The sequence below is a fragment of the Streptomyces sp. NPDC048479 genome (assembly GCF_040651435.1).
Lineage (GTDB): Bacteria > Actinomycetota > Actinomycetes > Streptomycetales > Streptomycetaceae > Streptomyces.
The window spans coordinates 131,831-247,173 of the sequence record NZ_JBEZKA010000011.1 but is presented as its reverse complement, the minus strand read 5'-3'; the positions used below and the strand labels follow the sequence as shown (position 1 = coordinate 247,173).

Genomic DNA, 115,343 nt, shown 5'->3' with positions numbered 1-115,343 from the left:
GTCCCCGACCTCGGCGGCCACAAAATCGTCCGCGTGGGCCTCCATGGCGTCGGCGATGCGCAGCAGCGCGCGCTGGCGTTCAGCCGGAGTGGTCGTGGACCAGCGGTCGTACGCGGCTGCGGCCGCCGTACAGGCAGTGTCGGTGTCGGCCTGTCCGGAGCGCGGTGCGGTGCGGTGCACTGTTCCGGTGGCGGGGTCGGTGAGCTCCATCAGTTCGCCGGAGGCGGCGGGGAGGTCCGCTCCCGCGATGTGGTTGAGGACCACGGGATACGCAGAAGGCTCAGCCACGGCGCAGCGCCTCCTTCGCCGCGGCGCGGCCGGTGCGTACGGCGCCCTCCATATAGCCGGCCACCCACTGGTCGGAGCCGCACACATAGAACGGTGGTTCATGGGTGCCGTGCCGGGGGCCCACGGCCATGACGTCGCCGGGGGTCCACTGCGTGACATAGCCCTGGGTCCATGGATCGGTGCCCCACATCCGCAGATACGCGGTGAGTGGCTGGTGGGCCTCGTCGCCGTAGAGGCGGGCGACGTCGCCGAGCAGTTCGGGCACGCGCAGCCGACCGGGCATGCCGAGCAGTACGCCGTAGCGCTCGGGCGGGATGAGAGCGGAAAGGATGCCCTCGTTCTGCGGCCATGTGCTGCCGAGGACCCCTTCGCATTCGGAGAGGCCGTTGAGATCGTGGTCGCGCCAGAAGGGCTTGTCGTAGGCGGCGACGAACTTGGCCGCGACCGCCTGGCGCTGCTGGTGCAGCGAGGCGAGCCGTTCGTCGCAGACTCCGGTGACGGTGACCGAGCGGAGCGGGCCGACGGGCAGCGCGCTGACGACGGCACCTGCGGTGAGGGGTTCGCCTCCGGTCAGAACTACGGTGCAGCCGCCGGGCCGTACGGCGATCGCGTCGACCGGCGCCCCGAGCCGTATCCGCTGACCGAGCCCCTCCGCCATGCGCAGTGCCACGGTCGCCGAACCCTCCGCGACCCGCAGTCCCTCCCAGTCCTCGTAGTCGTAGTGGTCGGCATGCCCGGTGCCGGGAACGGCGGCGTGCTTGCGCAGGGCGGCGAGCAGCGAGGTCCGTTCGTACGAGCCGCTGGCCAGGGCGAGTTGGCCGATCTCCCAGAGGCGTACGACGGCGGGGGTCGCGCCCTCGGAGCGCAGCCAGTCGCCGACCGGGATCCCGTCGAGGGCTGCGGCGTCGGGGTGGGACCAGGGGTCGTCCGGGTCGACGGTGCTGGCCAGGGCGGTGAACGCGGCGGTGACCCGCTGGTGACAGGCGTCGTCGCCGCGGCCGAACCAGTGCGGCGGGTCACCGGCGGACATTCCCTCCGGCGTGGCACGGGCGATGACCCCGGGCTCGGCGACATAGCTGGGGATCAGAGTGAGGCCGAGTTCGGCGGCGAGGGTGAGATACGAGGTGTGGGCGCGGCCCACGACCTCGCCGCCGAGCTGAACGAGCCGGCCGTCGGGCAGCGTGGTCTGCTCGACCCGGCCGCCGACCCGTTCGCGGGCCTCGAGGACGAGGACGTGGGCTCCGGCCGCGGCCAGGTCACGTGCTGCGGCGAGACCGGCGAGGCCGGCGCCGAGCACGATGACATCGTGGTTCATGGGGCGTTCCTTCGCTGGATCGGCTGCGGGGCGGGCTGTCAGTCGAGGACCAGGCAGTGTTCGGGTTTCCAGCCGATCTCGACGCTCTCGCCGCCGCTCCAGCGGTCCTCCATCCGCGAGCGGTCGGTGTTCTGCTCCAGGACGGAAAGGGTGATGCCGGGGGCGAGTTCGATGAGGTAGGTGGTGGTCGGGCCGGAGTAGACGGTCTCCCGGATGACGCCGTTCACCATGGCCATGCCCGGTTCGAAGTCGGAGAGCCAGATCTTCTCGGGCCGGATGGAGAGGCTGACCCTGCTGCCCTCGGTGACGCCGGTGCGCTTGCCGACGGGCAGTGTGGGGCCCCGATCGACGACGACCTCACCGGAGCGGTAGATGCCGGGCACGAGGTTGGACGTGCCCATGAAGGAGGCGACGAAGCTGCTCGCCGGGCGTTCGTAGACGTCCTCGGGGGTGCCGCACTGCTCGACGCGGCCCTCGTTCATCACCGCCACCCGGTCGGACATGGTCAGCGCCTCGTCCTGGTCGTGGGTGACGAAGACGAAGGTGATGCCGATCTCCCGCTGGATCTGCTTGAGTTCGACCTGCATCCGGCGGCGGAGTTTGAGGTCGAGGGCGGCCAGCGGTTCGTCGAGGAGCAGGACCTCGGGGCCGTTGACGAGTGCGCGGGCCAGGGCGACGCGCTGACGCTGGCCGCCGGAGAGGGTACCGGGCTTGCGGTCGGCCAGGCCGCCGAGCTGCACCCGGTCCAGCATGGCGCCGACCCGTTCGCGTATCTCGGCCCGGCCGATGCCCTTCCGCTTGAGGCCGAAGGCCACGTTGTCGGCGACCGAGAGATGGTCGAAGAGCGCATAGCTCTGGAAGACCGTGTTGACGTTGCGCTTGTCGGGCGGCAGGGCGGTCACGTCCTCGCCCCCGAGCAGGATGGTGCCGTCGGTCGGGTCGGTGAAGCCGCCGATCATGCGAAGCGAGGTGGTCTTGCCGCAGCCCGAGGGGCCGAGGAGCGAGAAGAACTCACCGCGGGCGATGTCCAGGGAGAGGTCGTGGACGGCGTACGAGTCGCCGTAGCTCTTGCTGATGCCGTCGAGCCGGACGGCGGGCGAGGCGTCGAGCAGGGCGGCGGGTGAGGTTTCCGCGGATGTCGTGGGTATCACGGGTGTCACTTCCCGGAGAGCAGATCGAGGCCGCCGCGGCGGCCGAACAGGCGCGGGATGGCGAGGGCGAGGGCGATGAGGCCGATGGATCCGGCGAGCATCAGGGTGCCGACCGCGTTGATGGTGGGCTGTACGCCGAAGCGGATCGCCGAGTAGATGCGTACGGAGAGCGGCTGCGGGTCGACGCCGGTGGTGAAGTAGGCGAGCACGAAGTCGTCGAAGACAAGGGCGAAGACGAGCACCGCGGAGGCGAGGATGCTGGGGAGCAGGGCGGGCAGGGTGACCAGACGCAGTGCCTGCCAGCGGGTGGCCCCGAGGTCCATCGCCGCCTCTTCCACCTCCGGGTTGAGGGCGGCGATCCGGGAGCGCAGGATCACCGTCACATAGGAGATGGAGAAGGTGATCTCCGCGAGCATCACGGTGCCGGTGGACAGTGTGATCCCGAAGCCCTTGAAGAGCAGCATCGCGGCGACACCGGTGACGATCTCCGGGGTGATCAGCGGGACGAGCATGACCAGGCCGGCGAGGGAGCCGAGTCGGCTGCGGCAGCGGACCAGGCCCAGCGCCAGGGCGACCCCGAGGATCAGGGAGCCCGCCATGGCCACCAGGGAGACCCGCAGGCTCATGGCGAGCGAGCCGATCAGTACGTCGTCCTTGAGGAAGGCCGAGTACCAGCGGAGGCTGAAGTCCTTGAAGACGGTGAGGGACTTCTGGGAGTTGAAGGAGAAGAGGACGACGACGCCGATGGGGAGGTAGAGGAGCGCGAGGAAGGCGGCGGTGACGGCGATGGCGAAACGGGGCCTGCGGTCGGTGCCGCGGCGGTGCCGCTTGACGGCCTGGCGGCGGGCCGGGCGACGGTTCGGCCGCGGGCCCGGGCGGCTGTTCACCTTGACGGCCGGGTGACGTTGCGGCTTGAGGGCGGGACGGAGTGTCATCGGGTCGCCTCCGCTTCGTCCTTGCGGGTGCGCCGCAGGTAGCCGAGCATTCCGATGAACAGCACAGCCATCATCAGCATGGTGAGGGCCGAGCCGAGCGGCCAGTTCTGGCCCTGGAAGAACTTGTCCTGGATCAGGTTGCCGATCATGATTTGGTCGGGGCCTCCCATGAGCTGGGCGCTGACGAAGTCGCCCATGGCGGGCAGCAGGACGAGGACGCAGCCGGCCATCGCTCCTTGCCGGGTGGCGGGCAGGGTGACGAAGAAGAACGTCCGCAAAGGGCCTCCGTAGAGGTCGCGCCCCGCCTCGATCAGCGAGACGTCCATGCGCTCCAGGGCGGCGTACAGCGGGATGATCATGAACACGATGAAGCCGTAGACGAGTCCGGCGATGACGCCCATGCCGGTCTGCAGGATCTTGGTGTCCGAGTCGGCGAGCCCGACGGCGCGCAGGGCCTTGAGCAGGGGCCCGTCGTCGGAGAGGACGACGGACCAGCCGTACATCCGCACCAGGTAGTTCGCGAAGAACGGCACGACGATCGCGGCGATCAGGAGGTTCTTGAAGCGTCCGCCGTGCAGGGCGATGGCGTACGCGACCGGGTAGGCAATCACCAGGCAGATGACGCAGGTGAGGAGCGCGTAGCCGAGAGAGCGGAGCAGCACGGCGCGGTAGGCCGGATCGGTCATCGCCGCGATGTTCTCGAAGTTGAGTCCGAAGCGCGGGTTGCCGAGCGGGTCGGTGGTGCCGAAGGCGAGAGTGGCCACCAGCAGGAGCGAGGCGATGAGGAAGCCGGTCATCCAGAGGGTGCCGGGGATCATCAGCCAGGTCCACAGCCGCGTGCCGGCGGCGGACTGTCCGCTGCGCGGACGGGACTCCTTGGGGCGGGTACGTAGTGCCATGTCAGCCGGCCTTCACATGGGTCCAGGCGGTGTCTCGGGCCTGTTCGCCCCTCGAGGTGCCGTTGCGGAAGAAGAGGTCGTCCTTGAGGTCTCCGGCGGAGACGAGGCATTCGGGGAAGGGCTCCATGATCGCGGCGTAGGTGTCCTCGCTGCCGCCGACCGGCATGGGATAGCCGATGTACTCGATGTTCTTCTTCACGTTCTCCGGGCGGAGCATGTAGTCGATGAAGAGCATCGCCGTGCCGGGATGTCGGGCGTTGGAGGGGATGGCGTAGCAGTCGGAGTTGACCGGGGCGCCTTCCCGGGCGACCTCGAAGCCGAGGACCGAGGGGTCCTTGGCCTGGCCGAGCATGGCGGCCATGTCCCCGCTCCAGGCCTGGGTCATGGCCGCGTTGCCGTTGAGCAGGTTGTTGTAGCTGTCGCTGGAGAAGCCGCGCAGATGCGGGCGGAGCGACTGCAGAGTGTGGGTGATCCGGCCGAGGTCGCTCGCATCGGCAGTGGTGAGGTCGAGACCGAGCTTGAGCGCGCCCATGCCGAGCACCTCGTCACGGTCGTCGAGTACGAAGACCTTGCCCTTGGCTCCGGCGTTCCACAGATCGCCCCAGGAGCCGGTCAGGTTGTCGCCGATCTGATCCTTCCGCCAGCCGATCCCTGTCTTGTACATGGTGAACGGGACGGTGTGCGCGGAGGCTTTGTCGTACCAGGGGTCGGCGAAGTAGTCGTAACGGCTGAACACCGCGTCCGCGTTCTTCAACCGGGAGTGGTCGATCCGGCGCAGCCGGTGGCCGGAGACGAGCCGCTCCGCCCATTTCGCGGTGGGAAAGATGAGGTCGTATCGGTTTCCGGCATTGAGCTTGGCGGCCATGCCCTCCATCGAGTCGAAGTTCGACTGGATGACCTTGACGCCGTACTCCTTCTCGAACCCTTTGAAGACGGCCGGGTCGACGAAATCGGCCCAGTTGAAATAGATCAGATCGCCGTCGACCCGGACATCTATGGGTGCCTCCGGATCGCCGTGGGCGGCCGGATCTTCGGGGAGGAATCCGCAGCCGGCCACCGTGAGGCCGAGAGCGGCGGCGGAGCCGGTACGGAGAAAGGAGCGGCGGGACAGCAGGGGTGCCTCGGGGGACATCGGTGGTCCTCTCCGTAGGGTCCATGGGGGACGAGCACTGCTTCAGGGCGCGGTCACAGGTACACGGATGCCCTGACTCCGTGCTCGACCAGGGAGCCGCGAGGCGGTGCGGGGCACACCGCCGGCACGGCTGGAACAGCTCGCCTCAACGGGAGCGGCTTACAGCTCCGCGCCGTCGAGGTCGGCCCGGACGCGGCCGGCGAACCAGCCGACCGCCGCCTCGCGCCGGGACAGAGGCCCTGGCTCGAAGCCGGGCGTGGTCAGTCCTTTCTGCACACGGGCCACCAGCTCGACGTCTTCGTCGTTGGTGATCCAGCCGATGTGGATGTTGAGCCGCCGGGCGAGCCGGGTGCGCAGACTGGTCCCGCGGCGGGTGTAGAACGCGCCGGGTACGGCCACGCGGTCCACCGCCGTCGGGATTGCGGTCCAGGCAAGCACATGGTCGGGGTAGAAGTCGATGAGTGTGTTGGGATAGATCACCGCGTACCGCCAGACTCGCCGGTCGGCCTCGGTGAGGCCGGGCATCGGGGCCGCGACCTGCTGATAGAGGCGTTCCGCCCAGTTCGAGGACGGCTTGTCCCGCAGCGGTGAGGCGAAGAGCGCGTACGACTCCTCGATCTCGCAGGTGTAGCTCTGGTAGTCGAGCAGCCGCATCAGCCCGGGGTGGGCCACCGGCACGTGGTAGCCCTCCAGGTAGTTGTCGACCGCCACCTTCCAGTTGGCTTCCTGGACCTCGGCGCCGGCGAGGTCATGGATCCGGCTGCGGCCGATCGGCACCAGGTCGGTTCCCGCGTAGTGGCCGACGGCCTCGGCGAGACCGGCACACTGCTTCGCCAGCGGTACCGCGTCCGGGTCGAGGTTGGCGAAGACGAAGCCGAGGAACGACTCGACGCGGACCGGGAACAGCCCGAGCCTGGGCTTGTCCAGGCAGGGGATCTGCCGCGCCTCGGGAGCGCCGACCAGCCGTCCGTCGAGTTTGTACGTCCAGCCGTGGTACGGGCAGCGGATCGCCTTGCCGGCCGGTTCGGGGGTGGTGACCAGGCGCGTTCCGCGGTGCCGGCAGACATTGAGGTGGGCCGCCAGGCTGCCGTCCTCGGTCCGGACCACCAGTACCTCGCGGCCGGCGACCGTTGCGGCGAGCCGGGCGCCGGGTCCCGGCAGGTCGGATTCATGGCACACGAGCTGCCAGGACCTGGCGAAGATGTGCCGGGTCTCGGCGGCGGCCGTGCCGGCGTCGGTGTAGTAGCGGGCGGACAGGGCTTGCCCGGGACTCTGCTGGTCCTGGGGTGCGGCGGAGACTGTGGGGACTTCTGGGGCCTCAGGGGCTTCTGAGGTCTTAGGTGCTACAGCGGCTGCGAGTACTGCAGGGGCTGCAGAGGCTTCGGGGGCTTCGGGCTGCATCGGCTGACTCCTCCATGCCGCACATGCGGCGATCGGTATTGAGGCGGCCCAGGGACTGTCTGCGGGCCGTGGTGAGACACCGGGAAGCCGCGCTGACTAATTGGTCAGTCAGATTGCTGCCACGTTTCCACAGTGTCAAGACTTGTGGACTGACTAATTGATTAGTTAGCGTAGTCCTCATCGCTGCTCCCCGCGTTTCGTCGTTTCCCGTCGAACCGGACGCCGGCAGCCTCCCGGGCGCCCACGCCCGGTCCGTACAGCCGATTCCCCGTCGCACGGCACCCCGGTCCCCGGCAGTGAGCCACAGACAGCGCACATCGCACCCCTGGCCACTGCCGGCCCGGTCGGGCCGTGACGGCTCTCCCATCCCTCCCGGAGGCAGGCATGAGCGGTCGTCGGAGTCTCGTCTGGCTCGGGCTCACTCCCGAACCGGAGCGGGAGCTGCCCCCCACCGTCGCCGCCCTGCGCACCGGTGCGCGGGGTCCGGCCGCGACGCCACCGCAGCTGGCGGCCGCCGAGCGCCGCCGTGTGGAGACCTTGATCCTGCACGGCAGCCGACGCGGCTGGCTGCGCTATCTCGCGGAGGTCACCGGTCTGGTGACCGCCGTCGCCGACGGCTCCCGCCCGGGCGACCCCCGGGCCGCCCTGCTCGCGGGAGAGGTGGTGCTCGACCACCACCGCATGCTCATCGGCCTTCCGGGACCCGGATACGGCCGGACCGCGGCGGACCGCACAGACCTCGAAAACGCGGTGCGCACCCTGCGTACCCAGCTAGCGGAAGGAGGCCGGGGATGACCGGGATCCAGTCCCACATACCGGCCCGGACGGGCTCCCTCCTCGGAGCGGCACCGGCCGTGGCGGAGAGCGCCGAGGCGTACGCCGCGACGGGCGGCTACCGGGACGCCGTAGGCCCGGACGTGCTGCTGGCCCATATCGCGGCGGCCGGGCTGCGCGGCCGCGGCGGCGCCGGATTCCCCGTCGCCGTGAAGCTGCGGACCGTCCGTGACGCCGGCGGTGCTCCTGTGGTGGTGGCGAACGGGGAAGAGGGCGAGCCCGGCTCGGTCAAGGACCGCTGGCTGCTGCGGGCCCGGCCCCATCTCGTCCTGGACGGCCTCGCCCGCGCCGCCGCGATCACCGGAGCCGTACGGGGCTTCATCTACCTCTCCGACCCCTACGCCGGCGCACGCGTCCGCCATGCCCTCGCCGAGCGCCCGCCGCGGCTGCCGGTCGAGGTGATCGAGACCGGACACACCTACGTCGCCGGCGAGGAGACCGCGGTCGTACGGAGGATCAACGGCGGTCCGGCCATGCCCACCGCCAAGCCGCCCCGGCCGTTCGAGCGGGGAGTCGGGGACGAGCCGACGCTCGTCTCCAACGTCGAGACGCTGGCCCGTATCGCCCTCATCGCCGGCCGGCCGGAGCTGCGCCGCCGGATCGCCCGCGCCACGCTGCTGACCCTGTCCGGCCGCCACGGAACTCCGCTGCTCACCGAAGTTCCGTACGGCTCCACGCTGGCGGCGCTGGCCGCGGCCCAGGGCACTCCCGACGCCACCGGGGCGCTCATGGGCGGGCTCTTCGGCGGGCTGATCGGCGCCGGCTCACTCGGCCTCCCGCTCGATCCCGGCGCGCTCACCGCCGCCGGCACGGCGCTGGGCTGCGGGGCCATCCGCTTCCTCGCCCCGGGCGAGTGCCCGGTGGCGGTCGCCGCCGACGCCGTGGACCATCTCGCGGCCGAGAGCTCCCGGCAGTGCGGCGTCTGTGTGTCGGGCACGGCCGCGATCAGCGACACCCTGCACCGGCTGACCGCCGGCACGGCCGGGCCCGACTCCGTCGAACGGCTGCTCCGGTGGTCGTCCGGCCTGCCCGGGCGCGGTGCGTGCGGCCTGCTCGACGCCGCCGCGGGCACCGCCGGAAGCCTCCTGCTCGCCTTCCCCGAACCCGTCCGAGCCCACCTCGGCACCCCGTGTCCGGCCTGCGACGCAAGCCCTCCCAGCGGTGGTCACCGGCTCTCCGTGCCCGTACCGGACGTCATGGACGCGACCCCGTCCGATGCCCCACTGCCCGGCTCCTCCCCCGTGCCCGCGCTGAAAGGAACACCGTGAAACTCCTTCTGGACTCCACACGCTGCGAGGGCTACGGCCTCTGCCAGGAGCACGCCCCCGGTCTCGTCGAGCTCGACGAATGGGGCTACGCGAGCGTCGTCGCCGTACCGGTGCCGCACGGCGGCGAGGACGCGGCCCGCGCCTGCGCCGAGGTCTGCCCCAACTCCGCCCTCCGGCTGGAGAAATGACATGGGACGTGATCTGACCGCTCTCTTCGACCCCAAGTCCGTCGCCGTGGTCGGCGCCAGCAACGACCCGGCGAAGTACGGCCACGCGGTGGCCGCACAGGCGCTGCGCGACCCCGAGCGGCGGCCCGTGCACCTGGTGAACCGCCGCGGCGGTACGGTCCTCGGCCGCGCCGCGGCCACCAGCCTCACGGAGATCGGCGAACCTGTCGACCTGGCGGTCATCTCCGTACCGGGCCCCGGTTTTGAGGCCGCCGTCGACGACGCCCTGGCCTGCGGAGCCCGGGCGATCGTCGGCATCACCGCCGGCTTCGCCGAAACGGGCCCGGCCGGACTGGCCCGGCAGCGGGCGGTCGCCGATCGCGTACGCGCCGCCGGAGCGGTCCTGGTCGGCCCCAACTGCCTCGGGATCGCGGACAACACGACCCAGCTGTACCTCGCCTCGGACAGCTTCGCGCCCGGCGACATCGCACTGCTGAGCCAGAGCGGCAACCTCGCGCTCGAGCTCCAGCTCCGCTGCGCGCCGCACGGCCTCGGCTTCTCCCGCTTCGTCTCCCTCGGCAACCAGGCCGATGTCACTCTCGTCGACCTCGTCGAGGACTGTGCGCGGCACGAGGCCACCCGGGCCATCGCCGTGTACGCCGAGGACTTCGGGGACGGCCGTGCCTTCGCCCGGGCGGCCGCCGCGGCAGGCAAGCCGGTCGTACTGCTCACAGCCGGGCGCGGCACCGCCTCGGCCCGCAGCGCCCAGTCGCACACAGGCGCCCTCACCACGTCGTCCGACGTCGTGGCCGCGGCGTGCCGTGACGCGGGGGTGGAACTCGTCGCCACGCCGCGCGAGATGACCGTCGTCCTCGCCGCGCTCAACGCCGGCCTGCGCACGAGCGGACGGCGTACCACGGTCTTCACGGACGGCGGTGGACATGGCGCGATCGCCGCCGACGCCGCCGAGGCCGCCGGTCTTGAGGTGCCCGAACTCGGCGCAACGGCCCAGGAAAGGTTGAGAACCGTGCTGTGGGAGCAGTCCGCGGTCGGCAATCCGGTGGACCTGGCCGGGATGGGCGAGCAGAACCCCGGGTCGTACGCCGACACGGTCGGTGGGCTGCTCGCCGCCGACGAGGTCGACGCCGTTCTGATGACGGGCTACTTCGGCGGTTACGCGGCTTCCGACGGCGGCCTCGGCGGCGGTGGATCCGCGCTCGCCGAGGGCGAGTTGCGGGCCGCCCGGGCGATCGTCAGGCACCGGAGGGCAACGCCCAAGCCGCTTGTCGTGCAGTCGATGTATCCACGGTCGACGAGCTGCCAGGTGCTGGCCGACGCAGGGATACCGGTGTTCTCCTGTACCGAGGACGCCGCCCGCGCGCTTGCGGCGATGACGGTCGGCAAGGCGGGCGGTCCGCCCGGTGTCGCCTCGCTGCCACCGGCGGCGGCCCCTCTGCGGGACGCCGGGTACCACGGGGTCCGGGGCCTCCTCAGTGCGGCGGGTGTGCCCTTCCCGCCGGCGCGCGAGATCACCGATGAGGCCGGACTGCTCGCCGCGGCAGAGGAGTTCGCCGGTCCGTACGTCCTCAAAGCCCTGCACGTACTGCACAAGTCCGACGCGGGCGGCGTGGCGCTGCGGCTCGCGGACCGGCACGCGCTCACCGCCGCCTACCGGGACATGCGCGCCCGGCTCGGCGCGCCTTCCTACTCGGTCGAGGCGATGGCCGACCTCACGGACGGCATAGAGCTGATCGTGGGGGTGAACCGCGATCCGCAGTTCGGTCCGGTCGCCATGGTGGGTCTCGGCGGCGTCCTCACCGAGACGCTGCACGATGTCGCCTTCTCTCTGGCGCCCGTCCCGGCCCACCGGGCCGGACATCTGCTGCGCAGTCTGCGTACCGCCGCGCTGCTGGCGGGCGTCCGCGGCCGGCCGGCCGTCGATGTGGCGGCCGCGGCGGCCGTCATCGAGCGCATCACCGCCGTCGCCGCTGCCCACCCGGAGATCGCCGAGCTCGAGGTCAACCCGCTGCTGGTCCGCCCGGACGGCGTACTGGCCCTGGACGCCCGGGCCGTACTCGCCTGACGCCCCACTCCCCCTCACCACCGTTCTCGGAGGACACCATGGACTTCCGCTACACACCCGAGCAGGCCGACCTCAAGGCGCGGGCCGCCGCGTATGCGCGGCTTCTGATGCAGTACGAGAACCAGTCGGAGGAGGCGGGCGGTCCGCTGCCCGCCGACACGGTCCGCGAGCTGACCCGCGCCGCGATCGACGCCGGCGTGTACGCGATCAATATGCCCGCCGAGTGGGGCGGGGCCGGGCTGTCCCTGCTCGACCAGGTCATCGTCGAGGAGGAGTTCGGGAAGGTCACCAACTGCCTCTGGGACATCCCGTGGCGGCCTGCCAACGTGCTGGCGTACGGCACGGAGGCGCAGCGGGAGAAATACCTGCTCCCCGTCGTCCGGGGCGAGCGGTTCGACGCTTTCGCGGTGACCGAACCGGGAGCGGGCTCGGACCCCGGCTCGGGCACCAGCACCGCCGATCGCACCATCGGCGGCTGGCTGCTGAACGGCGAGAAGTGGTTCGTGACCTGCGGGGACATCGCCGACTTCCTGCTGGTGCAGGCCGATGCGGGCCCGGAGCGCGCGCCGACGCTGTTCTTCGTGGACAAGCATGCGCCCGGCGTCGAGATGACCCGCGTGCCGCGGTTCATGCACTCCGCGGTGAACGGGCACCCCGAGTTCACCTTCACCGATGTCTTCGTCCCCGACGAGGACGTGCTCGGGGGCGTCGGCAATGGCTATGAGCTGACGAAGGAGTGGTTCACGGACGAGCGGCTGATGATCGCCGCGCGGACGACGGGTGCGGCCGAGCGGGCGCTGGAGCTCGCCCGCGACTGGGCCGTCGAGCGCCGCCAGTTCGGCTCCCCCATCGCCGACTTCCAGCTCATCCAGGGCATGCTCGCCGACTGCGCCGTCGACATCGCAGTCAACCGCGCCTACACCCACCAGGTCGCCTGGGAAGCCGATCAGCCGCACACCGACCGCAAGACCCTGCATGCCAAGGCATCGACGGCGAAGCTCGCCGCGAGTGAGGCGGCCGGACGGGTCATCGACCGGTGCGTCCAGATCTTCGGAGGACGCGGCTACGACCGCTCGTACCCCGTCGAGCGCATGTACCGCGAGCTGCGTGTCGACCGCATCTGGGAAGGCACCTCCGAGATCCAACGCCTGATCGTGGCCAACGAGCTCATCAAACGCGGCACCAGGGCACTTGCCCTGCCCGCCTCCTGACGCCCCGCCCCGCCCCGCCCCCGCCGGCACACGTTCGTACCCGACAACTCTGAGGAATGACATGGACTTCCGCCTCACCGCCCGTCAGGAGGAGCTCAAGAGCTCCGCGCGCGGGCTCACCGACTTCATCATGAAGTACGAGCTGGACTGCGAGGAGAACAACGGCCTGCCCCCGCAGGCCCATGCCGAGATCCGCGACGCCGTGCTCGGCAGCGGGCTGCAGGCCGTCAACATGCCGACCGAGTGGGGAGGTGCCGGCCTCTCGATCCTGGAGCAGGCCACCGTCCAGGAGGAGCTCGGCCGGCTCACCGGTGCCCTGTGGGACACGGTGTGGCGGCCGGCGAACGCCCTGCGCTTCTGCACGCCCGAGCAGCGTGAGCGGTACCTCGTCCCTGTCATCCGGGGAAGGCGCCGTGACTGCTACGCGGTGACCGAGCCCGAGGCCGGGTCGGATCCGCAGAATCTGAAGACCACCGCGACGCGGAGCGGCAGCGGCTGGGTGCTGAACGGCGAGAAGTGGTTCGTCACCGTCGGCGACCACGCGGACTTCATGATTGTGCTGGCCGCTGCCGGAGAGGAGCGGGCCCCGACCCTGTTCCTCGTCGACAAGGAAACGCCCGGCATCGAGATGACCCGCGTGCCGCGCTTCATGCACACCTTCGTCTACGAGCACCCCGAGTTCACGTTCACGAATGTCCATGTCCCCGAGGACGCGGTCCTCGGCGGCATCGGGAACGGGTACGACATCACGCGGTCCTGGTTCACCGAGGAACGGCTGATGATCGCCGCGCGGACGACGGGTGCGGCCGAGCGGGCGCTGGAGCTCGCCCGCGACTGGGCCGTCGAGCGCCGCCAGTTCGGCTCCCCCATCGCCGACTTCCAGCTCATCCAGGGCATGCTCGCCGACTGCGCCGTCGACATCGCAGTCAACCGCGCCTACACCCACCAGGTCGCCTGGGAGGTGGACGAAGGGCGGGCCGACCGCAAGACCCTGCACGCCAAGGCGGCGATCGCCAAACTGTCGGCGAGCGAGGCGGCCGGCCGCGCCATCGACCGGTGCGTCCAGATCTTCGGCGGACGCGGCTACGACCGCTCCTACCCCGTCGAACGCCTCTACCGCGAACTGCGCGTCGACCGCATCTGGGAAGGCACCTCCGAGATCCAACGCCTGATCATCGCGGGTGAACTGGTCAAGCGGGGCACGGGCGTTCTGCAGATGCCGTCCGCCGGCTGAACGCGGGCCGGCCGCCGGGCCCGGTCCACGCGACCGGGCCCGGGCGGCGGCCCGGTGACCCGCAGCTCATGGCCCGTAAGACCGTCAGGGAGAACCGAGGAGAAGCAATGGCCGGTATCGAGCGGATCGGGATCGTTGGCTGCGGCCTCATGGGATCCGGTATCGCCGAAGTGTGCGCGCGGGCGGGACGAGACGTGATCGTGGTCGAGGCGAGCCGCGCGGCGGCGGACGCCGGGCACAGACGCATCACCGCCTCATTCGACCGGGCCACCGCCGCCGGAAAGCTGTCCGCCGAGGACCGGGATGCCGCGCTGGCCCGGATCGCGACGACCACGGACATGGACGTGATGGCCGACCGGGATCTGGTCGTGGAGGCCGTCGCCGAGGACGAAGCGGCGAAGGTGGAGGTCTTCGCCCGGCTGGACGCGACCGTGAGACGCCAGGACGCGATTCTGGCGTCCAACACCTCCTCCATACCGGTCATCCGACTGGCCGCGGCCACGGCGCGCCCGGAACACGTGGTGGGCCTGCACTTCTTCAATCCCGTCCCGGTCCTCCCCCTGGTCGAGCTGGTGCCGTCGCTGCTGACCGGCGAGAGCACCGCACAGCGCGCGGAGGCGTTCGCCTCCGATGTGCTGGGCAAGCAGGTCGTCCGCGCCCGGGACCGTGCCGGGTTCATCGTCAACGCCCTGCTGGTTCCGTACCTGCTGGCCGCCGTGCGGATGGTCGAGTCCGGTACGGCGTCGGTCGAGGACATCGACCGGGGCATGACCCTGGGCTGCGCCCACCCGCTCGGTCCGCTCGCCCTGACCGATCTCATCGGACTGGACACCACGCAGGCCATCGCGGAGTCGATGTACGAGGAGTTCCGGGAGCCGCTCTACGCACCGCCGCCGCTGCTGGCCCGGATGGTCGACGCGGGCCTGCTCGGCCGTAAGTCGGGCCGGGGCTTCCACACGTACCGATGAATCGGCGCAGTGTGGCGCACGTTTCGCGGCGCCTGTGGCCAGGGGCCCGGGGTCCGGCGCCGGGCGGGATACGGGAAGATGGAGTGGCGCGGGGCGGGCAGGCGGCCCCGCCGACCATATATGGGCGGCGATACGGAACAGGAGCAGCAACGTGGCCAAGGCCGGACGCACGCTCGAAACACGTGAGCGGATTCTCTCCGCCGCGTGCGAAGTGATTGCCGAGGTCGGCTTCGAGAAGATCCGTATGCGCATGGTCGCCGAGCACGCCGGCGTGTCGACGGCTCTGCTGCACTACCACTTCGAGACCCGCGAGAAGCTCTTCGCGGAGGCGATGACGCACTCCTTCGCCCAGACCGGCACCGAACTCGAACGCGACGCCGACTCGGTCCCGGCCTCGGTCACGCTGGCACGCATCGTTCACAGCATGCTGCCCACGGACCCGGAACTCCGCCAGGACTGGAAGCTCTGGCAGGAGCTCTGGGTACGGGCGCTGCGCGACAAATCCGCACACCATCTCGCCGTGGATCTGTACGACCAGCTCCACACCTGGGTCGCCGAGGCACTGCGGCGGGGAATCCGCACCGGCGAATTCGCCGACTGCGACATCGACGCGACCAGCACGCTGGTTCTCGCTCTGTGCGACGGCTTCGGTATCCGGCTGATGCTGGACGACCCGCGGGTCACGCTCGACACCGCGCAGGCAGCGATCTGGCAGGCCATTGCCGGAACTCTCGGCATTCCGTCCATGTTCCCGGACATCTGAGAACCGCGCGGTACGGACCGGCTGCCGCCGCTGCCCAGAGGAGTGTCCTACCCTCGGCCAGATGTTGATCGAGCATCGCGGAAAGAGTCCTGTCGTTCCCGATACTGCGTACGTCGCCCCCTCAGCAGTCCTGTGCGGTGCGGTCGTCCTGGGCGAAGGGGCACGCATCATGCACGGTGCCGTACTCACTGCCGAGGACGGCGAAGTGCGCACGGGCACGAACGTGGTGGTGCTGGAGAACGCTCTGGTCCGTGGCCGGGCGAAACATCCCGCCATCCTCGGCGATGCGGTGCTGATCGGCCCGCACGCCCATATCAACGGAGCGACTGTCGAGGACGAGGTCTTCGTGGCGACGGGTGCCGCGGCGTTCCCGGGCGCCGTGGCAGGCACACGCTCCGAACTTCGGCTCAACAGCGTGCTTCACGTCAACTCGCGGCTGGCGCCCGACACCGTCCTCCCGATCGGCTGGATCGCCGCCGGAGACCCGGCGCGCTTGTTCTCCCCCGACCAGCACGACGAGTTGTGGGAGGTGCAGCGCGGCCTTGACTTCCCCGGAACCGTCTATGGCGTCGCACGCGGCACTTCGATGCGCACGCTCATGGCCCGCCAGGCCGACTTCTACGGTGCCCACAGAGACGACCGCACACTCTGACCGGCGCGGCGATCAGCCGTCTCGTGCGGCTGACGTACGGGCCTGGCCACGCCCGGATGGGATTGAGGGCCGCCCTCCTGCCCGTCTCAGGGGCACACTGAAGACGTTGCCGTCCTTCCTTCCCGGAACGCCGAGGAGCAAGCACCGTGCCTGTGCCGATCATCATCGACTGCGACCCCGGGCACGACGACGCCGTCGCCATCATGCTCGCGGCTGGAGACGCCGCGATCGACCTGCTCGCGATCACCACGGTCGCCGGCAATCAGACGGTCGAGAAGACCACCTTGAACGCGCGCCGGGTCTGCACCGTCGCCGGGATCACCGGTGTTCCTATCGCGGCCGGATGCGCACAGCCGCTCGTCCAGCCGCTGCTCGTGGCGGACGACGTGCATGGGGCCTCGGGCCTCGACGGGCCGCAGTTCACGGAACCCACCGTGGACGTGGTCCCGGAGCACGCGGTGGACCTCATCCACCGGATCCTGACCGAACATCCGGAACCCGTCACCCTCGTCCCGACGGCGCCGCTGACCAACATCGCCCTGCTGCTGACCCGGTACCCGGACAGTGCCGCGCACATCCGCGAGATCGTGCTCATGGGCGGCTCCACCGAACGCGGCAACAGGACCCCGGCGGCCGAATTCAACATCCACGTCGACCCCGAAGCCGCGGACATCGTCTTCCGCAGCGGGGTGCCGCTCACGATGTGCGGGCTCAACGTCACCCACCAGGCGCTCGCCACGCCCGAGGTGCTGGCCCGCCTTGAAGGGCTCGGCACCGAACTCGGCCGTACGTGCGCCCAGTTGATGACCTTCTTCGCATCCAGATACCGGCGGCTGTGGGGCTTCGAAGCCCCGCCGCTGCACGACCCCGTCGCGGTGGCCCGGGTCATCGACCCGGCGATCGTACGCTGCGTCGACGCGAGCGTGGCGGTCGAACTGCGCGGCCAGTACACGCGAGGGGCGACCGTGGTGGACCTGCACCAGTATCTGGACCGGCCCGTGAACGCGCGAGTCGCGGTGGCCTTGGAACAGGAACTGTTCTGGGACCGGGTGATCGCCGCTGTGGAAACGCTCGGGAAGCGGCGCGCTCAAGCCGCCGGACCCATCCGCGGGTAGCAGGTGACCCAGCGGTGGCGTACCTCCCAGGTGCCGCCCTCGGCGGTCGCGCCACGCAGCCCGTGCAGGGTGTCCGGTCCGGCGAGGGCCGCAAGACGGGAGTCCGCAAGGGACGCGAAGGCGACGGTGCGGGCCGGGTCCCAGTCGGTGCTGTGGCTCAGGCGGCGGCTCAGCTGGACGAAGCCGGCCGGAGCCGCCGCCACGACCCACGCGTCCGGCGGCCCGGCGGTCAGCCGTCTGCCCGGGCGCAGCCAGGACGCGGCCGTCTCGGGCCAGTCCACCACCGCGAGGACCATTCCGCCGCGTGCCTGCCATGCGGTGGTGAAGGCTTCGGCAGCGGCGCGAGAGGCGGCATCGCGGCTGTGGCCGACGGCGACTGTCCCGATCCGCGACTTCTGCTGCGTCAACAGGCCGATGACGGACGCGAGTTCGGCCCCGGTGTGCGGGGCGGGGTGCGGCAGGTCGCCGTATGCGGCCAGGTTCTCGACACTGATCAAGGAGGAGCGGGTCTGCTCCCGCTCCGTGCGAACGCTCATGACGTCGTGCTCTCTCGATTCGCTTTCCAGCGCGTGTACTGATGGGGCAGGCACACGGCACACGGACGGTATCCGGCCCCGACGGCGGTGTTCTCGTCGGCGAAGAAGACACGGTGCCGGGTGTAGCCGCCGCGGGCGATGGCCCGCAGCGCGGAGGGGCAGTCCAGCCGCCCGTACAGCCGGCTCCGCCGGTGCCCGCCCAGCGTGCCGGGTGTGGTGCTGCGGCAGGCGTGGCCATCGGCACCGAACAGGGTGTACGTGCGCATCACGCCGCGTCGTGGAAGACCAGCCCGAGCGCGTGACGGCGGCCGGAGCGGACGGTGCTGACGCCGTGCCGCATGGCGCCGGCGGACCAGCCGCGCTTCGAGCGGACCGGCCGGTCGCGCGTGGTGAAGATCAGGCCGTGGCCCTGCTGGAGGACGGTTGCCGTGCCTCGGGACTGGGCGCGGGGCCGCTGTTCGACGAGCAGGAACTCGCCGCCGGTGTAGTCGCTGCCCTGCTCGTCGAGGCCGATGACGACCTGGAGCGGGAAGAGCATGTCGCCGAACACGTCGCGGTGCAGTGCGTTCCAGTCGCCTTCCTCGTAGCGAAGGAGGATCTGAGCGGAGCGATCCTGTCCGGCCTCGTGGCACATCGCCAGCCACTCCTGCAGAGTGCCCGGCCACGGCGCCGGGCGGCCGAGCCGTTCGGCCCAGTCGCGGGCGATGGACAGCAGGTGCGGATAGAACGCGGCGCGCAGTTCGGCGACCGGCTCGGGCAGATCGTGCGTGAAGTAGCGGTACTGGCCGGAGCCGAAGCGGTGGCGGGCCATGTCGACGGTGGTGCGGAACAGGTGCTCCTGCTCGTACAGTCCGGCGATGCCGGCGCACTCGGCGGAGGTCAGCAGCTGCGGGGTGAGCGCGCAGCCGTAGGTGTCCAGCTCATCGGCCAGGGCCGTCCAGTCAGCCTCGTCCACGTGCTGGTGAGCCCGTGCGGAGGCGATTTCGGTGATCATGCGATGTCTCCGGGAAGGGTGGGGGCGGGCCTCGATGTGTGGTTCGAGGCCCGCGCTCAGGCGGCCTGCAGGACGCCTTCGTGAGTGAGGAGCTGCTGCTTGCGCTCGAGGCCGCCGGCGTAGCCGGTGGGTGAGCCGTCGGCGCCGATCACGCGGTGGCAGGGGCGTACGACGAGCAGCGGGTTGGCGCCGATCGCGGTGCCGACGGCGCGGACCGCGGCCCGGGGCGCGCCGATCTGCGTGGCGATATCGCCGTAGCTGAGGGTCTTGCCGTACGGGATGGTCTCCAGCGCGTTCCAGACCTGTCGCTGGAAGTCCGAGCCGGTGACGAGGAGTTCGATGTCGAAGCGGGTGCGCTTGCCGCCGAAGTACGACTTCAGCTGGGCGGCGATCTCGGTGAACGCCTCCGCGTCCTCGCTCAAGCCGTCCTGGACTGTTGCGCCGCCCTTCTGGCCGGGGAGGGAGAGTGGGGCGAGCGCGGTCCCGCCGCTGGCGGTGGCGGACCTCTCGCCCACCAGCAGCAGTTCGCCGAGCGGGCAGTCGATCGTCGTATAGAGGGTCATCGTTCTGATCCTTTCTGGGTGGTTCAGCGGTGTTCCGCCATCAACTCTGCGGCGTGTCACGGGCTGTGGCTGGCGGAATTCGGACGTCGCGTTCGCGGCGCTGCCAGCGGGGCCACCGCGGCGGAGAGCAGGAACACACAGCGATGACCTTCGCGATGATGCCGCCCAGCCGCCCACCCGGTTTGCGCCATCCGGGGCAACAAGTGGGGCGCCTCATTGACATGCCCCACTCAGATCTCTTAGCGTCGAAAATCAGTTAGTAAAGCTTCCTAACTTGACTGTGCCGAAGCTGCCGAAGCCAGCTGCTCCGAACAGACCCCTGGGAGACCACCGTGGCCCACCGCCCCGCCCTGTACCGGCGCCTGGCCGCTACGGCCGTCGTCCTCGGCCTGCTCCTCACACTCCACCGGAGCGCGACGTCCACCACCCCCGCCGGACACTCCGCCCGCGGACCGGCGGTGACCCACGTCGCCACCGCGCCCGGCAGCAGGACCGCGCTGTCCGGCTACCGGATCCAGTCGACGGCCAAGGTCTCCGACCCCCCGGCCGTTGTCTCCAGCCCCGGGTATCCGGCCACCGGCTGGCAACCGGCCGGACCACGGTCCACCGTGCTCGGTGCCCTGCTCGCGAACGGCACGTACGCCGATCCGTTCTACTCCACCAACCTCCAGAAGATCCCGGCGGCCGACTTCGACGTCCCCTGGTGGTACCGCTCGGACTTCACGGTCGCCGACACCGCTGGGCCCCTCCCGCCCGGCGGCGGGCAAGAAGGGCGCACCTACCTCGACTTCAGCGGAGTGATCTCCGCCGCCGATGTCTACGTCAACGGCAGCCAGATCGCGACCGGGAGCGCGGTGGCCGGTGCGTACACCCACCATGAACTCGATATCACCGCCCTGGTGAAGGCCGGCACCAACACGGTCGCGTTCCGGGTCCAGCCCAACGACCCCGACAAGAACCTCACCATGGGCTGGATCGACTGGCTCCAGCCTCCGCCGGACGAGAACATGGGCATCGTGCGCGATGTTCTGGTGCGCCGCGGCGGCCCGGTGGCGCTGCGCGACACGCACGCTGTCACCAAGCTCGCGGTGCCCTCGCTCTCCTCCGCCGAGGTGACCGTCAAGGCGCAGGCCCGCAACGACTCGTCGCATCCGGTCACCGCCACCGTGTCCGGCACGCTCGGCACCAGTACCTTCAGCCAGGAAGTCACCCTGGCCGCGCACCAGACGAAGTCGGTCGTCTTCGCCCCCGCCGCCTACCCGCAACTGCGCCTGCAGGCACCGCGCGTATGGTGGCCCGCCTCGATGGGCGAGCAGCCGCTGTACGACCTCGACATGACCGCCACGGTCACCGGAACCGTGTCCGACACCGCTCACGAGACCTTCGGCATCCGGGATGTGAAGGCACCGCTGAACAGTGACGGCGCCCGCCAGTACAGCATCAACGGCCGCCCGTTGCTCATCAAGGGCGGCGGCTGGTCCCCCGACGAATTCCTGCGCTGGGACCGTACGTACGTGGCGGACCGGCTCAAGTACGCGCTCGATCTGGGACTCAACACCATCCGGCTGGAGGGACACATCGAGCCGGACGAGTTCTTCGACCTCGCCGACCGCCACGGCTTGCTGACCCTGCCGGGCTGGGAATGCTGCGACAAGTGGGAGGGCAACAACAACGGCGGTGAGCCCGGTGACAGGTGGACCGACGCCGACTATCCGGTCGCGAAGGCATCGATGGCCGCCGAGGCTGCACGGCTGCGCAACCATCCCAGCGTCATCTCCTTCCTGATCGGAAGTGACTTCGCCCCTGACGCGAAGACCGAGAAGAACTACATCGACGCCCTCAAGGAGACCGACTGGTCCACTCCAGTGGTCGCCGCGGCCTCGGCCAAGTCCTCACCGATCTCAGGCAGTTCGGGCATGAAGATGACCGGCCCCTACGACTGGGTCCCGCCCAACTACTGGTATGCCAAGCGCGAGGGCGGAGCCACCGGCTTCAACTCCGAGACCAGCGCCGGCCCCGACATCCCCACACTCGACTCCTTGCGCCGCATGATGTCCCCCGCCGAACTGGACACGCTGTGGCGCAACCCCTCCGCCAAGCAGTACCACCGCTCCCCCTCGAGCACGTTCAGCACTCTCAAGCTCTACAACAACGCCCTGAGCGGCCGCTACGGCGCACCTACAAGCCTCGATGACTACGTACGCAAGGCGCAGCTCGCCCAGTACGAGAACGTGCGCGCGCAGTTCGAGTCGTACGGGCGGAATGCCACCGACTCCTCCAAGCCCTCTACCGGCGTCGTGTACTGGATGTTCAACAGCGGCTGGACCTCACTGCACTGGCAGCTGCTGGACCGCTACCTGGACCAGGGCGGCGCCTACTTCGGCGCCAAGAAGGCCAATGAGCCGCTGCATGTCCAGTACTCCTACGACAGCCGGTCGGTGGTCCTCGTGAACAACCGGCGCGCTTCCGCCTCGGGCCTCACCGCGCGCGTGACGCTGTTCAACACCGACGGCACCGAGAAGTACGACAGGACCGCATCCGGGCTGACAGTGGCCGGCGACGGTGCGAAGACCACCGCGCTGACCCTGCCCTCGTCGGTCGCCGGACTGTCCACCACGTATCTGGCCAAGCTCGTACTCACCGACAGTACGGGCAAGGAGTTGAGCCGTAACGTGTACTGGCTGTCCACCAAGGCCGACGTCCTCGACTGGGACAACACCGACTGGTACTACACACCCACCACCGCGTACTCCGACCTCAAGGGGCTGGGCTCCATGGCGAAGGCGGCCCTGTCCACGACGGCGAAGACTACGACGGGTGCCGACGGGACGTCCACGACCACGGTCACAGTGCGCAACTCGGGCACGGGCAAGACCCCGGCACTGCTCACGGACGTCCATCTTGTGAACGGCGACGGCGTGCCCGTGCTGCCCGTCCAGTGGTCCGACAACCAGGTCAGTCTCTGGCCCGGCGAATCGACGACTCTCACCGCCGCCTACCGCACCGCCGACCTGCACGGTTCCGCACCCCGCCTGCGGATCTCCGGCTGGAACACCCCGACGACGACGGTGTCCGCACGCTGATCAACACCCCTGGCCCGCCTGCTGCCGGTCCATGTGCCGCGCTTGCGCTCTCACTCTTGACGGGGTTGTGTGCCGCCGAGGGGACAGTCGGTGAGCAGCGTGCTCGGACCGGCCGCCGACGGGCGGGCCACAGTGTGGCTGGGCGCAGGCTGCCTGCCCTGTCCGGTCCAGGCCTCCAAGGCGGTGAACGCTGAGCGGTGGCAGGGCGTCAACGGCCGCAGCCGGTCCGGAAAGACGTCGTAGAGCGAGTCGACGTGCGTGCCGCCTTCGACGCGGTAGTAGCGGAACAGCCCGCCGTGGCCGGTTTCGCGCACCATGCGGGCGTACACATCCGAGTCCCGGCCGATGGGCAGCAGCACATCGAGCGTGCCCTGCAGACTGATCAGCGGCTTCCCGATCCGGCCGGTCAGCCCGATCGTCGCCACGGCACGGCGCACCTCCGGGGGACGCGAGGTGTACGCGTAGTCCGCGTCGCACGCGGGCGTGCCGGGCGCGCAGTACGGAGTGCCCGCCTCGGTCTGCCCGTCGTAGCCGGGGTCCAGCTCCTCCCGGTAGATCCGCTGGGTCAGATCCCAGTAGTACTGATGGTGGAAGGGCCACAGAAACTCCGAGCCTTCCGGATATCCGGCGGCGAGCATCGCCCGGTGGGCCCCGTCGGCGCCGGGGCCAGCGGCTGCGTACACCGGGTAGTGGCGCAGGGCGGGTGGCAGGAAGGTCAGCAGATTCGGTCCGCTCGACCGCCAGAGCGTCCCCTCCCAGTCGACGCCGCCGTCGTACAGCTCGGGGTGGTTCTCCAGCTGCCAGCGCACCAGATAGCCGCCGTTGGACATGCCGGTGGCAACCGTGCGGGAGGGCGGGCGGTGGTAGCGCCGGGCGACGACCGCGCGGGCGGCCCTGGTCAACTGCGTGACGCGGTCGTTCCACTCGACGATCGCCTCGCCAGGCGCGGCGCCGTCGCGGTAGAAGGCCGCGCCGGTGTTGCCCTTGTCGGTGGCGGCGAAGGCGTATCCGCGGGACAGGACCCAGTCGCCGATGGCCCGGTCGTTCGCGTACTGCTCCAGTCCCCCGTTCCAGCGGTCGGGCAGCCGGATGACGAACTGCGAGTCATGGCTCCAGCCGTGGTTGGTATTGGTGGCGGAGGTGTCGGGGAAGTAGCCGTCGATCTGGATACCGGGCACACCCCTGGGCGTGGCAAGACCTGCGGGTGTCAGCCCGGCCCAGTCGGCCGGGTCGGTATGACCGGATGCGACCGTCCCCGCCGTCGTCAACTCCCCAAGGCAGGCTGCCTCTTGGCGCTCGGCGCCCGGCACCTGCAGCCGGGTGATCCGGTTGCAGTGGCCGGTCGCCGGCGTCTCGGGCGGTTGCTGTGCGACGGCCGGGACGGCGGTGAGCGCGAGCAGCAGCGCGGTCGTGTACGGAAGAGCGAAGGGCACGAGGAAACCTCCTGGGGCGTAGCGACCATCGGTCAGGGGCAGTTGCCGACGGCGACGACGACGAAGTAGCCGACGGGTGCTTCCTTGAGCGTGTGGGTGACGAAGGTGTTGTAGATGCCCATGTTCTGCTGGGAGCCCTTGGCGTAGGCATAGCTGCCGTCGGTGGTGGCCCGGCCTGCCTGCACCTGGTGGTAGTTGTCGGCGGTCCAGCAGGCCGCCGCGCCGCCGGCGGTCGTGGCCGTGACCTGGCCGGAGCGTGCGCCTTCGGCCCCGGCCGCGTCGCGGGCGGCCACGCTGTAGTCGTGCCTTGTACCCGCGCTGAGACCCGTGTCGGTGAACGGGGTGCCCGACGGAGTGGCGATACGTGTCCCATCCCGGTACACCGCGTAACCCGCCGCGCCCTCAACTGCCGTCCAGCTCAAGGTGATCGAGGTCTGGGTCGCACCCGTGACGGTGAGCCCGGCCGGGGCCGGCAGGCCGCCGGGATCAGGCGCGGAGCCGTCGAGGCCGAAGAATTCGGTAATCCAGTAGCCGGAGCAGATCGAGTCGATGAAGTTCGCGGTGCCGGTCTGCCCGCACTGCTGGGGCCCGCTGCCCGGGTCCACCGGAGTGCCGTGGCCGATCGCGGGTACCCGGTCGACCTCGACGACGACCCTGCCGTCCGCCGCGAGATACTGCTCGCGGCGCGTCTGATTCGGCCCGATGGTGGAGGTACGGTCCGGGCTCTGGTCCACTCCGTGCACCGCGGTCCACTGGTCCCGCAGTTCATCGGCGTTCTTCGGCACGACCGTCGGGTCGTTGTCGCCGTGCCAGACCGCCACCCGCGGCCACGGCCCGGAGTACGCGGGATAGGCGTCGCGGACCCGCTGCGCCCACGCCGCAGGCGTACGGTCCACGCCGGGGTTCATACAGGTGAAGGCCCCCGTGTCCTTGGTGCAGTCGTACGGCAGTCCAGCGATCACCGCACCCGCCTCGAAGACGTCGGGGTAGGCGGCGAGCATGACGGAGGTCATGCCTCCTCCGGCCGAGAGACCGGTGACGTACGTACGCCCCGCATCGGCGCCGTAGGCACTCTCGGCATGCGCCACCATCTGCCGGATGGATGCGGCCTCGCCCTGCCCTCGCCGGTTGTCGGCGGCCTGGAACCAGTTGAAGCAGCCGCTGGAGTTGTTCGCGGACGTCGTCTCGGCGAGGACCAGCAGGAACCCGTGCCGGTCGGCGAACGTCGTGAGCCCGGAGTTGTCGGCGTAGACCTGTGCGCTCTGCGTGCAGCCGTGCAGGGCGACCACGACCGCCGGATGTGCGGGGAGGCCGGCGGGCCGGTACACGTACATGTTCAGACCGCCGGGATTGGCGCCGAAGCTGCTGACTCTCTCCAGGGGTACGGCCGCCTGCGCGGCGGGCGCAGGGGCGAGCCACAGGGTGGCGGCGAGCAGAGCGAGTACGGCGCCCACGCGACCGGCGGCACGGCGCATACCGGCAGGCTTGGGCGAGCTTGTGCGCAACAGCATCCGAGACCTCCCGCAGACATACCAAGGTGCCGGTCACAGTAGGAAGGGGCCGGTCGCCCGCGGAATGGTGACGCCGCCCATAGCGGCGGCGGCGAACGGCGGTGCGCGCACTGTTGCCCGTGCGGCGTCCGCCTGCTAAGAGCCCGAGCCCCGACCGAACGGGCGAGGTCGGGCGGCGGGAGGCACAGGCGACGTCGCTTTCCAGCAATCATCGCGCCCGCCGGCCGTCGGCCGTACGACGCCGGGACGTCGCCCGCCGCGGGGAGCCTGATGGCGCGACTACTTCCCGGCAGCGTGAGAAGCGGAGACCGACCGAGGCGATGGCCACATCCCATGGAAACCTTCTTCGGGGGCTGCCACTGCGACAGATCGCCTGCCTGGTGCCGATCGCTGCGGTCAGCATCTGGGCGGCCCAGCACTGGCCGCTCATCACGGCCGGCGGCAGCCAACTCCTGTCCGCCAACCAGTACTGGCTGCTGCTCGCTGTCACGCTCACCGTGCTGGGATGGGTCGCCGTATCCTTCACGCGCCAGGGAGCGACCCTCGAACGTCTCCCCCCGCTACGGCTGTTCGTGACGCAATTCGCCGCGGGTGCCGCCAACCATCTCCTCCCGGCAGGGCTCGGCGCGGGCACGGTCAATCTGCGCTTCCTCCAACGCTGCGGACTCTCGCTGCCCCGCTCCTCCGCCGCTCTGGCCCTGCACATGCTGGCGGCGGGCACAGGGCGAGCCGTACTGCTGCTCGCTCTCCTCGCCGCCTCTCCGCACGCGCTGCAACTGGATGATCTCCTGCCGCACGCGGCAGGCCCGGTGCTGGTGGTGGCGGGATCTCTGGTGTGCGCGGTAGCGGTCGTGCTGGTGGCGGTACGGCCACTGCGCAGAGCCATCCGCGCGTTTGTCGACACCGCGCTGCGGGACGCGCGCTCCTTGCACACCAGGCCTGCGCGTGTGCTGGCTCTGTGGGGTGGCGCCGTCGCCTATCCGACCCTGCAGGCTGCGGGACTGGTCGCCGTGGCGATGGCGCTGGACGTGTCCATTCCGGCCGCCCATGTCGGGCTCGCCTATCTCGCCGGGAGCACGCTGGCCGCTGTCATCCCGACACCCGGTGGCATTGGCTCGGTGGACGCGGCACTGGTCATAGCGCTGGTCATGGCCGGGGTTTCGGTCGCCGTGGCCACCTCTGTGGTTCTCGGTTACCGGATCATCACGGTGTGGCTGCCGCTGCTTCCCGGTGCCCTCGTACTCGGTGTCCTGGTCCGCTCGAAGGTGATCTGAGAGCCGCTTGCGGCGCCGGTGCCTCGGGTCGGCCGACTGGGATCGGCCACTGCGGCCGGGCTGTGCCGGGACACTGAGCGAAGCCCCTGCCATGATGCTCGGATGCGCGTACTGATGCCGGTTCCCGACCGCGATTTCGACGTCACCGAGGTGGCCGTGCCCTGGCGGATTCTCACCGCCGCCGGGCACCAGGTCGTCTTCGCCACCGAGCGCGCGGGAACAAGCCCCGCCGCGGATCCGCTGCTGCTGACCGGCGTGCTCTTCGGGCAACTCGGCGCCGAGAAGGAGCCCAAGGACTTCTACGACGAGCTCACCCGGTCCCGGGAATTCGCCGCGACCCTGGGGTGGGCGGATATGAAGGTGGACGAGTTCGACGGGCTGATCCTGCCGGGCGGTCACGCGCAGGGGATGCGGCAGTACCTGGGCTCGGAGGTGCTGCACCAGCAGGTTGGCAGGTTCTGGGCGCTGGACCGGCCGGTCGGCGCGATCTGCCACGGCGTGCTGGTCCTGGCGCGGTCGCGCGCGGGCGTCGGCGGCCGCAGCGTGCTGGCGGACCGTCGTACGACCTGCTTGCCGAAGTACATGGAACGCTCGGCCTATCTCACCACCGCGTGGCGCCTCGGCCGCTACTACCGCACCTATCCGGCCTATGTCGAGGACGAGGTCAAGGCCGCGCTGAACGATCCGGGCACCCTGTTCGAGCGTGGGCCCAGGGTGCTCACTGCACGCGGAACCGCGACCGACGACTCACACGCGTACGTCGTGCAGGACCGCAACTACCTCTCGGCCCGTTGGCCGGGGGACGCATACCTTTTCGGCCGCCGGTTCCTCGAACTCCTGGAAGCCTAGGATCCGCCGGACCGCAGCCCTGACCGGGTTCAGGGCCCGCTCCGGGTTTCTCCTCCTCGCCGGCGGACCGATGGTGGCATTCGGGGTCTGGGCGGACCTCTGCGCACTGCTCCTGATCTGGAACTCACCCTCACGGGCCCGCTCTTCGAGATCAGTTGATGGCTCAAAGCGGAGACAGCACACGCCCCGTGACTACGAGGACCGGGTTCCCTGAGCCACCCGGTGGACCCCCGCCAGCTCGTCCCGGAATGCGATGACCGTCTGCCGGGCGTGCCGCAGCCCGATCCGCTTGAACTCGCCCTCCAGCTCCGCGAGTTCCGCAAGCGTCGTGTCCGGGGCACGGCCGCGGCGGGAGCGGGACTTGATGAGGCCGAGGCGGGACAGCGCCGTGCCGCGGGGCTCGTTCATATCGCGGAATTCGCGCAGGGACAGTGTGTAGGCGACGCAGGCCTCCTCGTAACGGGCCGCGCGGAAAAGGACGTTGCCGCGCATCTTGTGGTTGTAGGCGAGCGCGCCGGCCAGATCCATGTCACGGCAGATGGTTTCGCCTTCGGTCAGCAGTGTCAGTGCCCGCTCCGTATCGCCCTGCACGGACACCACGTCGGCTATGCCGCGCAGTGACCAGGCCCTCCCGCGTGCGTCGTCCGCGTCGTCCGCGATCCGGGCGCATTCTTCGAACAGTTCTAAGGCCTCTTCGTATGCGCCGGTGTTGCGGTGCATCTGCGCGATGCCGGACATCGCCCAGACCATGTGCCGGGATTCGCCGTGAGCCCTTGCCTGTGCGAGCAGTTGCTCGTGCATCTCCGCGACGGCCTCGTAGTCCCCCTGGATCCGCCCCGTCTCGGCGAGGCCTGCGAGCGAGTAGCCATGGGCGAGTCGATCACCGCCATCGGCGGCGAGGTCGACGGCAGCGGCCAGCAGACGGCGGGCCAGCGGCAGGGCTCCGCACTGCCGGGCCAGCGTGCCACCGCTCCACAGTGCCCACGCCATCGCGCCCCGGTCGCCGGCCTGCCGGGCGGAGCGGTAGCTGTCGCGCCAGGAGTCACCGGCTTCGGCCACCCGGCCCAGCCGTCGGTTGGCCTCGGCGACGGCGAGCGAGGCCCGGGCGCGGTCGAGTGCCGAGACGGCGTTGCGCCGCGCGTGGCTCGCAGTGGCGAGCACCTCGTCGTACGAGGAATTGACGCCCAGCATCGAACCCAGTTCGCCCTGGTATTCGGGGGCGAATGCCTTGCCGTACATATCTCTGTGGCCTCCTGATCATGGCGTTGACTGATCAAGAAGCTATGAGCCGGCAGGTATGCGGCGAATCCCCCGGCGTATGTGTCATCCGGTACGACCAAAGTGCTACGGGACCGAAGCCGATCATCATCGAGACGTACGGGGCACAGCCTCGGCCTGCGAGGACAAGGAGTTCCCGGGCAGGCCGGACAGGGCGCAGCCCTACCCGGGACTCGGCGCGGGCCACCGCCCGCGGCAGGCCGGACAGGGCGCAGCCCTACCCGGGACTCGGCGCGGGCCACCGCCCGAACCGGGCCCTGCTCACCCAGGTCCTATTCGGCGATCTCCGTCCGTTCCCACCATTCGTAGACAGGCAACCGTCCCTCCGGGCTCTCCTGATGCCGCGACGTGACCTTGAAGTGCTCGTACCCGCCGCGGTGCGGAATCTTCAGCTCTTGTCCGGGAGGGGTGATCGGGACGATCCGCTCCTGCAGATCATCCGGGCCACCCTCAAGGACTGCCTTGCTAGCCATGACCCCAGTCTTCCTATCCACGCCACCACTCGCACCTTGGGCGGCGACAAAAGGTGGGGTCTCATACGTTCGGGCCACCGATGTGGACCGCCGTCCTCATCCTCTGCACCGCAACACGGCCTTCATGACCTGGAACCTGATGCACCTCGGTGCGTTACTGCAGGAGGCGGGCGGCATCCCGGCCCACGGCAACCAGCGCTCCGCATGGGACGCCGGCTGCCGCTACGACTTCTCCAATCCCGACTACCGCTGAAGCACCGGCCATGGCCTGTCGAATCTCCCCGCACACGGCAGAGCCCGCCGCGACGGAGGGCCGGCTCAGGCCCATGATCCGTGTCGCGACGGGCTCGGCCCGTGGGGGGCGGCTTGTCAGGCGGTGTGCAGCGTCAGGCCGTACCGGCCGAGGATTTCGTTGATCGGCTGGTACCAGGTCTCGCCTCCGCCGCTGCAGTTGCCCCAGCCACCGGAGGTCACCCCCTGGGCCTGGTCGCCGCTGATGAAGGATCCGCCCGAGTCCCCGGGCTCGGCGCAGACGCTCGTCTTCGTCATCTGATGGACCGCGCCCTGGCTGTAGTTGACGGTCTCGTTCTTGGCCAGGACATTGCCGCAGTGCCAGTGCGACGTGGAGCCGGAGCGGCAGATCGAGGCGCCGACAGGGGCCTCGGCGGAGCCGCGGACCAGTTGGTCGGAGACGGTGCCCCAGCCGAGGACCACGGGGACGGTCCACCAGCCGTTGCCGACGCCGACCCAGGCATAGTCGTTGTCGGGGAAGGACGAGCCCTGGAACGCGCCGATGGCGGAGCCGTCCCAGCCGCGGACCGCCGCTCCCGGCTGACCGCAGTGCCCGGCCGTGACGAAGCCGCCGTACACGGAGAAGCCGATCGAGCACCGGACGTTGCCGGTGTAGTACGGGTCGCCACCCACGGTCCCGGCCGCGAAGGTCGTCGGCGCCGCCGTCACCTCCTTGACCTGGACCGGACCGGCTTGGCGGGCTCGGGCGAGGAAGTCTTGGACATCGTTGTCACGTCGCTCGGAAGCGACAACGTTCACGACGACACGGTTGGCCTTCGGGTCGACGTGCCAACTGCTGACACCGGCCGGAGCAGACAGCTTGTCGATCTTCTTCTTGGCCGAGTCCAGCTGTTGCGCGCTGTGCGTCACCAACCGGACCGAGGCACCCGTCGCGCGTACGGCGTCGGCGTGCAGCCCGTTGGTGACGGCCACGGTCAGCTTTCCGCTGTCCGCGTCGAACCAGGAGCCGCCGAACGACGCTCCTGCGGCGCGCCGCGCCTTTCCTTCGACGGCGGCCGCCGTCTGCTCCGCCGTCAGGCGCGCCTCCGCCTGACTCTTCGTCAGGCCCAGGTCCTGTTGCATGGCGGCGAGCAGACCGGCGGAGGCCTGCGGTTCGGGGGCGGGAGTTGCGGCAGCGGCCGGGGCGAGCCCGGCGGCTGCCCAGGCGCCCAGAAGGAGAAGCGCGGACATACCGGCGCGTATACCTGTCGTGCGTCTCAAGGCTTTGACCCTTCGGTTGTTCCAGCTTCGTGGGGGATGGAACAGCGAGTACACGAGAGCGCTCTCACAGTGCGCCCGGCCGGAGCGTAGCCGAGCAGAATCATCAGGTCCATGCCAACCAACCGCGCTGGGCCATGTTGGCCGGATTCCGAGCAGGGGCCCGCGCGCTCGGGCGGCCCGACCGTCACGCCCGCCACCGCTGACACCGGCCACAAGCACCCGGCAGGTCACCCCGGTCCAGCCTGCGGTGGCCCGGCGGATGCGACCCGGAGGTGGCGGGAACCAGCCGTGACGGAAATGTGTCCCCCATGAGGACAGCAGGTGGGCTAGCGTGCGGCGGTCGTACACAACTCCGTGGCGGCGCATCCGACCGCCGGGAAACCGTTGCGCCGAGGGGGCAGGATGAACGCGTGGTCGGTACCCGGGTACACCGAGTCCCGGGAGTTGGGCTCCGGCGGCAGCGGGCGCGTCGTCCTGGCCGTCCATGACGCGACCGGCTTGCCGGTGGCCGTCAAATACCTCAGCGAGAGGCTGCGGACGGATTCCGGCTTCGTTCAGGTGTTCCGGGCGGAGGCACGTCTGCTCGGCGGCCTCGACTCGCCGTATGTGGTGGGGCTGTACGAATACGTCGAAGCGCCGCAGGGCGCCGCCATCGTGATGGAGCTCGTCGACGGCATCGCGCTGCGCGCGCTGCTGCAGCGCGAGGGCGCCACCGGCCCCGAGGCAGCGCTGGTGGTACTCAAGGGCTCGCTGCTGGGACTGGCCGCCGCACACCGGGCAGGTGTGGTGCACCGCGACTACAAACCGGAGAACGTTCTGGTCGCGGCGGACGGCTCGTCCAAGCTGGTCGACTTCGGCATCGCCGCGGGACGCGGCACCACGCCGGGAGTCGCCGGCACTCCCGCCTACATGGCTCCGGAACAGTGGAACGGGGAGCCCGCCTCACCGGCAGCCGACGTCTATGCCGCGACCGCGACGTTCTACGAGTGTCTGACCGGCCGCAAGCCGTTCTCCGGCGAAAACTTCGCCGAGCTGGCGCTGCAGCACATCAGCGCACCGGTCCCCGAGGAGGAAGCTCCGGAGCCGGTGCGCCCGCTGATCAGGCGCGGAATGGCGAAGGAGCCGGAGGAGCGGCCAGCGAACGCGGCGGCGTTCGTGGCGGAGCTGGAGGAGATCGCCGGGGCGGCCTACGGCCCGGACTGGGAGGAGCGGGGCCAGCGGAAACTCGCCGCGCTAGCCGCGCTTCTGCCGCTACTCCTCCCCTCTGCTGCCGGCCAGGCCGCGGGGACCACCGAACTGGCCACGACCGCCCTGGGCGGCGGCTGGGGCAGCTGGAAGCCGGGCCTGCGCGGGGTGTTGACAGGCATCGCCGCGCTGGTTGTGGCCGTGCTGGTCGCCGTTGCGGCGAAGGCGACCGGGGACGACCCGCGGCAGTCGACGGCTCAGGCCGTCGCCACCACCAGCGCGGTACCGGGCGCGTCGACCGCTTCGCCCGTCGGCCCGTCCGGCTCCGCGAGCCCGTCGCCTACGGGCAGCGTCTCCGCCTCCGCCGACAGCTCCCCTTCTCCGTCCGGCAGCACGGCCACCGGACCAGCCGGACCCATCACGCCCTCACCCGTGATGTCGTCGAGTCCGGCCTCCCCGCCGTCGTCGTCCGCGCCGTCCACCGACCCCAGCACTTCCCCTCCCACCACCGCTCCGGTGAAGGTGAGGTCCGTCTCCGTCTCGAGCCTGCGCCAGACGAGTACGACGGGTGCCGCCGCGTCCATCGACGTCGTCACGGACGGGACCGGTCCCGTGACCATCGTCATCGCGTGGTTCACCGGCGATGCGAAGGGTGAACTGGGCTCGCAGGACGGCTCGCAGACCTTCGAGCGCAGCGGCGCGAGGCAGTACACGATCGCGCTGGACCACACCTTCCGGGGTCGGGACTGTTACTGGGGAGTCCGGGCGACGACGAACCCGACCGCCGCGAACGGCAGTTCCACGCAGCAGATCCTGACCCGGCGGTGCAGCATTCAATGAACGATCCACGTATCCCCCCCGACCGCGCGCCTGGTTCCCCCGGCGACGTCGCACCGGCGCGCGCCGGGCACGACGGAGTCGGCGAAAGCGACGGCTACAGCGCGACAGCGCTGGGCAGCCACTGGTTCGAACATCCGGAGCCGGAGGAGACCGCGTCGGCCGCGCCGGAGAACGCCACCCTGGTCCAGGGCGCGCAGCCGGAGAACGCCACCCTGGTCCAGGACGCGCCGGAGAACGCCACCCTGGTCCAGGACGCGCAGCCGACAAGCGTGGCACCCGACCGCGTGGAGGGCGAGGTACTCCGCTTCGGCCCGGGAGTGACCGCGGTCGTCCGGAACCGGAACCGCGACAACACGACCGCCGCACTCTGGCACGGGACACTGCCCGGCCGACCCGCCGGGCCGGAGCCCCGTAAACGCCGCCGCGGTGGGCTCCGGCGGTACGCCCTGGCCGCCACGGTGCTGCTGGCCGTGCTGGCTTTCCTCGCCTGGCAGCGGTACGGGCCTGGCCTGGCCGTACGGGACGTGGCGGTGCAGACCGCTGCGGAGGGTCCCGGCTGCGAGGGCACGGCCGACGTCGTGGGCATGGTGGAGACCAACGGACGGCCCGGCACCGTGACGTATCGCTGGGTGCGCAGCGACGGCACCGAGTCGGGCCTGCTACGGGAGAAGATGACGCGCGGTCAGAAGCAGGCACGTCTGCATCTGCTGTGGACGTTCCGCGGCCGGGGCGAGTACCGGGCCGGGGCGGAGCTGCGGATCATCTCGCCGTCCCGGCACACGGTCGCCGTACAGTTCAGGTACCGGTGCGTCTGAGCCTCGACAGGCCGGCGCGGGGGGCGCACCCACAGGCCCGGGGTCAGGCCGGGCGGTGCGCGATGACGCCGAACATGGTCACGGACATATGCAGAGCGTCCTGCTCGGCGGCCGCGGTGAGGTCTGCGTACAACCGGTCCCGCTGCTGCTCAGTGATCTGCTCGCGCCGCACGGCGGCTACGCCGAGCATCCGGATGAGTGGCCAGTTGACCTTGCTTGTGCTCTGGATGAGCGCCTGTGAGCCGAGGTCGTCGATCTGCAGCCCCGCGGCGGCCAGCTGACCGGCCAGCTTCCGCCCGGCGTACGGGTTGGCGGCCGCCGAGAGCGCGCCGCCGGTCAGCTCCGCGACCACGTCGGCCTCGCCGGGGTGCAGGATCGTGGTCGCCCAGTCGGTGTCCAGCAGCGCGACCCGCCCACCCGGCCGCAGCACCCGCGCGATCTCCGCGGCCGCCTTCTCCGGCTCGGTGAGATGCTGGAACACCCGCTCGCACCAGACCACATCCACATCGGCATCGCCCATCGGCAGCGCGAGCGCGTCGCCGTCCACGAATCGGGCCGGGCTGCCGGCCTCGGCCGCCCGCTGCTGGGCAACCGACCGTAGTCCGGGGTTCGGTTCAACCCCGATCGCGTCACCGCCCGGTGTCACCGCCGCCGCCAGCACCAAGGTCTCCGACCCCGTACCGGCTCCGATGTCCACCGCTCGCTCGCCGCGCCGCGCGGCGACACCGAGGTGCGCCCACTCGCGCAGTCGCCGCACGCCCTCGCTCGCCGCCTGCCCGTCCAGCGCGCCGACCAGACGCTCCGTGTCCGCGCCGCCGATATTGTCCGAGTGAAACGCCGAAGTCGGCCGCGAATCCGCCATGCCGCCCACTGTAGTTGTCCCCTGGACCGATGCCATGAGGCCGATGAGTTTCGCCGGCTGCGGCAGTCGTCAGTGGTGAACGAGTGCCGACCTCTGGAGACCCGGGAATGAGAGACCTGATCGCCACCGAGAACATCACGGTCGATGGCGTCGTCGAAGCGACGGAGGGCTGGTTCGCGCCGGCCGGTGACGGGCCGCAGGCCGACCAGTCCGACCTCGAGGCAGCACTTCGTGCACATATGGAGGCTGCCGACGCGTTCCTCGTCGGGCGGGTGACTTTCGAGCAAATGCGCGATTACTGGCCGAAGCAGACCGACGACAGCACGGGCATCACCGAATATCTCAACACCGTGTCCAAGTACGTCGTCTCCCGCACGCTGCGCGACCCTCATTGGGAGCACACCACCGTGCTGCGGGGTGCGCTCCGGGCCGAGGTTGAGTCGCTGAAGTCCGGGCCGGGCAGAGACATCGTCGCGACGGGCAGTATCAGCCTGGTACGGGAACTGATCTCGGCCGGGCTGGTCGACGAGTACCGGTTGTTCGTGTACCCGGTGGTCCTCGGACACGGCCGGCGGTTGTTCGCGGACGCGAGCGAGACCGCGAAGCTGAGACTGGTGGAGACCCGGCCGTTCGGCTCGGGCATCGTGCTGCTGCGCTACCGGACAGTACAGCCGGCCCCGCCGCCTTCGTGACCGGCCGTGATGTGCGGGAAGGCGTCAGGGGTCCGTTGCCCTCGCGACGCTGCGCGCAGCGGAGGCGCACCCGGGAGTGCCGTCGTACGCTCATCGTCATGACCATCGACCGGCGCATGCTGCTCCGCGGCATGGGCAGGGCAACCGCGGCAGGCGTGATGGGTGCCGCACTGGCCGCCGGCAACAGTGCCAGGCCACCCACGGCGGCTCGCGCGGAACGCCCCACCCGCCCGCACCCGCGGCCCGCCACCCCGTGGGCCACCGTTCAGCCGGCCGTCGTACCGCGCGCTGTCTGGCAGACCCACCCGATGCGTCCCCACAGGCCCGAGCTCTCCGCGACCACGGTCAAAGCGGTCTTCATCCATCACACCAACAGCGGAAACGACTACTCCCGGCGAGAGGTCCCCAATCTCATCCGCTTCCTCTCCGACGACCACATGGAGCGCCGGGGCTGGGACGACGTCGGCTACAACTTCTTCGTCGACCGGACCGGCACCATTTACGAGGGACGCTCCGGAGGCATCACCAATCCTGTCGTCGGCGCGCACACCCTGGGCTTCAACGTCGGCACCGTCGGCATAGCGGCGATAGGCAGCTATGGCGCCGCCTCGGCCGTGCCCGCGCCGATGCTGGAGGCGATAGCCCGGCTCGCCGCCTGGAAGCTCGGTTTGTACGGGGTCGACCCACGCGGTACGACGACCCTGGTCTCCACCAACGACGGCAGCAAGTACCCGAAAGGAAAACAGGCCGTCTTCCACACGATCTCCGGGCACTGCGACGGCTACTGGACACGGTGCCCGGGTTCCGGGCTCTACACACGCCTTCCGCAGATCCGCGAACGCGCCGCCCGCCTCCAGGGCCGCACCGACGCGCCGGCGGCCCGAGCCGACGCGCCGTCCTGACCTCGTCAACCGATGTACGCAAGCCTGGCTTCGGACTTCTCGGCCCAGCGCACCGCGGGTCCCATGGCAAGTCCGGCTGCCAGGAACAGCGCGCCGAGCAGCAGCCAGCCGAGGACGCCCCAGCCGACGATCAGGGTGGTCAGCAGCAGCGGGCCGAGCATCCGGGCCACGGAGACGCCGGTACCGAAGCAGCCCTGGTACTGCCCTTGTTGGCCGGCCGGGGCCAGGTCGAAGCTGATCTGCCAGGCACCGGCGGACTGCATCATTTCGCCGGCGACCTGAAGTACCGCTCCGGCCAGCAGTACGGCCACGGCGACCCAGGCGGCTGGTCCCGCCGCCGAGAGGGCGAAGACGGCGCAGGAGGCGAGCATCACCGCGCCGCCGCGCCGGACCGTGCGGGTGGCGCTGGGCAGGTCGGTCACCGCGGCGGCCGTGCGGACCTGGAAGAGCATGACGGCTGCGGTGTTGAGCACGAGCAGGGCGGAGACGCTCCAGCCGGGCGCCGAGGTCCGTTCCACGATCCACAGCGGGATGGCCAGGCTGATGAGGGGCATCCGCAGCAGCATGACCATGTTGAGGAACGAGACCAGCGCGTACGGGCGGTCGCGGAGCACGGCGAGTTCGGGACCGCCGCCGGTGGTCGGGGCTGCGGGCTGCACAGTGGGCAGCCGCAGCAGGACGAGCGCGCACAGGGTGAAGGCCCCGGCGTCCATAGCGAAGACCGAGAGATACGCCTCGCGGGTGCCGACGTGCAGGGCGACACCGCCGGCTGCGGCACCGACGGCCAGGCCGGCGTTGAGCGTCGACTGCAGGTAGGCCAGGGTTTCGGTCCGTTCCTCCTTGGCCACCAGGCCTGCGAGCAACGCCTGCCGGGCGGCGGCCAGGCCACACTGGGCCGTTGCGTAGCAGCAGGCGGCCAGCAGGAACGGCACGAAGGAGCGTACGAAGAGGAAGGCGACCACCGAGGTGGCGGTCGCCAGTGCCAGGAGCACAGCGGTGGAGCGGGGACCGCGGCGGTCGGCCAGGTGGCCGAGGGGGACGCCCGCGACGGAGCCGATGGCCCAGGCGACGGTGAGACCCAGGCCGATCTGGGCGGGCGAGAGGCCGACGATACGGGAGAAGTAGAGGGCGGAGCAGACGTAGTACGCGCCGTCGCCCAAGGAGTTGACCAATTGGGCGACGGCGAGTATTCGTGGCGACCCGCTCGGCGGCACGATCCGGAGAGACATGGGGCTCCTTGGCTAAGGGGCGACCTGCCTGCCGGCCGCGCCGCTCCTTACCCTAGGAGCCCAAATGGCCCCGTAAGCAGGCCATTTCGCTGACGGTTGGCTGGGCCATTCCGTTTCCGTACCCATCCGTCGTGACAGCGAATAGGGTGGGTGCGTGACCGAGCTCTGGAAGCCCTCCGACGCCGGTGTACTCCGGCTTCCTTCCGGCCGTGCGGTCCGGGGCCGCGGCCTTCGGCGCCCTCTTCCGGACGGGCCGACCCCCGCGTACGGCGTGTACCTGCTCGGCAAGCGGCCTCCCGAGGTCCCGTGGGAAGCCCGGTGGCTGCGCTGGCCGGATTTCCGGCTGCCCAGCAGCCATGCGGATACTCAGGCTGCCCTCGGTGAGGCATGGGCCCGCGCCGGTGTCGAACGGGTCGAGATCGCCTGCGGCGGAGGCCGTGGCCGGACCGGAACAGCCCTGGCCTGCCTTGCCGTCCTCGATGGAGTGCCGGCGGACCGGGCGGTGGACTTCGTGCGTCGGCATTACGACGCCCGCGCGGTCGAAACCCCCTGGCAGCGACGCTATGTGCGGCGCTTCTCCGACTGAGTGCGGCTGAATTCAGCTGTCCCGGGGCGGAAATGAAGTAACGGTGGGTAAGTGACCAGTCTCACCGCGCTTGGTCCCCTGCGCGCGTTTCACGCCCGTTTCCGACTGCCATGATCCCTACTGATGCGGGGTTCAGTTGGCTTCGCGCGGACCGAAACAGGCAGCAGAATCAGGGGCGTTGGCGTGAGAGATACGTGGTTGCGGCGGGTGGCGCGAAGGTGTGGGGGCAGCGGCGGGGGCTCCGCTCCACGCGGGCCGGGGACGGCCCGCTCCGCTGCCGCGGTGGCCGCAGCAGCGGTGCTGCTCGGCCAGCTGCTCGGCGGGCACCCCGCCGTAGCGCAGACAGCCGCGTTGCCGGGATCCGCGTACCCCCTCGTTCTGGACGTGGATCTGACGCCGAATCCGGTGTGCAGCGGCCCGGTCCGGGGCCGGGTGCAGATGTACGACCCCGCCGCGGCGAAGGCCGGCGCCACGGTGGAGTGGCGGGTGCTGGCCGGGCAGGAGCAGCTGGCCGGCGGGCAGACTGTCATGGACGCGAACGTGTCCGCGGCCGAGTTCAGCATCCCGTTCGACCGCGTTCCGGCGGCGAGCACGGCGCTGCAGTTCGACGCGCGCGTGCTCCACTCGTCGGACGGACGGGAGCCCGGCCCGTACGGAAAGGTCTGGCGGGACACCGTCCGGCGGGGCTGCGACCCGGTGCGCGTGGCATCCGTCGGCGACTCCGTCGTATGGGGGCAGGGTCTGGACCACGACCAGAAGTTCCCCTATCTGACGGGCGAGCTGCTCGGCCGCGAGACCGGCCGGGGACATCAGCACATGGACTACTCGATCTCCGGCGCGGTCCTCGACGCACCCGAACTGCCCGCGGGCAACGACGACGCCGGCTGCCTGCGCATGCAGGAGAAGCAGGACCCGGACGGCGACGGGGAAATGGAGTTCGGCGAGGTCACTCAGCAAATGCCCGACGTGTTCTGCCAGTTGGAACAGGCGGGCGCGCAGGCGCGGGCGGGCGGATACGGTCTCGATCTGGTCGTCGTCAACGGGTGCATCAACGACATCGACCCCTTCTTCGGCATCGGCGTCGGCATCACACCCGGCTCGAAGAAGCTGCCCGAGGCCGTGCGGCGCGAGTGCTCCGGCATCGGCGCGGCAGCCGAGAACCCGGCCAAGGATGTCCCGTACTTCAGCGGCGCCAAGGTCGGCTACGGCGGCCGCGGCATGCAGGCGGCGATCGAGAAGGCGCATTCGCTGCCGGGGCGGCCCAAAGTGCTCGTGGCCGACTTCTACTACGCGCTGAGCCGCAGCAGTTCGCCCGTCCCGGTGAAGACCTGCACGGCACCGGGGGTTGCCGTTGCCCGGCTGGCCGCCTGCAAGGGCGCGCTCGGCGGTGTGGCCGAGCGCTACGAGCAGTACACCCAACTGGCCAACGACGCCTACCGGCAGGCGGCCGCGGCGGCCAACGCCGCCTCCTCCGACGGCCCGTACGCGATTGCCGCCGACGGCCTGTTCTCCCGGGACAATGCCGTGCTCGCCCCGCACTCCAAGGTCTGGGCCACTCCGGTCTCCGACCCCGCGTTCCCGCTGCGCACGCGAGCCTGCCCGGAGCTCAGCGGGACTCCGGCGCAGTGTCTGTCCGCGGCCGTCGCCCATCCGGACATCGTCGGCGCCCGTCAGTACGCCGACGCTTTCCTCCTCAACCCGCGCCTGCGCCAGTGGTTCCACCTCCCGGCCGACGGCCCGCACGCGTTGCTGGACGCCCCGAAGGACGGGCATACCGGGAGCCCGCTTCGCCTGAGCGCGACCGTGGACGGGAAGGAGCCTCCGGCCGGATACAGCTATCGCTGGTACTTCGGTGACGGCACCCAGCAGGAGACCAGCGAGGCAACCGTCACCCATGTATTCGATGGGGAAGGACCCTTCCTGCCACGCCTGGTGCTGACCGCTCAGGACGGCCGGCAGGTTCTGAGCGAGGCCGCGGAACCCGTCACGGTGAGCTGACGGTCTCGCACGAAGGGGAGACTCGGGGGCGGTTCGCGGATGCGGGCCGCCTTCGAGCCGTCCCGGGCGCCCGCCCATTTCGTCGCCTTGACGATAACAGTTCCGGCTTATATCGTCCGACTGACGAAAAAGGGGGGAAGCTTTCATGGCCGACATCATCAAGCGCCTGGGATGGCGCCATCTCCGTACCGCGCCCACCGCCCATGTGCGCCACTTCCGGCGCGGGCGGCTCGTCCACGACGGGCCGGGACTGAGCTTCTGGTTCCGTGCGCTGACCGCAGCGCTTTCCGAAGTCCCGGTCGACGACCGGGAACTGGCCATGGCCTTCCATGCCCGCACGTCTGACTTCCAGGACGTCAGCGTGCAGGCGACGGTGACGTACCGGATCAGCGAACCGGCCACCGCCGCCGCCCGTCTGGACTTCTCGATCGATCCGGACACCGGCGTCTGGCGCGGCGCCCCGCTGGAACAGCTGTCCACCCTGCTCACCGAGACCGCACAGCAGCACGCGCTGGACGTCCTGGCCCGTACGCCGCTGGCGGCAGCCCTTGTCGACGGCGTCGCGGCGGTCCTGGAGCGGATCACCGACGGTCTGGCCGCGGAGCCCCGGCTGCCCGCCACCGGCATCACCGTGGTGGCCGTCCGCGTGGTCGCCCTCCGCCCAGAACCGGAGGTGGAACGGGCGCTGCGCACGCCCGCGCGCGAACAGATCCAGCAGGAGTCGGACCGGGCAACGTACGAACGCCGGGCCGTCGCCGTGGAGCGCGAACGCGCGATCGCCGAGAACGAACTGGCCAGCCGGATCGAACTGGCCCGCCGCGAGGAGCAGTTGGTCGAGCAGCACGGCACCAACGCCCGCCGCGAGGCCGAGGAGAATGCGGCGGCGGACGCCGTACGGTCCGAGGCCGAGGCCGCGCGCACGGTACGGCTGGCCAAGGCCGAGGCCGAAGCGGCACGCGAAGTCGGGCAGGCGCGGGCCCAGGCACAGGCCGCCTGGCTGCGGGTGCACGCCGAGGTGGACGCCGCCACTCTGCACGCGCTGGCCGCGACCCGGGTCGCCGAGAACCTGCCGCGCATCGACAGCCTCACCCTCTCCCCCGATGTCCTCACCGGCCTGCTGGCCAAGCTCGGCCGGGCCGACGGCGAGCAGTCGTGAGTCTCGCGCCGCGCGCGGTGCTGGTGCACCGGGCCACCGAGTACGAGGAGTTGCTCGCCCGGCACGGCACCCATGGCCAGGCCGACTTCTTCCTCTCCTCGCGCGGCCGGAGCATCCAGGAGGTGACCGAGCGGCATCACCGTGCGCGGCGGGCGCTCGCCGATGTGGCGGCGGCGGTTCCGCTGGCATGGCGGCAGACCAGGGTGGAACGCGCGGACCTCGACCGTTTCCTCTTCGGTCCCGAAGACGTGGTGGTCGTGGTGGGCCAGGACGGTCTGGTGGCCAACGCCGCCAAGTATCTGTCGGGTCAGCCGGTGGTGGGGATCGATACCGACCCCGGCCGCAACCCGGGCGTGCTGGTGCGCCACCGCGCGGCCGACGCGGCCAAGCTGCTCCCGGCGGCCGCGTCCGGCGGCGGCGTCGACGAACTCACCATGGTGGAGGCGGTCGCCGACGACACCCAGCGGCTGCTCGCCCTCAACGAGATCTACCTCGGCCCGCCGGGCCACCAGACCGCCCGCTACCGGCTGAGTACCGGTGCGGACGCCGCCCGCACCGAACCCCAGGCCTCCTCCGGAGTCCTGGTGGGCACCGGCACCGGCGCCACCGGCTGGCTGCGCTCCGTGTGGCAGCAACGCGGCAGCAGCCTGCCGCTGCCCGGTCCCGCCGACGCCCAACTGATCTGGTTCGTAAGGGAGGCCTGGCCGTCGCCCGCCACCGGCACCACACTCGTGGAAGGCGTACTGGCACACGCGGAACGGCTGCGGCTGACCGTCGAGTCGGACCGGCTGGTCGCGTTCGGCGACGGGATCGAGACCGACGCGCTGCACCTCACCTGGGGCCAGACGGTCCGTCTCGGCATCGCAGGCACCGCACTGCGGCTGCTCCACTGACCCAACCGGCGGCGCACTCGGGCCGGCGTCGGCGGTGGGTGCGGGCCGTCGGCGGTAGGCGCGGGCCCGCGTCAACGCAGGGCGCTGGCCCGCGTCGACGCCGGCGCGGGCCCGCAGCCGGTCCACTCGGCTGTACGGGCCCGCGCCTACCCCTCGTACGGCCGCCGGTACGCTGTTGTGTCTATGCGCCGCTTCCCCCACACCGGCCCCCTTCACCACAGGCGGCCCCTCCTGGCCGCCCTCGTCGTCGGTGCGGCCCTGTCCGGGGTCGCCGGCTGTGCGTCCGAGACCGGCGCACGGGACGGTGGCATGGCGCCCAGCCTCTCGCCGCCCATCAGCGCGCGACCGCTGTGGCCGCAGTACGCCCCACCGTCGCCGCCCGCGGCAGGCGAGACCAGCCCCTCGTACAAGCGGTACCTGACCGTCGACGGCATCACCGTGCCCGCGGGCGGGCTCAGGAAGGTGGCGGTGAAGGAGCTGCTGGAGAAGGACCCCAATGTGCCGCAGTTGGTACGGGCCGCGATGAAGAACTGTCCCGGCTCCGGCTGCGGTCTGCGCAACCCCGCCTACCGGGACCTGACCGGGGACGGCCGGGACGAGCTGGTGGTGGCGCTGGACGAGGAGTCGGCCGGGCTGACTCTGATTCAGGTCTACTGGGCCGTGGGCGGCACGGTGCGCCCGGTGCTGATCAGTTGGGGGCCGATCGGGCTGACCGGCGAAACGTTTGGTCACGACCTGGTGCTCACCTCGACCGGCGACGACGGCCGGTTCACCACCCGCTACCGGTGGAACGGCGCGGTGATGACCGCGGGCGTCCCCCAGGACCGGGCCGGCGACCCGACGGGAACGGGCTCAGGCACGGGCCCGAGCACGGGAACGGGCTCAGGCACGGGCACGGGTTCGTCCATGAGCCTGCAGAGCACGAGCCCGCCGACAAGGACACCCCGATGACCCCGATACCGCCGACGACGCCCTCCTTCGCCCCGCCCGGCTCCGCGGCCGAGGCGCATCTGCTGCTCGTCGAGGACGACGAGGTGATCCGTAACACCGTGCGGATGCTGCTGGAGCGCTACGGCTTCACCGTCTCCACCGCGGGCGACGGCCTCACCGGCCTGGAGATCTTCCGCGAGCGGCGCCCGGACCTGCTGCTGCTCGATGTGATGCTGCCCGAACTCGACGGAATCGGGCTGTGCCGCAGAATCCGTGAACTGAGCCTCGCGCCGATCCTGATGATGTCCGCACGCGGTGACGCACTCGACGTCGTGTCAGGGCTGGAGGCGGGCGCCGACGACTATGTCGTCAAACCCTGCGAGAGTGCCGTACTCGTCGCGCGGATCCGCTCACTGCTGCGCCGCGCCTCCTTCACCCCGGCCGCCGGCCCGGACCGCGAGAGCGAGGACGGCACGAGCACGCTGGTCTTCGGCGATCTGACCATCGACACCCGCGGGATGGAGGTACGGCGCGCGGGGCAGACGCTCGCCCTGACCCCGACCGAACTTCGGATGCTCCTCGAATTCGCGGCGTCGCCCGGCGTCGTTCTGGAGCGCCGTACGCTGCTCAGCCGGGTGTGGGACCACGCCTGGCACGGCGACACCCGCGTGGTCGACCTCCATGTACAGCGCCTGCGGGCGAAGATCGGCGCCGAACGGATCGAGACGGTCCGCGGCTTCGGCTACAAACTGCGGCGCTGAGATGGCACTGAGATGGCGGATCGCCGCCCTGGTCGCCGTGGCCATCTGCGCTGTCGCCGCAGCCGTCGGCGTGCTGGTCCACCACGCCTCGCGCGACCGTGAACTGTCGCAGGCCCGCGACAGCGCCCGTACGACCCTCGACCGGGCGGCCGTCACCTACGCCCGCACGGGCGCAGTGCAGGGCACGGGTGCCGCACTCGACGCGCCGGGCCTCCCCGGCGACTTGCGGGGGCTGGTGGCGAAAGGCCGCCAGGGAACGGAGTTCACCACCGCAGAGGAAAGGCCCGCAATGTGGGCTGCCCGTCCGGCAGGTGGCCGGGTGCTGTCCGTACGCGTCGATATGAGCACCACCATGCGGGACATCCGCGCCCTCGATACCAGCATCGCCTGGGCCAGTGTGATCACCACCGCGGTGGTGCTGCCGCTCGGCGTACTGACCGCCGGACGGATGAGCCGCCGGTTGCGCACCGCCGCCGGCACCGCCCGGCGTATCGCGGCCGGAGATCTCGATGCCCGGATCCGCGCCGCAACCCGCCCGCGCGACGAGATCGCCGAGATTTCCGCCGCCGTGGACACGATGGCCGCCGCTCTGCAGGAACGGCTGCGCGGTGAGCAGCGTTTCACCGCCGACGTCGCCCATGAACTGCGCACCCCGCTCATGGGCCTGGTCACTGCCGGCGAGCTGCTCCCCGAGGGGGAGGCGGCCGGCTATGTACGCGACCGTGTACGGGTACTGGCCGCGCTGGTCGAGGAACTGCTGGAGATCTCCCGGCTGGACGCCGGAGCGGAACAGGCGGATCTGTCCCGCTGCCCGGTCGGAGCCCTCGTCGAGGAGATCGTCGCCCGCGCCGGCCTGTCCGTACTCCTTCTCACGGAGGGGCCGTCCGCGGCGGGTGGGGAGGCAAAGGTCTGGACCGACGCGCGCCGGTTGGAGCGCATCCTCACCAATCTGATCGTCAACGCGCACCGGCACGGGCGTCCTCCGGTCACCGTCACGGTCACCGCGGACGGCCGCACCGTGACCGTCGAGGACCATGGCCCCGGCTATCCGGACACCATGCTCAGAGACGGGCCGCAGCGCTTCCGCACCGGAGCACGCGCCCGCGGCACCGGCCACGGGCTGGGGCTGACCATCGCGCTCGGCCAGGCCGAAGTCATCGGCGCCACCTTGAAGTTCACCAACGCACCTGCCGGCGGCGCCGTCGCCGTACTCCACCTCCCCGGCCCGGACACCGCGTGCGGGCCGGAGACGGAGACGGATACCCAACCGGCCGGCGGCCCGGGGCCGATACACAGCTGATACAACTCCGTGTCCCAGCCGATGTCTTCCTTTCGGTTGACAAAGATCTTCGGCGTCGAGGATGACGCCCATGCGTATCAGGCACAGTCCCGACCGGACCGCGGATCAGCTGACAGCGAGCTGGGCCGGTGCGGCCCGCGAAGCCGATACGGACGACGCGCTGAGAGAACCGGCGAAGACCGGCGACCGGAACAGCGGCGGGCGGCGCGGGCGCAGGAAGTCCGGGCGGTCGCGAAGGCCCAGGAAGCGGACGGGCTTTCGCCGGTTCGTCAGCTGGCGCAAGGCACTCGCCTGTGTGATCGTCCTGTGCGCCCTGGTGACCGGCGCGTTCACCGTTCTCTACTTCGCCATCGACATCCCCCGGGCCAACGATCTGGCGAAGGCGCAGAGCAACGTCTTTCTGTACAGCGACGGCTCCCGTCTCGCCCGGACCGGGGAGATCAACCGGGAGACGGTCCCGCTCGACCGAGTCCCGAAGGACGTGCGGTACGCGTTCGTCGCGGCCGAGAACAAGGACTTCTACAGCGACTCCGGCATCTCGCTGACCGGCACCGCCCGCGGCATCGTCAACACGCTGACGGGACAGGGCACCCAGGGCGGATCGACCATCACGCAGCAGTACGTCAAGAACTACTACCTCAGCCAGGAACAGACCGTCACCCGCAAGTTGAAGGAACTGGTCATCTCCCTGAAGGTCGACCGGAGCAACTCCAAGGACGACATCCTCGCCGGATATCTGAACAGCAGCTACTACGGCCGGCTCGCCTACGGCATCCAGGCCGCGGCCCGCGCCTACTACGGCAAGGAGGTCGAGGACCTCACTGTCGAGCAGGGCGCCTACCTCGCCGCGCTGCTGCAGGCACCCAGCCAGTACGACTGGGCCATCGCCGCCCCCGAGGCCAAACGGCTGGTGCAGCAGCGCTGGGGCTATGTGCTCGACAACATGGTCGGCGAGGGCTGGCTGGACAAGAACGAGCGGCAGCGGATGCGCTTTCCCGTGCCGCTGGCCCCCCAGCCCGGCGCGGGACTGTCCGGGCAGGCCGGCTATCTGGTGGACGCCGCCCGGCGGGAACTGACGGCCTCGGGCATCAGCGAACAGGAACTGGCAGGCGGCGGCTGGCGGATCACTCTCAACATCGAACCGGACAAACAGCGGGCACTGGAACAGGCGGTCCGGTCCGGAGACAGCGACAACGACAGCGACAGCGACAGCGACAGCGGCCAGCAGGCGCCGTCCGGCGCACCGGCGCAGGACCCGGACCGGCAGGCCGGAGCGGTTTCGGTGGATTCGCGGACCGGCCGCATCGTGGCGCTCTACGGCGGCCGCGACTACATGAAGCACTACCTGAGCAACGCGACCCGCTCCGACTACCAGGCAGGCGCGACCTTCGAACCGATTGCCTACGCCGCGGTGATGGAGGGCAAGAGGCAGAATCAGGGTGAGAGCGGCCTCAAACAGATCAGGCAGACCGCCGCAGACCTCGGCATCGCCCCGGACGCCAGCGGCTTCACGGCACCGCGCGCCACGGAGCTGGGACTGATGGGCGTCAGCCCACTGGAAATGGCCGGTGTCTACGCCTCCCTCCATCACCAGGGCAAGAAGGTCACGCCGTCGATCGTGAAGTCGGCGCAGCGCGGCGAGGAGCGCACCTCGCTGCCGGGCGCGGTGGGCGGCCAGGCAATCGACCCCGGGACCGCGGAGCTGGTCATCTCTGACCTCGGCTTCTCGCCCGTCCGTGGCATCGGTCGGCGCGGCGGCGTCGGGCCGGAGGTGGCGGGCAGGACCAAGCAGATCGTCACAGCGGCGTCGGGCCCCACCGACGACAGGAAGGCCGAGTGGTTCATCGGTGTCACCCCCGACCTCGTCACCTCGGTCGCCCTCTTCGGCGAGGACGCCAAGACGACGAAGCAGGTCAAGCTGCGGCACATCGGGGACGGCCACCCCGCCAGAATCTGGAACCTTTACACCGAACAGGCGCTGGGCAGGCAGCCCTCGGCCGTACCCGAGCCGGAGTACGGGAGCGGGAGCGGTGACGAGGCGGCGGACAGCGGTCAGTAGCCCTGCCCCGGAGACCAGGTGGCGGGTACGGACGCGGACCCGCCACCGCTGCTCAACCTCGGGGGCGCGCTGCCGTCAGGGGTGGTGGGGGGTGTTCGACAGGCGGTCCAGCCATTCGGCCATCAGTGCCGTCTCGGCGGTACTGAGCGCCGGGACGGGCGACCGGCGAACGAGGGCGGCCAGCCGGGCCGCCGCGGCCGGGAGCTGTGTTTCGTCTCCGCCGACGCCCGCGTCCGGCGCGCTCGGGGTGGCGTCGGGGCCGGACACGTCCGGGGTGAAGACGGCGGCGTGCACGGCGTCCCGTACGCGCCGCGAGGTGCTCTTGTCGGTGAACGTCGAAGGGCGGGATACGAGCATGAGGGCGACGCCGACGTTGGCCGACATGACGATCTGGGCGGCCAGTTCGGGGGCGAGGCGGAGCTTGCCCTGGGCTGCGACGCGTTCCAGGTCCCTGGTGAGGATCTGGTGGGACTCCAGCGCCGCGGCCGGTGGTGTGCGCATCGCGGGGGAATTCATCAGCCGGTACAGGTTCGGGTTCTGCAGGGCGAAGTCCACATGGGTGTCCCAGCCGTTGCGCAGGTCCTCGACGGGGTCCGTGCCGGGGCTGCGCTGCCGCTTTGTCGCCAGGTACTTGTCGAAGCCGTAGTCGACGACGGCCGACAGCAGGCCTTCCTTGTCCCCGAAGTGCCGGTAGAGCGCCGGGGCTCCCACCCGCGCGGCCTCACACACGGCCCGGGTGGAGACGTCCCCGTTCTCGGACCGCGCGACCAGCTCGGCCGCCACTTCCAGGATGCGTTCTCGGGTGCTCATCGGCAGGACGCTATCAAGGCCGGCGTAGCGCTGCTACGCGGACCGCGGACTCATGGTGTGCGTCGGTGCGAGGAGGTCCTGGAGCCCGATGCGGGTGAGGAACTGGGCGCGGATGCGGTCGGCGACGTCGCTGACCTCTTCGGAGCCGTCGTTCACGGGGTCGATGTGAACGCGGAAGGGACGGGTGCCGTGCGGGGTGTCGACGACTTCGACGATGGCGTCGGCGACCTGGGCGACGTCTGCGTCGGCGGGCGCGAGGACGGCCAGGCTGCTGGAGACCTGGTCCATCAGGCCGGCGTAGCGGGCCTCGTAGTCGGGGATGACGGTCTGCTCGGCGGGGTGGCCGCCGGTGGCGAAGTGGTTGGTGCCTGAGGTGAAGGAGCCCGGAACGATGATGGTCGTCTCGATGTTGAACCGTGCCAGCTCCGCGGCGTAGGAGACGGCGAGGGAGTCCATCGCGGCCTTGGCGGCGAAATAGGGGGCGAGGTAGGGCGGGGTGCCGCCCCGGGTGGAGGTGGATCCGATCCACACCACGAGGCCGTTTTCCTGGGCGCGCAGGTGGGGCAGTGCGGCCCGGTTGACGCGCTGGGTGCCGAGCACGTTCGTGTCGTAGACGGCGGCGAGTTCGGCCGGCGTGAAGGCCTCGCTGGGGCCGGTGACCATGTGGCCGGCGTTGTGGATGATCACGTCCAGCGAACCGGCCTCGTCCACCACGGTGCTGACAGCGACGTCGGCCGACTCCTGGGAGAGCACGTCGAGTTCGACCGTGCGCAGATCCACGTCGTGCTCGGCGGCGTAGGTCCTGGCATCGGTGACACGGTCGGCGTTGCGCCCCTCGGTGTTGCGCATCCCCGCGTAGACGGTGTGGCCGGCCCGGGCCAGCGCCCGTGCGGCCAGGGCCCCGAAACCGGAACCGGCACCCGTAATGACGATCGTCTTGCCCATGACGTGACTCCTCGGTCTGTTGAGCAGAAAAGGCTGGGAAGATGGCGATGGGGGGCGGGGGTCAGGCGATGCCGCCGTTGGCCCGCACGACCTGGCCGTTGACCCAGCGGCCGGGGCCGGCGAGGAAGGCGACGACCTCGGCGATGTCCTGCGGGGTGCCCAGGCGTTCCAGCGGTGTCTGGCCGGCCATCTTCGCGATGGTCTGCTCGTCCTTGCCGTCCAGGAACAGGGCGGTCGCGGTCGGCCCGGGGGCCACGGCGTTGACGGTGATGTCCCGTCCGCGCATCTCGCGGGCCAGGATCAGCGTCATTGCCTCGACCGCGCCCTTGGTGGCGGCGTAGGCGCTGTAGCCGGGCAGGGCCAAGGCCAGTACGGAGCTGGAGAAGTTGATGATCGCGCCGCCGCCGCGCAGCCGGCGTGCGGCCTGCTGGTCGACGACGAACGTCCCGCGGATGTTGGTGCGGTGCATACGGTCCAGGGTGTCCAGGTCGGTGTCGACCAGCGGCGCGAGTGTCATGACACCGGCCGCGTGCACGACCACGTCGACTCCGCCGTAGGTGTCCTCGGCGGCGTCGAAGAGTGCCGACACCGCGGCCTCGTCGGCCACGTCGGCGCGGAACGCGATCGCCTGCCCGCCGGCGGCGGTGATGGCGGCTACCGTCGCCTCGGCCTCGGTGTGGTTGCCCGCGTAGTTGATGACGACCGCGAACCCGTCGGACGCCAGCCGCTCGGCGCTCTCCCGGCCGATGCCGCGGGACCCGCCGGTGACGATCGCTACCCGGTGTGAAGTGGTGGACTGCTCGCTCATGGCCTTTGCTCCCTGTCCCGACCGAGGTGGCGTTCTCCACCCCCCGACGAAAGCAACGCTAACACCAATGCGTTATCAATGCTACCCCCTGGCGTAACGACGCTACGCCGGAAGTCGGCAGCCCGTACTGTGGCGCGAATGATCAGACACATACCGTTCGAGCGGCTGCACAACTTCCGGGATCTGGGGGGCTACAGCACCGCGGACGGCCACACCGTGCGGTGGGGCCGGCTCTACCGGTCCGACTCCCTGGCCAAGCTCGACGGCGCCGACCTCGACCGATTCCTCGCTCTCGAGGTGCGCACCGTGATCGACCTGCGCTACCCGTGGGAGATCGAGGCACGAGGCCGGGTTCCCGACCGCGAGGGGCTCGGCTACGTCAACCTCAGCGTGGAACACCGCCCCTACGACCAGGCGACCATCGACCCCGGCGTCGATCCCTGGCGCTTCCTCGCCGACCGGTACGCGGAAGTCGCACTCGACGGCGCCAAGGAGCTGCGTCAGGCACTTGAGGTCATCGCGTCGAACACCAGCGGCCCACTGGTGTTCCACTGCGCTTCCGGCAAGGACCGCACGGGACTGCTGGCCGCCCTGGTCCTCGCCCTCGTCGGGGTGGCCGAGGACGATATCGCCGCGGACTTCGCGCTCACGGAACTGGCCACGGACCGGCTGATCGCCGACTGGCGGGCCGCCCACCCCGAGCGGACCCTGACGTGGCCCGGCTACGGACGAGCGCCGGAAGAGATCATGCGGCTGTTCCTGGCCGATCTGTCCGCCACGTACGGATCCGTGTACGGCTACGCCGTCCGGCACCTCGGCGTCGACGACCACCTGATCGAACGACTGCGCACCCGGCTCCTGGAGGGCTGAGCCGCCCGGGCCGGGTGCACGCTGAACCCGGGCAGACCCCCGGGTTCAGCCTGTGGCAGTCAGCTGTCCCGGTCCGCGCCGGGCTCCCCGGACTCCGTGTCCCTGTCCTTGCCGGTGACGGACGGCGTCGCACCCGGGCCCGGCCGGTCCGTGGCGGCCGGGTCCAGGATGCGGTTCAGGAAGTTCCTGGTCCGCTCGTGCTGCGGAGCGCCCACCACCTGCGCGGCCGGGCCCTGTTCGACGATCACGCCGCCGTCCATGAACACCACCCGGTCGGCGACCTCCCGGGCGAAGCTCATCTCATGGGTGACGACCATCATCGTCATGCCCTCCCCGGCCAGCAGCCGCATCACCGCCAGCACCTCCCCCACCAGCTCGGGATCGAGCGCCGAGGTCGGCTCGTCGAAAAGCATCACCTCAGGGTCCATGACCAGTGCCCGCGCGATCGCCACCCGCTGCTGCTGTCCTCCGGAAAGCTGCGCGGGGTAGGCGTCGGCCTTGTCGGACAGCCCTACACGTTCCAGGTTCTCCCGCGCCACCTTCGCCGCGCGCGCCTTGTCCCGGCGCAGTACGCGACGCTGCGGCAACGTGAGGTTCTCGGTCACGTTCACATGCGGAAAGAGGTTGAACTGTTGGAAGACCATGCCGATACGGCGGCGTACCGCGTCGATGTCGACGTCGAGGTCGGTGACTTCCGTGCCGCCCACGAAGACCTGGCCCGCGCTGGGTTCCTCGAGCAGATTCACACAGCGCAGCAGCGTGGACTTGCCCGACCCGGACGGCCCGATGACACAGACCACCTCGCCCCGCGCGATGTCGAGGTCGATGCCCCGCAGCACTTCGTTGTCGCCGAACGATTTGTGCAGACCCCGGATCTCGATCTCCGGCCCGCCGGCCCCCGTGCTCTCCACTGTCTCCGCCTTCTGTGACATCTCGTCCTCACCTGGCCTTTTCGGCACGAGCCTCGAGGCGGCGTACCACGAAGCTCAGCGGAATCGTCACCAGCAGGTAGCACAGCCCCGCCACCAGGATCGGCGTCGAGTTCGCGGTCTGACTCGCCAGATCGCGGCCGAACTTGGTCAGCTCGCGCTCCTCCAGCGTCACGCCGAGGAACAGCACCAGCGACGAGTCCTTGAAGAGCAGTACCAGCTCATTCGTCAGCGGTGGAATCACGATCCTGAACGCCTGCGGGATGATCACCGACACCATCGCCCGGGCCCTGGAGAAGCCCAGCGAACGGGCCGCCTCCATCTGCCCCTTGGGCACGGCCTGGATACCCGCCCGAATCGTTTCTGCCATGTAGGCCGCGGCCACCAGTCCAAGACCGAGCGCGACCTTCCCGTACACACCGCCGGGGATCTGCGTTCCGGGGAACGCCAGCGGCACCGCCACACCGACGAAGATGAAGATCAGCAGGGCGGGCAGGCCGCGGAACAGCTCGATGTAGATGCTCGCGACCCAGCGGTACGGGGCCACCGACGACAACCGCATCAGCGCGATGATCAGGCCCAGCACCAGGCCGAAGATGAATCCGGAGAGCGTGTACACCACGGTGTTGCGCAGCGCCGTGGTGATGATGGCCGGGAACAGCTCTTTGGCGAGGTCCTTCTGCGCGAACTGGTTCTGCAGCCGGTCCCAGTCGGCCAGAACGCCGATCAGGACCAGTACCGCCACGAACACCGCGTACTGGACGCCCTGCCAGACGCGGCGCCGCTGCCGCCGGGTCAGCCGAGAGGTCACGACTTGGCCTTGGGCAGCGGACCGATCCACTGCTGGTACAGCTTGTCGTACGTGCCGTCGGCCCGGGCGTCCGTGACCGCCTTGTTGATCGCCGCCAGCAGCTTGGCGTTGCCCTTCTTCACCGAGAAGCCGTACTGCTCACCTGTCTCGATGTTCTGGCCGAGGACGAACTCGGCCGCGTTCGCCTTGTCCTTCAGCCAGCCCTGGACGACCGGGTAGTCAATGACGACGGCGTCGACCTGGCCGGTGCGCAGCCCGTTGAGCACCGCGTCCGAACTCTCGAAAGCGACCGGGTCGAAACCCTGGTCCTTGGCGTAGCTCTCGCCGGTCGTCTCCGCCTGGGCGCCGAGCTTCTTGTGCTTGGCCTTGATGTCGGCGAGCGACGTCACTCCGCTCTTCTTCGTCGCCAGCAGCGCCTGAGTGGCGTCGAAGTACGGGACGGAGAAGTCCACGTTCTTCTTGCGCTCAGGGGTGATCGTCATGCCGGCGGCGGCCAGATCGCACTCGCCGGAGTTGAGGAAGGCACCGGTCTTGAAGTTCTCGAACGGTGTGTCGAGGATCTTCTGCTCGACCTTCAAATTCTTGGCGACCAGATCGATGAGGGCCACGTCAAAGCCGACGACCTTGCCGTTCTGCTCGAACTGGAACGGCGGATAGGGCAGGTGGGTGCAGGTGGTCAGCTTGCCCTTCGCGACCACGGGGACGCCGCCCGCCGCCTCACCGGGGCCGTCACCGCCGGAGGAACAGCCGACGGCAAGGAACATCCCGGCCGCGACAGCACCAACGGTGACGCGGGCCCGGCGGGTAGAGCGAGTGCGACGAGCACCGACCGACCACAACACAGCAGACCTCCAACGGAGCGGGTGGGTGACGGACAGAACGGGGAGCCACCCGTCGAGATCGTAAAGCACACGGGCCGTGGGGTGACGGAGCTGTCCACGACACGGACCTGGTCAGGACGGTCGGGCAGGCAATAAGTCCGTGGTCCATACCAAGGCCTTGACAGTCCCTTAGTTCACTTCTTAAATCACGTAGTGAACTAAGTACCCCCCACCTCGGTCGGCGCATCCCATCCGCGCGTCCCCTTTGCGCCCCTGTCTGTCATATGCATGACAGACCCCTTCCTCTTCATGCACCGGAAGGGAGAGTCATGGACTCCCCACGCTTGTCACGGCGCTTGTTGCTGTCTGTTTCTTCGGCTCTTGCCCTCGTGTCGCTCAGCACCGGCCTGGCGAACGGTGAACCCGCGCCGGCGGTCGCCGCCGCGCCCGCCGCAGTGCCCGCAGCCGTGCCCTTCTCCGACGACTTCGACGGTCCCGCGGGCTCCGCCGTCGACGCCGCCAAATGGCAGATCGAAACCGGCGACAACGTCAACAACCACGAACGGCAGTACTACACGGCCGGCAACCACAACGCCGCTCTCGACGGGCAGGGCCATCTGGTCATCACCGCCCGCCGGGAGAACCCGGGCAACTACCAGTGCTGGTACGGCAGATGTGAGTACACCTCCGCCCGGCTGAACACCGCCGGCAGGTTTACCCGGGCGTACGGACATGTCGAGACCAGGCTGAAGGTGCCACGCGGCCAGGGCATGTGGCCCGCCTTCTGGATGCTGGGCCATGACATCGGCCAGGTCGGCTGGCCCGGCTCCGGCGAGATCGACGTCATGGAGAACGTCGGCTTCGAACCCTCCACCGTCCACGGCACCCTCCACGGCCCCGGTTACTCCGGCTCCGGCGGCATCGGCGCCGCCTACACGCTGCCGGACGGCCAGGTCGCCGACGCCTTCCACACCTTCGCCGTCGACTGGGCTCCCGACTCCGTGACCTGGTCCGTCGACGGCACGGTCTACCAGCGGCGTACGCCCGCCGATCTCGGCGGCCGTACCTGGGTGTTCAACAAGCCCTTCTTCCTGATCCTCAACCTCGCGGTCGGCGGCTACTGGCCCGGCGACCCCGACGGCAGCACCGGCTTCCCCCAGCAACTCGTCGTCGACCATGTGCGGATCAGCACCAGCGACAGCCCCGTACACCGGCAGACCTGACCCCTCCATCCCCACCCCTCACCGAGCCGTCCCACCGGCTCATGTGCACAGGAGAAACCGTGCTCAGATCGCAGCGAACGCCCGGAGCGGGTCGCCACAGCTTCACCCGCGCCCGCCCCACACATCCCCTCGTAGCCGCCTTCATCGTCGTGGCCTCGGCCGGTTCGGTGCTGGCTGCCGTCCCGACCACCCAGGCGGCCACCCCGCTTCGGGCGGCCGCCACCGCCGCCGCGCTGCCCTCCGGCTGGGCCACCGTGGTGAACAGCGGCAGCGGCAAGTGCCTGGACGCGCGCTCGGCCGCGACCGTGAACGGCACCGCCGTCCAGCAGTACGCCTGCAACAACTCCACAGCCCAGCAGTGGAGTTTCAGCGCAACCAGCGACGGCTTCGTGCGGATCAACAACCGCAATGACGCCAACCAGGTGGCGGACGTGAGCGACGTGTCCACCGCCGACAACGCCGCGGTGCATCTGTGGACGTACGGCGGCGGCGACAACCAGCAGTGGCAGGCCGTGGACGAGGGCGGCGGCGCGTACCACTTCGTCAACCGCAACAGCGGCAAGTGCCTGGATGTCCCCTCCGCCTCGACGGCCGACAGCGTCCAACTCGTGCAGTACACCTGCAACGGCACGGCGGCCCAGCGGTTCCAGGTCACGCCCGTCACCACCGCGCCCAGTGACGTCGATCTCGGTCCGAACGTGGTCGTCTTCGACCCGTCGATGCCGTCCTCGACCATCCAGAACCGGCTCAACTCGATCTTCCAGCAGCAGGAGACCAACCAGTTCGGCTCCCAGCGCTACGCGATCATGTTCAAGCCGGGCACCTACAGCAATGACGTCAACGTGGGCTTCTACACCCAGGTTCTGGGCCTCGGCCAGTCGCCCGACTCGGTGACGATCAACGGTGCGGTGCATGTCGAGGCCGACTGGTTCCCGCCGCAGAACGCCACCCAGAACTTCTGGCGCGGTGCCGAGAACCTCTCGGTGAACCCGACGGGCGGCACCGACCGGTGGGCGGTGTCCCAGGCGGCTCCGTACCGGCGCATGCACGTCCGCGGCAATCTCGCGCTGGACGACGGCGGCTGGGCCAGCGGCGGCTTCATGGCCGACACCAAAATCGACGGGCAGGTGCGGTCCGGTACGCAGCAGCAGTGGCTGACTCGCAATTCCCAGCTCGGCAGCTGGACCGGCGCCAACTGGAACATGGTCTTCGTCGGCAGCCAGGGCGTCCCGGCCACGAGCTTCCCCAGCCCGCCCTACACGACCGTGAACCAGAGCCCGACCGTCCGCGAGAAGCCCTTCCTGTACGTGGACAACGCCGGCGCCTACAAGGTGTTCGTACCGTCCCTGCGGGCCAACTCCTCGGCCACCACATGGGCCGGCGGCAACGCCGCCGGCGCCTCACTCGGCATGGACCAGTTCTTCGTCGTGAAGGCCGGCGTGACCGCCGCACAGATCAACGCCGCACTGGCCGAGGGGAAGAACCTGCTGGTCACCCCGGGCGTCTACCATCTGAACCAAACTCTGCGGGTGACCCGCCCCGACACCGTGATCCTGGGGCTCGGCCTCGCCACCTTCGTCCCGGACAACGGCGTCACGGCCATGACGGTCGCGGACGTCGACGGCGTCAAGGTCGCGGGCATCCTCTTCGACGCCGGTACGACCAACTCGCAGACCCTGATGGAGGTAGGCCCGGCCGGCTCCTCCGCCGGCCACTCGGCCAACCCGACGTCCCTGCACGACGTCTTCTTCCGGGTCGGTGGCGCCGCGGTGGGCAAGGCGACCACCAGCCTGGTGGTCAACAGCGACAACGTCATTGGCGACCATATGTGGATCTGGCGCGGTGACCACGGCACCGGCATCGGCTGGAACACCAATACGGCGGACACCGGACTTGTCGTCAACGGCGACAACGTAACCATGTACGGGCTGTTCGTGGAGCACTACCAGAAACACCAGACGATCTGGACCGGCAACGGCGGGCGCACGTACTTCTACCAGAACGAGATGCCGTACGACCCGCCCAACCAGGCCGCCTGGATGAACGGCTCCACCCAGGGCTATGCCGCGTACAAGGTCGCCGACTCGGTCACCAGCCACCAGGCGTTCGGGCTCGGAAGCTACTGCTTCTTCAACGCCAATCCGAGCGTGACCGCCGAGCACGCCTTCGAGGTCCCCGACAACCCGAATGTGCGCTTCCAGAGCATGGTGACCGTATCGCTCGGTGGCACCGGAACGATCCGCCATGTCATCAACGGCCGGGGTGGTCCTTCCAACTCCTCGACCAATGTGGCCAATCTCGTCAGCCATCCCTGACCCGTACTTCCCGCCGCACACCGGCCGGTCCGGATCCGACAGCCGTCGCGTCCGGACCGGCCCTCTCCGCACGGAAAGGTGGTTTCCGGATGCACAGAATCAGAAGCGGCTCGGCACGGATCGGCTTACGGGTGCTCCTGCTGCTGGCAATCCTCCTCGGCCTGAGCGCCGCTCCCGCGTACTCCGACACGATGGTCCTGCACGCCCCGCAGGCACCGCAGGCACCGCAGGAACCGGCGTTCAAGGTGATCGCCTTCTACAACGGGACCTGGGACGCGGCCCACATCAGCTTCGTCAAGGAAGCCAATCAGTGGTTTCCCCAGACCGCCGCACGAAACAACTTCTCGTACACCTCGACCAACAACTGGGATCTGCTCAGCAGCATCACGCGGGACCAGTACCAGGTGGTGCTGTTCCTGGACGATCGGCCGCAGACGGCAGCCCAGCGCTCGGGGTTCGAGCGGTACATGCGGGCCGGCGGGGCCTGGATGGGATTCCACGTTTCCGCATTCACCACCAACGCGCAGGAATGGCCCTGGTACCACAACCAGTTCCTCGGCAGCGGCAACTTCAAGTCGAACACCTGGGGGCCGACGACCGCGGTGCTGCGAACCGAGGACAGGACGCATCCCTCGACCGTGGGACTGCCCGCCACCTTCACCTCGTCGGTGAGCGAGTGGTACAGCTGGCAGAACGACCTGCGCGACAACCCGGACATCAAGATCCTCGCGTCCGTCGACCCGATGAGCTTCCCGCTGGGCACCGACCCCAACCAGTCCTGGTACAGCGGCTATTACCCGATCCTGTGGACCAACACCACATACAAGATGCTCTACGCCAACTTCGGCCACAACGCCATGGACTACGGCACGGGGACGACGCTGTCCTCCTCGTTCGCCAGCGAGACACAGAACCGGTTCCTGGTGGACGGCCTGAAGTGGCTGGGCGGCGGTGCGGGTGATCCGGCGCCGACCGATCCGATATCCGAGACCGCGTGGTATTCACTCGCCGGCAGCGCGAACGGCGCCTGTGTGGACGCGCGCGGAGCAGCCACCGCCAATGGGACCGCAATCCAGCAGTACATGTGCAACCAGACCGCGGCTCAGCAGTATCAATTCCGCTCCGCTGACAGCGGCTTCATGCGCATCGGCGTCCGCAACAACAGCCAGCAGGTCATCGATGTGGCCAATGTGTCGACCGCCGACAATGCTCCCCTCCAGCTGTGGTCCTACGGTGGCGGCGCCAATCAGCAGTGGAAGCCGGTGCGGGAGCCCTCCGGGCGCTATCACTTCGTCGCGCGGCACAGCGGAAAGTGCCTCAGCACGCCTGCTTCCCCGGCGAGCGGGGTCCAGCTGATCCAGCGTTCCTGCGACGACTCGGCCGCCCAGAGCTTCCGGCTCACCGCACAGCCCTGACGGCCCAGGAGCGAGCGAGCCGCCGTGCGACGGTCATGAAGCGCGCGGCGGTCCCGGGCCGGCCGACCGCTCTACTCCCCCGCCGCGTCCCGCAGGGCGTCGATCAGCCCGCGCAGCGCGGGCTGGGGAAGCGAGGTCTCCCGTACTGCCGCGTAGATGCCGCGGACCGGCTCGGGGCCGCGGACCTTGCGTACGACGACACCGGGGTGCCGGTTTCCCAGTCCGATGAGCGGCATCAGGCTGATTCCGAGGCCCGCGGCGACGAAGCCCTGCGCTGTGGCGTAGTCCTCGCTCTCCACCACGAAGTTGGGAGTGAAGCCGGCCGCGGCGCAGGCGTCGAGCACGATCTCGAGGCAGGGGCCGACCGGCCATTCGTTGCCGACCCACGGCTCGTCGGCGAGGTCCGCCAGATCGAGTACGCGTTTCGCGGCGAGGTGGTGACCCTTGGGCAGCACGGCCCGGTAGGGGTCGTCCAGCAGGTGCACAAGGCGGATGTCGTCGCGCGGCCGGTCACGGGGGTGGACCACGACGGCAAGATCGGCGCGGCCCTGCTTCACCTCGGGCAGCGGGTCGTCGGGGTCGATCAGCTTGAGGTCGACCCGTACGCCCGGAAACTCACGGCGGAGCCCGGCCAGCGCCGGAGCCACCAGCGTGGCGCCGGCCGTGGCGAAGTAGCGGATCGAAAGCCGACCCGTGCGCCCCTCCCGCAGGTCCGCGAGCGCTGTCTCCGCCTCCGCAAGGTTCTTGCTGATGATGGCCGCGTGCTCGGTGAGCAGGCGGCCTGCGGCCGTCGGCTGCACGCCCCGGCCGACCCGTTCCAGCAGCGCCGTTCCGGCCTGCTTCTCCAGCGCTGCCACCTGCTGGCTGACGGCGGACGGCGTATAGCCGAGATTCGCCGCGGCCGCGGTCACCGAACCGCTGGTCACCACGGCCCTCAGGACCTGCATGCGTCGCACATCAAGCATGTAGGAGAGGTTAACGAACCATGCAGCACTTTTCACTAGTCGTACAGCGCCGGCTGAGGCACGGTGGACACCGGACGAGCGAAGAGGGAGACGAAACGTGTTCAGCGGCGGACGTGGAACGTTGGTACGGATGGGCGTGCTCGCCCTTCTGTGGGGATCGGGCTTCCTCTGGATCAAACTGGCCCTGAACAACGGTCTGTCGCCCGTCCAGATCACCTTCACCCGCTGCGCACTGGGCGCACTGGTCCTGGTCGCGCTGTGCTTCTCCGCACGTCAGCGCCTCCCTCGCGCCCGTGCGACCTGGGGCCATCTCATCGTGGCCGCGTTCTTCTGCAACGCGTTGCCCTTCGCCCTGTTCAGCATCGGCCAGCAGACCGTCGACTCCGGAGTGGCGGGCGCTCTGAACGCGACAACTCCCTTGTGGTCCCTGCTGATCGGCATCGCCATCGGCGCGGAACGCCGACCCCACCCGGTCCGCCTGGGCGGGCTCCTCCTCGGATTCGCGGGCACGCTGCTGATCTTCGCGCCGTGGCAGCAGAGCGGACTCGCGAGCTGGGGCGCCCTGGCCATCCTCGCGGCGGCGGTGAGCTACGCCGTCGCGTTCGCCTACATGGGACGCAAGCTCACCGGCAAGGGCACCGCCCCCCTCGCGCTCTCCGCGGCGCAGCTTCTCACCGCGACGGGCCTGAGCACGCTCGCTCTGCCCGCCGGCGGCCTCGAGTCGGCGCACATCAACCTGGTCGGCGTGACCGCTGTCGTCGTTCTGGGGATCTTCGGCACCGGATTCACCTTTGCCCTCAACTACCGGCTCATCGCCGACGAAGGAGCGACCAGCGCCGCCACGGTCGGCTATCTGCTGCCGGTGGTCTCGATGGCGCTGGGCGCGATCGTGCTGAGTGAGGAGCTCACGTTCCGGGTCGTCGCGGGAATGGTCGTGGTGCTTGTGGGTGTCGGCCTGACCCGGTGGCGGAAGCGAACGCCGGTGCCATCGGCAGAGGTGACGGGGGAGACGTCGCTCAGCCGGCAAGCCGCGGCGTAGTGGTGCGGTGCCGGGCTCCCGGCCCGGCAAGCCGCACCACGAGGTAAGGGCCGTAGCGGCTTAAGCAACTGACCGACCGGACAGTCCATGCAACAATGCTCCGGCAGCCGCTACCCGCCGGTAACGTAGCCGCCCGCCCCGCCATGCCCTGCCCTGCCCAGCCGTCCCGCGAAGGCACACCGCGATGTCGTACTACCCTCCGCCGCCCTCATATCCCGAGCAGCCAGGACAACCCCACCACTCCTGGCAGGCGCCGCCCCCGCCCCCCGTGCCGCCGGCCGATCCCCGCCGCGAGATACGCGCGCTGAGCGCCGCGTACCAGCGCCTGCGTCGTGTGGCGAGCCTGACCGCCCTCGGGTACTTCGTGCTGTTCCTCCTGCTCTCCGCATATCTGCCGGGGCTGATGACCACCAAGATCACCGGTGGTCTCACCATCGCCCTCATGCTCGGCCTGATCCAGCTGCCGGTGACCCTCATAGCCGTCGCCGCGTACGAGAAGTCCGCGCGCCGCCGGGTCGACCCGCTCGCCGAAGCCGTACGTCTCCAGGCCGACCCGACCACCGAGGGAGCACGCCGATGAGCGGATTCGGCTCCGAGGCCCAGACCATGTCCTTCGTCGCGTTCATCGCGGTGATCACAGTGACCCTGCTGCTGTGCGTGATGACCGGGCCCGACCGCGAAGACCTGGACGAGTTCTACACCGGCTACCGCTCCCTGACCCCCATGCAGAGCGGACTCGCCATCGCCGGCGACTACATCTCCGCCGCGAGTGTGCTGGGCACCATCGGTGTCATCTCGCTGGTCGGCCAGGACGGACTTGTCCTCGCCCTCAGCACGGCCCTCTCCCTGGTGCTGCTGATGTTCCTGCTGGCCGAGCCCCTGCGTAACGCGGGCCGGTTCACCATGGGCGACGTACTCACCCGCCGCGCCCCGAGTCCCGCCGTCCGCATCACCGCATGCCTCGTCACGCTCACCGCACTCTTCCCGTTGCTGATCTTCCAGCTGGCGGGCGCCGGCGATCTGCTGGCCTTCGTCCTCGGCATGGACTCTGCCGGATTCAAGACCGTCTCCATCGTGATTCTCGGCCTGCTGATGATCATCTACGCGGCCATCGGCGGTATGAAGGGCACCGCCTTCATCCAGATCGTCAAGACCGTGGTGCTGTTCGCCGCGGCAGTCGCGATCGCCGCGCTCATCCTGCACCGCTTCGACTTCAGCATCCCCTCGCTGCTGGACGCCGCGGCACGCGGAAGCGGTGCGGGCGATGCCTATCTCACACCGGCGCTCCAGTTCGGCGGCGACGGACTCGACATGATCAGTGCCCAGCTGACCGTCGTCCTCGGCGCGGCGTGCCTGCCGCACATCACGATGCGTATGTTCAGCTCCCGCAGCGCACCCGCCGTGCGGCGCTCCATGTCCTGGGCCGTCTCCACCGTGGTCATCATGTGTGTGCTCAGCGCCGTGATCGGCTTCGGAGCCGCCGCGATCGTCGGCCGCCAGCAGATCACGGCCGCCGATCCGCAGGGAAAGACCTCGATCCTGCTGGTCAGTCAGGCGATCATGGGCACCGAGGTGTCCACCTTCGAGACGCTGCTGTTCACCGCGATGGCCACCGCGATCTTCCTGACGCTGCTGGCCTCCGTCGCCGGCATCACGCTCGCCTGTGCCAACACGCTGGCCCACGACCTCATCACACACGGTCTGCGAGGCAAGCAGGTACTGCGCGACAGCACCGAGATGACGATCGCCCGCACGACAGCCGCGGCAGTCGGTCTTGCCGCGATCTTCCTCGCGGCCGCTTCCCGGCACGTGAATCTGCAGGCGATGGTCACCCTTTCCTTCTGCATCGGCGCCTCGGCGGTCGCACCCGCCCTCGTCTACAGCCTCTTCTGGCGTCAGTACAACCGCACCGGGCTGCTGAGCACCCTCATAGGCGGCGCGCTGAGCGTCCTGATTCTCATCACCGGCACCACGCTCGTCTCCGGATCCCCCCAAGCCATCTTCCCGGACGACGACTTCACCTGGTTCCCGTACACCACCACGGGCCTCGTCTCCATCCCGGTCGGATTCCTCGCCGGCTGGCTCGGCACCGTGCTCACCCGCAACAAAACGAGGGTCGGCGGCCTGCCGGAGTACGACTACGACGCGGTCGAGGCCTCGATCCTGGCCGACGCCGCACCGCCCCGTGGATGATCACTGGTGACCACGCGACAGCGTCGCGCGCCCAAGAATCGGAGTCGTACCCATGGCACGCACTTTCACCGTTTCGGACAGCATCGTCATCGACGCCGACCCGTCGACGATCTACGCGCAGGTCAGCAACCCTGCGCTGATGGGCCGCTGGAGTCCCGAGAACCGCGGCGCGGCGGTGCGCGACGGCCGTGAGCAGGCGTACGTGGGTATGGTCTTCGACGGTTACAACAAGCGAGGAGCCCTTCGCTGGACGACGCGGTGCACGGTGACCGCGGCGGATCCGGGTGAGCGGTTCGCGTTCCGGGTGCACGCCATAGGCAAGCGCCGGCCGGTGATGCCCGGCCGTATCGCCACCTGGGAGTACCGCTTCGAGGCGGTCGACGGCGGGACCCGGGTGACCGAGACCTGGACCGACGACCGGCGGTCCTGGCCGGACTTCCTGGCCCACGCGTTCGACAAGGCCGCAACCCGCGGGCACACGTTCGCCGACTTCCAGCGCCGGAACATCCGGACCACGTTGCGCAATCTCAAGACGGCGATGGAGCCGACGGCCGCCTGACCGACGTCTGCGCCCTCGTCCGGCAAGGGCGAGGGCTCGACCTCAGCCGGTGGGGAGCCCGGCCGCGGAGCTCGCCAGCGCGTCCAGCACCGGCCGGATCAGCGGGTGCAGCTCCGCTCCGCGGCGTACGGCGGCGAACACCCGGCGGGTCGCGGCCGGGCCCGCCACCGGTCGTACGACGGTGTCCTTGAGCTCCATCCCGCGCAGCGCAGAGCGCGGCACCAGCGCCACGCCTGCGCCGGCTCCGGCCAGCGCGACGACGGCGCGGAAGTCGTCCGAGGAGTGCACCAGACGGGGCTGGAATCCGGCGAGTTCGCAGGCGAGCAGCACCATGTCGTGGCAGGGATTGCCGGGGTAGGGACCGATCCAGTCGCTGTCCGCGAGCTCGGCGAGCTCCACCCGATCGCCCGCGCCGAGAGGGTGGTCGGCGCGCAGGACGGCGTCGAAAGGCTCCGCATACAGCGGCACGCGGGCCAGCCGCCGATCGCCCTCGCCGGGTGCGCCCCGATACTCGACCGCGACGGCCAGATCCGCCTCGCCGTCGAGCACCAGCGGCAGGCTCTCGTCGCCCTCGGCGTCGCGTACCCGTACCCGGATGTCCGGATGGTCCACGGCGAGGCGCCCTATGGCCGGGGCGACGACCTCGGCGATGCCCGTGGCGAACGCGGCGACGGTGACCTCACCGGCCGCGCCGCCCGCGTAGGCCGCGAGCTCCGCCTCGGCCCGCTCCAGCTGCGCGAGCACGGCATGGGTGTGGGCCAGCAGGATCTCTCCCGCGGCCGTCAGCCGTACGCCCTTGCCGCTGCGGATCAGCAGGGCATGGCCGGTCTCCTGCTCGAGCGCGTTGAGCTGCTGGGAGACGGCCGAGGGGGTGAGGTACAGCGCGGAAGCCGCGGCGGTCACCGTTCGGTGGTCCGCCACGGCCCGCAGGATACGCAGCCGCCGGGGGTCGATCACCCAGCCATTTTGCCAGCCTCAGTCAGCCCTTCAGCGCCTGGCGTGCGTCGATGAATGCGGCGACGGCCCGCTCCACGTCCTCGGTGGAGTGCGCGGCGGAGAGCTGGACCCGGATCCTGGCCTGGCCCATCGGGACGACGGGGTAGGAGAAGCCGATGACGTACACGCCGCGCTCCAGCAGGAGTTCGGCCATCCGGCCGGCCTCTGAGGCGTCGCCGATCATGACGGGGGCGATAGCGTGGTCGCCGGGCAGGATGTCGAAGCCCGCCTCGGTCATCTTGGTACGGAAGAGGGTCGTGTTCGCGTTCAGCCGCTCGCGCAGATCGCCGGCGGACTCCAGCAGGTCGAGGACCTTGAGGGAGGCGGCGGCGATCACCGGGGCGAGGGAGTTGGAGAAGAGGTACGGGCGGGAGCGCTGGCGCAGCAGGGCGACGATCTCGGCGCGGGCGGCGACATAGCCGCCGGAGGCACCGCCGAGCGCCTTGCCGAGGGTGCCGGTGATGATGTCGACGCGATCCATGACGCCGTGCAGCTCGGGGGTGCCGCGGCCGCCGGGGCCGACGAAGCCGACGGCGTGCGAGTCGTCGACCATGACCATGGCGTCGTAGCGGTCGGCGAGGTCGCAGATCTCGGCGAGCGGAGCCACATAGCCGTCCATGGAGAAGACGCCGTCGGTGACGATGAGGCGGCGGCGGGCGTCCTGAGTCTGCTTGAGCTGCTGCTCCAGGTCGGCGAGGTCTCGGTTGGCGTAGCGGTGGCGGCGGGCCTTGGACAGCCGGATGCCGTCGATGATGCTGGCGTGGTTGAGGGCGTCGGAGATCACCGCGTCCTCGGGGCCGAGGACGGTCTCGAAGACACCGCCGTTGGCGTCGAAGCAGGAGGAGTAGAGGATCGTGTCCTCCTGGCCGAGGAACGCCGACAGGCGCGCCTCGAGCTCCTTGTGGACGTCCTGGGTACCGCAGATGAAGCGGACGGAGGCCATGCCGTAGCCCCAGCGGTCCAGCGCTTCCTTGGCGGCGGCGACGACCTCGGGGTGGTCGGCGAGGCCGAGGTAGTTGTTGGCACAGAAGTTGAGTACGTCACCGGAAGCGACGGACACGGAGGCGCTCTGCGGCGTGCCGATGACGCGCTCGGGCTTGTAGAGACCGGCGGCGCGGATCTCGTCGAGGGTGGTACGGAGATCGTCGCGGACGGACGCGTACATGGTGGGGCTCCTTACGAAAAAGCTCGGACGAGAGGCTCAGACGGTCCAGTCGAGGATGATCTTGCCGCTGCGGGCGGTGGCAGCCTCGTCGAAGGCTGCGTCGAAGTCCTGGTAGCCGTAACTGCCGGTGATCACCGGGCTGAGGTCGAGTCCGCTCTCGAGCAGCACGGTCATCGCGTACCAGGTCTCGAACATCTCACGGCCGTAGATCCCCTTGATCGTGATCATCGAGGTGACGATCTTCGACCAGTCGACGGCGAACTCCTGCGCGGGCAGGCCCAGCATGGCGATACGTCCGCCGTGGGTCATGTTGTCGACCATGTCCCGCATGGCTTCCGGGCGGCCGGACATCTCCAGGCCGATATCGAAGCCCTCCTTGAGTCCGAGCCGCCGCTGTGCTTCGGCGATATCGCTCTGGGCGACGTTCAGCGCGAGGGTGGCACCGGCCTTGCGGGCCAGCTGGAGCCGGGACTCGCTCACATCGGTGATCACGACATTGCGCGCGCCGGCATGCCGGGCGACGGCGGCGGCCATGATCCCGATCGGTCCCGCGCCGGTGATCAGTACGTCCTCGCCGACCAGCGGGAAGGAGAGCGCGGTGTGCACAGCGTTCCCGAACGGGTCGAAGATCGCGGCGATGTCCAGGTCGACCTTCGTCCGGTGCACCCACACATTGGAGGCGGGCAGCGCGACGTACTCGGCGAAGGCACCGTCGCGGCCGACGCCCAGGCCGATGGTGCTACGGCACAGATGACGGCGGCCGGCGAGACAGTTGCGGCACTTGCCGCACACCAGATGCCCCTCGCCGCTCACCACGTCGCCGACCGCGATGTCCTCGACGTCCGCGCCGACGCGGGCGACTTCACCCACGAACTCGTGGCCGAGGACGCGGGGCGTGGTGACGGCCTGCTGGGCCCAGCCGTCCCAGGACCTGATGTGCAGATCTGTGCCACAGATCCCGGTGCGCAGCACCTTGATCAGCACATCGCCTGCGCCGGTCTCCGGCTCCGGCACGTCCATGAGCCACAGCCCGGGCTCGGCATGCTGCTTGACAAGTGCCTTCATCGGGGCGGCTCCAGGCATCGTGGTGGGGCTGACCGGAGACAGTGCCGACGGCACCGGTCAGTGGACCTGCACCAATGTGCCCAGCTGTGACTGCAGAGTCCATCGAGGATTTCTTAAGCGGGCCAACAGCAGAGCTTCATGCAGGTCGGCCGGGTGAGAGCAACACGGTGTACGGCGAACGGGGACCGCACAGTGCAAGGCTTCCCGGAACTCCGGCTCCGCCCATTGGATCAGCTCCGGGTCTCGGTCGCACCTCATCGGGGGCCGGCACGTGCTGCTCAGCCGTACCCGCCGCGGTTACTCGCGCGGGGATCTGCTCCCCGCCTGGTCCGGGTGTGAGCCTGAACGAGGACGTCGGGGAGCACCTGGCCGGGCCGGCGGGAGCGCTCGTCAGCCGCTTCGCGGCGGTCGCGGTCCGCTCCCGGGGAGCGCGCGGCTCGATGCCGGTGCCCTTGACCGCCTTGGCGAACTCGGCGTCGAACCGCTCCTGCCGAGCGCGCGGCCGAGTTTCGCCGGCCCGCAAGCGAGACGGTTTCATCTGCGGGCCCGAGGGCGACGTTCCTCCTCGGCATCGCTGCTCGCTGTGCTGGTCAGGATCGCGCTTGCGACAACGTCGAAGAGGCGATCGGCGCGTGGCGCGAGCGAGGGTTGATCGCCGAGCCAAGCGAGCATGGCTACCAGCGCGAACAAGTCGTCGCCGTCTATATCGGTCCGCGCCATGCCCGCGGCCTGGGCGCGGGTGAGGAGCCGCGCACCGGCTGCGCGCAGGGTGACGCACGAAGCGTGGAGTGCGGATTCGGTGTCCTCGATGGCGGCTGCCATCAGCACGGTCACGCCCCGATACTCGGTTGTCCACGCGACGCAGTCGCGTAGCCACGAAACGAGAGCATCGTCGGGCGAGCTCGACGTTTCGAGGGCGCCTGCCTTAGCGGTCAGCTCGTCGAAGTTCGTGCGGAGCAGGGCATCGAGCAGCGCCTCGCGCGTCGGGAAGTGACGCAGCAGCGTCGCGAGCCCGACATCGGCCCTGCGCGCGATGTCGCGCAGTGACACGTCGACGCCTTGCTCGGTGAGGGCGGTGCCCGCTACTGCGAGCAGGTGGTCGCGGTTCTTCCTGGCGTCGGCCCGCATCTGTCCCTCTTGACTTCCGGATCAGTGGTCCATATATTCGGATCAGTGGTCCGGAAAAACGGACCATCGGTTCACTTAGTTTACCCCGCGAGAGACGCAGGAGAGAGCTGTGCCGAAACAGACCATGAAAGCGATCCGGCTGCACGAGTTCGGCGGCCCTGAGGTGCTGCGTCATGAGGAGGTGCCGGTTCCCGACCCGGGGCCGGGTGAGGTGCTCGTGCGCGTGCACGCGGTCGGCATCAACCCTCCTGACTGGTACGCGCGCGAGGGAATGCCCGACCTACCCCCCGAGCTCAAGCCCCCGCTCCATCTCCCCCTGATTCCGGGGACCGACGTCTCAGGCGTCGTGGAAGCCGTCGCCGCCGACGTCAACGGCTTCGCGGTCGGAGACGAGGTGATCGGCCTTCTGCGCTTCCCCACCGTTCTCCAGAGCAGCGCGTACGCCGAGTACGTCACCGCGCCGGCGTCCGACCTCGCCCGCAAGCTGGCCGGCATCGACCATGTGCACGCCGCCGCCCTGGTCATGTCGGGGTTGACGGCGTGGCAGTTCTTGATCGAGCTCGGGCACGATCATCCCTCGCCGTTCCAAGAGGCCCAGCACCGTCCGATGGCACTCGACAGCGAGAGCACGGTGCTCATCAACGGCGCTGCCGGTGGCGTGGGGCACCTCGCTCTCCAGCTGGCCAAGTGGAAGGGGGCCCGCGTCATCGCCGTGGCCTCCGGCGCCCACGAGACGTTCCTGCGCGAACTCGGCGCCGACGAGTTCATCGACTACACGAAGGAGCGGCCCGAGGAGATCGTCCGTGACGTCGACCTGGTCCTGGACACCGTCGGGGGTCCCGACAGCAGGCGCTTCCTGCGCACCCTCAAGCGCGGCGGGTCCCTCTACCCGGTGTACTTCGGCCAGTTCGACGACGAGGAGAACGCGGAGCTGGGTGTCACGGTCACGGCCGTGACGGTCCGCTCGAGCGGCGCGCAGCTCGCCGAACTGGAGAGCTTGCTTGACGCGGGGAAGATTCGCGTCGCGATCGACAGCACGTTCCCGCTCGCGGATGCCCGGGCGGCGCACGAGCGCGCCGCCCGAGGGCACATCCAGGGCAAGATCGTGCTCACGGTCGCTTAGGAACGAGCCGTTTCACCGACGCGTCCGGCCCCCTGCCCTGGCGGCCGTGCACCCGTTGCACCAGTGACGCACTGGACGCGTGAACACCGGCCTCAAGGAACCGTGAACAACTGCCTCAAGAAACAAGGACATCCCCATGGATCTGAAACTCGAAATGATCGTGCTGCCCGTCGCCGACGTCGATCGGGCCAAGACCTTCTACGAGGCGGTGGGATTCCGCCTGGACGTCGACTACACGGCCAGTGACGACTTCCGGGTGGTGCACTTCACCCCGCCCGGCTCCGAGTGCTCGATCATCTTCGGCGAAGGGATGACCCCCATTGCCCCCGGCTCGTTCCAGGGCCTGTACCTCATCGTCTCCGACATCGAAGAAGCCCGAGCGGAGCTCACCGGCCGCGGTATCGAGGTGACGGAGGTGTTCCACGACGCCGGAGGGCTGTTCCACGGCCACGAGGCCGGAGGTGTCGTCCACCAGGGCGCAGGCCAGGAGCGCCTGGCCGGCCCGCACCCCGATCGCGCCTCCTACGGCTCCTACCTCACCTTCAGCGACCCGGACGGCAACGGCTGGGTGCTCCAGGAAGTGACGCAGCGCGCCCCCGGCCGCTGACACCACACCAACCACCCACCCGAGTTACCGAAGCAGTGATGAACGGAGCAGTGATGAACGAGACAACCCGCACTTACGACGTGGTCGTTATCGGCGCAGGGCCGGTCGGCGAGAACGTGGCCGAACGCGCCCGCGCCGCGGGCCTCAGTACCGTGATCGTGGAGCGTGAACTGCTCGGCGGGGAGTGCTCGTTCTGGGCCTGCGACCCGAGCAAGGCGCTGCTGCGGCCGGTGGTGGCACGTGCCGACGCGCGCCGCGTACCCGGGTTGCGCCAGGCGGTGACCGGGCCGCTGGACGTCGAGGCGGTCCTCGCGCACCGCGACAAGATGTCCTCGTACTGGAAGGACGAGGACCAGGTCGACTGGCTGGATTCGGTCTCCGTCGATCTCATACGCGGCCACGGCCGGCTTACCGGTCCCCGCCAGGTGGCGGTGCAGACTTCCGAGGGCGACACCGTCCGGCTGACCGCCCGGCACGCCGTGGCCATCTCCACCGGCACCAGCGCGGCCCTGCCCAACATCCCCGGACTCGACACCGTACGCCCCTGGACCAGCCGCGAGGCCACCACCGCCGACCGGGTACCCGGCCGTCTCGCCGTCGTCGGCGGAGGCGTCGTGGCCGTCGAAATGGCCACCGCCTGGCAGGCCCTCGGCTCCCAGGTGACCATGCTGGCCCTCGAGAACGGGCTGCTGCAGCGGATGGAGCCGTTCGCCGGCGAACTGGTCACGGATGGACTGCGCGAAGCCGGCGTCGACATCCGGTTCGAAACCTCCGTGACCTCCCTGTCACGCGAGGACGGCGAAGTACGGATCACCCTGGCAGACGGCGGGGAACTGGCCGCGGACGAGATCCTGCTCGCCACCGGCCGAGCCCCGCGGACCGCGGACGTCGGCCTGGAGACCATCGGTCTCACCCCGGGCGACTGGCTGACCGTGGACGACACCTTCCGGGTGACCGACGTCACCGACGGCTGGCTCTACGCCGTCGGCGACGTCAACCGCCGTGCACCGATGACACACCAGGGCAAGTACCAGGCCCGGATCGCCGGCGCCGTCATCGGCGCCCGCGCCAACGGTGAACCGGTCGACGACACTCGATGGGGCGCGCACGCCGCGACCGCCGACAACACGGCCGTACCGCAGGTCGTCTTCACCCACCCCGAGGTCGCATCCGTCGGCCTCACCACACGCGACGCCGAGCAGACCGGACGCCGGATCGAAGTGGTGGACTACGACCTCGCACACGTCGCGGGCGCACACCAGTACGCCGAGGACTACCGCGGCCACGCCCGCATGCTCATCGACGTGGACCGCGGCACCGTGGCCGGGGTCACCTTCGCCGGCCCCGGCGTCGGAGAACTGCTGCACTCCGCCACCATCGCCGTCGCCGGCGAGGTACCCATCGAACGGCTCTGGCACGCCGTCCCCGCCTTCCCCACAATCAGCGAGGTCTGGCTGCGACTGCTGGAAACCTACCGAGGCTGAGCTTCAGCCTCACCGTTTCATCGGGGGACGGCAGCTGATGGGGCGAACCCGCGAAAGCGCCTTCCTGACCTAAGACGATGAACCTTGTTGAGGGGTTCTGTCGGTCCAAGCGGAGGGCACTTCCCCCGGCCCCGCCCGGACACCGAGATCCCCAGCGCACAACCATGATCGATCTCGGCTGCCCACAGCTCGGGCCGTCGAGATCTCCGCGTTCGTCCCCGCGGCCAGCATCGACCCCATCCAGATCGGCGACTCGTACTACCTGTCCGCCGAGGGCGTGGCGGCGAAGCCGTACAACTCTTGAGACAGGCCCTCGAGCGCAGCTCCAAGGTGGCCGTGGCGAAGTTCGCGCGGCACGGCCGGGAGCGCCTCGGCCTACTGCGGGTCAAGGACGACGTCATCGTGCAGTGGAACCCGGTGCCCACCCGACGCGACAGCCGGGCCCGCAGTCTGTCCACTACCAGTCCGGCCAGCCGAATCAGGCCGCCGAAAGAACTCACGACCCGTCACGAAAGTTCGAGGTCAGTGCGTTTACGAACTCTCGACATCCGGGTGGGCCCGTGCCACCGCTTCCTACGAAGTCCAGACCCCCGGCGGTGCAGCCACGGGACGCACCCCGGGGTTCTTCCCGGGTGCATCGTGTACCCCATCGGTCTAACGTGGAGATGTAGGTGGCACGGGGTTGACACTGCAACAAGCTGCCCAAAGATGGGCACTTCGCCGCCTGGGAGCAGCCGGAACTCCTCGTGGAAGAGTTGCGCACGGCCTTCCGCTCCCTCCGGTAGACCGTGCCCGACCACGACACATGCCCTCGCGCGGCGGGGCGTCAATACCGAGCCGCTCGGCCGCCCAGAGCTGCGCGGCCACGTCTTCCTCATGGATTTCTGGGCATCGGGCGCAGGAGAACGATATGAGCACTCAAGAGCAGGGCGGCGCACAGGGCGGCGTCAAAGAGCCGACCGTGGATATGAAGATCGAGGTCCACATTGTCCCCGTCGCTGACGTCGACCGTGCCCTGCGCTTCTACCAGAGCCTGGGATGGCGGCTCGATGCGGACTTCGAGGCCGGCCCTGAATTCCGGATCGTTCAGCTGACGCCGCCTGGGTCGGAATGCTCGATCATCTTCGGCCGCGGGGTCAACTCCGCGCCGCCTGGATCCGCAGAGGGCTACCTCGTGGTCTTCGACCTCGACAAAGCCCGCGCCGACCTCTCCAGCCGCGGTGTTGAGGTAAGCAAGATCTTCCACAAGGTCTACGACACCGGCACTGAAGTACGGGTCGACGGCCGCGATCCAGACGGCCGCAGCTACGCCTCCTACGCCTCGTTCAGCGACCCGGACGGAAACGGGTGGGTGCTGCAAGAAGTGCAGGAGCGACTACCTGGACGGTGACGACTCAGAAAGCTTTTGCCGTGGACGTAGCCCGCGTTGACAGAACTTCTGCACGCGACGGCGGGGCACCATGGCCCGTACGAGGCATCCGCCCCCGAGCACCACTGGCCGGCTCGGTGCTGCTGGTCGAGACGATCCGAAGTCCGGTCTGGACGAGGCGATATCGGCAGCGTCGGCGCCGTAGCGCAAGCCGTCCCTTTGCACGATCGTCGACCACGGCCAGCCCGGACCCGGGGAGCCAGTGGCCGCCGTGCTGCGAGAGGCGCCGTCCAGTCGGCCGCACATCGTCCGTGATCCGAGTGGTCTGGTGCCTGTGGCTGTTTGGGTGCGGGCAGCGGCGGGGATTGCGTGGAGCATGATCCGAACCATCGTGCGCGGCTGCGCAGCGGGGGCCGCGGGGACGACCGCATTGAACGCCGTGTCCTATGCCGACATGGCTTTGCGCGGCAGGCCCGCCAGCACTGTGCCGGAAACCTTGGTGGACACGATCGCTACCCGGATGGGGCTTCCGCTCCGGGACTCGGCCGAAAAGGGCAACCGGCTCATCGGTCTCGCAGCGGTGACGGGTATCGCCGTGGGAAGCGGGACGGGCGCCGCTGTATCGCTGGTCCACCGGACAGGCGCTCGGATGCCCCTGTGGTTGGGAGGGGCTCTTACCGGAGCGTTGGTGATGGTCGTCGCCGACGTGCCGATTGCCCGCCTCGGGATCAGCGATCCTCGCACCTGGTCAGTCGGCGACTGGGCCTCGGACGTGGTACCGCACCTTGTTTTCGGCCTGGTCACCTACGGCCTGGTGACCGCATGGGATCAGTAGCCGTGACCTTCGCCGCCACCATCTGACCTGCTTGGTGGTCTGCGCAGCCTCGGGCCTGCGCGACATCCCTGGGAGAGCCCTGATCTCGGGGCAATCGGCCCGTGGTCCTGCCCTGGCCGCCTTGGCCCGGCCCCGGGAATTCGGCGGCACGCTTCCACGCGTATCGAAATGATTGCGAACGGACCTGCGGCTCGCGATGCTCAAGCTCGTTCACCAACGGAAGGACAGGAACAACTTGGTGAAGAGGACCACGGCGGTGGCTTCGGTCGCCGTTGGCGCAGTCGCTGCCGGGCTGCTGAAGACCGGGGCGGCATCCGTCCGGGCGGCCCTGGGGCTGCCGGGCGACGAGCGTGGCGGTCTGCCGGTTTCCGCGGAGTGCTGATCGGGGGCCGCGGCACGGCGGATCGCCGCTGATCCGGCGGGGCCTCTCGCATATCCGGGTGCTGCCATCGGGCATCCCGCGAGAGGCCCCGCCAGGTGCATTCGGGCGGGGCGACCGAGCTCCTTGCGGAACGGGTCGAGCACATTGCCGCCGAGGATCTTGCGGATGGTGTCCTCGGGCAGACCGCGCCGGTGCAGTGCCTCGGTGCGACGTGCGTCAGTCGATTCCGCGGGCGCTCCGGGCATGGTCTGCCGTGCCGCCCGGCTGACGTGCAACGCGCGCGTCGAGGAGGTCGGGAAGGTGAGCCCTGGACGTTCCGCTCCTGTGCTCGGCCAGGGTTTTGAGCTGCTCACGCAGCTTCTGGTTCTCGGTGTACAGATCGGCGAGTGCCCTGACCTTCGTACGCACCACCCATGGATCGACGGGCTTGACCAGGAAGTCGGAGACGCCGAGGTTGTAGGCACGGGCGGCCAGTTCGTCGTCCCTGCCCAGTCCGGTCATCAGCACGACGGGCAGATTCCTGGTGTGATCCAGTCGTTTGAGATAGGAGAGCACTTCCAGGCCGTCCATCCGCGGCATGACGACGTCGAGGATGACCACTGCGATGCCGCCGCGCAGGACGTTCTTCAGCGCTTCGTCACCGCTGTGTGCCCGTACCACCGGACGCCCCACAGGGCGCAACAGGCTCTCTATCGCGAAGAGGTTGTCCTCGCGGTCGTCCACCACAAGGATCTTCAAGACACAGCCCGCATCCCTAGACCTCCCTTGTCAGGCGGCCACATCAGCGTACGCCGCACGCTGCGGCGAGGGCGGCCCCGTCCGTGTCCTTCGGCTCCCGCGGGGCTTCGGGGATAGAGGCAGTATGAAGCCTCGGGCAGTGCGAAGCACCCGACGTGGACGAGCCCTTGTTGTCCGGCGCTCCCGTACCGGGCTCTGCGTCGCCGTCAGGCCACGGTGCTCGCCCTCCTGAACCGCAGGCGCGTCAACAGACCGCCACGGTACGGATTCCGGCGCACCGGCAGTAGTCGCGCGCCCCTCGGGACGGTCCCGGAGACGGTCCGGGGCTCGGCCTTGGGGACAGGGCGTGGCGCGGGGCGGAGCTCTCGCGCCTCCCGCAGCGCCTCGGCCAGGCTCACCCGGTGCCAGAGAATCTCGTCCGGATGGTCCGCCAGGAGCAGCCGCTCCACCACTTCGCGCCCGGCCGGCGACTCCGGGCGCCCGGGGACGAGTTCGGGCCGGAGCACGCGCAGATGTGAGCGTTCGTACGGATCGGTCGCCACCTCGGACACCGCGACCGGGTCGAGCACGGAGGCGATCGCCGCCGCGCGCTCCCACGGATCCGCGGTCCTGCGCAGCAGCAGCCCAAGACTCCGCCCCCGCCAGTTGCGTGCGCGCCGGTCCTCACCCGCGTCCAGTACGGCTCGCAGCGCCGGCGGGGTTCTGCCGCTGAGGAGGCCGGGATGGGCGAGGGCGAACTGGCAGACCTCTTCGGCCAGATAGAGCCAGACGACCGCGCGATAGCGGTTCAGATAGAACCGGACCGGGGTGAAGTGGCCTGTGCGGGCGAGCCGGGCGAAGCGCGCCGGGCTGATCGAGATGAGCCGTGCGCCTTCCACCGTGCCGACGGTCCGCACCCGCTCCCGCAGCGTGCCCGGGAATCCTTCCTTCCCGCGCAGCCGGTCGATCTCCTGCTGCTCGACCCTCGGCGGGCGACCGCTCTCGCCGGCTGTGGTGCGAAGGTGCCCGAGCTGGACCGCGAGATCGAACTCGCCCCGCTTCAGATCCAGTTCCTGAGAGGCCCGGCCCAGCGCCAGGCTGCGCGTAGCTGCTTGCTTCACCGTCATGACGGTCTCCCCCGTGAGGTGTGAATACTCTCGGTGACGACCGTAGCCCGAACCAAGCACATTCCGCCCGGCCTGTGGATAACTGCAGACCGGGCGCTGTCGAGCAGGGTTCCTGCAGGTCAGCGGGGGTCGCCACCCGGCTGCCTGGCGGCAACGCCCAGATGCTCGCCGACCCGGTTGACCATCAGCGTCATCTCGTACGCGACCAGGCCGACGTCGGCGTCGGCGGAGCTGAGTACACACAGGCAACTTCCGTCGCCCGCCGCGGTGACGAAGAGCAGCGCTTCGTCGAACTCGACCATGGTCTGGCGTGCCTTGCCGGCCCGGAAGTGGCGTCCCGAACCCCGGGCGAGGGAGTGCAGACCGGAGGAGACCGCGGCGAGGTGTTCCGCGTCTTCACGCGCCAGACCCGTGCTGGCCCCCGTCACCAGGCCGTCGTTGGACAGCACGAGTGCGTGCCGTATGTGTTCGATCCTGTTGGTCAGGTCGTCCAGAAGCCAGTCAAGTCCCTTGTCCAACGCCATGTTGGTCCTCCCCGCTCATACGTTCCCCGTGTCCCCGTTGTTGTCCGTAAGCCTTTCGTACGAGGGGCGGCACGGCAAGGTGCGGCTAGCCGACCGAATCCAGGAGCCGGGCCGTATGCATCCGCCCCGCGTACTCGACGAGTCGTACGAGCACCTCCTTTCCCGAGTCCCGGTCGCGCGCATCGCACAGCACGACAGGAGTCCCTCGTTCCAGGTCGAGAGCGCGTGAGACTTCGTGCGCGCCGTACGTGCGTGCGCCGGCGAAGCAGTTGACCGCGACGACGAAGGGGATCCGGCGGTGTTCGAAGTAATCGACGGCGGGGAAGCAGTCCACGAGGCGCCGCGTGTCGGCGAGGACGACTGCTCCCAGCGCTCCCTGGGAAAGCTCGTCCCACAGGAACCAGAAACGGTCCTGCCCCGGAGTCCCGAACAGGTAGAGGGACAGACCCGAGCGAATGGTGATGCGTCCAAAATCCATGGCGACGGTCGTGGTGGTCTTCTTGTCGACTCCCCCGGTGTCGTCGACCGTGCTGCCCGCCTGGCTCAGCTGTTCCTCCGTACGCAGCGGCCGTATCTCACTGACCGAGCCGACCAGAGTGGTCTTGCCGACGCCGAAGCCACCGGCGACGAGTATTTTCAGCGCGAGGTCGGTCGTCTCCCCGCCACTGTTTTCAGAGCTCTCGGAAGCCATGTCATTTCTCTCAAGAGTGAGCCCAAGATATCCAGCCCGCATATGAAACTCGCAGGTCAGAATGGTCTTTGAGGTCTCGGTCAGCTGATTCTCGGCGTTGGTCCATGCCAGTACGCAGACAGCATGGCAAGCGCGGCCCTGTCCCGAGGGAAGGGATCGCTATTAGCGCGTTGTGACTGATACGGGTCCACTCGATGCCCGAAACAGCGCGCAATTCGATCCTGTCCCGGCGGGGCACGGGTGGATATTCGCTGGCGGGCGCGGGCGCCGGTGTTGAGGATCGGGTCATGCCCACATTCCTGGTGACCGATCGTCTGGCGCTTCGCCCGTTCAGCGAGGCCGATGTGGACCATCTGCTCGACCTCGACAACGATCCTGAGGTCATGCGTTTCATCAACGGAGGCCGCCGGCCGACGACGCGGGAAGCGGTCCGTGCCGGGTCCCTGCCCCGCTTCCTCCGTCACTATCCGTGTATCGACAACCGCGCGTTCTGGGCGGCCGAGGAGCGGACCACGAAGGAGTTTCTGGGCTGGTTCGTCTTCCGGCCGCTGGACGCCCACGGCAGTGCGGTGGTCGAACTCGGCTACCGGCTCGGCAGGGCCGCATGGGGCCGCGGCTATGCGACGGAAGGCTCGCGCGCGCTGATCCATAAGGGCTTCTCCGAACTCGGCGTGGAGCGGGTGGTCGCGAACACGATGACGGCCAACGCCCGTTCGCGCCGCGTGATGGAGAAGGCGGGCCTCACCTACGTCCGGACCTTCTTCGATGAGTGGCCCGACATCATCGAAGGCTCCGAGCTCGGCGATGTCGAGTACGAGCTGACCAGGGCCGACTGGCAGCTGAGCAAGAGTCCTTGAGCGGCTCGAGGCTGGATCGGCTTCATGGGGTCAGCGGGTTCGGCGGCCGGCCCTACAGAGCCCGCAGGCCTGCGATCACCTCCCTGAGGATCTTCTCGTCGGGCAGCTGCGTCGGCGGCACGGGACGGCTGACCCTGATATAGCCCGCTTCGAGCAGATCGCCGAGGAGAACGCGTACGACACCGACCGGGAGGTCTGCGTCGGCAGCGAGTTCCGCGACGGACTGCGTCTCGCAGCGGCAGAGGGTGAGCAGCGCGCGGTGTTCGGGCCCGAGGAGGGACTCCTCCGCCGGGCCGGGTGCATCGGCGGCGATGTCGACGAGGGCGATCAGGTCGAACCGTACGTTGCTGGGACCCGGCTTGGTCCGCCCGCCGGTCATCGCGTACGGGCGGACGAGCGGGCCTGCGTCGGCGTCGTACCACTGACTGCCGCACATATCAGCCATGTCGGTCACGTCGTTCACGCCGTCACATCGCGGTGATGCGCGGCGGGGTGCGCAGATGCTCGCCGACGCGTTTGACGAGGCGGGCCATCTCATAGGCGATCAGGCCGATGTCGGCGACGACAGAGGTGAGCACGGCGAGGCAGGAGCCGTCTCCCGCGGCCGCCACGAAGAGGAAGCCGTCGTCCATCTCGACCATCGTCTGGCGTACGCCGCCGGCGTGGAAATGTCGCCCCGCGCCCTTGGCCAGGCTGTGGAATCCGGAGGCGACGGCGGCCAGGTGCTCGGCATCCTCGCGGGTCAGCGCCGTCGATGCGCCGACCGGCAGGCCGTCGTTGGACAGCACGACCGCGTGGCGGACTTCGCCGACCCGCAGTACGAGGTCGTCCAGCAGCCAGTCGAGGTCGCCGAAAGTGTGGCGGGCTGCGGCTGGCTCGTGCTCGGTCATGCTTCGTCTCCTTCGCTGCCGGGGTCGGCCGTGCCGGGGGCGGCGCCGCCGCCCCGGGTCCAGCCGTTGCGGTATGCCGTCATGCGGTCCCGTACCTGTTCGGGGGTGCGTTCCGGGCTGTCGTCGGCGCCCGCGAGATCAACCGGCTCCTCGGCCTTGGGCTCCTCGCGCAGTTGCGGGACGAGGTGCGCCTGCCTGACCCGGCGCGGCAGTTCGCCGTCCGCGGTCTGCGGCGGGGCGCCGCGCAGGCGCAGCGCGGTGACGCCGGGCGGGACGGGGGTCACGGTCTGCGCTTCGAGCACCGGTCGTGGCGCCGGGGCCGGGACGGGTGTGCCGTTGGTGCGCGGGGCGGGCTCGGTCGGCGCGGCCGCGGGTTTGCCGTCGCCGGGGCCCGGGGCGCCGCGGGTGCCCGGCGGGGCCGAGAGGGCGCTCTGCAGCAGCGAGGTCGGCAGCAGCACCACCGCGGTGGTACCGCCGTACGGCGAGGTGCGCAGCTGGACCTTGATCTCGCGGCGGAAGGCGAGCCGGCTGACGACGAAGAGGCCGAGCCGGTCACTGTCGAAGAGGTCGAGTGCTTCGGACTCCGCCAGTCTGCGGTTGGCTTCGGCGAGAACGTCCTTGCCCATGCCGAGGCCGCGGTCCTCGATCTCGAGGGCGTAGCCGTTGCCGACGGGCTCACCGCTGATGCGCACCTTGGTGTGCGGCGGGGAGAACTGAGCGGCGTTCTCGACGAGTTCCGCCAGCAGATGGGTGACGTCGGCGACGGCGGTTCCGGCAATGGCGGTCTCGGGCAGTTGCCGCACCTCCACGCGCGCGTAGTCCTCGATTTCTGAGACGGCGGCCCGTACGACGCTGGTCAGCGGGACGGGCGTGCGCCAGGCTCGCCCCGGCGCCGCGCCGGACAGGATGATCAGGCTTTCGGCGTGCCGCCGCATACGGGTGGTGAGATGGTCGAGGCGGAAGAGGTCGCCGAGTTCGTTCGGATCGTCGGCGCGGCGCTCCATGGTGTCGAGCAGGGTGAGCTGGCGATGGACCAGGATCTGGCTGCGGCGCGCGAGGTTGACGAAGACTCCCGAGATGCTGCCGGCGAGTTCGGCGCGTTCGACGGCGGCGCTCAGCGCGGCCCGGTGGACGGTTCTGAGTGCCTCGCCGACCTGGCCGATCTCGTCCTCGGCGGGGCGTCCCGGCGGGGCTTCGGCCTGGACGTCGATCTCTTCGCCGGTGCGCAGCCGGCGCATGGCGTGGGGCAGTTTGTGCCGGGCGATCTCAAGTGCGGTGTTACGCAGGCTGATCAGTTCTACGACGAGGGCACGGCCGATGCGTACGGAGATCACCAAGGAGGCGACGACGGCGGCGAGTCCGAGGAGCACGGCAGCTCCGGCCGGGGTGAGGATGCCGTTCGCCACCGGGTCGGACCGGTCTGCTGCCGCGCGGCGGGCGTCCGTCTCGATCGCGCGCAGCCCGTCACCGACGGCCGCGTGGGCCTTGTCCCAGGCTTCGGCCGGGACGATCTGTGCCGCCTGGTGGCCTGCGGGCGCGGCGAGCACCTTGTCCTCGGCCGCCTGAAGCTGCCGGTAGGGGCTCTGGTGAGTGAGTTCTCGCCAGGCGGCGCGCTCGGGGCCGCGTAGATCGGTGACGGCCGATTCGGCGAGGCTCCGGCGGGTCCAGACGGCTCCGGTGAACAGCCGCTGCCGGTCCACGCCGAGGGACTTGGTGAGCTGCGCGGACGTGAGCAGAGCATCCTCCCGGGCGAGCATCTCGCCGGCCCGGGCGAACTCCAGGAGGACGCGGGCGTCGGAGCCGGGCCCGGTGTCCTGGATGCCGGTGAGTGCGCCGGAGACGCTGAACGCGGCGGTGACGGCGGCGGTGTACTGCTCGTAGGTCGCGTTCCAGGTGGCCTTGCGGTCGAGGACGGCGGTGCGCAGGTTACGCAGTTTCTCGGCGCGGGTGACGAATTGGTCGAGGCGTCCCGCGACGGCGGCCGGCATGTCTCCGCCGGCGGCGACCGTATGCTCGCCGTCGAGGTACAGCCCCTTCAAGGCGTCGTCGGTGCGCCGGGCCTCCTGCTGGAGTGCGGCCGCACGCTCGTCGGACGGTGCCGCCACCTGGCGTACCGCTGCGCGCCGTTCGGCTTGCAGAGCCGCGACGGCGGCGGCGACGGGTTCGCGGACCTGGGTGTCGACGCGCTGCAGCTGGCGCAGTCGCGACACGTCCTGGGCGGTGGTGACGGTGGCGAATCCCCAGAGCGCGAGCAGCGAGACGACGGGCACCATCAGCAGAGAGATGATCTTCGCGCGTACCGTTCCGGGGCGCAGCAGCCATCGACCGCTGGTGTCGGCCGGGGGCTGGGGTGCGTCGGTCCGCAGCACCTGTCCGGTGTGTTCGACGGCGGGCGGCCCGGCATGTGCGCGTCGTCCGCGGGCTGCCGCCGCGGATGCGGGCGGCAGTGGGGGCGGGGGCGTGTTGGTGTCGGCGCCCGAAGTCCTGCGGGGTGTGCGCATGGCCTCCTCGTTCCGGGTACGGGGCTGGGGGTGCGGCGGCAGCCGGGCCTGCTAGGCGGTGGCGGTCGTGGTGGTGCTCGGGGGACCGTTGGTGCTTGAGGGTTCGGCCGCAGGGGCAGGGGCGGATGCGGGGTCGGTGGCGGTGGCGGTGGCGGTGGCGGTGGCGGTGGCGGGGTCGGTGGCGGTGGCGGGGTCGGGGTCGGGGTCGGATGTGATCGGCCGCCCGGCCGAGGTATAGGCGGCGTGCTCGCGTGCTGTCGGGGAGAGCGCGACGAAGGCGGCGGTGACGAAGAGGTACGACCCGAGGCCGACGGCGAGGGGGAAGATGAACTGCATCGCCGCGGCCCCGGGCAGTTCGCCACCGGAAGGGGCGACCCGCACGCTGACCGCGAGCATTCCGGTGTAGTGCATGCTGCTGACCGCCGCTCCCATGACGAGCGAGGCGACGGCGACCGCGACCGGTGACTTGATGTTGAGCGCCGCCCACAGGGCCGCGGTCGCGGCGACCACGGCGATGACGACGGAGAGCGCGACGAGCAGCGGGTCGTAGTGGACCGAGCCGTGCAGCCGCAGGGCGGCCATGCCCAGGTAGTGCATGCTGGCCACGCCGAGCCCCGTGGTGAGGCCGCCGATCAGCAGTGCTGTGACGCGATCACGCCCGAAACCGACGCAGAAGACGCCGGCGCCGACGACGAGCATGGCGACGAGCAGGCTGAGGATGGTCAGCGGCACGTTGTAGTGGATGTCGGTGCCGGTGACGGCGAAACCGAGCATCGCGACGAAGTGCATCGTCCAGATGCCGGTGCCGATCGCGGACGCGGCGGTGATGAGCCAGTTGCGGCGGGAGCGGCCGCTCATGCCGAGCGCGCGTACGGTGCAGCGCAGCCCGAGGGCGGCGCCGATGACGGCCATCGCGTACGACAGCACGGGGGTCAGCAAACCGAATGCAGCGTGGTCCAGGTGTCCCATGGCTCATGGACGCTAGACCCGGAGGGGGCGCGCGCTGAGGGCGCATTTCGAAAGCTGATGGAATATGACAGAGAGATGTTTCTGAACGATCGTGCCGCGCTCGAACATGTGCACCGCCGGTCGCCCAGGCACTGAGGGATCATGTCCTCATGGCCGACGACCACACACATGTGCAGGGGTTCTTCAGCGCCCGCGCCGCCGACTGGGACGCGCGCTTCCCCGACGACGGTCCGGCTTACACCGCCGCCGTCGCCGAGCTGGGGCTGCGTCCCGGCGACGCCGTGCTCGACGCAGGCTGCGGCACCGGCCGCGCCCTTGCTCCCCTGCGGTCCGCCGTGGGAGCGCAGGGCACGGTGCTCGGGGCCGATCTGACACCCGCGATGCTGGAGACAGCGGTACGCGCGGGGCGCCGGAGCAGCGGACTGCTGCTGCTCGCCGATGTGGCCCGGCTGCCGCTGCGCGACGAGTCGCTCGACGCCGTGTTTGCTGCGGGCCTCATCGCCCACCTTCCACAACCGGACGTGAATCTGCGGGAGTTGGCACGGGTCGTACGACCAGGCGGCAGGCTCGCACTGTTCCACCCCATCGGCAGGGCGGCCCTCGCTGCCCGCCAGGGCCGGCAGATCACCGAGGATGACCTGCGCGCCGAGTCCAGTCTCCGCCCGCTGCTGGCCGGTTCGGGCTGGCGGATGACCTCGTACGTGGACGAGGACGCCCGCTTCCTGGCCCTGGCGGTCCGTCAGGACTGAGCCGTCAGAGCTGAACCGTCAGGACTGAACCGTCAGGACTGAGCCGTCGGCTACCGCTCGTACGAACGCCGCCGAATTGTCGAACATGACGTTGTGACCGGCATCCGGGACGGTCAGCACTCGTACTCCACAGGCCACCAGCTCCTCGTGACCAGGTAGTTCACCGCTGCGCGCGCCCTGCAGGTATGTGCGGTCCACCGGCAGCTCCATGAGCATCCGGCGCATCGTGGGGCGCGTACCGCTCATCAGTCCCGTCGCACTGCGGTACAGGCCGAGCGGGTCCGCCAGGCGCATGGTCGCCGACCAGACAGGACCGACCCGCTCGAGTACGCGCGCGAATCCGCCGCCGTGGACGAACTCCTCCTCGCCGTATGTGGCGATTCCGCTGCTGCCCGCCGTCACCGGCGGGTTCGGGTCGAGATTGCCCTCCGTGACCACCATCCGCGCCACCAGATCCGGGCGACGGTACGCGAGCACGATGGCGACAGCACCTCCCATGCTGTGCCCGACGAGCTCTGCGCCGCGCACACCGGCCGCGTCGAGTGCGGCGGCGAGCGCGGCCGCGTGGTCCTCCAGCGTGTAGCCGAAGTCCGCCGGCCGGTCGCTGAGGCCGTGTCCGGGCAGATCGACGAAGAGCGAGCGGCGGCCGGTCAGTGCCGGGTGGGCGGCGATATGCGTGTAGTACGCCGACGAAGCCGCGCCGAGCCCGTGCACAAATACCCTCGGCGGCCCCTCGCCCGCCGCCTCCGTCCAGCGAATGAGGCTGCCCTGCGCGTCGAATCGGGCCTGTCGCACTGTCGCTCTCCCCTGCTCGTCGATGCCGTGCTCTTCCGTCTGTTCCGTGTGCAACATACCTCGGCGTCGATGTATTGCGCTACCGATGTACACCGCTCTTGCGGCAGAATGCAGGCATGCTCGAGCTCGCTATCCTCGGTTTTCTCTGTGACGCCCCGCTCCACGGCTATGAACTGCGCAAACGCATCACCGCACTGACCGGGCATGTGCGGCCGGTCGCCGAGAGCACGCTGTATCCCGCGATCAAACGGCTCGAGAAGTCAGGTCTGCTCGCGCGCGAGACCCAGCCCGGATCGGTCGCCGCGCCCCGCCATGTCCTGAGCCTCACCGCCGACGGGCGGCGTGAGCTGCGGCGTCGGCTCGCAGAGCCGGCGCAGAGCGAAATCACCGACGAGAACCGGTGGTTCACCCTGCTCGCATTCCTGCGGCACCTCGAGGACACCGAGGCGCAGGCGACGGTACTGCGGCGGCGGCTGGAGTTTCTGGAGGAGCCGGCCAGCTTCTTCTACGAGGGTGAACGTCCCCTGCGTGCCGAGGAGTTGGACGATCCGTTCCGCCGCGGCATACTCACGATCGCCCGCGCCACCAGTGAGGCGGAGCTGAAGTGGTTGCGGACCACGATCCGCTCCCTTGCCCAGGGGCGCTGACGCCGGGCGCGCAGCACGCGCCGTTCCCCTTGCGGTCGCCGCAGGTCCAACTTCGCGCAGGGATGCAAGACTTGAAAGATCGGCGGCAGCCGCCGCCCTGGAGGAAGGTGGTCCGGGTGTTCAGCAGACTCCGCAGGCTCCGCAAGTTCCTCGCGTACCGCCCGGACGAAGCACCGGTCGCACGACCTCCGGCGCGGCAGCACAACATATTCGAGGCCGCGGCGGTCTATGTGTCCGGGTGCGCGGACGACGATCAGGAGCAGATCGACGAGGCGGTGACCTGGGTGTCCCCGGAGGCGCTCTCCTTCGGCGTCAGCGAACTGGCCTGCCGCGCGGTCATCGCCCTCGCCCGCGAGCGGGACGAGTCTCCGCAGACCGTGGCGCGTAGTCTCCTCGGCCTGCCCGCCGCCTGACATCGGAACCCGACAGGTCGTAGCGGGCGAGGGCCTCGGCCGGGCTCAGCCCCGTGCGCTCGGCATGGTCGAGCCGTTCCTTGACCTCGCGCAGGGTCCGCGGCCGGTAGCCGGGGCCGCCGCAGCAGCCCTGCCGGAAGCGCAGGCCCGCGCCGAGCACGGTCGACAGCGCCCGCCAGCCTGCTACGTCCCGGCGGCGCGGCACGGCGAGAGCGGAGCCCGCGTTCAGCAACGGGCCGCCGCACCGCGGGCAGAGATCGGTGCGGGCCCTGAGGTAGTCGGGTGCCTTCTTGAAGGAAGCCCGGCAGGGCAGGCAGATGAAGTGGGACGTGGATCCGGCCATGGGGCGATGCCAGGACCCCGGTGCGGAACAGGCCGAACCACTTTCGTGCCGTGAACTCTCGACGTCCGGGTTACCCACTGGTTAAGGTGCGCCGACGAACGATCGGATGGGGGAGGGTGCTGTGGCCGGGACGGACGATGCCATCGACGAGGACGCGCTCTATGTGCTGACCGCGGTGCTGCTGACGCCGGCGCAGTTCCCGAGTGTGCTCGGCGACGACTTCCCGGCGGCGTGCGCGGTGCTGGGCCTCGAGCCGTACGCCGACGGGTACGGGCTCGTGCTCGGCCAGGACTCCGAGGGCGCCCGGTGGACGGTCGTGGTCGACGATGTGTCGCTCGTCGCGGTCGCGATCGCCTCCTGGGACTGCGGCATGGAGTACGACCTGTCGCCCGGCGAGCGCACGGTGGTCGTCGCGCTGCCCGGCTGGCCGCTGGCTGTCGCGGTCGCCGCGCCGGGCGTGCCCGCGCCGCACGATCCGGCGCCCGAGGAAGGCGACCGGCCACCGCTGGCGCCGCCCGACACCGACTCCTGGGGGCCGGCACAGCGGCGGCTCGGGGCGGACGAAGTCGCGCTCCAGTGGGCGGAGTGGCGGCAACAGATCGGCGACGACGAAGCGTTCGGCAGGCAGCACACCTCGGATGTGTCAGACACATCGGACACCTCGAAGACGTCAGACGCTCCCGCGAGCGAGCCGAAAGAGACTCATGAGGGTGTGCGGCGAGCACTGAAGGAAGCCCACGCCTACGTGGAATCGGCCCCGCCGGCCGGGCGGGTCCGCTCCAGCTTCGCCCCGGGCGGGGCGCGGACGCTGCGCGCCGACGGCCCTGGCTGGTCCATGGTCGCCAGGACCGACGACATCGCGTTCGTTCTGCTGGACGAGGAGCCGCGCGAGGTGCTGCCGGTGGGTCGCGGACTCCAGCTGCCGGGACTGCTGGAGTCGCTCGACAAGATCGCCGTACGCCCGGCCTGAGCCCCGGCGATCAGGATCAGCGATCAGCGAAGGATCGCGAGCCCCCTTCCCCGTCGATGTGAGCCAGTCGATCGAGCTCTAGACCCGTTCGAGCGGCCGGTGCGGTCCGTCCGGCAGCTCGACGGCTATCGTGTCTCCGGGCTTGACCACTCCGCCCGCCCTGACGATGCTCATGATCCCGGCCTTGTGCACGATGTCACCCGCTTCGTCACGGCCGACGACCTGCTTGAGCAGGCCGTCCTGGAAGGTGTCGATCTGCAGACACGGATTGCGCAGGCCGGTGACCTCCACAACCGCTTCCTCGCCGAGCCGCAGCACCGTGCCGGTGGGCAGCGCGAGGAGATCGATGCCGCTGGTGGTGATGTTTTCGCCGAGGTCACCGGGGCCGACCTCGAAACCGGCCGCCCGCACCTCCTCGAACAGCTCCTGGTGGATGAGGTGGACCTGGCGCAGATTCGGCCGAGTGGGGTCCTGCGCGATCCGGGAGCGATGCTTGACCGTCAGCCCCGCGTGGACGTCCCCCTCCACCCCCAGCCCGGCCAGCAACGTGATGCTGTCGCCGTTGCTGCTGACCTTCGCGACTGCTGAGCTCATGGAGCGAAGCCCCTCTCCCGTGCCGGTGATCGCTTCCGACCCTATACCGGCACGGTCAGGGAGCCTCGGGTCAGCGTCCGATCTCCTTGCGGGAGATACGGCGGAGCCTGCGGCGCTGGCTGGGGTCGAGCGTCAGATACGCCACCGCGGGCACACCCAGCACCACCAGCAGCGACAACCAGAATCCGATCAGCGGCCACAGGAGCAGGCCTACGGCCACTCCCCCTATCACGATCTTTGTACGTGTCGACATCTCGACGCCTCCTTCGCGGCCGTGGCCGCTCCTGCGGTGAGAACGCGCGCGCACGCCCCACGGTTCCACTATGCGTCGGCGCGCAGCGGTTCGCCGACCTCATGCATGTGAGTCAGTGCCTGCCGGTACGAGTCGATGAGACCGGTCTCGGCGTACGCGACGCCGAGCGAGCGGCAGTGGGCGCGCACCAGCGGCTGGGCGAGCCGCAGGTGGGGGCGGGGCATGCTCGGGAAGAGGTGGTGCTCGATCTGGTAGTTCAGGCCGCCGAGGAACCAGTCCGTCACCGGCCCGCCACGGATGTTGCGGGAGGTGAGGACCTGGCGGCGCAGATGGCCCCAGCGCTGACCACTCTCCTCGTCGGGCATCTCCATCCCTTTGTGGTTCGGCGCGAAGGCCATGCCGAGGTGGAGGCCGAGAAGCATCTGGTGGAGGAGCGCGAAGACGACGGCGTGGCCCAGGGACATGGTGGTCAGCAGCAAGGTGACATACGCGGCGGCATGGGCGAGGAGCAGCAGGCCCTCGACGGCGCGCTCGCGGGTGGTCTGGCGGGCGCCCGCCTCCTTGGAGAGGACGGCCCGGAATCCGTAGACCTTGAGGGCGATGCCTTCGAGGGTGGTGAGCGGGAAGAACAGCCAGGCCTGGTGGCGGGTGAGCCGGCCACGGAATCCGGCGCGGCCCTTGGCCTGCTTCTGCGTGAAGACCAGGATGTCGGCCGCGACATCCGGGTCCTTCTCGATGTGGTTGGGGTTGGCGTGGTGCCGGTTGTGCTTGTCGTTCCACCATTCCTGGCTCATGCCGAGGAGCAGATTGGCGTGGAGGAGCTGGATGATCCGGCTCTTGCGGCGGTCGCCGGTGATCTGGGCATGTCCGGCGTCGTGGCCGAAGAAGGCGGTACGGGCGGACAGGACGCCCAGCAGCGGTGCGAGCAGCAGCACCCACCAGGAGCCACCGAGCAGGGCCATACCGGCGATCACGGCCGTGAGGCCGAGGAGATTCACCGTGATGCCGCGGACGTACCAGCCGGTGCGGCGCTCCAGGAGGGCCTGCTCCTTGACGGTCCGCAGGAGCGGCGCGAATTCGCTCCCGGCGCTGCCACCCGCGCCGGAGGTGGGCGGCGCGGATGCGGGGGCCACAAGGGTGGCGGTGGCCTCGGGCATGGCGGTCTCCGGTCTGTTGGGCCGTGAGCTGGCTGCGCTCACTGCGCTGACCTGAGAAAACGTACGGATCAGTGACCCTTGACGACCATGGCGCCACCACCCGGACACAGTTGGGGCCAGCCCGTGGCGAGAGGTGGTGCTGGCTGCACCACGGCCCGCATGTGTGGGACAGGTCACCGTCTTGTCGCATCCGTCCCCGGCGCTGAGTGGAGTACCCTCGGCGACTCCGGTCCGCAGTAGTCAAATTTGAGGAATGCGTCATCGCTGTGCACAGGCTCCCCGCGGCAACGCTCTCTCCGACCACCGAACCCGAACCCGACCTCGACCTCGACCTCGACCTCGACCTCGAAGAACTCATCCGCTGCTGTGCGGTCTTCGTACCCGGGAACCCGGCCCGCGCCGGCCGCATCGCCTTCTGGCGTCCCGACGGCGACGGACTCCCGGCCGCGCCCGGTCCCGTCGAGCCGCTCACCGTGGTCGCGGACGACGCCCGCCCGCATGCCGTATCGGCACTGCTGCTGCCCGTACGGGTCGCGCTGCCGGTCCTGACCAGGGCCCGCGCCTCGGCGAACGCCTCGCCGGCGACGGCCTTCTGGGGCGCGGCGACCATCCTCGCCCTCCAACTCGCCGCACGCGGGCTGCTGTTGCCGGGGCTCACCGCCACCGATCACGACGCCTGGCGGCTCGGGCCGCTGACGCCCCAGGACCTGGAGCGGGTCCGTACGCTCGCGGCCTCGATGCCGCCCGCCGCGCACTGCGTGCCGCTGGACGAGGCAGCCGATCCTCTGCTGCTTCCGGAGCCGGAGCGACTGCTGCGCGCGTTCCTCGACGCGGTCGCTGACGGTCTGCCGCGCACGCCGGCGGCCGCGATCGCGGCAGGCGGTCCGGCCTTCGCGGCGCACGAGCCGCAGCACCTTCCCGACCAACGTGCCTGGGCGGCGGACGTCGCCGCGGGCCATGACGCGGGTGTACGGCTCTCCCTGCGCATCGAGCTGCCGGGTCTTGCGCAGGCGGACGCGGAGGGCGCGGGGCCCGTCTTCCGTGCCGTCCTGCAGATGCACCGCGTCAGCGATCCGACGCTCGTCGCCGACGCCGCCGAGGTATGGGCCGGGGCAGCCCGCCCGGATGCGGCGTTCGGGCCGCGCGCCCGGATGGACGCCCTGCTCGCGCTGCGTCGCGCCGCCCGCGCCTGGACGCCGCTCACTCCCCTGCTCCATGCCGCCGTGCCGGACGCGATCGAGCTCGCCGACGAGGAGGTCACCGAACTGCTCGGCGAGGCGGCCAGGGCGCTGGCGGCGACCGGCGTCCAGGTGCACTGGCCGAAGGAGATGGCGCGCAAGCTCACCGCACGCGCCGTGATCGGCCCGCCCGAGGAGCCCGGACCCGGACAGGAAGACGGCAAGGCTCCGCAGAATGACGATTCCGGGCTGCCGTCCTTTCTGTCTGCGGGCGCGCTACTTGCCTTCAACTGGTGGTTCGCGCTGGGCGATCAGCAGCTCACCCGGGTGGAACTGGACCGGCTCGCCGAAGCGAACCGCCCCGTCGTCCGCCTGCGCGACCAGTGGGTGCTCATCGATCCGGAGGAGGCCCGGCGCGCCCGCGAGAGCCAGGACCGCAAGCTGACTCCGGTCGACGCGCTCGGCGCCGTACTGACCGGCAAGACCGAGGTCGACGGCCGCCGCATCGACGTACAGGCTTCCGGATGGCTGGCGCGGCTGCGCGACCGGCTCGCCGATCCCGAGGGCGGACAGCAGGAGATCGGACAGCCCGCGGCGCTCGCCGCGACCCTGCGCGACTACCAGCTGCGCGGCCTCAACTGGCTGAACCGTATGACCTCACTCGGCCTCGGCGGCTGTCTCGCCGACGACATGGGACTCGGCAAGACGATCACGCTCATCTCGCTGCATCTGCACCGGCAGACCGACGCATCGGCAGCGGGCCCCACGCTCGTCGTCTGCCCGACGTCCCTGATGGGCAACTGGCAGCGCGAAATCGAGAGATTCGCGCCCGGCACACCCGTACGCCGCTTCCACGGCGCTTCGCGCGGTCTCGACGCCCTGGCGGACGGGGAGTTCGTGCTCACCACATACGGCACGATGCGGCTGGACGCCGAGAAACTCGGCCAGGTGTCCTGGGGCATGGTCGTCGCCGACGAGGCGCAGCATGTCAAGAATCCGTACTCCGCCACCGCCAAGCAACTGCGCACCATCGGTGCGAAGGCACGCGTCGCGCTCAGCGGCACGCCGGTGGAGAACAACCTGTCCGAGCTGTGGGCGATCCTCGACTGGACGACGCCTGGGCTGCTCGGGAAGCTCGGCACCTTCCGTACGCGCTATGCGCAGGCGGTGGAGGGCGGCAACGATCCGGCCGCGGCCCGGCGACTGGCCGCGCTGGTAAGGCCGTTCCTACTGCGCCGGCGCAAGTCCGACCCGGGTATCGCGCCCGAGCTTCCACCCAAGACCGAGACCGACCGGGCCGTGTCACTGACCAAGGAACAGACCGGTCTGTACGAGGCCGTCGTACGGGAGACCCTCGCCGCGATCTCGGAGGCCGGTGGCATGGAACGGCGCGGTCTGGTGGTGAAGCTGCTCACCGCGCTCAAGCAGATCTGCAACCACCCGGCGCAGTACTTGAAGGAGCAGAGCCTCAAGGAGGCGCCGCCGCGGATCGCCGGCCGCTCCGGCAAGGTGGAGCTGCTGGACGAACTCCTCGACACCATCCTGGCCGAGGACGCGAGCGTGCTGGTGTTCACCCAGTACGTGCAGATGGCGCGGCTGCTCGAGCAGCATCTGGCGGCACGCGGCGTACGCACGCAGTTCCTGCACGGGGGCACGCCGATCGCCGAGCGCGAGGCGATGGTGAACCGCTTCCAGGACGGTGAAGTGCCCGTCTTCCTGCTGTCGTTGAAGGCGGCGGGCACCGGGCTGAACCTCACCCGGGCCGAACATGTCGTGCACTACGACCGCTGGTGGAACCCCGCCGTCGAGGCGCAGGCCACCGACCGTGCCCACCGCATCGGTCAGCACCGTCCCGTGCAGGTCCACCGGCTGATCGCGGAGGGCACCATCGAGGACCGGATCGCCGACATGCTAGCGCGCAAACGGGAGTTGGCGGACGCGGTCCTCGGCTCCGGCGAGGCCGCTCTGACGGAACTGACCGACGCCGAGCTGGCGGATCTGGTGGAGCTGCGAGGGGGCGGCCGATGAGCGGCAGGGACGAGATGGAGCGCACGTTCGACGCGCTGCCGCCGGCGCACGGCCGGGGTTTCGCAGAGACCTGGTGGGGCCAGGCGTGGCTCAAAGCGCTGGAGGACACGGCGCTCGACGGCGAGCAGCTGAAGAAGGGCCGCAGGCACGCGCGTGAGGGTGCGGTCGGTGCGGTGTCGGTACGTCCCGGGCGGATCACCGCCGTCGTACGGGACCGGGACGGCACCGCGCAGCGCAGCGATGTGCTGCTGCAGGAGCTGAGCGAGGAGGAGTGGGACCGCTTCCTGAACATGGCGGTCGACCGGGCGGGGCATATCGCCGCGCTGCTCGACCGGGAGATGCCGCCGCATCTGGTGGAGGACGCGGCGGCCGCCGGGGTCGAACTGCTTCCCGGCATCGGCGACCTGGAGCCCGAGTGCAGCTGTGAGGCATGGGACCACTGCCCGCACACGGCGGCCCTCTGCTACCAGCTGGCGCGGCTCCTTGACCAGGATCCGTTCGTGCTGCTGCTGATGCGGGGGCGAGGGGAGCGTCGTCTCCTTGACGAGCTGCAGATACGGAGTGTGGCGCGGGCGGCCGGGGCGGAGCCGGAGCAGGAGGCCGGCCAGGCACGGACGCCCGAAGGTGTGCGGGCCGACGAGGCATTCGCGGCGCGGGACATCCTGCCGCCGCTGCCGGCTCCTCCGCCGCTGCCCGACGAGCCCGGGCAGCCGGCCACGCTGGACACGGAGACCGCTCCGGCGCCCGGTATCGACGCAGCGGCGCTGGAGTTCCTGGCCTCGGATGCGGCGGCGCGGGCGCACCGACTGCTGTCGGAGGCTCTCTCACCCGGTCATGAACAGCAGCCGTTTAAAGCGGAGTTGACACTGGATCAGGACGCAGTACGACTGTCCGCCGCTGCGCCGGGACCGGCGGTCGCGGGACGTCTCGCCGCGGGCACGGACCGGCAGCGCGCCGAGCTGGACCTGGCCGTGCGCGCCTGGCGGTACGGCGGTGCGGCCGCCCTCTCGGTACTCGAGGAGGAGTGGACGCCGGAGGCGGAGGTGCTTGCACGGGCGCGGGCACAGCTCTCCGACGCTTGGGAGGAGGCGGAACGGCCGCAGTTGCGGGCGGGCGGCTCGGGCCGCTGGACGGTGGTGGGGGCGGAGGCGCAGTTGCGCGTGGGCCGTGACGGCCGCTGGTGGCCGTTCCGCAAGGAGCGCGGCCGCTGGGCCCCGGCCGGTCCCGCGGACCACGATCCGGCGGCGGCGCTGGCGGAGGTGCTGGGCGAGACGGGCTGAACGAGCCGTGTCGCACGCGTGTTGACAGTGCGCCAGGCGGTGTTCATCCGGCCGTCTCATCGCGTTCGGGAGGAGCACTCAGCCTGGCCACTGTCAGATGATCTGTTGGCCAGGAGGCCCGATGTCCCCGCACGCGCACCAGCAGCGCACCGTTCGCCGTTCCTTCGCCGTGGGGCTGCCGATCGCTCTGCTCGCGGCGATCGCCGTGGCGGGCACCGCCACGGGCGTGCCGGGTCATGACGGCGGCGAGCAGCGGGCTCCGCGCGTGGTGGCGACAGCGACTCTCGGGGACATCCCGCTGGGGCGGTTCAGCAACGCACTGCTGCCCGGCACGGTCGCCGACGACCGCGGCGTCGACCTCGGCGGGATCGGCAGCGACCTCTACCCGGCAGGCCGCAAGGGCGAGTTCTGGACGGTGACCGACCGCGGGCCCAACGGCCAGATCAAGGTGGACGGCAAGAAGCGCCGCACCTTCCCCGTCCCCGGGTTCGATCCGGCGATCGTGAAGGTGCGGGTGTCCGGAGATCAGGTGCAGGTGATCACGGCGATCCCGCTCACCACGCCGTCCGGCAGGCCGGTCACCGGGCTGTCGAACCAGGCCTCGCGCGACGAGGCCCCGTACACGTACGACGCGAAGACCCCGCTCTCGTACGACCCCAATGGCCTCGACACCGAGGGCATCGTGCGCGCTGCGGACGGCAGCTTCTGGCTCGCCGACGAGTACGGTCCGTCCCTCGTGCATGTCTCCGCCCGCGGCAGGGTTCTGGCGCGGTACGTGCCCGAGGGGCTGAAGCTGACAGGCGCCGGCTATCCGGTCGTGGAGGCTCTGCCCGGCATCCTGCTCCAGCGCAAGACCAACCGCGGCTTCGAGGGACTGACCCAACTCCCGGGCGGCGACCTGGTGCTGGCGGTGCAGAGCCCGCTGTCCGTGCCGGACGCGCATGCGGGCGAAACGTCGCGCAACGCGCGGCTGCTGCGATTCTCGCCGAGGAAGCGCGCCGTGACGGCGGAGTACGCCTACCGCTTCGACGCGGTGGACGTGGTCGACCCGAGCGAGGACGACACCTCGGAACTCAAGATCTCCTCGGTGGTGGCAATCGGCGGCGACAGCCTCCTTGTGCAGGAGCGCACCGACAAGACGTCCCGGCTGCACCGGGTCACCCTGCCACGCGGCGGCGGCATCCTGGGCGGTGCGTGGGACGACGCGGCGACCTCCCCGTCGTACGAGCAGCTCGAGGACCCCTCGGCGGCGGGCGTGCCCGTGCTCCGCAAGAGCCTGGTCGTCGACTTCGGCAAGGTCGCGGGCGTGCCCGGCAAGGTCGCGGGCGTGCCCGGCAAGGTCGAGGGCATCGCGCTGGTGGGCCGCGACACGCTCGCGCTCATCAACGACAACGATTTCGGGATGACCGACGGGCCCGAGGCCTTCGACGCGCAGGGACGCCTGGTGGACAGTGGCATCGAGACGACGGTGACGTACGTCCGGCTGCCGCGGCCGCTGCGCGGCTGACGACCTGCTGGCATCGATCATCAACTGCCGTTCATATCAACGGCAGTTGATGCGGCCATCCTCCGTCAACATGGGCCGCAGCCCGTAGCTCGTGAGGTTATCTTCCACAGCAGCACGGCGATGGCGCCCGCGGCCGCCGTCGCCGCTTCCCTTCGGGCGGGCGCCTGGACCTGGTGCAGTGGCCGGCCCGCGACTACGGGCTGTCCCGGCTCGACGCGTACCAGCTGATCACACCGGCGGGCGAGGCTCCGCTCGCCCATGTCCGCGACACCAACTGCCCCTGTGTCGCCGAGATCCGCAAAGAGTGGCTGCCGGCGGGAGATCCTCATGGCGGCCTCCACCGTCATCTGCGGGAGGTCGCCGCCTTACTGCCCCGCCACTGAAACCCCCCGCCAGGAGAGTCCCGTGAACCGCAGAGGACTGCTCCGGGGCGCCGCCGCCGCGGCCGCCACCGGTGTACTGCTGCCCGCCGCCCGCGCACATGCCGCAGCCAGGGCCGGCACCGACTATCCGCCGGCCCGCTGGGCGCCGGCCTCGACCGCCAACTGCACAGCGTCCGACCGCCCTTCGGAGTATCCCGTCGAGTATGTGGTCATCCATGTCACTCAGTTGGGTTTCACCGACACCCTCAGGGTCTTCCAGAACCCGGCGAAGCGGGTCTCCGCGCACTATGTGGTCCGCTCCGCGGACGGCTGTGTCGCGCAGTGTGTAGGGGAGCGCGACGTCGCCTGGCACGCCGGCAACTGGGACTACAACACCCGCAGCGTCGGCATCGAGCACGAGGGCTGGGTGGACCAGCCGAAGTACTTCACGCGGGCGATGTACGAGCAGTCGGCGGCGCTCACCGCCTCGGTCTGCGATCGCCACGGGATCCCCAAGGACCGGGCACACATCATCGGCCACTGCGAGGTGCCGGGCGCCACGCACACCGACCCCGGTCCGCTGTGGGACTGGGGGCGCTACATCGAGCTGGTCAACTTCGTCTGATGCGGGGACGCTTGTCGGTCCTCGCGGATGGGGTCACGATGGGCGCGGGAGGCCGAGTTGAGCGACGCATGGGTGGCCCTGGAGTCCGGCGCGGATCCGACGGAGCGGCTCGCCGCGCTCAGCCGGGCGTACGACGCGTATCTGACGGCGGGCCGGGTCGAGCGGCCGGTGCGTTCCGTGGTGGCCGAGTCCTGGCGGCGTTCGGCCCGCGCGCATGTCAGCCCGGAGGGTACGGCCGGAGTCGAGCTGGACGCCGACGATCTGGGGGCGTACCGCGAGAGCCATCCGCTGGCGCGGGTGATGCCGCTGGTCCGGGAGCTGATGGGCGCGTACGCGAGGGACGGCGAACATCTGGTCGCGGTCTGCGACGCGCAGGGCCGGCTGCTGTGGGTCGAAGGGCCTTCGGCCACCCGCCGGATGGCGGGCCGGATGAACTTCGTGCCGGGCGCCCGCTGGGCCGAGGCGGTCGCCGGGACGAACGCCCCGGGCACGGCGATCACGGTGGACCAGCCCGTCCAGGTCTTCGCCGCCGAGCACTTCCGACGGCCGGTGCAGGCCTGGACGTGTGCCGCGGCCCCCATCCACGACCCGGCCTCCGGGCGGGTGCTGGGCGCGGTGGACATCACCGGCGGCGACCGGCTGGCGCATCCGCACAGTCTGGCGTTCGTCGGGGCCGTGGCGCGGGCCGCCGAGTCGCAGCTTGCGCTGCTTGCCCCGCCGCCCGCGGCCGACCGTATGCGGCTTTCGGCACTGGGACGGGACGAGGCACTGCTGGTGGCGGGCGGGCGCAAGGTGCGGCTGAGCCGCCGGCACAGCGAGATCCTGGTGGTGCTGGCCCGGCGCCCGGAAGGTATCGGCGGCGACGAGCTGCTGGTGGAGCTGTACGAGGACGAGTCGGTCACCCCGGTCACGCTGCGGGCCGAGCTCTCCCGGCTGCGCGGCCTGCTGGGTCCTGAGCTGCTGCGCTCGCGCCCGTACCGGCTGGCCGTGCCGGTCGACGCGGACTTCGGCACTGTGGCGCGCCGGCTGGCCTCGGGGGCGGTGACCGGGGCACTGAGCGCCTACGCGGGTCCCCTCCTGCCCGCCTCGCAGGCTCCCGCGGTGGCACGGCTGCGGCGCCGTCTGGAGGACCAGCTGCGTGCGGCACTGATCGCCCGCGGCGATCCGGGGCTGCTGGCGGACTGGGCGTACAGCCCGTGGGGTGAGGACGACCTCGCGGTATGGCGGGCGCTTGCCTCCGTACTGCCCGTACGGCAGCGTCCGTCAGCGCTCGCGCGCGTACAAGAACTCGACGGCTGGCAGGGCTCCTGACCGCTGCCGCAGGGCACAACCCGGCCGACATTCGAACACACGGACAGTGACCCTTCCGTCCCCCTTTCACCAGCGGATGAAGGCTTCGACATTTCACCACCGGATGACGGCTCCCGCACTGCGATCACGGGCCGATCTCCTTAGTGTCATGTGGTGGAGCAGTGTCATGTGGTGGAGCGCCACAGGGCATGACCCGGCCGGGCCCCTGTCCGGCGCCCGCCCATCCGAACCGGAGGGAGCCCCCATGCCGGAGCTGTTCATCGGCGGTAAGTGGACCGCCGCGGTCGACGGGCAGGTTCGTGACATCCGCTGCCCCGCGGACGGCACCCTCGTCGCGACCATCGACGAGGCGGGGCCGAAAGACGCCGCGGCGGCGATCGCCGCGGCCCGTGACGCCTTCGACCGCGGACCGTGGCCCGGCACTCCGGCCGCGGAGCGCGGCCGGCTGCTGCTGCGCGTCGCCGATCTCCTGCAACGCGACAAGGACGCACTCGCCCGCGCCGAATCCCTGGACACCGGGAAGCGGCTCGTGGAGAGCGAGTACGACATGGACGACATCACGAACTGCTTCCGCTACTTCGGCAATCTGACGGCCGCGGGCGGCAGCGACCGGATTGTCGAGACCGGCAACCCCGAAGCGGACAGCAGAGTGGTGCACGAACCGGTCGGCGTGTGCGCACTGATCACCCCATGGAACTACCCGCTGCTGCAGACCTCCTGGAAGGTCGCCCCGGCGCTCGGCGCGGGCAACACCTTCGTGCTCAAGCCCAGCGAGCTGACCCCGCACACCGCCATCATCCTGATGCGGTTGCTGGCCGAGGCCGGGCTGCCGGACGGGGTCGCCAACCTGGTGCTGGGCGCTGGGCCCGCGGTGGGCGCGCCACTCAGTGAGGATCCGCGGGTCGACCTGGTGTCGTTCACCGGCGGTCTTGCCACCGGCCGCCGCATCATGGCGGCCGCCGCCCCCACCGTGAAGAAGATCGCGCTGGAACTGGGCGGCAAGAACCCGAACATCGTCTTCGCCGACGCCGACTTCGACGCGGCGGTCGACTACGCCCTGATGGCGGTTTTCCTGCACTCCGGCCAGGTCTGCTCGGCCGGGGCGCGGCTGTTGGTCGAGGACGAGCTGCACGACAGGTTCGTCGACACGGTGGTGGCCAAGGCCCAGGAGATCCGGCTCGGTGGCCCGTTCGACGAGAACGCCCGCACCGGGCCGCTGATCTCCGCCGAGCACCGCAAGAAGGTCGAGGCGTATGTCGCGGCAGGACTGGCCGAGGGCGCGGTGCTCCGCTGCGGCGGAGCGCGGCCCAAGGATCCCGCGCTGCGGGAGGGCTTCTACTATCTGCCGACCGTGCTGGACGAGTGCGCACCGGGCATGTCCGTGGTGCGCGAGGAGTCGTTCGGCCCGGTACTCACCGTCGAACGGTTCCGCGACGAGGAGGAGGCGGTCGCGCTCGCCAACGACACGGTCTACGGGCTGGCCGGAGCGGTCTGGTCGCAGGACGTCGACCGGTCGCACCGGGTGGCCTCGCGGTTGCGCGCCGGAACCGTATGGATCAACGACTTCCATCCGTACGTGCCCCAGGCGGAGTGGGGCGGTATGAAGCAGTCCGGTTTCGGCCGCGAACTGGGTCCCACGGGACTGGCCGAATACCGTGAGGCGAAGCACGTCTGGCGCAACCTCGCGCCGCGTCCGCAGAGGTGGTTCGAATGAGTGCGGAGACCGGCGGCGCGCCGGACCCCGTCGGCCCGGCCGGCGCCGCCAGGACGCAGAGCCAGCACGATGACGACGCGCTCGGCGAGCTCGGCTACCGCCCGGAGCTGAAGCGCACCCTCGGCAACTTCCACACCTTCGCCGCCGGGATCAGCTACATCTCCATCCTGACCGGCACCTTCCAGCTGTTCTACTTCGGTGTCGCCTTCGGCGGCCCCGCGTACTGGTGGTCCTGGCCGATGGTCTTCGTCGGCCAGCTGATGGTGGCCCTGTGCTTCTGCGAGCTCGCCGCCCGCTACCCGGTGGCCGGGTCCGTCTACAACTGGGCCAAGAGCATGGGCGGTCCGCACATCGGCTGGCTCGGTGGCTGGATGATGATGACGGCCACCATGGTGACGCTCTCCGCGGTGGTCCTCGCCTACCAGATCACACTGCCGCGCATCGACGACTGGTTCCAGTTCGTGGGTGATGGCAGCGGCAAGACCGATGCGGCCGCCAACGCCGTTCTCCTCGGCACGGTGCTCATCCTCTTCTCCACCCTGGTAAACGCCTTCGGCGTCAAACTCATGGCGACCATCAACTCGGCGGGCGTATTCATCGAGCTGATCGCCGCCGTCGCCCTGATCATCCTTCTCGCGGCACACATCACCCGTGGCCCCAGCACCGTCCTGACCGAGACCTACGGACTCGGCAGCGGCCAGCCCCTCGGATACTTCGGCGCGTTCCTGACCGCCTCGCTGGCCTCCGCGTATGTGATGTACGGCTTCGACACGGCATCGTCGCTCGGCGAGGAGTCGCACGATCCGAGCCGCAACGCGCCCCGCGCCATCCTGCGGGCCCTCATCGCGTCCTTCATCATCGGCGGGCTGATCCTGCTCTTCGCCCTGATGGCCGTGCCGAACCTGTTCGCGAAGCAGCTCTCCACGGAAGGTCTGCAGTACGTCGTGCTGGTGACGCTCGGCTCCACGATCGGCGAGATCGTGCTGTGGTGCGTGGTCGTCGCGATCACGGTCTGCACACTTGCCGTGCAGGCCGCGGGCATCCGGCTGATGTTCGCGATGGCCCGGGACAACAACCTGCCGGCGGGTTCGCTGCTCGCGCGGGTCAGCCCACGCTTCAAGACACCGGTGGTGCCCGCCGTGGTGATCGGTGTGGTGGGTGTTTTCATCCTGGTCATCAACATCAACCAGCCACAGATCTTCTCGGTGATCACCAGCATCGCCATCATCATGATCTACGTGGCCTATCTGCTGGTCACCGCCCCGATGCTGGCCCGGCGTCTGCGCGGCAAGTGGCAGCCCGCCGAAGGCAAGTTCTCCCTCGGCAGGTTCGGGCTGCCCGTCAACATCCTCGCGGTGCTGTGGGGCGCGGCCATGTCGCTCAACCTCGCCTGGCCGCGCGCCGAGGTCTACAACGCGACCGGACCGCAGCACTGGTATCTGCGCTGGGGCGCGTTCCTCTTCGTCGGCGTGGTCGCCCTCGGCGGCTTCGCCTACTACTGGTTCGTCCAGCGGCACCGTACGGGCGTGCTCGCCGAGCACCGCGCCGTGCTCGCGGACGAACCGCCGGCCGCCGCCAACTCCTGACTCCCCCGATCCTGGAGATTCCCTCGGTCCTTCTGTCCCACCGACCCTGGAGATGCGATGCCTGCAGACAGCCTCCTCCACGAGTTCGACTATGTGGTGGTCGGCGGCGGCACGGCCGGCGCCGTCATCGCCGCGCGACTGACCGAGGACCCGGACGTGAGCGTCTGTGTACTGGAGGCCGGTCCGTCGGACGTCGGCGACGACAGCATCCTCCGGCTCGACCGGTGGATGGCTCTGCTGGACTCCTGTTACGACTGGGACTACCCGGTGGAGCCGCAGGAGAACGGCAACAGCTTTCTGCGGCACGCCCGCGCCAAGGTGCTCGGTGGCTGCTCCTCGCACAACTCCTGCATCGCCTTCTGGGCGCCGGCCGAGGACCTCGACGAGTGGGGTTCGATGGGCTGTACGGGCTGGAGCGCCAAGGACTGCTTCCCGCTCTACCAGCGCCTGGAGACCAATGACGCACCCGGGGAGCACCACGGCCGCTCGGGCCCTGTCATCATCCGTACCGTCCCGCCGAACGACCCGTGCGGAACGGCACTGCTGGCCGCCTGCGCGGCTGCGGACATCCCCACGACCCCGTTCAACACCGGCGTCACAATGATGCGCGGCGCACACTGGTTCCAGATCAACTGCCGTCCCGACGGCATCCGTTCGTCCGCGTCGGTGTCGTATCTGCACCCCATCCTCGGCAAGCGGCCGAACCTGGAGGTACGTACCGATGTGCAGGCCAAGCGGCTGGTGCTCAACGGAGATCGGCGCTGCACCGGCGTGGAGTACCTGGAGCCCGACACGATTCACAGTGGCGCGGTCATGGCGCGCCGCGAAGTGATCGTCTCCTGCGGGGCCATCGACTCTCCGAAGCTGCTGATGCTCTCGGGTATCGGACCGGCGGACCATCTGCGGGACTGCGGAGTTGACGTGCAGGTGGACTCGCCCGGCGTCGGCTCGCGTCTGCAGGACCATCCGGAGGGCGTGATCATGTGGGAGGCGAAGCAGCCCATGGTCACCTCCTCCACGCAGTGGTGGGAGATCGGCATCCTCGCGGACACCGAACCAGGCCTGGACCGGCCGGACCTGATGTTCCACTACGGCTCGGTGCCGTTCGACCTGAACACCTATCGCCGCGGATACCCGACGTCCGACAACGCCTTCTGTCTCACCCCGAACGTCACCCGGGCCCGGTCCATGGGTACGGTGCGGCTGCGCACCCGCGACTTCCGGGACAAGCCGAAGGTCGACCCGCGGTACTTCACGCACGAGCACGACATCCGGGTCATGACGTACGGTCTGCGGCTCGCCCGTCAGATCGTCTCGAAGGCGCCGATGGCGGAGTGGGCGGGCACCGAGCTCGCTCCGGGCCCTGCGCTGCAGTCCGACGAGGAGCTGTTCAGCTATATCCGCGAGACGCACAACACCGTCTACCACCCGGCGGGCACTGTGCGGATGGGCGCGGCGGACGACGCCGACTCGCCGCTCGATCCGCAACTGCGGGTCAAGGGCGTCAGCGGGCTGCGGGTGGCCGACGCGTCCGTGATGCCGTTCCTGCCTACGGTCAATCCGTGCATCACCACGATGATGATCGGCGAGAAGTGTGCCGACATGATCAAGGCGACCTGACACCAGGCTGAACCGTCGCTGCGAGCCCTCCGTCCGAACCCTGGCTCTGATCCTCGGTCCGATCCTTCGGTCCGATCCGCAACCTGCTTGCAACGTCCGGGCTCCTAGCCTCACGGCGAGCGCCGTCCAAAGGCGGGCGGCACCCTCACCGGGAGGCCATGGAGATGACCCGATATGCAGCGCCGGGCAGCGACGGCGCGATCGTCTCGTACCAGTCCCGCTACGACCACTGGATCGGCGGCGAGTACGTCCCACCGGCCGGCGGCCAGTACTTCGAGAACCCGAGCCCGGTCAACGGCCGTCCCTTCACCGAGGTCGCCCGCGGCACCGCCGAGGACGTCGAACGCGCCCTCGACGCGGCGCACTCCGCCGCGCCCGCCTGGGGCCGCACCTCCGCCGAGGCACGCGCGGGGATCCTCAACAAGATTGCCGACCGGATGGAGGCGAACCTCGAGCAGCTCGCGGTCGCCGAGAGCTGGGAGAACGGCAAGCCGGTACGGGAGACCCTGGCCGCGGACATCCCGCTCGCCATCGACCACTTCCGCTACTTCGCAGGGGTTCTGCGCGCCCAGGAGGGCTCGCTGAGCGAGGTCGACGACGACACCATCGCGTACCACTTCCATGAGCCGCTCGGCGTCGTGGGACAGATCATTCCGTGGAACTTCCCGATCCTGATGGCGACCTGGAAGCTGGCGCCCGCGCTGGCGGCGGGCAACGCGGTGGTACTGAAGCCGGCCGAGCAGACCCCGGCGTCCATCCACTTCTGGCTGAGCCTGGTCGCCGATCTGCTGCCGCCGGGCGTCGTCAATATCGTCAACGGCTTCGGCGTGGAAGCCGGCAAGCCGCTCGCCTCCAGCCCGCGCGTCGCGAAGATCGCGTTTACCGGCGAGACCACGACGGGGCGGCTGATCATGCAGTACGCCTCCGAGAACATCAAACCGGTCACGCTGGAACTCGGCGGCAAGTCGCCGAACATCTTCTTCGACGACGTATGGGCGGCGGACGACGACTTCCGCGACAAGGCACTCGAGGGCTTCACCATGTTCGCCCTCAACCAGGGCGAGGTGTGCACGTGTCCGTCGCGTGCGCTGATCCAGCGCGGGCACTACAGCGAATTCCTGGAGGCGGGCATCGCACGCACCGAGAAGATCGTGCCCGGCCACCCGCTGGACACCGACACGATGATCGGCGCCCAGGCCTCCAACGACCAGCTTCAGAAGATCCTTTCGTATCTGGACATCGGTCAGCAGGAAGGCGCGAAGGTCCTGACGGGGGGTCAACGTATCGAGTACGAGGGCGAGTTGTCGGGCGGTTACTACGTGCAGCCGACGATCTTCGAGGGTGACAACCGTATGCGGGTCTTCCAGGAGGAGATCTTCGGCCCGGTCGTCGCTGTCACGTCCTTCTCGGACTTCGACGATGCGATCAAAACGGCGAACGACACGCTGTACGGGCTCGGCGCGGGCGTGTGGACCCGGGACATCAACACCGCCTACCGGGCGGGGCGCGCCATCCAGGCGGGCCGGGTCTGGACGAACTGCTACCACGCCTATCCGGCGCACGCGGCGTTCGGCGGCTACAAGCAGTCGGGGATCGGCCGCGAGAACCACCGGATGATGCTGGACCACTACCAGCAGACGAAAAACCTGCTGGTGTCGTACTCGCCGAAGAAGCTCGGCTTCTTCTAGAGGCCACAAGAGAAGGCGCCTGACCTGGGCTTTTGCCCGTCAGGCGCCGCTCGACCCGATCAAGCCTGAGCTCGCTTTGCGTCGTACCCGCCAGTTCCTCGCACTCCCGTCTCGCTCCTGACCAGCACTTCCGGCCCACTCTTTACCTGCGGTGACGCCGGAACGGCAGCGGGGTCCACCTCTTCGCTGAGCTGTGAGACTCCGGGGCCATGGGCCGTCATGAGGCCGCGCCCAAGACCATCGACCATCGACCATCCGCACGTGGGCCCCTGACGCTGGACTGCGACGTGCTCACCGTGCTGGGCACTCAGGCACTCAGGCACTCGCCGGCGCCCGGATTGCGTCGTCCATGCCGCGCCGAAGGCGCCAGGGCTACGCAGTCCGGGCGACAGCCATCTGGGCCACCGCAGCAGCCGGGCGACTCCGCCGGCATGAGGGTGTGCTCGCTGATCGCCCTGCGCGACCAGCACTCCCCCGGCCAGGACGGCCTCCTGCGTTTCCTGCCCACCCCTGACCTGCCGTCGCGGTCGGTGCTCTTGGCCCCGCTGGAAGGCCCTCACCCCACCCGCCCACACCGTCAACGCTCACCCGCGCCCCGGATCCGGGGCGGTAGTGGCGACGGCACGCTGCAGATCATCGGCCTACCGATGGAGGCCACTACTCGCTGAACCGACGCCGTTCCAGAGACCGACCTACCTCGCATGGACGAACCGCCTATAGCGGCTGGAGTCGGCACCTCGGACACCGAGGGTGAGCGGACGACTATTTTCGGTCAGAGGTGCGATTCGTGTCGCCATGTACGAGATCGGCCGAGGCCTGCCGGGCGAGCGCTGCGCGGATCTTCTTGCCGCGAAGCCTTTGCGTGTGTCATTCATCCGGAAGTTGCCCCGTTCTAGCGGAAGATTTGCCGATCCGGCGGTGATACCGCATGAGAAACGACCGAAAGTGTCCTTTGTGTTTTGACTGTTGATCGGACCGACGGTGAAGGTCTGGTTCATGTCCCCCTCACCCCCCGTCGCATCCAGCGGTCTGCTGCGTATGCGCGACTTCCGTCTCCTGCTCGCCGGCGCCGCGGCCGGTCAAGTCGGCGCCCAGGTCACTCTGGTCGCGCTGCCTCTGGTGGCGGTTCTCGTGCTGAAGGCACCCGCGTTTCAGGTGGGACTGCTCACGGCTGCCGAGACCGCCGCGTTCCTCCTGATAGGGCTGCCTGCGGGCGCCTGGGTCGACCGGATGCGGAAACTCCCGCTGATGATCCGGTCCGATGCGGTGCGCGCCCTGGCCATGGCGAGCGTCCCGCTGGCCGCAGTCGCCGACGTACTGACGATGGCGCAGCTGTACGTCGTCGCTCTGGTCACCGGAGCGGCAACCGTCTTCTTCGACGTGGCCCATCAGAGCTACCTGCCCGAACTGCTGCCCAAGGAGCGGCTGATGGCGGGCAACGGGGCATTGGAGACGGTCCGCTCGTCGGCCCACGTCGCCGGCCCGGGGATCGGCGGCGGACTCGTACAGGTACTCGGGGCCCATCTGGCGATCGTGGCCGACGCGATCGGCTACGCCGTGTCCGCGCTTTTCCTGCTGGCTATGAAGCGGCCGCCCGAGAGCCGGCCCGAGCCTGTTCCGGGCGCGTCCCTGCGCAAGGACATCGGGGAAGGCCTCCGGTTCGTCCTCGGCCACCCTTTGCTGCGGGTCATCGCCGCAACGACCGGCCTCGGCAACTTCTTCACCGCGATGCTGATGGCCACTCAGACCATCTTCCTGGTACGGGTGATCGGCCTGCAGCCGGTCGCCATCGGTCTGATGCTCTCCGCGTCCGCCGTGGGCGGACTCGTCGGTGCACTGAGCGCCGCCACGCTCGCCGGCCGCCTCGGGCAGGCCCGCATCATCTGGCTCTCCGCGCTGGCAACCGGGCCGTTCGCACTGTTGTGGCCGCTGTCCGGACGGGGAGCCACCGCCGCCCTGTTCGCCATCGGCTCCGGCGTAGTCTCCTTCGGCGCTGTTGTCTACAACGTCGCCCAGGTCAGTTTCCGTCAGACGCTCTGCCCGCCCCGCCTGCTCGGCCGGATGAACGCCACACTGCGCTTCCTTGTGTGGGGCACCCTGCCGCTCGGCGCGGTCGTGGGCGGCGCCGTCGCGGGCGCCTTCGACCCGCGCGCCGCACTCTGGGCCTGCGCGATCGGCTTCCTCTTCGTACCGCTGCCGTTGCTGCTCTCCCCTCTGCGCCGCATGCGCGATCTGCCGGCCGGTCCGGACGACACGCAAGACCCGGGAGACCCGGCCAAGCACGACACCGGCGGCCACCCCGAGACCCTCGCCGTCGGCTGACTCGCAGCCCCCGTTGCAGCTCCGGCCTGACTGACGGTCATTTCTTGCTGCCGTCCCGCCCGAGCGGCATGACGCGGCGTCCGACGCGCGGCCATGACGGACACGACAGAGAGGACAACGTGCACCTCAGCATCACGGGCCAGTACCTGGCTCGCTACCAACGCATGGCCGCCGACAGCAGGGAAAATGATCTGCTGCCTGTCACCGGAGCTCAGCGGCGCTTCGTCCTGGTGCGTTCCCTGGACCCCGCCGGACGGCCGGACATCGTCCCGATGTTCTTCGCCTTCCCCCGGGGCACCGTGGATCCGGTACGGCTGCGAGCGGCCGCGAACCATCTGGCCGCCCGGCACCCGGTGCTGCGCGCCCACCCGGAGGTGCTCCGCGGCACCCCCGCGCTTCGCCTGGCGGAGCCGGACGTACCGGTGGAACGCCCCGTTCGCGCGCCCGGCGAGGACGCGGCCACCACCATGCGTCGAGCCCTGAGCGCCTGGACCGCGCAGGGCTCACCGCTGCGGCTCTACCTGGCCGAGGACGGACCGGATGCCGAGGAAGAGGTACTCGCGGTCGTACTGGACCACACCGCCTGCGACGGCCAGTCGCTGGCGCGCATCGTCGAGGAGCTGAGCAGCGCCTACCGCCACGGGACCGGCCCCGGAGAACTCGCGCCCGCCGACGCGGCCGCGGAACTGGCCGCCTACCGGGAAGCGGTTCAGATGCAGCTCGAGGCCGAGCAGCGCGCGGGGTCGGCCGCCGCGCTGGAGTACTGGGGCGGGCGGCTGCGCGACGTGCGCGAACGCGCTGCGCTGCCCGTGCCGCAGGCTCCCGCCCCCGGCACGCTGCCCAGCGGCGCGGCCGAACTGCGGCTGCCCGCCCCGGCCGCCGGCGCACCGTTCCCCGCGCTGCTCGACGCCTGCCTGGCAACGGCCCGCGTCCTGTACGGAGCCGGTCATGTGTCACCGATCGGGTACCCGTGGGGCGGCCGCCCGGCCGCCGCGGCGCCGGTGGTCGGCTGCTTCCTCAACACCGTTGTTTTCCCCGCCGGGACCGATGACGCCCCCGGCGGCCCGAGCGGTGACGACCCTTTCGGCGCGGAGGCGACGGCCACCGACTGGTGGGGCGACCTCGACCGGGCGGACACCCCCTTCGACGAAGTCGTGCACGCCGCCCGGTCGGCCGGGTCCCTGTGGTCGGGCCGACTGGACGGCCTGCTGACCGTCGACGACGCCCGTCGCCGTCCGCCGCTGAGCCTGGGCGGAGTGGTGGGCCGCGAGGTCCACATCGACGGCCGGCACGTGCGCGCCCCGTTCGCCGTGTCCGTCATTCACGGGCCGGAACTCCACATCCGCATGGTGTGGGACCGCCACGTGCTCGACGACCACACCGCCGAAGACGGGTTCGGCGCCTTCTGCGCGGCCCTGCCCGCCCCGGAGCGAGCCGACGTCACCGTCGGCTGAACGCCGCAGTTGCACACCGAAACGACACAGCGCCGAGCCGTACACGGCTGACGCACCGCACACCCCTCAAGCCACCTGGCCACAGAACCGTCCCGAAGCCACCGAGCACAGCACGGCAGGACCGCGCGATCCGCGGACCGGCCTGCGAACCCCGGGTGGGGAGCACAACCGTGCCCCGACCCGCATCCGAAGAACCCGACCCGACAACCTCAGGGATCGCCCATGCTTCCCCTCTCCTCGTCGCAGGAGATCGTCTGGCTGCACGAACAAGTGCAGCCGGGCAGCCGCGCCTACAACTTCACCGCCTCACTCGACCTGTGGGGGACGCTGGACACCGAGGCCCTGCGCCGCGGACTGACCGCCGCCCTCGACCGTCACCCCGGACTGCGCCTGGAACTCGTGGCTGTCCCCGGCGCGATGCCCGCCCAGCGGGCCGCCGACGCCTGTGCGCCCCGCCTGCGCAGCGTGGATCTGACCGGGGAGGCCGACCCGGAGACCGCGTTCGCCGAGCTGCTGCGCACCGAGGCCGAGACCCCTCTCGATACCTATGAGGCGCCGCTGCTGCGCTGGACCCTGGCGCGGCTCGCCGACGACCAGCACCGGCTCATCCACGTCGAGCACCACCTGATCCACGACGGGCACTCCTTCGCGATCCTGCTCGGCGATGTCTTCACCGCCTACCGCGCCCATGTCCTCGGTGAGCCGGTCGCACTGCCTCCGGCGACCTCGTACGCGGACCATGTGCGTGCCCAGGCCGACTCCCAGGCCGGCTACGTACGAACCATCGAGCGGCAGGCGAGCCTTGAGTACTGGGCCGACGAACTGCGCGACGCCTCCCACGACATGCCGTTGCCCGGCCTGACCCGGCCCGGCGCCCGGCGCAGGCACCACGGCGGTCAGCTGCGGCAGTCGATCGGCGCCGATCTGACCCAGCGGCTGCGCGCCCACACCCGCGAGCGCGGCCTGACCCCGTTCTCCACGCTGCTCGGGCTCTTCGCGGAACTTCTGCGCCGGCACAGCGGCCGCTCCCAGATGGTCGTCGGCACCGCCGTCGGCAACCGCCCTCGGGGGTTCGAGGACGCCGTGGGCATGTTCGTCAACACGATCCCGCTGCGGCTTCGCCTGGACCCGAAGGCTCCGGCCGAGGACACCATGGACGAGGTGACCGACACCCTCATCCGGGCTCTGCCGCATCAGGAGGTGCCGGTCCAGGAGTTGACCCGCGCACTGGGCCTGCACACCTCCGGCGTGGACAACCCCCTGTTCAGTGTCATGTTCAGCGCGCACGACGCGGCACTGCCCGAGATCGAGGTGCCAGGCCTGGACATCACCCTCTTCGAAGGGTTCAACACCGGCACCACCCGATTCGACCTCGATGTCGTCCTGCTGCCCGACGACCGGCGTGGAGTGGGCCCCCGCCACGGGGCGCCCGGCATGACCCTGGTCTGGGACTACGACGCCGATCTCTTCGGCGAGGACGTGGCGAAGCTGCTCGCCGAACGCTTCCTGGATCTGCTGCGCGCCTACCTGGACGCTCCCGCCACCGTGCTCGCCGACCTCGCCCTTCCGGCGACGGCCGGCGATCTGGCACCCGAACCGCACGCAGTCGCGCAGGCCCGGGACGCACTCGACCCGGCCGCCGCCCACGACGCCTCGCTGCCCGCACTGCTGATCGGGGCCCGCCGGCTCACCTACGGCGACCTCAACGAGCGGGTCACCTCCCTCGCACAGCGGATGCGGGACGCCGGTGTGACGGCCGGTCAGCCGGTCGCCGCCGTACTGCCGCGTGGCGCCGACTCGGTGGTGACGCTGCTGGCCTGTCTACGGACCGGAGCCGTGTACTGCCCGCTCTCACCGTCCGACCCGGTCTCCCGTCTGGAGCTGCTGCTCGAGCGGCTCGGCCCGGCGCTCGTGCTCACCTCCGCCGACGCGGGAGCGAAGCTGCCCGCACACCTTCCGACGGCGCAGATCGATGCCGCCTCCTTCCCCGCCGCGCGACCGGCCCATGTGGTGGCCGGTGCGGCGTACATCATCCACACCTCGGGTTCGACCGGCATACCCAAGCCGGTCGCGGTGGGCCGGGCGGCCCTGGAGAACCATCTGACCGGCGCGGCCGACCGGTTCGGCCTGGCCGCTGGTGACCGGGTGCTGTTGTTCGCCCAGCCCTCGTTCGACGTTGCGCTGGAAGAGGTCCTGCCCTCGCTGTATGCCGGTGCCTGTCTCGTCGTACCGGAGCGGGAAGTGCCCACCGGAGCAGAACTCGCCGAGCTGCTGGCCGCCGCCCGGGTCACCGTCGCCAACCTCCCGACCAGTTACTTCCTCGCCACCCGCGAGGAGTTGCGGCCGGTGCTGCGCGAGCGTCGCTGGTCGCCGAGGCTGCTGGTGCTCGGCGGCGAGCGCATCCCGGCGGATGCGATGCGCGTGTTCCTCGCCGACACCGACGCCGCCGTGTTCAACGTCTACGGAGTGACCGAAGCCGCGATCAGCTCGACCGTGTACGAGATCACCCGCGAGAACCTCGTGGACGGGGCGGAAATCCCCCTGGGCACCGAACTGCCCGGCGAGCGGATCCACGTCCTGGACGCGGCGCTGCGTCCACTGCCGGCCGGTGCGGTCGGTGAACTGGCCATCTCCGGCGCCGGTCTGGCCGAGGGGTACGTCGGCAATCCGGAGGCCACCGCGGCACGATTCGTACGGATCGAAGCACTGAACGGCGAGCGGGTCTACCTCACCGGCGACCTCGGCTACCGGGATCGCGACGGGCTGTTGCACTTCCTGGGGCGCCGCGACAACCAGATCAAACTGCGGGGCTACCGCATCGAACTGGAGGAGGTGGAGGCCGCGGCATCGGCCGTGCTCGGCGGACGTTCCTGTGCCGTCGTACTGGACCGGGAAGCTGCCGGCGGACCGCGCCTGGTCGGCTTCCTGGAGAACTCCGACGAGCAGCGGCCATGGGACGAGCAGGCGATGCACCTCGAACTGAGCCGCCGTCTGCCGGGTGCCCTCGTACCCGGCCGATGGGCGCGGCTGGATGCCATGCCGACCCTGCCCGGGGGCAAACCGAACCGAGTGGCGCTGGCCCGTCTGGCCGCCGAACTCGAGCCCACCGCACCGGCCGAGGAGAGCGCCACGGCCGCAACGGACCCCGCGGCATTCGCCGATCCGTCTCTGGCGCTGCTCGCCGAGGGCTGGCGCGAGGTGCTTGGCCACAGTCGGTTCACCGATGCGTCCCACTTCTTCCGGACCGGCGGACACTCGCTGCTCGCCGCGCGGCTGGCGGCCTGGCTGGAACCCCGCATCGGTGCACGGCCGCCGTTGCGGCTGCTCTTCCAGAACCCGGTCCTGTCCGACCAGGCGCGCGCCCTTGGCGCGCTCGCCACGCCGACCGTTGCTGCCCACACCGCTACGACCACGCCGACGGAGTCGTGATGACCGAGATGCTGAGTGACACGCCGACGGGGGCCACGCCGATGACCGGGCGTTCTGCCGAGCCGATGGCCGAGGAGACCTCCGCGCTGATGAACGGCCGTCAGGGCGCCCTGCCGAGCGTCGTACACGGCACGCCCCTTCCCGAAGCCACCGCCGCCGGAGTGCTCTCCCGCTACGAGGAATGGGTACGCCGCAGCCCCGAGGCCCCCGCCGTGGTCGACGGGACCCGTTCCTGGAGCTACCGGCAGCTGGACGAGGCGGCCGACGACGTCCTTCGCGCCCTGAGCGACCGGGTCCGCCCGGGCGACCTGGTCGGCGTCTGCCTCGACCGCTCGGCGGCGCTGGCCGTGACCGCGATCGCCCTCGCCCGGATCGGAGCGGTCTATCTCCCGCTGGGCCCCCGCCCCGGTGAGCGCCGCATCGACGCGGTCACCGAGGACGTCGCCGTGGTCTGCCTGATCGGGGACCCCACCGTGCTGCCCGCCCGCCATCAGGCCGCCGAGCAGATCGCGCTGCCGCTGCCGGGAGAGGGGACGAACGCCGCCCCGAAGGTCGTCGCGGCCTTCGCCCCTCCCGCTGCGAGTGCGCGCCCGGCTCCGCAGGAAGCCTTCTACGCCGTGCTGACCTCCGGCTCCACCGGGCGGCCGAAGGCCGTCGCCGTCGCGGAAACCGCCCTGTCCGCACTGCTGGACTGGTACCGCACCGAGACCGGCCTGGCGCCCGGAGACCGGCAGTCACTGCTGATCGGCGTCGCGTTCGACCCGCATGTGATGGAGCTGTGGGCCGGTCTGACGTCCGGCGCGGCTCTGGTTCCCGCTCCGGACGCTGTTCGCTGGGACCCGGCCGAACTCATCGCATGGTGGCGCGACGCCGCCGTGACGGTGTGCGTCGTGGCCACTCCGATGGCCGAACCGGTGCTGGACCGGACCTGGCCCCAGGACCTCGAACTGCGTCACCTCGTTGTCGGCGGCGACCGGATGCGCCGACGCCCCGGTGCGGATGTGACCGCCACGGTGCACAACGCGTACGGGCCGGCCGAGGCCACCGTCGTCACCACCACCCACGCCATGCGCGCCACGGACCGCGACGCGGGCGACGAGACAGCGCCGTCGATCGGAACTCCGATCCCGGGCGCCACGGTCGTCGTCACCGCGGCGGACGGCCGTGTCGTAGCCCGCGGTGAGGCCGGCGAACTGTGCATCGGCGGCACTTGCCTGGCAGTCGGCTACCTGGACCCGGAGCTGACGGCACGGCGATTCACCGCCCCGCCCCCGGGAATCGACGCGGGGCGGACAGACCGCGTGTACCGGACCGGGGACCGGGTGCGGATGCTGGACGACGGCAGGCTGGAGTTCCTCGGCCGTCTCGACGATCAGGTGAAGATCAGCGGAGTACGGATCGAACCGGCCGAGGTCGAGGGCGCGCTCGAACAGAACCCGTCGGTGCGCAGCGCGGTCGTCACCGCCCCCCGTTCCGCCGACGGCAGCGCCCGCCTGGTGGCGTACGTCCTCGCATCCGACGGAGCGAGTGCTGACGAGCTGCTGTCCGCGGTACGGGCCTGGCTGCCCGAGCAGGCCGTGCCCTCGGCTGTGCGGATCCTGGACGCCTTCCCACTTGACGCCAACGGCAAGGTCGACCGTGCCCAACTGCTGAAGCAGGCCGCGGCCCCCACGCAGCCGATCGCCGCCGACAGCGCCACTGCCGACGACGGCGATTCGCACGACGGCGCGACGGAGAGCGAGCAACTGGTCCTGCGGGTGGTGCGCGACCTGCTGGACAGCCCCCGTACCGAACTGGGCGACAACTTCACCGAGGCCGGCGGAACCTCGCTCGTCGCCTCGCGCCTGCTGACCGTGATCGAGCAGGAGACCGGAGTGCGGCTGCGCGCACCGGAGTTGCTCCGTCAGCCCGACCTTCGGGCAGTCGCGGCCGTACTCGACAAGCGCCGCGCCGCCGTCGGACCGGCGGTGGCCTGAGATGGCGACCGTCCTGGCAAACACCCCCGACCACAGGAAGGAAAGCCCCGTGCCGGCTGACCGCACACCGTCCGCGTACGCCTCCGGCCTGCCCGCCCTGGTGGCGTGGCACGCCGAGCAGACCCCGCAGGCCCTGGCCGTGATGGACGGCGACACCACGCTGACGTACGCGCAGCTGGTCACCTCCGCCCGCGCTCTGGCTGCACACCTGCACGACCATGGCGTCCGCCCCGGCGACCGGGTGGCGCTGCTGGTGCCGCGATCGGCCCGCACGCTCGTCGCGCAGCTCGCGCTGTGGTGGGCAGGCGCGGCGTGCGTGCCGCTCGACCCGGCACACCCGCGTCCGCGTACGGAAGCCATGCTCGCCACCGCCGGGGCGACACTGACCGTCGGCGACAGCAAGCTGCTCGAATCCGCGGCCCCCACGGGCGCCACCCTGGCGCTGCCCGACGATCCACTGCTGACCGGCGCCGAGCTGCCCGCGGTTGAGCCCGGCCCGAACGCGACGGCGCTCGTCCTGTTCACCTCGGGGTCCACCGGCCTTCCCAAGGGCGTGACGGTCACCCACGGCGGCATCGCCCAACTGGTCACCGCTCCGCAGTACGCCACCGTCACCGCCCGCGACCGGGTGCTGTTCCACTCGCCGACCACCTTCGACGCCTCGACCTTCGAGGTGTGGTCGGCCCTCGCCAACGGAGCCGCCGTGGTGGTGTGCACCGTCGAGCGGCCCTCCTTCGAGGATCTGGCCCAGCAGGTGGAGCGGCACGGCGTGACCGTGGCGTTCTTCACCACGGCGCTGTTCCACCAGCTGGCTGCCCGCCGCTCCCGGGTGTTCTCGGTGCTCCGCACGGTGGTGGTGGGAGGCGAGGCGATGGCCGCCCAGCATGCCCGAGCGGTGCTGCGCGCATTTCCCTGGCTGGAGTTGGTCAATGGCTACGGACCGACGGAGACGACGACGTTCGCGACGGCGCACAGGGTCACCGATGCGGACTGCGACGGCCCGGTGCCGATCGGCCGCCCGGTCGCCGGTGCCGTCACACACGTCCTGGACGGGACCGGGCGGCCGGTCGCGCCGGGCGAACACGGTGAACTGTGGATCGGCGGCAGCCGTCTGGCAGGCGGATACGCGGGACAGCCGGAGCTGACCGCCGAACGCTTCGTGGACCATGCGTCGCTGGGCCGCCTGTACCGCTCCGGCGACCTGGTCTCGGGGCGCCCGGACGGAGTTCTGGACTTTCACGGCCGCGTCGACGACCAGGTCAAGGTCCGCGGATTCCGCGTCGAGCCGGGCGAGGTCGAGCACATCCTGCGCGAGCAGGCGGAGGTGGCCGACGCCGCTGTGACCGTGCGCCGGCCCGCAGCGGACGACGCCCGCCTGGCCGCCTTCGTCGTAGCCGCGCCCGGCCCGGTACCCCGTGCCGAGACGCTGAGGGCGCGGCTCGCCGAACAGCTGCCCGCCCATCTGGTCCCCGACGAGCTGACCCTCGTGGAGCGGCTGCCCCTGACGGTCTCCGGCAAGGTGGACCGGCGCGCGCTCACCGCTTTTCACGGCACCGCCACCGCCGAAGAAGCCACCCAGGCGCTGACCCCGCTCCAGCAGGCCGTCGCCGAGGTGTGGAGCCGCAGCCTGGGCTGCGAGGTGAACCGGCCGGACGCCGACTTCCTCGCCTACGGCGGCCACTCCTTGCTCGCCCTGGTCGTCACGGACGACCTGCGCGAGGAGCTCGGGGTGGAGCTGTCCCTGCCCGACTTCTTCGCCGCCCCCACGGTGGCCGGACAGGCCGCGCTCGTCGAGCGTGCCCTGCTGGCCAACCACAGAGATCTCCACCTCGACGCGCCGGAGGACACAGATGTCCACTGACAGCACCCCCAGCTCCGCCGCGCTGCAGGAGGAACTGCTGCGCAGGGCCCGGGCCCGCGCCGGCACCCGCCCTGCCGCCCCGGTCCCCACTGCCGTCCACCACCAGGGGCCCGCCCCGCTCTCCCACGCCCAGCGGCGGATGTGGCTGATGGACCGCCTCGGCCAGGGAGGCTCCCTCTACAACGTGCCCTTCGCCACCCGGCTGCACGGGCCGCTCGACGTGGACGCCTTCACCGTCGCACTCACCACGCTCGTACGGCGCCACGCCATCCTGCGTACCCGTTACGGTCAGAGCGGCGACGAGCCGTACCAGGAGACGCTCCCCGCGCCCGACACGATCGCCGTGCCGGTGGTGGAGGCCGACGGCGACGGCGCGCAGGCGCTCGCCGAGGAGGCACGCCGTCCGTTCGACCTGGCTGCGGGTCCCCTGCCGCGCGCCCTGGTGCTGCGGCACGGCCCCCGGGACCACACGGTGCTGCTGACCTTCCACCACATCACCATCGACGGCGGGTCGCTGGAGACCGTCGCCGACGAACTGACCCAGCTGTACGCAGCCGCCGTGGACGGACGCCCTCACGAACAGCCGGAGCCGCCGCAGTACCCGGACTACGCGCGCCGCGAGCACGCGGCGACCGTCCGCCTCGATGCGGGACTGGGTCACTGGACGCGCCGGCTCGCCGGAGCCGTACCACTGCGGCTGCCCCGGCCCGCGCACCCTTCCCCCGACCTGGGCACGCGGCCTGCCGTCGCCCGCACCACGAAGCTCGACGCCTCGGTGCTGCCTGCACTGCGCGAGCTGGGCAGGCAGCACCGAGCCACCCTCTTCACGGTGTCCCTCGCCGCCGCCTTCGCCGCGCTGCAGCGGTTCACCGGCGAGGACGACCTGGTCATCGGCTGCGCCGGCACCCACCGCGAGGGGGCGGCCATGCGCGGTCTCGTCGGACTGTGCGTCAATACCCTTCCGGTACGTGTGAACCTGTCCGGCAACCCGGAGTTCGGGATCCTTGTGGACCGGGTGCGGGACGCGCTGCTGGAGGCCCAGGAACACCGGGACGTTCCCTTCGACCTGATCCTGGAGCGGCTCGGCGCCGCCGCGCGGGACGCCGACGGCACGCCGCTGGTGCGGGTCACCGCGGACGTCCTGCGGGAGCCCACGGCGCTCCCGCTGCCTGGCACGGTCGCCGAGCCCGTCGAAGTCGGCCTAGGCGAAGCCAAGTTCGACCTGTCGTTCGGCCTCATGGACACCGACGAGCCCGCCTGCCTGCTCCAGTACGGTCAGGCAGCGCTGGCGACGGAGGCGGGAGACCAGCTGGCAGACGCCTTCGCCGACCTGCTGGCCGCAGTCGCCGTCGACCCGGAACTGACACTGTCACGGCTGCCCGGCCGGCCATGGGCGGTCCCGGCCGACGACGAGTGCCACCCGGCCGAGACGCGGCTGCGGACGCATCCGCAGGTGAGCGATGCGGCAGTGCCGCAGCCGACGACCGGACCGCTGATCGCCTACGCCGTCCTGCGGGAGACCGGGGGCCCCTCGCCCGCCGAGTTGCGGACCCATCTCCGGTCCGCCCTCGCCCGGGAACTCGTCCCGGCCGCGGTGACACTGCTGGACGCGATGCCGCGGAACGCCGACGGCGCACTGGACGCCGACCGGCTGCCCGGCGCCGCATCAGCCTCCGCCCTGCACGGGGACCGTGCGCACGCGGTGACGGCGGCGTTCACCGCTTTGCTGGGCCGGACCCCGGCGCCGGACGACGACTTCTTCGTCCTCGGTGGCCATTCCCTGATCGCCGTGCAGCTTGCGGAGCGCTTGCGCACCGGGCTCAGGTTGCCGCTGACCGGTCTCGATGTGATGCAGAACCGCACACCGCGCGCACTCGCCGCGCTGCTCGACGCGCGTGAGACGGAACGCGCGGCCGCGGCGGCCTCGACGGCTCCGCCGGTGTCACGTACCCGGCGGGCTCGCGAGGGCACCGTGCTGGTGACCGGCGGCACGGGCGGCGTGGGAGCGTTCCTCCTGCGCGAACTCGCCGCCCAGGGCAGGCCGGTGCTCGCGCTGGCCCGTCCCGAGTCGGCACATCTGGTGGCCGGGGACGGTGTGGACGTCGTCGAGGGTGATCTGACCGACCTGGACGGCCTGCGCGCCGCCGTGGAGAGTGCGGACGCGGTGATCCACGCCGCCTGCACCTTCACCCGTCCCGAGGTGGATGTGGCGGCGATG

100 protein-coding genes and 4 pseudogenes (2 of these 104 running past the window's edge) are annotated in these 115,343 nt (G+C 70.2%); 63 read left to right on the top strand and 41 right to left on the bottom strand.

Annotation, left to right across the window (positions count from 1 at the left end; all coding sequences use genetic code 11):
* The 7 genes from AB0D12_RS19595 to AB0D12_RS19565 form a co-directional block, all read right to left on the bottom strand.
* Window positions 1–288 carry the 5' portion of an aminobutyraldehyde dehydrogenase gene (locus tag AB0D12_RS19595; RefSeq protein ID WP_362684043.1) on the bottom strand. The gene continues 1,146 nt to the left of window position 1, outside the view, so only the first 288 of its 1,434 coding nucleotides appear in the window; it begins with the start codon at window positions 286–288; its stop codon lies off the left edge, out of view.
* Entirely contained in the window at window positions 281–1,603 is a 1,323-nt protein-coding gene (locus AB0D12_RS19590; protein WP_362684040.1) for an NAD(P)/FAD-dependent oxidoreductase, read from the bottom strand. Before AB0D12_RS19590 ends, AB0D12_RS19595 begins: the two co-directional genes overlap by 8 nt.
* Before the next feature lie 38 nt (window positions 1,604–1,641).
* Window positions 1,642–2,754, bottom strand: a complete 1,113-nt coding sequence (locus AB0D12_RS19585) for an ABC transporter ATP-binding protein (RefSeq protein ID WP_362684037.1) — start codon at window positions 2,752–2,754, stop codon at window positions 1,642–1,644.
* 5 nt (window positions 2,755–2,759) lie between these two features.
* Window positions 2,760–3,689 (bottom strand): ABC transporter permease, encoded by a 930-nt coding sequence (locus tag AB0D12_RS19580; RefSeq protein ID WP_362684034.1) that lies wholly within the window; start codon window positions 3,687–3,689, stop codon window positions 2,760–2,762.
* The gene (locus AB0D12_RS19575; protein ID WP_362684031.1) at window positions 3,686–4,588 is read right to left on the bottom strand and encodes an ABC transporter permease; all 903 of its coding nucleotides are present in this window, start codon (window positions 4,586–4,588) and stop codon (window positions 3,686–3,688) included. The genes AB0D12_RS19580 and AB0D12_RS19575 overlap by 4 nt, the downstream gene beginning before the upstream one ends.
* A gap of 1 nt (window position 4,589) precedes the next feature.
* A complete protein-coding gene (locus AB0D12_RS19570) occupies window positions 4,590–5,720 on the bottom strand; it encodes an extracellular solute-binding protein (RefSeq protein WP_362684028.1) in 1,131 nt (376 codons plus the stop codon).
* Window positions 5,721–5,879: 159 nt separating this feature from the next.
* Window positions 5,880–7,121 carry an aromatic ring-hydroxylating dioxygenase subunit alpha gene (locus AB0D12_RS19565; RefSeq protein ID WP_362684025.1) on the bottom strand — a complete coding sequence of 414 codons (1,242 nt, stop codon included), beginning with the start codon at window positions 7,119–7,121 and terminating at the stop codon, window positions 5,880–5,882.
* 384 nt (window positions 7,122–7,505) lie between these two features.
* On the opposite strand from AB0D12_RS19565, the gene AB0D12_RS19560 reads away from it, so the two are divergent.
* From AB0D12_RS19560 to AB0D12_RS19515, 10 genes are all read left to right on the top strand, one after another.
* On the top strand, window positions 7,506–7,916 hold the full coding sequence (locus tag AB0D12_RS19560) for a hypothetical protein (protein WP_362684022.1): 411 nt from the start codon (window positions 7,506–7,508) through the stop codon (window positions 7,914–7,916).
* Complete coding sequence (locus tag AB0D12_RS19555; RefSeq protein ID WP_362684019.1) at window positions 7,913–9,223, top strand: NADH-ubiquinone oxidoreductase-F iron-sulfur binding region domain-containing protein; 1,311 nt, start codon at window positions 7,913–7,915, stop codon at window positions 9,221–9,223. Before AB0D12_RS19560 ends, AB0D12_RS19555 begins: the two co-directional genes overlap by 4 nt.
* Window positions 9,220–9,411, top strand: a complete 192-nt coding sequence (locus AB0D12_RS19550; protein ID WP_362684016.1) for a ferredoxin — start codon at window positions 9,220–9,222, stop codon at window positions 9,409–9,411. Before AB0D12_RS19555 ends, AB0D12_RS19550 begins: the two co-directional genes overlap by 4 nt.
* Window position 9,412: 1 nt before the next feature.
* The gene (locus AB0D12_RS19545; RefSeq protein ID WP_362684013.1) at window positions 9,413–11,473 is read left to right on the top strand and encodes an acetate--CoA ligase family protein; all 2,061 of its coding nucleotides are present in this window, start codon (window positions 9,413–9,415) and stop codon (window positions 11,471–11,473) included.
* Window positions 11,474–11,511: 38 nt separating this feature from the next.
* Window positions 11,512–12,684 carry an acyl-CoA dehydrogenase family protein gene (locus tag AB0D12_RS19540; protein WP_362684010.1) on the top strand — a complete coding sequence of 391 codons (1,173 nt, stop codon included), beginning with the start codon at window positions 11,512–11,514 and terminating at the stop codon, window positions 12,682–12,684.
* A gap of 61 nt (window positions 12,685–12,745) precedes the next feature.
* Window positions 12,746–13,918 (top strand): acyl-CoA dehydrogenase family protein, encoded by a 1,173-nt coding sequence (locus AB0D12_RS19535; RefSeq protein ID WP_362684007.1) that lies wholly within the window; start codon window positions 12,746–12,748, stop codon window positions 13,916–13,918.
* A gap of 107 nt (window positions 13,919–14,025) precedes the next feature.
* Complete coding sequence (locus tag AB0D12_RS19530; protein ID WP_362684004.1) at window positions 14,026–14,886, top strand: 3-hydroxybutyryl-CoA dehydrogenase; 861 nt, start codon at window positions 14,026–14,028, stop codon at window positions 14,884–14,886.
* A gap of 151 nt (window positions 14,887–15,037) precedes the next feature.
* Complete coding sequence (locus AB0D12_RS19525; protein ID WP_362684001.1) at window positions 15,038–15,649, top strand: TetR/AcrR family transcriptional regulator; 612 nt, start codon at window positions 15,038–15,040, stop codon at window positions 15,647–15,649.
* Between the two features lie 61 nt (window positions 15,650–15,710).
* The gene (locus AB0D12_RS19520; RefSeq protein WP_362683998.1) at window positions 15,711–16,301 is read left to right on the top strand and encodes a gamma carbonic anhydrase family protein; all 591 of its coding nucleotides are present in this window, start codon (window positions 15,711–15,713) and stop codon (window positions 16,299–16,301) included.
* A 146-nt stretch (window positions 16,302–16,447) separates the two neighbouring features.
* Window positions 16,448–17,416, top strand: coding sequence for a nucleoside hydrolase (locus AB0D12_RS19515; RefSeq protein WP_362683996.1), 969 nt, complete (start codon window positions 16,448–16,450; stop codon window positions 17,414–17,416).
* On the opposite strand, the gene AB0D12_RS19510 is transcribed toward AB0D12_RS19515, so the two are convergent.
* The 4 genes from AB0D12_RS19510 to AB0D12_RS19495 are packed head-to-tail and all read right to left on the bottom strand — an operon-like array spanning window position 17,389 to window position 19,509.
* A complete protein-coding gene (locus AB0D12_RS19510) occupies window positions 17,389–17,952 on the bottom strand; it encodes an ABC transporter substrate-binding protein (protein ID WP_362683993.1) in 564 nt (187 codons plus the stop codon). The genes AB0D12_RS19515 and AB0D12_RS19510 overlap by 28 nt on opposite strands.
* Window positions 17,949–18,218 (bottom strand): Ada metal-binding domain-containing protein, encoded by a 270-nt coding sequence (locus AB0D12_RS19505; RefSeq protein ID WP_362683990.1) that lies wholly within the window; start codon window positions 18,216–18,218, stop codon window positions 17,949–17,951. The genes AB0D12_RS19510 and AB0D12_RS19505 overlap by 4 nt, the downstream gene beginning before the upstream one ends.
* Complete coding sequence (locus tag AB0D12_RS19500; RefSeq protein WP_362683987.1) at window positions 18,218–18,946, bottom strand: 2OG-Fe(II) oxygenase; 729 nt, start codon at window positions 18,944–18,946, stop codon at window positions 18,218–18,220. Before AB0D12_RS19500 ends, AB0D12_RS19505 begins: the two co-directional genes overlap by 1 nt.
* Window positions 18,947–19,002: 56 nt before the next feature.
* Entirely contained in the window at window positions 19,003–19,509 is a 507-nt protein-coding gene (locus tag AB0D12_RS19495) for a methylated-DNA--[protein]-cysteine S-methyltransferase (RefSeq protein WP_362683984.1), read from the bottom strand.
* A 332-nt stretch (window positions 19,510–19,841) separates the two neighbouring features.
* Between AB0D12_RS19495 and AB0D12_RS19490 the strand changes: the two genes are divergently transcribed.
* Window positions 19,842–22,592 (top strand): exo-beta-D-glucosaminidase, encoded by a 2,751-nt coding sequence (locus tag AB0D12_RS19490; protein WP_362683981.1) that lies wholly within the window; start codon window positions 19,842–19,844, stop codon window positions 22,590–22,592.
* A 50-nt stretch (window positions 22,593–22,642) separates the two neighbouring features.
* Here the strand turns inward: AB0D12_RS19490 and AB0D12_RS19485 are convergent, their stop codons facing one another.
* Both AB0D12_RS19485 and AB0D12_RS19480 read right to left on the bottom strand, forming a co-directional pair.
* The gene (locus AB0D12_RS19485) at window positions 22,643–24,025 is read right to left on the bottom strand and encodes a prolyl oligopeptidase family serine peptidase (protein WP_362683978.1); all 1,383 of its coding nucleotides are present in this window, start codon (window positions 24,023–24,025) and stop codon (window positions 22,643–22,645) included.
* A 32-nt stretch (window positions 24,026–24,057) separates the two neighbouring features.
* Window positions 24,058–25,536 (bottom strand): PHB depolymerase family esterase, encoded by a 1,479-nt coding sequence (locus tag AB0D12_RS19480; RefSeq protein WP_362683975.1) that lies wholly within the window; start codon window positions 25,534–25,536, stop codon window positions 24,058–24,060.
* Window positions 25,537–25,916: 380 nt separating this feature from the next.
* On the opposite strand from AB0D12_RS19480, the gene AB0D12_RS19475 reads away from it, so the two are divergent.
* Window positions 25,917–26,810: a lysylphosphatidylglycerol synthase domain-containing protein gene (locus AB0D12_RS19475; RefSeq protein ID WP_362683972.1), complete on the top strand. Its 894-nt coding sequence runs from the start codon at window positions 25,917–25,919 to the stop codon at window positions 26,808–26,810.
* A 102-nt stretch (window positions 26,811–26,912) separates the two neighbouring features.
* Complete coding sequence (locus AB0D12_RS19470) at window positions 26,913–27,659, top strand: type 1 glutamine amidotransferase domain-containing protein (RefSeq protein ID WP_362683969.1); 747 nt, start codon at window positions 26,913–26,915, stop codon at window positions 27,657–27,659.
* 192 nt (window positions 27,660–27,851) lie between these two features.
* Here AB0D12_RS19470 and AB0D12_RS19465 read toward each other — a convergent pair whose 3' ends face one another.
* On the bottom strand, window positions 27,852–28,898 hold the full coding sequence (locus AB0D12_RS19465; RefSeq protein WP_362683966.1) for a tetratricopeptide repeat protein: 1,047 nt from the start codon (window positions 28,896–28,898) through the stop codon (window positions 27,852–27,854).
* A gap of 311 nt (window positions 28,899–29,209) precedes the next feature.
* Window positions 29,210–29,410, bottom strand: coding sequence for a DUF5988 family protein (locus AB0D12_RS19460; protein ID WP_327327658.1), 201 nt, complete (start codon window positions 29,408–29,410; stop codon window positions 29,210–29,212).
* 106 nt (window positions 29,411–29,516) lie between these two features.
* On the opposite strand from AB0D12_RS19460, the pseudogene AB0D12_RS19455 reads away from it, so the two are divergent.
* A pseudogene (locus AB0D12_RS19455) lies at window positions 29,517–29,663 on the top strand (flavodoxin family protein); the annotation flags it as partial.
* A gap of 116 nt (window positions 29,664–29,779) precedes the next feature.
* Here AB0D12_RS19455 and AB0D12_RS19450 read toward each other — a convergent pair.
* Entirely contained in the window at window positions 29,780–30,892 is a 1,113-nt protein-coding gene (locus AB0D12_RS19450; protein WP_362683963.1) for a S1 family peptidase, read from the bottom strand.
* Between the two features lie 432 nt (window positions 30,893–31,324).
* Here AB0D12_RS19450 and AB0D12_RS19445 point away from each other — a divergent pair, with 432 nt between their 5' ends.
* Complete coding sequence (locus tag AB0D12_RS19445; RefSeq protein WP_362683960.1) at window positions 31,325–32,947, top strand: serine/threonine-protein kinase; 1,623 nt, start codon at window positions 31,325–31,327, stop codon at window positions 32,945–32,947.
* On the top strand, window positions 32,944–33,762 hold the full coding sequence (locus AB0D12_RS19440; RefSeq protein ID WP_362683957.1) for a hypothetical protein: 819 nt from the start codon (window positions 32,944–32,946) through the stop codon (window positions 33,760–33,762). The genes AB0D12_RS19445 and AB0D12_RS19440 overlap by 4 nt, the downstream gene beginning before the upstream one ends.
* A gap of 43 nt (window positions 33,763–33,805) precedes the next feature.
* On the opposite strand, the gene AB0D12_RS19435 is transcribed toward AB0D12_RS19440, so the two are convergent.
* Window positions 33,806–34,624, bottom strand: coding sequence for a methyltransferase domain-containing protein (locus tag AB0D12_RS19435; protein WP_362683954.1), 819 nt, complete (start codon window positions 34,622–34,624; stop codon window positions 33,806–33,808).
* 107 nt (window positions 34,625–34,731) lie between these two features.
* Between AB0D12_RS19435 and AB0D12_RS19430 the strand changes: the two genes are divergently transcribed.
* Together AB0D12_RS19430 and AB0D12_RS19425 are read left to right on the top strand one after the other, a co-directional pair.
* The gene (locus AB0D12_RS19430; RefSeq protein ID WP_362683951.1) at window positions 34,732–35,316 is read left to right on the top strand and encodes a dihydrofolate reductase family protein; all 585 of its coding nucleotides are present in this window, start codon (window positions 34,732–34,734) and stop codon (window positions 35,314–35,316) included.
* A gap of 98 nt (window positions 35,317–35,414) precedes the next feature.
* The gene (locus AB0D12_RS19425) at window positions 35,415–36,218 is read left to right on the top strand and encodes a peptidoglycan recognition protein (RefSeq protein ID WP_362683948.1); all 804 of its coding nucleotides are present in this window, start codon (window positions 35,415–35,417) and stop codon (window positions 36,216–36,218) included.
* A gap of 5 nt (window positions 36,219–36,223) precedes the next feature.
* Here AB0D12_RS19425 and AB0D12_RS19420 read toward each other — a convergent pair whose 3' ends face one another.
* Entirely contained in the window at window positions 36,224–37,447 is a 1,224-nt protein-coding gene (locus AB0D12_RS19420) for an MFS transporter (protein WP_362683945.1), read from the bottom strand.
* Window positions 37,448–37,601: 154 nt separating this feature from the next.
* On the opposite strand from AB0D12_RS19420, the gene AB0D12_RS19415 reads away from it, so the two are divergent.
* From AB0D12_RS19415 to AB0D12_RS19380, 8 genes are all read left to right on the top strand, one after another.
* Entirely contained in the window at window positions 37,602–38,033 is a 432-nt protein-coding gene (locus tag AB0D12_RS19415) for a protein phosphatase (RefSeq protein ID WP_362683942.1), read from the top strand.
* Window positions 38,034–38,315: 282 nt separating this feature from the next.
* Window positions 38,316–40,031 (top strand): PKD domain-containing protein, encoded by a 1,716-nt coding sequence (locus tag AB0D12_RS19410; RefSeq protein WP_362683939.1) that lies wholly within the window; start codon window positions 38,316–38,318, stop codon window positions 40,029–40,031.
* Between the two features lie 145 nt (window positions 40,032–40,176).
* Window positions 40,177–41,187: an SPFH domain-containing protein gene (locus tag AB0D12_RS19405; protein WP_362683936.1), complete on the top strand. Its 1,011-nt coding sequence runs from the start codon at window positions 40,177–40,179 to the stop codon at window positions 41,185–41,187.
* Window positions 41,184–42,080, top strand: coding sequence for a hypothetical protein (locus tag AB0D12_RS19400; RefSeq protein WP_362683933.1), 897 nt, complete (start codon window positions 41,184–41,186; stop codon window positions 42,078–42,080). Before AB0D12_RS19405 ends, AB0D12_RS19400 begins: the two co-directional genes overlap by 4 nt.
* Window positions 42,081–42,263: 183 nt before the next feature.
* Window positions 42,264–43,031 (top strand): hypothetical protein, encoded by a 768-nt coding sequence (locus AB0D12_RS19395; RefSeq protein WP_362683930.1) that lies wholly within the window; start codon window positions 42,264–42,266, stop codon window positions 43,029–43,031.
* The gene (gene cseB, locus AB0D12_RS19390; RefSeq protein WP_362683927.1) at window positions 43,028–43,771 is read left to right on the top strand and encodes a two-component system response regulator CseB; all 744 of its coding nucleotides are present in this window, start codon (window positions 43,028–43,030) and stop codon (window positions 43,769–43,771) included. Before AB0D12_RS19395 ends, cseB begins: the two co-directional genes overlap by 4 nt.
* Before the next feature lies 1 nt (window position 43,772).
* Complete coding sequence (locus AB0D12_RS19385; protein ID WP_362683924.1) at window positions 43,773–45,071, top strand: HAMP domain-containing sensor histidine kinase; 1,299 nt, start codon at window positions 43,773–43,775, stop codon at window positions 45,069–45,071.
* Window positions 45,072–45,141: 70 nt separating this feature from the next.
* On the top strand, window positions 45,142–47,130 hold the full coding sequence (locus AB0D12_RS19380; protein ID WP_362683921.1) for a transglycosylase domain-containing protein: 1,989 nt from the start codon (window positions 45,142–45,144) through the stop codon (window positions 47,128–47,130).
* Window positions 47,131–47,205: 75 nt separating this feature from the next.
* On the opposite strand, the gene AB0D12_RS19375 is transcribed toward AB0D12_RS19380, so the two are convergent.
* From AB0D12_RS19375 to AB0D12_RS19365, 3 genes are all read right to left on the bottom strand, one after another.
* Window positions 47,206–47,940 (bottom strand): TetR/AcrR family transcriptional regulator, encoded by a 735-nt coding sequence (locus AB0D12_RS19375; protein WP_362683918.1) that lies wholly within the window; start codon window positions 47,938–47,940, stop codon window positions 47,206–47,208.
* Window positions 47,941–47,973: 33 nt separating this feature from the next.
* Entirely contained in the window at window positions 47,974–48,885 is a 912-nt protein-coding gene (locus AB0D12_RS19370; RefSeq protein WP_362683915.1) for an SDR family oxidoreductase, read from the bottom strand.
* 61 nt (window positions 48,886–48,946) lie between these two features.
* A complete protein-coding gene (locus AB0D12_RS19365; RefSeq protein ID WP_362683912.1) occupies window positions 48,947–49,693 on the bottom strand; it encodes an SDR family oxidoreductase in 747 nt (248 codons plus the stop codon).
* Between the two features lie 138 nt (window positions 49,694–49,831).
* Between AB0D12_RS19365 and AB0D12_RS19360 the strand changes: the two genes are divergently transcribed.
* Window positions 49,832–50,563 (top strand): tyrosine-protein phosphatase, encoded by a 732-nt coding sequence (locus tag AB0D12_RS19360; protein ID WP_362683909.1) that lies wholly within the window; start codon window positions 49,832–49,834, stop codon window positions 50,561–50,563.
* Window positions 50,564–50,622: 59 nt separating this feature from the next.
* On the opposite strand, the gene AB0D12_RS19355 is transcribed toward AB0D12_RS19360, so the two are convergent.
* The 3 genes from AB0D12_RS19355 to AB0D12_RS19345 are packed head-to-tail and all read right to left on the bottom strand — an operon-like array spanning window position 50,623 to window position 53,067.
* Window positions 50,623–51,495 carry an amino acid ABC transporter ATP-binding protein gene (locus tag AB0D12_RS19355; protein WP_362683906.1) on the bottom strand — a complete coding sequence of 291 codons (873 nt, stop codon included), beginning with the start codon at window positions 51,493–51,495 and terminating at the stop codon, window positions 50,623–50,625.
* A gap of 7 nt (window positions 51,496–51,502) precedes the next feature.
* Window positions 51,503–52,303 (bottom strand): amino acid ABC transporter permease, encoded by an 801-nt coding sequence (locus AB0D12_RS19350; RefSeq protein ID WP_327327639.1) that lies wholly within the window; start codon window positions 52,301–52,303, stop codon window positions 51,503–51,505.
* Window positions 52,300–53,067 (bottom strand): ABC transporter substrate-binding protein, encoded by a 768-nt coding sequence (locus AB0D12_RS19345; protein ID WP_362683903.1) that lies wholly within the window; start codon window positions 53,065–53,067, stop codon window positions 52,300–52,302. Before AB0D12_RS19345 ends, AB0D12_RS19350 begins: the two co-directional genes overlap by 4 nt.
* Window positions 53,068–53,453: 386 nt before the next feature.
* Between AB0D12_RS19345 and AB0D12_RS19340 the strand changes: the two are divergent.
* The 3 genes and pseudogenes from AB0D12_RS19340 to AB0D12_RS19330 all read left to right on the top strand — a co-directional run.
* A pseudogene (locus tag AB0D12_RS19340) lies at window positions 53,454–54,323 on the top strand (glycoside hydrolase family 16 protein); the annotation flags it as partial.
* Between the two features lie 191 nt (window positions 54,324–54,514).
* Window positions 54,515–56,662: an RICIN domain-containing protein gene (locus AB0D12_RS19335; RefSeq protein WP_362684100.1), complete on the top strand. Its 2,148-nt coding sequence runs from the start codon at window positions 54,515–54,517 to the stop codon at window positions 56,660–56,662.
* Between the two features lie 89 nt (window positions 56,663–56,751).
* Window positions 56,752–58,077: a ThuA domain-containing protein gene (locus AB0D12_RS19330; RefSeq protein ID WP_362683900.1), complete on the top strand. Its 1,326-nt coding sequence runs from the start codon at window positions 56,752–56,754 to the stop codon at window positions 58,075–58,077.
* Between the two features lie 71 nt (window positions 58,078–58,148).
* Here AB0D12_RS19330 and AB0D12_RS19325 read toward each other — a convergent pair whose 3' ends face one another.
* Window positions 58,149–59,042, bottom strand: a complete 894-nt coding sequence (locus AB0D12_RS19325) for a LysR family transcriptional regulator (RefSeq protein WP_362683897.1) — start codon at window positions 59,040–59,042, stop codon at window positions 58,149–58,151.
* 130 nt (window positions 59,043–59,172) lie between these two features.
* Between AB0D12_RS19325 and AB0D12_RS19320 the strand changes: the two genes are divergently transcribed.
* From AB0D12_RS19320 to AB0D12_RS19305, 4 genes are all read left to right on the top strand, one after another.
* Entirely contained in the window at window positions 59,173–60,081 is a 909-nt protein-coding gene (locus AB0D12_RS19320) for a DMT family transporter (RefSeq protein ID WP_362684097.1), read from the top strand.
* Between the two features lie 184 nt (window positions 60,082–60,265).
* On the top strand, window positions 60,266–60,661 hold the full coding sequence (locus AB0D12_RS19315) for a DUF485 domain-containing protein (protein WP_327327636.1): 396 nt from the start codon (window positions 60,266–60,268) through the stop codon (window positions 60,659–60,661).
* Window positions 60,658–62,274 (top strand): cation acetate symporter, encoded by a 1,617-nt coding sequence (locus AB0D12_RS19310; RefSeq protein ID WP_362683894.1) that lies wholly within the window; start codon window positions 60,658–60,660, stop codon window positions 62,272–62,274. The genes AB0D12_RS19315 and AB0D12_RS19310 overlap by 4 nt, the downstream gene beginning before the upstream one ends.
* Before the next feature lie 52 nt (window positions 62,275–62,326).
* A complete protein-coding gene (locus AB0D12_RS19305) occupies window positions 62,327–62,833 on the top strand; it encodes an SRPBCC family protein (protein WP_362683891.1) in 507 nt (168 codons plus the stop codon).
* 42 nt (window positions 62,834–62,875) lie between these two features.
* Here AB0D12_RS19305 and AB0D12_RS19300 read toward each other — a convergent pair whose 3' ends face one another.
* From AB0D12_RS19300 to AB0D12_RS19285, 4 genes are all read right to left on the bottom strand, one after another.
* Window positions 62,876–63,790 carry a LysR family transcriptional regulator gene (locus AB0D12_RS19300; protein WP_362683888.1) on the bottom strand — a complete coding sequence of 305 codons (915 nt, stop codon included), beginning with the start codon at window positions 63,788–63,790 and terminating at the stop codon, window positions 62,876–62,878.
* 22 nt (window positions 63,791–63,812) lie between these two features.
* Window positions 63,813–64,994 carry a glycine C-acetyltransferase gene (locus tag AB0D12_RS19295; RefSeq protein WP_362683885.1) on the bottom strand — a complete coding sequence of 394 codons (1,182 nt, stop codon included), beginning with the start codon at window positions 64,992–64,994 and terminating at the stop codon, window positions 63,813–63,815.
* Window positions 64,995–65,030: 36 nt separating this feature from the next.
* Window positions 65,031–66,059, bottom strand: a complete 1,029-nt coding sequence (gene tdh, locus AB0D12_RS19290; RefSeq protein ID WP_362683882.1) for an L-threonine 3-dehydrogenase — start codon at window positions 66,057–66,059, stop codon at window positions 65,031–65,033.
* A gap of 534 nt (window positions 66,060–66,593) precedes the next feature.
* On the bottom strand, window positions 66,594–67,187 hold the full coding sequence (locus tag AB0D12_RS19285) for a TetR/AcrR family transcriptional regulator (RefSeq protein ID WP_362683879.1): 594 nt from the start codon (window positions 67,185–67,187) through the stop codon (window positions 66,594–66,596).
* A 109-nt stretch (window positions 67,188–67,296) separates the two neighbouring features.
* Here AB0D12_RS19285 and AB0D12_RS19280 point away from each other — a divergent pair, with 109 nt between their 5' ends.
* The 7 genes and pseudogenes from AB0D12_RS19280 to AB0D12_RS19250 all read left to right on the top strand — a co-directional run bounded on the left by AB0D12_RS19280 (window position 67,297) and on the right by AB0D12_RS19250 (window position 72,987).
* Window positions 67,297–68,310, top strand: a complete 1,014-nt coding sequence (locus tag AB0D12_RS19280) for an NADP-dependent oxidoreductase (protein ID WP_362683876.1) — start codon at window positions 67,297–67,299, stop codon at window positions 68,308–68,310.
* Window positions 68,311–68,446: 136 nt separating this feature from the next.
* Entirely contained in the window at window positions 68,447–68,917 is a 471-nt protein-coding gene (locus tag AB0D12_RS19275) for a VOC family protein (RefSeq protein ID WP_362683873.1), read from the top strand.
* Window positions 68,918–68,970: 53 nt separating this feature from the next.
* A complete protein-coding gene (locus AB0D12_RS19270; RefSeq protein WP_362683870.1) occupies window positions 68,971–70,401 on the top strand; it encodes an NAD(P)/FAD-dependent oxidoreductase in 1,431 nt (476 codons plus the stop codon).
* 178 nt (window positions 70,402–70,579) lie between these two features.
* Window positions 70,580–70,806: pseudogene (locus tag AB0D12_RS19265) on the top strand (Ku protein); the annotation flags it as partial.
* A gap of 505 nt (window positions 70,807–71,311) precedes the next feature.
* On the top strand, window positions 71,312–71,791 hold the full coding sequence (locus AB0D12_RS19260) for a VOC family protein (RefSeq protein WP_362683867.1): 480 nt from the start codon (window positions 71,312–71,314) through the stop codon (window positions 71,789–71,791).
* Between the two features lie 355 nt (window positions 71,792–72,146).
* Window positions 72,147–72,605 (top strand): hypothetical protein, encoded by a 459-nt coding sequence (locus tag AB0D12_RS19255; RefSeq protein ID WP_362683864.1) that lies wholly within the window; start codon window positions 72,147–72,149, stop codon window positions 72,603–72,605.
* A gap of 238 nt (window positions 72,606–72,843) precedes the next feature.
* Complete coding sequence (locus AB0D12_RS19250) at window positions 72,844–72,987, top strand: hypothetical protein (protein WP_362683861.1); 144 nt, start codon at window positions 72,844–72,846, stop codon at window positions 72,985–72,987.
* 216 nt (window positions 72,988–73,203) lie between these two features.
* Here AB0D12_RS19250 and AB0D12_RS19245 read toward each other — a convergent pair whose 3' ends face one another.
* The 4 genes from AB0D12_RS19245 to AB0D12_RS19230 form a co-directional block, all read right to left on the bottom strand.
* Window positions 73,204–73,725 carry a response regulator gene (locus AB0D12_RS19245; RefSeq protein WP_362683858.1) on the bottom strand — a complete coding sequence of 174 codons (522 nt, stop codon included), beginning with the start codon at window positions 73,723–73,725 and terminating at the stop codon, window positions 73,204–73,206.
* A gap of 206 nt (window positions 73,726–73,931) precedes the next feature.
* Window positions 73,932–74,831, bottom strand: coding sequence for a DUF6397 family protein (locus AB0D12_RS19240; RefSeq protein ID WP_362683855.1), 900 nt, complete (start codon window positions 74,829–74,831; stop codon window positions 73,932–73,934).
* A gap of 119 nt (window positions 74,832–74,950) precedes the next feature.
* Complete coding sequence (locus AB0D12_RS19235; RefSeq protein WP_362683852.1) at window positions 74,951–75,355, bottom strand: roadblock/LC7 domain-containing protein; 405 nt, start codon at window positions 75,353–75,355, stop codon at window positions 74,951–74,953.
* Window positions 75,356–75,440: 85 nt separating this feature from the next.
* The gene (locus AB0D12_RS19230; protein WP_362683849.1) at window positions 75,441–76,046 is read right to left on the bottom strand and encodes an ATP/GTP-binding protein; all 606 of its coding nucleotides are present in this window, start codon (window positions 76,044–76,046) and stop codon (window positions 75,441–75,443) included.
* Between the two features lie 287 nt (window positions 76,047–76,333).
* Here AB0D12_RS19230 and AB0D12_RS19225 point away from each other — a divergent pair, with 287 nt between their 5' ends.
* Entirely contained in the window at window positions 76,334–76,903 is a 570-nt protein-coding gene (locus tag AB0D12_RS19225; protein ID WP_362683846.1) for a GNAT family N-acetyltransferase, read from the top strand.
* Between the two features lie 52 nt (window positions 76,904–76,955).
* Here the strand turns inward: AB0D12_RS19225 and AB0D12_RS19220 are convergent, their stop codons facing one another.
* From AB0D12_RS19220 to AB0D12_RS19205, 4 genes are read right to left on the bottom strand one after another with little or no spacing between them, the layout of a single operon-like run.
* On the bottom strand, window positions 76,956–77,348 hold the full coding sequence (locus AB0D12_RS19220; protein ID WP_327328588.1) for a DUF742 domain-containing protein: 393 nt from the start codon (window positions 77,346–77,348) through the stop codon (window positions 76,956–76,958).
* Window positions 77,349–77,370: 22 nt separating this feature from the next.
* A complete protein-coding gene (locus tag AB0D12_RS19215; protein WP_362683843.1) occupies window positions 77,371–77,793 on the bottom strand; it encodes a roadblock/LC7 domain-containing protein in 423 nt (140 codons plus the stop codon).
* Window positions 77,790–80,294, bottom strand: coding sequence for an ATP-binding protein (locus AB0D12_RS19210; RefSeq protein WP_362683840.1), 2,505 nt, complete (start codon window positions 80,292–80,294; stop codon window positions 77,790–77,792). Before AB0D12_RS19210 ends, AB0D12_RS19215 begins: the two co-directional genes overlap by 4 nt.
* Before the next feature lie 51 nt (window positions 80,295–80,345).
* Entirely contained in the window at window positions 80,346–81,263 is a 918-nt protein-coding gene (locus AB0D12_RS19205) for an MHYT domain-containing protein (protein WP_362683837.1), read from the bottom strand.
* 149 nt (window positions 81,264–81,412) lie between these two features.
* On the opposite strand from AB0D12_RS19205, the gene AB0D12_RS19200 reads away from it, so the two are divergent.
* Entirely contained in the window at window positions 81,413–82,012 is a 600-nt protein-coding gene (locus AB0D12_RS19200; protein ID WP_362683834.1) for a class I SAM-dependent methyltransferase, read from the top strand.
* An 18-nt stretch (window positions 82,013–82,030) separates the two neighbouring features.
* On the opposite strand, the gene AB0D12_RS19195 is transcribed toward AB0D12_RS19200, so the two are convergent.
* Entirely contained in the window at window positions 82,031–82,807 is a 777-nt protein-coding gene (locus tag AB0D12_RS19195) for an alpha/beta hydrolase (RefSeq protein WP_362683831.1), read from the bottom strand.
* 116 nt (window positions 82,808–82,923) lie between these two features.
* On the opposite strand from AB0D12_RS19195, the gene AB0D12_RS19190 reads away from it, so the two are divergent.
* The 3 genes from AB0D12_RS19190 to AB0D12_RS19180 all read left to right on the top strand — a co-directional run bounded on the left by AB0D12_RS19190 (window position 82,924) and on the right by AB0D12_RS19180 (window position 85,180).
* The gene (locus tag AB0D12_RS19190; RefSeq protein ID WP_362683828.1) at window positions 82,924–83,454 is read left to right on the top strand and encodes a PadR family transcriptional regulator; all 531 of its coding nucleotides are present in this window, start codon (window positions 82,924–82,926) and stop codon (window positions 83,452–83,454) included.
* A gap of 107 nt (window positions 83,455–83,561) precedes the next feature.
* Complete coding sequence (locus AB0D12_RS19185; RefSeq protein ID WP_362684094.1) at window positions 83,562–83,867, top strand: hypothetical protein; 306 nt, start codon at window positions 83,562–83,564, stop codon at window positions 83,865–83,867.
* A 464-nt stretch (window positions 83,868–84,331) separates the two neighbouring features.
* Window positions 84,332–85,180: a hypothetical protein gene (locus AB0D12_RS19180; protein ID WP_362683825.1), complete on the top strand. Its 849-nt coding sequence runs from the start codon at window positions 84,332–84,334 to the stop codon at window positions 85,178–85,180.
* Window positions 85,181–85,258: 78 nt separating this feature from the next.
* On the opposite strand, the gene AB0D12_RS19175 is transcribed toward AB0D12_RS19180, so the two are convergent.
* The 3 genes from AB0D12_RS19175 to AB0D12_RS19165 all read right to left on the bottom strand — a co-directional run bounded on the left by AB0D12_RS19175 (window position 85,259) and on the right by AB0D12_RS19165 (window position 87,184).
* On the bottom strand, window positions 85,259–85,774 hold the full coding sequence (locus AB0D12_RS19175; protein WP_362683822.1) for an MOSC domain-containing protein: 516 nt from the start codon (window positions 85,772–85,774) through the stop codon (window positions 85,259–85,261).
* Window positions 85,775–85,844: 70 nt separating this feature from the next.
* A complete protein-coding gene (locus AB0D12_RS19170; protein ID WP_108154099.1) occupies window positions 85,845–86,027 on the bottom strand; it encodes a hypothetical protein in 183 nt (60 codons plus the stop codon).
* Between the two features lie 68 nt (window positions 86,028–86,095).
* A complete protein-coding gene (locus tag AB0D12_RS19165; protein WP_362683819.1) occupies window positions 86,096–87,184 on the bottom strand; it encodes an acyl-CoA desaturase in 1,089 nt (362 codons plus the stop codon).
* 356 nt (window positions 87,185–87,540) lie between these two features.
* Here AB0D12_RS19165 and AB0D12_RS19160 point away from each other — a divergent pair, with 356 nt between their 5' ends.
* From AB0D12_RS19160 to AB0D12_RS19080, 17 genes and pseudogenes are all read left to right on the top strand, one after another.
* On the top strand, window positions 87,541–90,390 hold the full coding sequence (locus AB0D12_RS19160) for a DEAD/DEAH box helicase (protein WP_362684091.1): 2,850 nt from the start codon (window positions 87,541–87,543) through the stop codon (window positions 90,388–90,390).
* Window positions 90,387–91,670: an SWF or SNF family helicase gene (locus AB0D12_RS19155; protein WP_362683816.1), complete on the top strand. Its 1,284-nt coding sequence runs from the start codon at window positions 90,387–90,389 to the stop codon at window positions 91,668–91,670. The genes AB0D12_RS19160 and AB0D12_RS19155 overlap by 4 nt, the downstream gene beginning before the upstream one ends.
* 121 nt (window positions 91,671–91,791) lie before the next feature.
* The gene (locus AB0D12_RS19150) at window positions 91,792–93,177 is read left to right on the top strand and encodes an esterase-like activity of phytase family protein (RefSeq protein WP_362683813.1); all 1,386 of its coding nucleotides are present in this window, start codon (window positions 91,792–91,794) and stop codon (window positions 93,175–93,177) included.
* Between the two features lie 173 nt (window positions 93,178–93,350).
* Entirely contained in the window at window positions 93,351–93,560 is a 210-nt protein-coding gene (locus AB0D12_RS19145) for a hypothetical protein (RefSeq protein ID WP_362683810.1), read from the top strand.
* A 22-nt stretch (window positions 93,561–93,582) separates the two neighbouring features.
* On the top strand, window positions 93,583–94,164 hold the full coding sequence (locus tag AB0D12_RS19140) for a peptidoglycan recognition family protein (RefSeq protein ID WP_362683807.1): 582 nt from the start codon (window positions 93,583–93,585) through the stop codon (window positions 94,162–94,164).
* Window positions 94,165–94,221: 57 nt separating this feature from the next.
* On the top strand, window positions 94,222–95,475 hold the full coding sequence (locus AB0D12_RS19135; protein ID WP_362683804.1) for a GAF domain-containing protein: 1,254 nt from the start codon (window positions 94,222–94,224) through the stop codon (window positions 95,473–95,475).
* Between the two features lie 244 nt (window positions 95,476–95,719).
* Entirely contained in the window at window positions 95,720–97,189 is a 1,470-nt protein-coding gene (locus AB0D12_RS19130; protein ID WP_362683801.1) for an aldehyde dehydrogenase family protein, read from the top strand.
* Window positions 97,186–98,775, top strand: a complete 1,590-nt coding sequence (locus AB0D12_RS19125) for an amino acid permease (RefSeq protein WP_362683798.1) — start codon at window positions 97,186–97,188, stop codon at window positions 98,773–98,775. The genes AB0D12_RS19130 and AB0D12_RS19125 overlap by 4 nt, the downstream gene beginning before the upstream one ends.
* Window positions 98,776–98,832: 57 nt before the next feature.
* Complete coding sequence (locus tag AB0D12_RS19120) at window positions 98,833–100,395, top strand: GMC family oxidoreductase N-terminal domain-containing protein (RefSeq protein ID WP_362683795.1); 1,563 nt, start codon at window positions 98,833–98,835, stop codon at window positions 100,393–100,395.
* 164 nt (window positions 100,396–100,559) lie between these two features.
* Entirely contained in the window at window positions 100,560–102,083 is a 1,524-nt protein-coding gene (locus AB0D12_RS19115; protein WP_362683792.1) for an aldehyde dehydrogenase family protein, read from the top strand.
* Between the two features lie 182 nt (window positions 102,084–102,265).
* A pseudogene (locus tag AB0D12_RS19110) lies at window positions 102,266–102,382 on the top strand (transcriptional regulator); the annotation flags it as partial.
* 697 nt (window positions 102,383–103,079) lie between these two features.
* A complete protein-coding gene (locus AB0D12_RS19105; protein ID WP_362683789.1) occupies window positions 103,080–104,405 on the top strand; it encodes an MFS transporter in 1,326 nt (441 codons plus the stop codon).
* Window positions 104,406–104,524: 119 nt separating this feature from the next.
* A complete protein-coding gene (locus AB0D12_RS19100) occupies window positions 104,525–105,859 on the top strand; it encodes a condensation domain-containing protein (RefSeq protein WP_362683786.1) in 1,335 nt (444 codons plus the stop codon).
* 222 nt (window positions 105,860–106,081) lie between these two features.
* A complete protein-coding gene (locus AB0D12_RS19095) occupies window positions 106,082–109,288 on the top strand; it encodes an amino acid adenylation domain-containing protein (protein ID WP_362683783.1) in 3,207 nt (1,068 codons plus the stop codon).
* Window positions 109,288–111,264 carry a non-ribosomal peptide synthetase gene (locus AB0D12_RS19090; protein ID WP_362683780.1) on the top strand — a complete coding sequence of 659 codons (1,977 nt, stop codon included), beginning with the start codon at window positions 109,288–109,290 and terminating at the stop codon, window positions 111,262–111,264. The genes AB0D12_RS19095 and AB0D12_RS19090 overlap by 1 nt, the downstream gene beginning before the upstream one ends.
* A 49-nt stretch (window positions 111,265–111,313) precedes the next feature.
* Window positions 111,314–113,125 carry a non-ribosomal peptide synthetase gene (locus tag AB0D12_RS19085; RefSeq protein WP_362683777.1) on the top strand — a complete coding sequence of 604 codons (1,812 nt, stop codon included), beginning with the start codon at window positions 111,314–111,316 and terminating at the stop codon, window positions 113,123–113,125.
* Window positions 113,115–115,343: the 5' portion of a condensation domain-containing protein gene (locus AB0D12_RS19080; RefSeq protein ID WP_362683774.1), read on the top strand. Its footprint extends 642 nt past the window's final position; 2,229 of the gene's 2,871 nt are visible here — the first part of the coding sequence; it begins with the start codon at window positions 113,115–113,117; its stop codon lies beyond the right edge, outside the window. The genes AB0D12_RS19085 and AB0D12_RS19080 overlap by 11 nt, the downstream gene beginning before the upstream one ends.

Coding starts and splice junctions, on each gene's coding strand:
- AB0D12_RS19590 (WP_362684040.1), bottom strand. CDS start 1,603: ATGAACCACGATGTCATCGTGCTCGGCGCCGGCCTCGCCGGTCTCGCC.
- AB0D12_RS19580 (WP_362684034.1), bottom strand. CDS start 3,689: ATGACACTCCGTCCCGCCCTCAAGCCGCAACGTCACCCGGCCGTCAAG.
- AB0D12_RS19575 (WP_362684031.1), bottom strand. CDS start 4,588: ATGGCACTACGTACCCGCCCCAAGGAGTCCCGTCCGCGCAGCGGACAG.
- AB0D12_RS19570 (WP_362684028.1), bottom strand. CDS start 5,720: ATGTCCCCCGAGGCACCCCTGCTGTCCCGCCGCTCCTTTCTCCGTACC.
- AB0D12_RS19565 (WP_362684025.1), bottom strand. CDS start 7,121: ATGCAGCCCGAAGCCCCCGAAGCCTCTGCAGCCCCTGCAGTACTCGCA.
- AB0D12_RS19560 (WP_362684022.1), top strand. CDS start 7,506: ATGAGCGGTCGTCGGAGTCTCGTCTGGCTCGGGCTCACTCCCGAACCG.
- AB0D12_RS19555 (WP_362684019.1), top strand. CDS start 7,913: ATGACCGGGATCCAGTCCCACATACCGGCCCGGACGGGCTCCCTCCTC.
- AB0D12_RS19545 (WP_362684013.1), top strand. CDS start 9,413: ATGGGACGTGATCTGACCGCTCTCTTCGACCCCAAGTCCGTCGCCGTG.
- AB0D12_RS19540 (WP_362684010.1), top strand. CDS start 11,512: ATGGACTTCCGCTACACACCCGAGCAGGCCGACCTCAAGGCGCGGGCC.
- AB0D12_RS19535 (WP_362684007.1), top strand. CDS start 12,746: ATGGACTTCCGCCTCACCGCCCGTCAGGAGGAGCTCAAGAGCTCCGCG.
- AB0D12_RS19530 (WP_362684004.1), top strand. CDS start 14,026: ATGGCCGGTATCGAGCGGATCGGGATCGTTGGCTGCGGCCTCATGGGA.
- AB0D12_RS19520 (WP_362683998.1), top strand. CDS start 15,711: ATGTTGATCGAGCATCGCGGAAAGAGTCCTGTCGTTCCCGATACTGCG.
- AB0D12_RS19510 (WP_362683993.1), bottom strand. CDS start 17,952: ATGAGCGTTCGCACGGAGCGGGAGCAGACCCGCTCCTCCTTGATCAGT.
- AB0D12_RS19505 (WP_362683990.1), bottom strand. CDS start 18,218: ATGCGCACGTACACCCTGTTCGGTGCCGATGGCCACGCCTGCCGCAGC.
- AB0D12_RS19500 (WP_362683987.1), bottom strand. CDS start 18,946: ATGATCACCGAAATCGCCTCCGCACGGGCTCACCAGCACGTGGACGAG.
- AB0D12_RS19495 (WP_362683984.1), bottom strand. CDS start 19,509: ATGACCCTCTATACGACGATCGACTGCCCGCTCGGCGAACTGCTGCTG.
- AB0D12_RS19480 (WP_362683975.1), bottom strand. CDS start 25,536: ATGCTGTTGCGCACAAGCTCGCCCAAGCCTGCCGGTATGCGCCGTGCC.
- AB0D12_RS19470 (WP_362683969.1), top strand. CDS start 26,913: ATGCGCGTACTGATGCCGGTTCCCGACCGCGATTTCGACGTCACCGAG.
- AB0D12_RS19465 (WP_362683966.1), bottom strand. CDS start 28,898: ATGTACGGCAAGGCATTCGCCCCCGAATACCAGGGCGAACTGGGTTCG.
- AB0D12_RS19460 (WP_327327658.1), bottom strand. CDS start 29,410: ATGGCTAGCAAGGCAGTCCTTGAGGGTGGCCCGGATGATCTGCAGGAG.
- AB0D12_RS19450 (WP_362683963.1), bottom strand. CDS start 30,892: ATGTCCGCGCTTCTCCTTCTGGGCGCCTGGGCAGCCGCCGGGCTCGCC.
- AB0D12_RS19445 (WP_362683960.1), top strand. CDS start 31,325: ATGAACGCGTGGTCGGTACCCGGGTACACCGAGTCCCGGGAGTTGGGC.
- AB0D12_RS19440 (WP_362683957.1), top strand. CDS start 32,944: ATGAACGATCCACGTATCCCCCCCGACCGCGCGCCTGGTTCCCCCGGC.
- AB0D12_RS19435 (WP_362683954.1), bottom strand. CDS start 34,624: ATGGCGGATTCGCGGCCGACTTCGGCGTTTCACTCGGACAATATCGGC.
- AB0D12_RS19430 (WP_362683951.1), top strand. CDS start 34,732: ATGAGAGACCTGATCGCCACCGAGAACATCACGGTCGATGGCGTCGTC.
- AB0D12_RS19425 (WP_362683948.1), top strand. CDS start 35,415: ATGACCATCGACCGGCGCATGCTGCTCCGCGGCATGGGCAGGGCAACC.
- AB0D12_RS19420 (WP_362683945.1), bottom strand. CDS start 37,447: ATGTCTCTCCGGATCGTGCCGCCGAGCGGGTCGCCACGAATACTCGCC.
- AB0D12_RS19405 (WP_362683936.1), top strand. CDS start 40,177: ATGGCCGACATCATCAAGCGCCTGGGATGGCGCCATCTCCGTACCGCG.
- AB0D12_RS19395 (WP_362683930.1), top strand. CDS start 42,264: ATGCGCCGCTTCCCCCACACCGGCCCCCTTCACCACAGGCGGCCCCTC.
- cseB (WP_362683927.1), top strand. CDS start 43,028: ATGACCCCGATACCGCCGACGACGCCCTCCTTCGCCCCGCCCGGCTCC.
- AB0D12_RS19385 (WP_362683924.1), top strand. CDS start 43,773: ATGGCACTGAGATGGCGGATCGCCGCCCTGGTCGCCGTGGCCATCTGC.
- AB0D12_RS19380 (WP_362683921.1), top strand. CDS start 45,142: ATGCGTATCAGGCACAGTCCCGACCGGACCGCGGATCAGCTGACAGCG.
- AB0D12_RS19375 (WP_362683918.1), bottom strand. CDS start 47,940: ATGAGCACCCGAGAACGCATCCTGGAAGTGGCGGCCGAGCTGGTCGCG.
- AB0D12_RS19370 (WP_362683915.1), bottom strand. CDS start 48,885: ATGGGCAAGACGATCGTCATTACGGGTGCCGGTTCCGGTTTCGGGGCC.
- AB0D12_RS19365 (WP_362683912.1), bottom strand. CDS start 49,693: ATGAGCGAGCAGTCCACCACTTCACACCGGGTAGCGATCGTCACCGGC.
- AB0D12_RS19360 (WP_362683909.1), top strand. CDS start 49,832: ATGATCAGACACATACCGTTCGAGCGGCTGCACAACTTCCGGGATCTG.
- AB0D12_RS19355 (WP_362683906.1), bottom strand. CDS start 51,495: ATGTCACAGAAGGCGGAGACAGTGGAGAGCACGGGGGCCGGCGGGCCG.
- AB0D12_RS19345 (WP_362683903.1), bottom strand. CDS start 53,067: ATGTTCCTTGCCGTCGGCTGTTCCTCCGGCGGTGACGGCCCCGGTGAG.
- AB0D12_RS19330 (WP_362683900.1), top strand. CDS start 56,752: ATGCACAGAATCAGAAGCGGCTCGGCACGGATCGGCTTACGGGTGCTC.
- AB0D12_RS19325 (WP_362683897.1), bottom strand. CDS start 59,042: ATGCTTGATGTGCGACGCATGCAGGTCCTGAGGGCCGTGGTGACCAGC.
- AB0D12_RS19320 (WP_362684097.1), top strand. CDS start 59,173: ATGGGCGTGCTCGCCCTTCTGTGGGGATCGGGCTTCCTCTGGATCAAA.
- AB0D12_RS19315 (WP_327327636.1), top strand. CDS start 60,266: ATGTCGTACTACCCTCCGCCGCCCTCATATCCCGAGCAGCCAGGACAA.
- AB0D12_RS19310 (WP_362683894.1), top strand. CDS start 60,658: ATGAGCGGATTCGGCTCCGAGGCCCAGACCATGTCCTTCGTCGCGTTC.
- AB0D12_RS19305 (WP_362683891.1), top strand. CDS start 62,327: ATGGCACGCACTTTCACCGTTTCGGACAGCATCGTCATCGACGCCGAC.
- AB0D12_RS19295 (WP_362683885.1), bottom strand. CDS start 64,994: ATGTACGCGTCCGTCCGCGACGATCTCCGTACCACCCTCGACGAGATC.
- tdh (WP_362683882.1), bottom strand. CDS start 66,059: ATGAAGGCACTTGTCAAGCAGCATGCCGAGCCCGGGCTGTGGCTCATG.
- AB0D12_RS19285 (WP_362683879.1), bottom strand. CDS start 67,187: ATGCGGGCCGACGCCAGGAAGAACCGCGACCACCTGCTCGCAGTAGCG.
- AB0D12_RS19275 (WP_362683873.1), top strand. CDS start 68,447: ATGGATCTGAAACTCGAAATGATCGTGCTGCCCGTCGCCGACGTCGAT.
- AB0D12_RS19270 (WP_362683870.1), top strand. CDS start 68,971: ATGAACGAGACAACCCGCACTTACGACGTGGTCGTTATCGGCGCAGGG.
- AB0D12_RS19260 (WP_362683867.1), top strand. CDS start 71,312: ATGAGCACTCAAGAGCAGGGCGGCGCACAGGGCGGCGTCAAAGAGCCG.
- AB0D12_RS19255 (WP_362683864.1), top strand. CDS start 72,147: ATGATCCGAACCATCGTGCGCGGCTGCGCAGCGGGGGCCGCGGGGACG.
- AB0D12_RS19240 (WP_362683855.1), bottom strand. CDS start 74,831: ATGACGGTGAAGCAAGCAGCTACGCGCAGCCTGGCGCTGGGCCGGGCC.
- AB0D12_RS19235 (WP_362683852.1), bottom strand. CDS start 75,355: ATGGCGTTGGACAAGGGACTTGACTGGCTTCTGGACGACCTGACCAAC.
- AB0D12_RS19230 (WP_362683849.1), bottom strand. CDS start 76,046: ATGGCTTCCGAGAGCTCTGAAAACAGTGGCGGGGAGACGACCGACCTC.
- AB0D12_RS19225 (WP_362683846.1), top strand. CDS start 76,334: ATGCCCACATTCCTGGTGACCGATCGTCTGGCGCTTCGCCCGTTCAGC.
- AB0D12_RS19220 (WP_327328588.1), bottom strand. CDS start 77,348: ATGGCTGATATGTGCGGCAGTCAGTGGTACGACGCCGACGCAGGCCCG.
- AB0D12_RS19215 (WP_362683843.1), bottom strand. CDS start 77,793: ATGACCGAGCACGAGCCAGCCGCAGCCCGCCACACTTTCGGCGACCTC.
- AB0D12_RS19210 (WP_362683840.1), bottom strand. CDS start 80,294: ATGCGCACACCCCGCAGGACTTCGGGCGCCGACACCAACACGCCCCCG.
- AB0D12_RS19205 (WP_362683837.1), bottom strand. CDS start 81,263: ATGGGACACCTGGACCACGCTGCATTCGGTTTGCTGACCCCCGTGCTG.
- AB0D12_RS19200 (WP_362683834.1), top strand. CDS start 81,413: ATGGCCGACGACCACACACATGTGCAGGGGTTCTTCAGCGCCCGCGCC.
- AB0D12_RS19190 (WP_362683828.1), top strand. CDS start 82,924: ATGCTCGAGCTCGCTATCCTCGGTTTTCTCTGTGACGCCCCGCTCCAC.
- AB0D12_RS19175 (WP_362683822.1), bottom strand. CDS start 85,774: ATGAGCTCAGCAGTCGCGAAGGTCAGCAGCAACGGCGACAGCATCACG.
- AB0D12_RS19170 (WP_108154099.1), bottom strand. CDS start 86,027: ATGTCGACACGTACAAAGATCGTGATAGGGGGAGTGGCCGTAGGCCTG.
- AB0D12_RS19165 (WP_362683819.1), bottom strand. CDS start 87,184: ATGCCCGAGGCCACCGCCACCCTTGTGGCCCCCGCATCCGCGCCGCCC.
- AB0D12_RS19155 (WP_362683816.1), top strand. CDS start 90,387: ATGAGCGGCAGGGACGAGATGGAGCGCACGTTCGACGCGCTGCCGCCG.
- AB0D12_RS19150 (WP_362683813.1), top strand. CDS start 91,792: ATGTCCCCGCACGCGCACCAGCAGCGCACCGTTCGCCGTTCCTTCGCC.
- AB0D12_RS19130 (WP_362683801.1), top strand. CDS start 95,720: ATGCCGGAGCTGTTCATCGGCGGTAAGTGGACCGCCGCGGTCGACGGG.
- AB0D12_RS19125 (WP_362683798.1), top strand. CDS start 97,186: ATGAGTGCGGAGACCGGCGGCGCGCCGGACCCCGTCGGCCCGGCCGGC.
- AB0D12_RS19120 (WP_362683795.1), top strand. CDS start 98,833: ATGCCTGCAGACAGCCTCCTCCACGAGTTCGACTATGTGGTGGTCGGC.
- AB0D12_RS19115 (WP_362683792.1), top strand. CDS start 100,560: ATGACCCGATATGCAGCGCCGGGCAGCGACGGCGCGATCGTCTCGTAC.
- AB0D12_RS19105 (WP_362683789.1), top strand. CDS start 103,080: ATGTCCCCCTCACCCCCCGTCGCATCCAGCGGTCTGCTGCGTATGCGC.
- AB0D12_RS19095 (WP_362683783.1), top strand. CDS start 106,082: ATGCTTCCCCTCTCCTCGTCGCAGGAGATCGTCTGGCTGCACGAACAA.
- AB0D12_RS19090 (WP_362683780.1), top strand. CDS start 109,288: ATGACCGAGATGCTGAGTGACACGCCGACGGGGGCCACGCCGATGACC.